Raw genomic sequence first — 113992 nt, 5'->3', positions numbered from 1 at the left:
GGCCGTCCTTGAAGAGGTGCGCTACCAGAAGGAGGAAATGCAGGCGCTCGATCTTGACGACGAGCCGCTGCGGGAGGCCTCGGGCTACGTGTTCTTCAATACCAGCCAGTGGACGCTGAAAAAGGTGCACCGCGCCGCCACCAATAACCAGCAGATCCTGCTGGCCAATATCGAGGATTATCTCGACGGCTTCAGCAGCAACGTCAAGGAGATCATTGCCCGCTTCAAGTTGCTTGATTTGATGCGTCACATGGCCAACAAGCAGATCCTGCTTGACGTCATCGAGAAGTTCGTTTCGCCCTACATCAACCTCACCCCGTATGACATCGAGGATCCGGAAGGCAACACTTTGCCGGGCCTTTCCAACCTGGGCATGGGCTATGTCTTCGAGGAGCTGATCCGCAAGTTCAACGAAGACAACAACGAGGAAGCCGGCGAGCACTTCACCCCGCGTGAAGTGATCCACCTCATGACGCATCTGATGTTCGATCCGATCAAGGATCAACTGCCGCCGGTCATGAGCATCTACGATCCTGCCTGCGGCAGCGGCGGCATGCTGACCGAGGCACAGAACTACATCAAGCATGCCGATGGCCCGATCCAGGCACACGGCGATGTCTATCTCTACGGCAAGGAGATCAACGACGAGACCTACGCCATCTGCAAGTCGGACATGATGATCAAGGGCAACAACCCCGAGAACATCCGCGTTGGCTCCACCCTGTCCACCGATGAATTCTCGGCCGACCGCTTCGACTTCATGCTGTCCAACCCGCCCTACGGCAAAAGCTGGAGCAGCGAGGTCAAATACATCAAGGATGGCAAGGACGTCATCGACCCGCGTTTCCAGGTCGAGCTCACCGACTACTGGGGCCACAAGGAAACCGTGGACGCCACACCGCGCTCCTCCGACGGCCAGCTGCTGTTCCTGATGGAGATGGTCAGCAAGATGAAGCCCGTGGGCACCAGCCCGATCGGCTCGCGCATCGCCTCGGTCCACAACGGCTCCAGCCTGTTTACCGGCGATGCGGGCAGCGGCGAGTCCAACATCCGCCGTTTCATCATCGAGAACGACATGCTGGATACCATCATCCAGCTGCCCAACAACCTGTTCTACAACACCGGCATCACCACCTATATCTGGCTGCTGACCAACGCGAAACCCGAGGCGCGCAAGGGCCAAGTGCAGCTTATCGACGCTAACCTGCTTTATACGAAGCGACGCAGCAACCTCGGCGCGAAGAACTGCGATCTCAGCCCGAAAGACATCCAGCAGATCACCGATGCCTATCTCGACTTCGCGCCCATCGAGCGCGAGATCGACGCGGCGGGCGACCCAGTCGGCATCGCCGTGCAGGTGTTCGACAACGCCGATTTCGGCTACCACAAGGTCACCATCGAACAACCCGACCGCCGCCGTGCCGCCTTCAGCGCCGAGCGCATCGAACCCCTGCGCTTCGACAAGTCCCTGCACGAGCCGATGCAATGGCTCTGGGCCGAACATGGCGAGAAGGTCTACGAACCCGGATTCCTGAAGAGCGAAGTCAAGGCGATCACCGCGTGGTGCGAGGAACAGGGCATCGCCCTGAACGCCAAACAGCGCGGCAAGCTGATCGACACCCAGCGCTGGATCAGGCAACGCGACCTGCTGGCCACCGCCACTGTGCTCATGGGCGACATCGGCAGCGAGGAAACCGCCGACTTCAACGCCTTCCGCAAGGCTGTGACCCGCGCCATCAAGGCCCGCAAAATCAAGCTGTCGGCTCCAGAGATGAGCGCGATCCTCAATGCCGTCAGCTGGTATGACCAAATCGCCGAGAAGGTCATCGCCAAGCGGCACAAATTTTCAAGCGGCGATCTGGCTGAACTCACCGACCATCTGGGCTGCGCCATCGACGCTCTGGCGGACTTCGGCTGGTACCGCCAGCCTGACGGCAGCTATCTGACGTATGAGACCGCGACCGACCTGCGCGATACCGAAAGCGTGCCGCTGAAAGACAGCATCCACCGCTACTTTCTCACCGAGGTGAAGCCGCATGTGCAGGAGGCCTGGATCAACCTCGACAGCGTGAAGATCGGCTACGAGATTAGTTTCAACAAGCATTTCTACCGGCACAAGCCGCTGCGCAACCTGGAAGAGGTGACGCGGGATATTCTGGCGCTGGAGGAAAAGGCTGATGGGCTGATCGCGGATATTCTGGGCGTTGAAGCGGTGTCGGAGCTGGAGCCGGCAGAATGAACATCGCGGCACAACTGGAACACGACGAAATGAACTTCGGTAACGGCGAATGGTTTGGGCTGATCCCCGTAGATTGGGATAGGCGGAAACTGAAATATGTCGTAAAGATCCTGAAGCGCGTCGCGGGCTTCGAAGGACCCAGTGTTCTCTCGATTACACAGCGAGGCATCAAGATCAAAGACACCGAAAGCGGTGAAGGCCAGCTCGCTCAGGATTACTCGGGATACCAACTGGTTGATCGTGGTGACTTTGCGATGAACCATATGGATCTGCTGACAGGCTACGTCGACATTTCTCAGTTTGACGGCGTTGTTAGCCCTGACTATCGCGTGTTCCGGAACTTCAGTGCTGACGTTTCGGACGAATACCTCCTTCTGATCTTCCAGATTGGCTATACACAGAAAATCTTCTTCCGGTATGGGCAGGGTGTTTCGCTTCTTGGTCGTTGGCGGCTTCCCGCTGACAATTTCAACGAGTTTGCGATCCCTATCCCACCCATGGATCAGCAGCGAAAGATCGTTACCTTCCTGAAGTGCAAGGTTGAAACGATTGATGAGGCGGTGCGGATCAAGCAGGAACAGATCAAGCTCTTGCGCGAACGCAGGAAAATCCTGATCCAGCAGGTCGTCACCCGCGGCCTGAACCCCAATGCGCCCATGAAGGACAGCGGCATCGACTGGATTGGCCAGATCCCCGCGCATTGGGAGGTCGTGCCCATCCTCGCAGTCGGAGAAGTCATCGACCCAAATCCGAGTCACCGAAACCCCGAATACGTAGATGACGGTTTCCCGTTTATCTCGACTCAAGAATTTCGTCCGGGTGCAGCGGTTGAGCTAAATACACCAAGGCGGGTATCGAGAAAGACCGTAGAAGAGCAGGAAGAACGCTGTCGATTTACGGATGGCTCTCTCGTTTTTTCTCGGAAAGGAACAATCGGCGCGGTTCGCGTTCTGCCTGCTGGAATACGGCTTGGCATTCTTGACTCACTCTGCGTCATTAATCCCAATAGGAGAATTGATCCGACATATATGTTCTGGACGCTGTCGTCGGACTATCTTTCAGCACAATATGGGCCAACTTTACGCGGTGCGGCCCTACCACAGCTTAGCGTGGGAAGAGTTCGTTCCTTGAAGATCATACTTCCACCGAAAGCGGAACAGTTATCTCTGATAGAACATCTCGTTTTTCAGACTTCAACGATAGATCGTGCTATTTCAATCAAGGAAGACCAGATTACCGCGCTCAAGGAATACAAAACCACCCTGATCAACGCGGCGGTCACGGGCAAGATCAAGGTCATACAAGGGGGAAGTTGATGGTCAGCAACACCAAGGAAATCGCGCTGGAGCAGGCCATCGAACGGCACCTGACCGGCACCATCACGGAAGAGCTGGCACAAGGCAGCGCTGCGACCGGCCCTTGGCGCATCGGTCGCCCCGCCGACTTCGACGCCGCCCTCGCACTCGATACTCGCCTGTTCTGGGAGTTTCTCGAAACCACCCAGAGCAAGGTGCTGGACAAGCTCAAGGACCGCAACCCTTCAGACTGGCGCGCTAGGATTCTCGGCCAGTTCGACAAGCTGGTGAAGCGCAAGGGCGTGCTGCACGTGCTGAAAAAGGGCCTGCCGGTCGAGGACGCGCATTTTTCCCTGATGTATCCGGCGCCGCTGGCCAGCTCGGCGCCAAAGGTCCACGACAATTTCGCGGCCAATAGCTGGAGCGTGACCCGGCAGATTCATCACAATCTGGCTAACCCGAATGAATCGGTGGACATGGTGCTGTTCCTCAACGGCCTGGCCATCGTCACGCTGGAGCTGAAGAACCCCTGGACGCAGCAGACCGCCCGCTATCACGGGCAAAAGCAATACCGCGAACGCGATGCCGCGCAAACCCTGATGCAGTTCGGCCGCACGCTGGTCCATATGACCGCCGATGCGGACGAGGTATGGATGACCACCAAGCTGGCGGGCGGCTCGACCTTTTTCCTGCCGTTCAACCGGGGCCACAACGAGGGCGCAGGCAATCCACCCAACCCGCACGGCCACAAGACGGCTTACCTGTGGGAAGAAGTATTCCAGCCCGCCAGCCTGGCGGGCATCATCCAGCATTTCGTGCTGCTGGAGGGCGACAAGACCGCCCCGCTGGCCAAGAAGACCCTGATTTTTCCGCGCTACCACCAGCTCGACGTGGTGCGGCAGTTGCTGGGCCACGCCGCCGCAAAGGGCGTGGGGCAGAGCTATCTGATCCAGCACTCGGCCGGCTCGGGCAAATCTAACTCCATTACCTGGACCGCCTATCAACTGATCGAGACGTATCCCGAGCGCCTGGACCTGCCCGGCGCGCGGGCGCTGGATGCGCCGCTGTTCGACAGCGTGATCGTGGTCACCGACCGCCGCCTGCTGGACAAGCAGCTGCGCGACAACATCCGCGACTTCTCGGAAGTGAAAAACATCGTCGCACCGGCGATGCGATCGGCGGATCTGAAAGCCGCGCTGGAAAATGGCAAGAAGATCATCATCACCACGATCCAGAAGTTTCCCCACATCATCGAGGGTATCGCCGACCTCAGCGACAAGCGTTTCGCCGTGATCATCGATGAGGCGCACAGCGGCCAGAGCGGCCAGGCCCACGACAAGATGAACCAGTCCATGGGCGGCGGCGAAGACCCGGACGAGAACGACCCGCAGGACAAGATCTTGGCCGCGATGCGCTCGCGCAAGATGCGCGGCAATGCCTCCTATTTCGCCTTCACCGCCACGCCGAAAAACACCACGCTGGAAAAGTTCGGCACGCAGCAGGCCGACGGGCGGTTCAAGCCCTTTCACCTGTACAGCATGAAACAGGCCATCGAGGAGGGCTTCATCCTCGACGTGCTGGCCAACTACACGACCTACAAGAGTTACTACGAGATCCGCAAATCCATCGAGGCCAACCCGCGCTTCGATACGCTCAAGGCGCAGAAGAAGCTGCGCGCCCACGTCGAGCGCAGCCAGCAGACGATCAACACCAAGGCTGAAGTCATGCTCGAGCACTTCGTCGGCACCGTGGTGAACACCAAGAAGCTGCGCGGCAAGGCCAGGGGCATGATCGTTACCCAGAACATCGAGACGGCCATCCGCTACTACAAGGCGGTGCAGGCCGAGCTCGCCCGTCGCGGTAATCCGTTCAAGGCCCTGATCGCATTTTCTGGCGAAACGGAGGTCGACGGCATCGAGTACACCGAAGCCGGGATGAACGGCTTTGCCGAGGACAAGACACGGTTTTACTTTGACGGCCACGACGATCAGGGCCGGCCGATGAAGGTGGACGGCCAGAACGTCGAAAACACGTTCCGGCTGCTGATCGTGGCCAACAAATACCTGACCGGTTTCGACCAGCCGAAACTGGCCGCCATGTATGTAGACAAGAAATTGCAATCGGTGCTGGCCGTGCAGGCGTTGTCGCGCTTGAACCGCTCGTCCCCGAAGCTGGGCAAACGCACCGAAGACTTGTTTGTGCTCGACTTCTTCAACTCGACCGAAGACATCAAGGACGCTTTCGACCCGTTCTTCACCGTGACCGCACTGTCGCAAGCCACCGACGTGAACGTGCTGCACGAGCTGAAGGCGACCCTGGACGATGCCGGCGTCTACGAGTGGGCCGAAGTCGAGGAGTTCTGCACGCGGTACTTTGACAGCGTGGATGCGCAGCAGCTGAGCCCGCTGATCGACACCGCCGCGGCAAGATTCAACGAGGAGCTGGAACTCGAAGACAAGGCCAAGATCGACTACAAGGTCAAGGCCAAGCAGTTCGTGAAGATCTACGGCCAGATGGCCTCGATCATGCCGTTCGAGGTGCTGGCGTGGGAGAAGCTGTTCTGGTTCCTGAAGTTTCTGGTGCCGAAATTGAAGATCAAGGACCCAAACCAGGATGCTCTCGACGAGCTTCTGGACTCGGTCGATTTGTCCTCCTACGGGCTGCAGCGCACGAAGCTTAATCAGGCGGTCGGACTGGATGCAGGGGAGTCGGAACTCTACCCACAAAACCCCAATCCCAGGGGCCACCGCGGCGAAGTTCAGGATGATCCGCTGGAGGACATCATTCACAACTTCAACGAGCGCTGGTTCCAGGGCTGGAGCGTGACGCCGGAAGAGCAGCGCGTGAAGTTCCTCAACATCGTGGACAGCGTCAAGGCGCATCCCGATTACGAGCAGAAATTCAGTGAAAATCCCGATCCTTATTCCCGCGATCTGGCGTTCCAGAAGATCATGAAAGACGTGATGCTGCGGCGCCGGAAAGAGGAACTCGAACTGTACAAACTTCACGCCCAAGACGACGCGTTTCGGGCCGCGCTGTACCACAGCGTGCAAGCGGTGCTGTCAGAAGGCGCCGCTACGAAGTGACGTGAATCAAGCCGCAGGTTTGTCCAAAAAACGGGTTCACCGTTTCGCCGTCCAGGTCAATAGATCAGAAAAAAGCGGTCTCCGGTCTGTGTCGGAGGCCACCAGCCGTCGTGTTTCATGCGGCGCCAAGATCGTGGGTAAACGCCGGAAAACCCAGGTCGGAGTAAACCTGACCTCGTTCCTGTGCCCCCAGCTCGAGCCGGCTCCAGCTCCGCTTGTTGCGGCGCGCGTGGAAGCTCCGACAGGCGATGCGCCCGCAATGAAGTAGTAGGATGACCGTCTATTCCTGGCCGGTTCCAGTCCTTGGACCAACGCGGATCAGGATGCCGGCGCGCTGGTCGCGACTGATTGGTTCGCATATTCAACTTCATCGGTGATCAGGCCAAAGTGCGACTGTTGACACCCTCCAGCTGCAATAGCAGACTCCATCCCAAGGAGCGTCGAAACTCCCCAAACAGCGGTACCCACCTCCGACAAACCGGTGGGTTTTTTGTGCCTGCATCTGTGGGTGCAACCGACGCGAAGCCTGCGTCGGGAGGGCGGCGAATACAACACCCGCAAGGGGAATAAGCCCGCCGACTGTTTGCGGTTTCGAACCTCCCGACACCCCGTCCGTCTTCATGCCGTGGACGGGCACTTCTATGGAACCTAGGAGGCGGCCATGTCGACGTTCGATTCGAATGATCTTGGAACGAAGGGTTATTTCCTGCCGGAGGACAGCCAGCTCCGGCTGAAGAAGCTGCGCGAGTACGTGGAATTTCTGTCGCATATCGCGCAACCGCGAAGGCCGGACGAGGAGCGGGAAGGGGTTCCCGAGATTCGCCCGGGCGAAGTGGCGATCTGCCTGGAACTGCTGGAGGAGCAGATCGCCCAGGTGCTGGCCGAGCTCTCCTGGCCGGCGGAGCGTCGCGATCGGACGGCAGCCTGCGAGGCCGCTGCGGACGCAGAGGCTTGCACGGAAGCCGCGGAACCCGACGCCACCGGGCCGGTGAGGGATGAGGCCGGCAACCGCTTTCTCTTCGGCGTCACCCTGGATCAGCTGGACGAAGTCAACCTGCTGCTGAGCAGCCTTAGGGCCCTTGGCAATGTGGTGACCTGCAGCGATCACGCCGAGTTGTCCGACGTCACGCTGTCGATCATGGGCGATGCCATCGTCCGCGATACGGAGAAGCTGCGCGATATCATCAGCGACGTGAATGCGCAGCACCTGGAGCCACCGCACGTGACGAAACCCGGTGTTCGCGAGGAGCACGGCGCTTACCTTGCCGCGCGACCGCGCTTGTTCGTGGTGGACAACGCGTCACGTGCCGCGTGACCGCTGTTGCCTGTCGGGAAGTAGGTGTCATGAAAAGTGTCGGGGATAATTTCCGGCCGGCAACCGGAGCCGCCATATTGTCCCTGACATCTCTCCGACGATTTGCCCCTGCCGTTGAATTGCGTCAGTATGTATCGCAATTGCATCGCACCAGGAGGTTCCATGAAAACCGCCACCATCCCTTCGCTGCGTGTCGAACCCGCTCTGCGCAGCGCTGCAGAAGAAGTCCTGCGCGACGGCGAAAGCCTGTCCGGCTTTGTCGAGTGCGCGGTGCGGGCACAAATTCAGCAGCGTCAGGAACAGGCTGCCTTCATCGCCCGTGGCCTGGCCTCGCGTGACCGCGCCAAGGCTACCGGAAAGTACCTTTCGTCTGCTGCGGTGCTGAAGAAGCTTGAGGCGCGACTGGCCAAGGCAAAGAAAGCCTCGGCATGACCTTCAAGATCCGCTTCACGGAGGAAGCGCTGGCCGACCTTGAACGGCTGTATGACTTTGCCCTGGTACGTGACGACGGCGACTGGACCACCGCCGAGCGTGCGCTGGACGCCATCCGCGATGGCCTGGGCTTGCTGGCGAGTTCACCGTTCAGTTGCAGGAAGGCCGCGCCTGACAACACCTTCCTGCGCGAGTTGATCATCGCCTTCGGCGCATCCGGCTATGTGGCACTGTTTGAAATCGACGATGCCAAAACCGTTACCGTGCTGGCGGTGCGGCACCAGCGCGAAGACGACTACCACTGAGCATGGGAAAGCCGAGTTGAGTTCAGTGGCTTGAGGGTGCGACCGGGACGGAGGAAGTTGAATGCCCCGGGCTGAAAGCCACAAGGCTGCCTATCGCAAGGCTTCGGTGTGGTAGCGCATCGCCACGTTGCACCTTTCATAGCGTGCTCCATACCGGGCCATGATTTCGGCATCGTGCTGGAAGCCAAGCTTCTCGTACAGATGAATGGCAGCGGCGGATTTGGCGTTGGTGAGCAGGTACAGCGTTTCGGCTCCCAGCGAGCTTGCCCGGTCGATGATCGCGGAGAGCAGGAACTCACCGGCCCCCATGCCGCGTGCCGACTCGCGCACACCCATCTTGGTGAGCTCGTAGCTGGTGGCCCCCGTCTTCTGAAGGGCGCACGCACCGACGATCCCGAGTCCGCTTGCCTCGACAAAAAGAATGACGCCACCGGGGTCGATGATCCTCGCTCGCGGGTTCTCCAGCACATCCCGATCGGTTTCTTCGAGGCGGAACATGGCATGGATCCATTCCGCATTGATGTCCCGGAAGTGCACCGCGAGATCATCGCTGAACTCATGGAGGGTAAGGACGTTACTCATGGCGGACCCTGCTCTCAGTGTGTGGCGACGCCCAGCGTCTTGCGGAAGAACGCCAGCGCGCTGGCGTTGATGCGCTGGTGCGCCGCGACGCGATCGACGCCCGGCGGGTCCTTGCAGATGTCCGGTGCGCCCTTGGCAAGTTGCGGCGAGCATGGCGCGAGAAACACGTAATGCCCCGCCCTGGGAATCATCGTGGTGCCGGCGAGCGTCCTGATCAGCGGCGCGATGTGCAGGACGTTTTCCTGCGGCAGCAGCACCTGATCGTCCTGGCCGTAATAGAGGAAAACCGGGCGGTCGACGTGGGCGAGACCGGCCTTGTCGAATACCAGGCTCAGCGGCGCCATGACAAAGGCGGCCTTCACGCGCGGATCGGCGGGCTTGCCCCAGCGGTCGACGCTGGCCTGCAGTGCGGCGAGGGCCGCTGTCGCGGTTCCCTGGGACTGGAGCTTCTGCAGCGTCCCGCAGTCCGGGTCGTGGGGATGGCGTGCGCAGTAGCCGACGTAGAGATCGAAACGCGGTACCGCGCCGACCACCATCAGCGCGGCGTAACCGCCGGCGGAAAAACCGGTGACGCCGATCCGGTTCGGATCGATCAGCGCCTTCCAGTGCGGATCGTTCAGCAGTTCGCTGATCGCAGCCTTGACCTGGATCGGCCGGCCGGCCAGCACGGCGGCGGTTCCGACGCCGCTCGTGTCGTGGAAATTGTCCTTGGGGTGTTCCAGCGTCGCCACCACGAAGCCGTGGCTCGCCAGGTAGGCCGCGAGGTCGTGATGGCCAAGGGCCGACCCGCCGTGCCCGTGCGAGATCACCACCAGCGGCCTGGCGCCGGCGAGGGGCGTTGCATCGGGCGTGGCATGCAATTCGTAGGATCCGCGCCAGGTGACCCTCGAGGGCTGCGCGGATGGGTAGAACACGTAGCCGGGCGTCGTGCCGCCGTTGACCGGGTCGTGAATCGCGATCGCCTGGAATCCCACGCCGGTCACCGCCCGGGCGATGGCGGCGACGGGCGCGAGGAGCAGCACCAGGATGAGCAGGCGACTCACCGGAGCACGGCGTGAACGGATATTCATGCGGTCGACTTTCCGCGAAAGGAGGCGGCAGTGTAATGAGTCGGCACGCCGTTATGGCGACTGGAGAACCTCGGGGGCGCAGGAAATCAAATCCAGTGCGGGCAAATTTCGGTACTGGTTCGGCGCGGCCGCCTGCCGCCGCCCTTGGGCCAGCATGCGCTGCGTCCAGGGATATTCCCCGTCTCTTCCATCAGGGTCGAGTCACCCTTGTGGCCTGTCCTGGGCGATCCACAGGCGTCCCCGCTGCAGGTCCAGCGTGATCACCTTGTCGTGCAGGAACGGCATGCCCAGGTTGCCGTCGAGGATCATGTCGGGGGTGAACGCCGTGCCCAGCGCGCGAAGTCCGGCAGCGACGGGAAAGTCCGCCTGTTGAGGTCCCTTGGCTGTCGGGTCGAGGCCGACCAGCGTCGCGTAGGGCTGGGATACCAGCAGGGTTCCACCGTTGCCGGTATCCAGTTCGAACCACAGCATGCCCCTGGACGTAGGCACGCCTACGGACGCGGCCAGCGCGCGGCCCTGCATCTCGCGCGACAGCAGCACGGGCAGCTCCCGGGCGTGGGCGATGCGCGCCTGCAGGCTCGCCGGGGATTCGACGATCAGGCGTCGGCCGGGAAGGTCCACGGTGATGGTCTTGCCGGCGAAAAGGTCGAGCGCGATGGAGCCGGCCACCGGCGCCGCGTCCTTGGCCACCAGCGGGGCGACGTCGAACACCGCCGTCACCGGCGCGCGCAATACGTGGCCTCCCAGCGCGAAGTCGATGTTGTCGCAGCGCGGCGCATCCAGCCGCTGCCCCATCATCTGAAAACCGCTCAGGCGACCCCACGGCTTGCACCCGGCCGTCCTGGCAAAGGCGGGCGAAAGCAGGGTGAGTCCACCGGCGGTATCGAGCAGAAACAAGCCGTCATGGCCACCGACCGTGGCATGCAGGGCGACCGTCTTGCGATAGCTTTCCAGCTTGAACACCGCCTGTGGCTGCGCCGCGGCGGTCGCTGCGCTGATGAAAAGGAGGCCCGCCAGGGCCAGCAGGAGTCGACGCATGAGTGGGGGTTCCGGGGCAGGGGATGAGTGAGAGCCGGCAGTGGAAGGACAGCCATGACACTTTATCCGCGACGGCCGCCTGCTTATTCTGGCGTCGTCGAAATCACTCTTTGGTGGCGCTGAAGAATCCATGGACCGTCTCCAGAGCATGCTGTATTTCGTGCGCGTGGTAACGCTGAAGAGTTTCAGCCGTGCGGCCGCGGAGCTGGGCGTGTCCGCCGCCACGGTGACCACCCATGTGCGGCAACTCGAGCAGGTGCTCGGCGTGCGCCTGCTCGACCGCAACACCCGCTCGCTGAAGCTGACCGAGGCCGGCGCGCTCTATGTCGAGCACTGCCGGCAGATGCTCGACGACATCCGGCACATGGAAACCCAGCTGGCGCCGCGCGGCAAGGCGCTTCGCGGTGTGCTGCGGGCCGACGTGCCGGTGGTGCTGGGCCGGCGGATCATTGCGCCGCAGCTGCCGGCATTCCTGCGCCGGTACCCGCAGATCACGCTTGAGCTGTCGATGGAGAACCGCTCCAACGACCTGATCGGCCGCGACTGGGACTGTGCGATCCGCATCGGCGAGCTGCCGGACTCCTCGCTGGTCGCGCGACGACTGGGCACGGTGCGCTGGATCACTTGCGCCGCGCCGGCCTACCTCGAGCGCGCGGGCGAACCGCGCACGCCGGAGGATCTGCTTCGTCACAACTGCCTCGGCTTCATGCCCGTCGGCGAGCGGACACCGTTGCCATGGCAGTTCGTCCACGATGGACGGATGGCAGGCATGGCGGTCCGTGGCAACGTGATCATGGACTCGCTGGATCCGCTGCTGGATGCGGCGGCCGCGGGTGTGGGCATGGTCCAGGTCGACGCATCGGCGGCACGTGCGCTGCTGGCCGACCACCGCTTGCAGCGGGTGCTTGCGGACTTCGAAGTGGACGGACCGCCGATCATGCTGATCGCCAGCGGGCGCCGGCAAATGCCGCCGAAGGTGGCGGCCTTCGGCGAATTCGTCGCGGGCCTGCTGACCGAAAGCGGCGGGCAGGCTGCGCTGTAGCGGGACCGATGCGCTCCCGGGAAACCTATCCCGCGCTGCGCGATGCCATCCACGCCAGGCGAGCAGCATTTTCAGGATGCGGCCGAGTTCATTCGGCCAGGCTCGAGCTCACCGGTTTACGGCAGCGCGCCGCGCCTGCCGACGGTTGGCCGGATCCGTCCGCTCGTGGTCCGCCAGGGTGCTCGTCCGCCGTTCGCGCGCTGCCTACAGTGGCGACTCCTTTACCGATGGAGTTGCCCCATGTCCAAGCTGCCTGCCGTACTGGTCATCGATGTCCAGCAGTCGTTCCTGCATGCGCCGTACTGGCGCGAGGACGATGTCCCCGCTTTCCGCGAAAACCTGTCGAAGCTGCTCGATGCGGCGGCGGCGCGTGGCTGGCCGGTCGTGCGGATCCTGCACGAAGACAACGACGCGCATTTCAGCGCGGCGTCCGGCCTGGTGCGACCGATGGATTGGGTTCCCGAGGCGCACGACGTGGTGTTCCACAAGCACGTCCACAACGCCTTCACCGATACCGGCCTGCAGGCCTGGCTGAAGGCGCGCGGCATCGAGCGGGTCATCGTCAGCGGCATCCGCTCCGAACAATGTTGCGAGACCACGGCGCGCGTGGCGTCGGATCTCGGCTTCGCCGTCGATTACGTGACCGAGGCGACGCTGACGTTTCCGATGATCCACGCCGGCAGCGGAACTCGCTACGATGCGCAGGACATCAAGCAGCGCACGGAACTGGTTCTGGATGGCCGCTTTGCCCGCATTTGCACCGTCGATGACGTCCTCGCCGATCACTGAGGTGTGCTTCGTGCTGCCGCCGGCGCTGATCCTGCTGGATCTTGCCGGCGCGGCCGATGCTTTCAGGATCGCCGCGTCGATGGGGCTGCCGGTGCGGCTGCGGATGGTCGCGCCCATACAGAGCGGCGAGGCCGCGTCGACCGCGCTGGGCGTGGGTCTGGCCGGCGTCGAGCCGCTGCCGACCCAGCTGGACGATCACACGCTGATACTGGTTTGCGGCGCCACCGGCAGCGGCGAGGCGGTGTTGTCGTCGCCCGCCAGCAAGGCCCTGGTGGCATGGCTGCGGCAGCATGGCGGCAACGGCCGGTCGCTGGCCTGTGTCTGCTCAGGCGCACTGCTGGCCGGCGCCGCCGGCTTGCTGGATGGCCGGCGCTGCACCACCCACCACAGCCTGCTCGACACGCTGCGCCGGCTGGTGCCCAGCGCCGAGGTCATGGACAGCCGCGTGTTCGTCGAGGACGGCGCGGTGTGTACCAGCGCCGGCATCACGGCGGGCATCGACCTGGCCTTGCACCTGATCGCCGGGCTCGGTTCGCCATGGCTGGCCGCCGCCGTCGCGCGCGAGATGGCCGTCTATATGCGGCGTGCCTCCGGCGATCCGGCGCTGTCGCCATGGCTGGAGGGACGCAACCACATGAGCACAGCCATCCATCACGTGCAGGATGCGCTGGCGAGGGCACCCGATCAGGACTGGCCGCTGGCGCGCCTGGCCGACATCGGGCACATGAGCGTGCGCAGCCTCACCCGCCATTTTCGCGAGGCCAGCGGCATGTCGATCAACCGCTACCACGCCAGCCTGCGACTGGCGCTCGCCCGCCAGGCACTGGCCAGCGGCGACAGCGTGGAACGCGCCGCCGAACGCGCCGGGCTGGGTTCGGCACGCCAACTGCGTCGATTGTGGTCGGCTCACGCCGGCGACAGCCCCGCGTCGGCTCGCCGGCGGCACTGAAGGCCCCACGACTTCCCGGTCGCATCGGCGAAGCGGATCGACGCCCGGCGATCCTGCAAGAGTCGAAGCTCGCTGACGGTTGCCGGGGCTTCATCCAATGAAAAGGTGCCAGGGACAATTTCCGGGTCGAGGATCGCTGGTCTTGGCAGAGTGGTGGGCAAGGGCGGCAAGAATGGCTCCGCACACTTGTGTTGCATGATGTATCCAATCGGATACGATAGGCGGTATGCCCTACATCGTCCAGCAAACGGAATTGTTCGCTTCATGGCACAAGGGACTGCGCGACCTCAAGGCGCGCATGGCCATCGCGCGGCGGCTCGATCGGGCCGCTGCCGGCAACCTTGGTGACGCGAAGTCGGTGGGCGAAGGTGTTTCCGAGATGCGCATCGACGTCGGCGCGGGCTACCGCGTTTAGTTCACGATGCGCGGCAATGCCATCGTTGTCCTGCTTTGCGGTGGCGGGAAGAAAACCCAGCGGCGCGACATCCAGCGCGCTGCCCAGCTTGCAAAGGAGGTCTGAGATGACCCTTCGACTGTCCACCTTCGACCTTACCGACCATCTCGACAGTGAAGAGGCGGTTGCCGAGTACCTGTCTCAAGTGATGGCTGACGGCGATGATGACGAGCTTCTACGGGCGCTCGGGCACGTTGCCAAGGCGCGTGGCATGTCCCAGCTCGCCAAAGAGGCAGGCGTAGGTCGCGAGAGCCTCTACAAGGCTCTCAAGCCCGGCGCCACGCCTGGTTTTGCGACTGTAGGGAAGGTGGTCCGTGCGTTGGGATTGAGGATGGCCGTGAGGCCGGCAGCCAAACAGAAGCCTGCTGCCGTTGCCAAGAAGATTGCCAAGCGGCCAGCCAAGATCAAGAAGGCGACTACGAAAGTCACCAGGAAGCCAGCGTCGGGAGAGGTGGCGTCCATCAGCGCACGAGGCTCAAAAGCGGCGCGCGCAAGAGCGTAGGCGTCCGTGCGGCCGCGACTCGTGGGCCGGAGTGCAAGAAAAGGGGCAGTTGGGCTGCCCTTAAGCCCTTAAGCGAAAACCCGCGTCGGCCCAGGGGGCGTGTTCTCAATGTGGAACCCGCGGGTCTCGTGTGCGGCATACACGGGGCTTTGAAAGGGGGGTGGATTCGTTCGCCGCGTCGGCGAGCGGACGGCTGCTCAGTGTGTTGCGACGCTGAGCGTATCGCGGAAGAGCGCCAGCGTACTGGCGTTGATGATCTGGTGCGTCGCGCCGCGATCGACGCCCGGCGGCTCCTTTTCAGGCTGCTCCGAAGGCAATTTGGCTATCGCCGCTGGAGTCAATCCATGCTCCATGCGGGCACAGCCCCATTCTTTTCCGATGACCCTGGTCGAATTCCGGTTCGGCCGTTCGTCGACATCATGAAAGCAGCCAGCCAGCGCCTGTCCCGGGCTGACTGAAACGTACCCGTTGTCAGGAGGAATCCCATGCAAAGAGCGAAGCGCGCCATCGGAGTCATGAGCCTTGTACTGCTGGCGATGTTCGGCGCATCGCAGCAAGCGCTGTCGCAGGACACGCAGAAACCTGCTGTGGCGCCGTCTTATCCGACGATGGCTCCGGTTGACCAATACCTCATGGCGGACCGGAACGCCGAGATTGCCCTGGCGCGAAGTGCGGCACCGGAGTCCATTTCCCGTGACGCCACGATCCTGGTTCTGGGGCGCCGGGGCTACGAGACAGCGGTCGAAGGCAAGAACGGGTTTGTCTGCCTGGTGGGTAGAAGTTGGGGCGGCCCGTTTGACTGGCCCGAATTCTGGAATCCGAAAGTGAGGGCTGCCGACTGCCTGAACCCCCAGGCGGCACGTTCGATCGTGCCCATCTTCCATCTGCGCGCCAGGATGGCGATGACTGGGCGTTCCAAGGAAGAGATGCTGTCGGCACTCAACGCCGCATACAAGAATAGACAATTGCCGGACCTGGAAAGCGGCGCCATGGATTACATGATGTCGAAATCGTCGTATCTGACGGACGAAGGGGACCACAACATGCCCCATCTCATGTTCGACACCCTGGTCAAAGACGGCAAGGATTGGGGTTCCGGCGCAGAAGGCTCGCCGGTCATGTCCAGCCCTTATTGGTTCTTCTATCCGGACCAACATTCCCAGATGAAGGGTTTGCCACCCATTCTCGTGTTCCTGGTCGGGGTCGCAACCTGGTCCGACGGAACGCCAGCGGGCATGCCTAGCCATTGATACCGGGGCGGTTTGGCGTGGGGATCATGCTCGCGTGTCGGCGACCTTCTGCAGCGATCACGGCGCGAGGGCTGCAGAAGGTTGATCGAGAGGTATCTATCCGTGTCTTGAGAACACGGGGGGCGGTAGTTGATGCGCGTCGTGATCCGGCATGGCGCCCGAGTCATTCCCGGCGCCATGCTTCGGCGAGCCGCGGCTCACTCGTCGCGCAGATGCCGCACGTGCCGCCAAACATACAAACCGAAGGCGATCAGCAGCACGGCCAGGATGGCCGCATCGAAGCGGTGGAACCAGCTGCCCAAGGTATCCCAGTGCTGCCCCAGCTTCACCCCGATCCACGCCAGCAGCGCGCACCAGATGAGCGAGCCCAGGAAGGTGTAGAGGCAGAAGCGCCAGATCGGCATGCGCGCCACGCCGGCGGGGAAGGCGATGAAGGTGCGCACCACCGGCAGCAGCCGGCCCACGAAGATGATGATGCCGCCATGCTCGCGAAACCAGCGGTCGGCCAGATCCAGATCCCTGCGCGACACCAGCACGTACTTGCCGTAGCGCTCCACCAGCCGGCGACCGCCCCACGCGCCGACCGCGTAGGCCAGCAGCGAGCCCAGCACGCAGCCGATGGCTCCGGCCAGCACCACGAGCCACAGCACCAGGCTGCCCTTGAAAACGAGGTAGCCGGAGAACGGCATGATCACCTCGGACGGCAACGGGATGCAGGCGCTCTCGATACCCATCAGCAGCACGATGCCCAGGTAGCCGCCGCGCGTGATCAGGTCGATGATGGCAGCGGCAAGCAGGCTGAACAGTTTCGCGACCATGGGGTTCCGTGAGTGCGGTGAAGCGCGAGATCGGGGCGGGGCGTCTGGCGGATGGGCGGCGACCGCCGCGTTTTCAGCGACGGTCAGTGGCGCCGCCAGCCTCGGGCACGTCGGCATGCCGCCGCGCGCCCGATCCTGCGCGACACGGCTACTTGCGCAGCCGCTTTACGTTGCTGCGCACGGTGTTCTGGTAAGGCGTGAGGCCGGCACCCAGCACGCGGGTGGTGGCGCGCTGCAGTTGCGCGGCGGTGGGCGCGCGCCCGCCCCACAGCGAACCCAGCCAGAGCGACTGGCACGATGCCGCGGCGGCGAACGTCATGCCGGCCAGCGACGCGGCGGAGGCATCGACCTTCTCGTCCAGCATGCGTTTCATCTCGCGATCGTGCGCGGCGGACGGGTGCGTGCCGGCCTTGGCCATGGCCGCGGTGCGCGTGGCGATCACGGTCGCCGAGCCCTGCATCATTTCCATGGAGCGTTGCGCGAGGTCGAACCAGGCGGTGGCGAGTGAAGCTGTGCGTCGTTTGATGGTCGTGCTCCGTAACAGGGGAATGGTGGTATTGCGAGGCAGGCGATCGCGCGAGGCGCGTAAAGGCAGGCGCAAGCGCGATTCCACCGGCGTGGGGCGCGAGGGAAGCGTGCGGCGTTCGCCATGAAGGGCATGTGCAGTGGCGAGTGTCGCATCGGCCGGTTGGCGCTGGGTCGGGGTATCGGAAACCAGGCACACCTGGCGCGGCTGTCCATGCTGAGCCAGCGCGGACGACAGGGTGGCTGGCGACTTGACGACCCGTGCGGGACGCCGTGCTCCGGGTCGCCGCCAGGGGGCGGGCGCGGACGACTTGCGCAAGCGCGACGCCGGGCCGCTGCTCCTTCAGTCGTCGTCGATCAAACGGATGACCCGCGCCGGATTCCCTCCGACGAGGGTATTCGGGGGAACGTCCCGGGTGACTACCGAACCCGCAGCCAGGACCGAGTTTTCGCCTACGGTCACCCCGCCGACAATGGTTGCGCCAGCAGCGATCCAGACGTTTCTCTCGATCACGATGGGTTTGCCGATGGTGACAGTACGCCGCTGCGAAGGCGCGAGGGGATGGCCCGTCGTGATGATGCTCACGTTCGGTCCGATCATCACATCGTCCGCGATGTCGAGCCCTCCGAGGTCATAGAAAGTACAGTTCTGATTGACGAAGACATGGCGCCCGACGCGGATCTCATCCCCGCCCGCGGTGAAGAATGGCGGGATCAGCAAAAAGCTCTCGTCCACCTTCTTGCCGATGAGCTCGCTGAACAAGGCCCGGATCTCGTCGGCCTCGTCGAACGTCAGGCGATTGAGTCTGGCGGTGATCGCCATCGCCCGTTTGACGTTTGCCAACATGGCCGCTGATTCGGGCGTCCCGCCGTGAATTATCCGGGTGCCGTCCCGATTGGACATTCGATGGTTCCCCATGGCTGCGCGTGAGCATGCGTTTCGAGTTGCTGAGTGTAGCCGGGAGCGAAAGGGCTGGAATTCGTGGAGGGTCATGCCGTGCCCAAGGTCACCGGCAACGGCAGGGCGGCGACGATCCGCGCACGACTCTGGCCAGCTGCTGCGCGCCCCAGGCGCGCGATCGACGTCTGTCGCACGGGCGGAGCACGCGACGGCCGGCGGGCTGCCGCCTCCCGGCGGCATGCTGAAGGAACGCCATGCATTTCGGCTCATTTTGCGGCCTTCGGCCGGCTGCCGTCACCGTGAAATGCGTGCATGCACGTACCGGCGCTAAGATGCCCCCGTCCTCGGTGGCGGCTATTCCCTGCGCCGCAGGGTCGAAGCGCTCCATGGCCACGGCTGAATCAGTTGGCGCGTTGCGCGGGTTCGCACTGCGCGGAGCGATGCTTCGCGAGAACCGCCCGACCCGGGCCGCCGTTTGCGGAGCGACGCGACAGGGTCTGGCGTGGCAGGCACGGTCGGCGTCTGATCCGGATGTAGAACCGCCCCGCGCCAGCTCATTGGGTCGTTGGGCCATTGCGGCTTCAGGCCGCAGGGAAAGGAGGACGGACGAATGAAAGTCGGTCGTACTGGAAGGCAGTTCCCGATCGTCTGCGTAGGTGGGTCGGCCGGCGGGCTCGACGCCTATATCCGGTTGCTGAAACACCTGCCAAACGACATGGGTGTCGCGATCGTGATCGTCAACCACGTGAGGAAGTTTGCCACCAGGCTGCACGAGATCCTCCCTGGCTTCACCACGATGCCGGTGGAACTCATCTCGGACAGCCTGCAGATTGAGCCCAACCATGTTTTCATCATCCCTGCGCAGCGAGATCTGCACGTGCTCCACGGCGACTTCAGGCTGGAACCGATCTCGAAGCCCCGCGGCTGGCCCGATGTCATCACTGTGTTCCTGCGCTCCCTGGCGGAACACTGGGACGGCAAGCTTATTGCGGTGATCGTCTCGGGTTACGACGGAGACGGTGCCGAGGCGCTCCGCTCCATCAAGGAAGTCGGGGGCACGACCATCGCGCAGCGACTGGACACGGCACAGCAGCCCGACATGCCCGAAAGCGCCATCGCCAGTGGCTTCGTGGATTTCGTGCTGTCGCCTGAGGATATTGCAAAGACCATCGTGCAGATTGCCCATGCCGAACAGTAGCGGAGTTGAGCCCGCCGCCACGCTCCGGCGCGCACGTCCTGGCTCCTGAGACTGGACCATGCTGTAGTTGAAAGCCACATAGACGTCGCGGCCGAGAGCCCGCACGGCAAGGCACGTGCAGTCGCGAAGAATGCGCCACCATCCAGGTCCCCCATGCGATCATCCATGACCCCATCCCACGTCGATCCAGAGCTCGTTTTCGCCTGGCAGGCAGCGCATTCCATCGCCCGGAGTTCCCCGCCCCCGGTTCACGATCGCGGGGGCTTCCGGGTGGATACCCACTCGGAAAGGGAAGCAAGACGCTGGGTATTCCCACGGCTATGCGATGGGTTGCGCGCCATCGGCCGCGACATTACGGCTCCACGACACTACGTGAAGCTGTGCGGCTCCGACGAGGAGCTGCGAAGTGCGCTGCCCGCTCGCTGGGAGATTCAGCCGGCGAACTATTTCATGGGAGCGACCGTGGCAACCCTCGACGCAAAGCCTCTTCCGCATGGTTACAGGATGGAGTTGCATCAAGCCGGGCCTGTCGCCCGGGCTTGCGTCATCGCGCCGGATGGCGATCTGGCCGCAAGCGGATGCGCGGCAGAAACGGCCGATGCATTCATTTACGACCGCATCGAAACCGCGCAGGACCACCGACGGAAAGGGCTGGGCATCGCGGTGATGATCGCTCTTGCATCGGCGCGAAAATCCGTCGCAAATCCGCAGCTGCTGGTCGCGACGGCCGACGGCCGCAACCTTTATGCGAACCTCGGTTGGACGGTGCTCGCACCATTCGCTGCTGCGACCATTCCGGAAAATTGACGGCCTGGCACTCACCTGCCATGTCGCGCTAAGCCACGCTCGATGCAAGTGCGTCGCCGGAATACTGCGCATCGCGGGTAACTTCGTCGCCCACAAAGCCGGGCGGTACATAGTCCGCGGCGTCGCCTTCGGACTCAAACTCCATTTCAAAGATCGCCACCGATGGCAGGTCCGGGTAGACGTCGATGCTTCCTCCCGCGACGGCGTAGCGGCGCTTGCAGATGCTTCTTCCCTTCAGCATTGAAAGCGTTCGATACTCAGCCTCCGAGAGGTAGATGTTGGTCATCGGGTTTGCCAGCGACGCGACGCGTCCATATTTCTTGCAGAACTTGTAGACCACCTCGCCGCGCGAACTGCTCATCTTGCGCAAGCGCAGGTGCGTCCCTTCGATGTACATGTCTTCCACCACCCAGTGCGGCAGATTTTCAAGGCCGGTCGGGCAGCCCGGCGAAACGAGCCATCGGCGCTCTATTTCCGGAAGCGAATACTTGGGATGCGCCATGGCCGCGTCGTCCGAATGGGAGGGGCCCCCATTCTTGGCCATGGAAGGCATTCACGGATACACGGAGTGCCTGCCGACGTCGATTCTCCAGGCACAGCGTCGACCTTCCGGAAGGCGGGCCGGGGTGCCATCGATGTGGCAATCAGGCGTTTGCGCCGATCTCACCGGCCAACTGAAACCGGCGGCAATCCCGCTAGACTGATGTTCCTGCCCTTGCTTCCTGCGCGGAGGTACGTGATGAAACTGCGCCACTGGTCTTCGGTGTTTGCCTGTGTGCTGATGCTTGGCATGGCCGCTCCAGGCGAGGCGGCGGAGGCAGCGCTGCGGGTCATGACGTTCAATGTGCGGGTGCCGGCGGACACCGGCATGAATGCCTGGGAGAACCGGCGCGACCTGATGGTGAAGGTGATCAAGGCGGCGCATCCGGACCTGCTTGGTACGCAGGAGCTGACCGAGGAACAGGGCGTGTACCTTGCCGCGCATCTGCGGGGCTACGCCTGGTTCGGGCAGGGCCGGGACGGCGGCACGAAAGGAGAGCACATGGGTGTCTTCTATCGCACCGACCGCCTGGAGGTGGTGCGCTCCGGCGACTTCTGGCTTTCCGATACGCCGGACGTGCCCGGCAGCAAGACCTGGGGGCAACCGTATCCGCGCATGGTCACCTGGGCACAGTTCCGCCTGCGTGACGGCGGCGGTACGTTCGATTACCTCAATACGCATTTTCCGTATCGCCCGGAGGATGTGCGTGCGCGCATGCTCAGCGCGGACGAGATCATGCGGTGGATCGACAAGCTGCCCTCCGCGACGCGGGTGATCCTGGCGGGGGACTTCAATTGCGCGCCCGATACGCCGGTGCACGCCAGGCTGACCCGCACGCTGCAGGATGCCTGGATGACGGCGGCTTCGCGATCCGGCCCGGCGAAGACGTTTCACAACTTCACCGGCAACCCCGATCAGCGCATCGACTGGATACTGAGCCGCGGCTTCAAGGCCACGGCCGTACACACGATCACCTCGCACGAGGGAGCGCGCTATCCCTCCGACCATTTCCCGGTCGTGGCCGTGTTCGGCCGGTAGATCATCGCCGCCTTTCACGATCTCCATGCAACGCGTGCGGTGTTGTCGCGCGTGTTTCCTCAAGCGCGGGCAGGCCAGGTGAAGTCATGACCTCGGCGCCATGCGACCACGCGGGTGGGTTGGAAGGTGAACCCCGACCCATTCCGCCGCCGCGGCTGGGCGCAAGCTCTGTGCTCGGGGCAAGACAAACTCCAAACCAGGGCAAAAAGGAGGCCGGCATGAATCATCGTTGTGTATCGCGGCGCGCTGTCGCGCCAGCCCATGGTCTCCATCTGCGTCCATTGGCCGTCGCCTGTGCGTCGATGTTGATCGCCATCGCGGTTGCCGGGCCTGCCTCGGCGCAGGAAGCGGCGGAGCAGCAGCCGACGGCGCCCACGGTCGCGCCAACAGCACCGCAAGATGCGGGCAACGCGAAAATGGACCGCAGGGACAAGAACGGCAAGAAGAGGCCCGCCCGCACGGTGACGGATTTGAGCGGCGTGATCGTGACCGGGATCAGCAGCAGCATCGCGAGCTCGATGAAGGCCAAGGAAGACGCCGACAACATCGTCGAGGCGATCTCCGCCGAGGACATCGGCAAGCTGCCGGACGTCAGCATTGCCGACAGTCTTTCGCGCGTGTCCGGGCTGGCCACGCAGCGCGCGGATGGCCATGCCAACGCCATCGCCATCCGCGGCCTGTCGCCGGATTTCGCCGGCACCACGCTGGACGGGCGAGAGCAGGCGACGATCGGCGAGAACCGTGGCGTGGAGTACGACCAGTACCCGGCCGAGCTGGTCAACGGCGTAACCATCTACAAGACCCCGGATGCCAGTCTGGTCGGGCAGGGTCTGTCCGGCACGGTGGATCTGCACACGATCAATCCGCTGGATCTGTCCAGGCGAACGCTGGTGTTCAACGTGCGCGGTGAACACAACAGCAATGGTTCGCTGAATCCGGGCACCGGCACGGGCACCGGGGGCCACCGCGCCAGCTTTTCGTATGTCGACCAGTTCCTCGACCACACACTGGGCGTTGCGGTGGGCATTGCCACGGCCGACGAGGCCATCCAGGAGAAGCAGTACCAGGCATGGTGGTGGAGCGTGGACAACGGCAGCGCCGGCATCGACCAGAACTGGGGTGGGCCGCACACGCCGGGCATGCCGGACAACGTGATCTCGCAGGAAGGCATGCAGCTGCGCGCGCAATCGCAGAACCAGAAGCGCCATGGCTTGATGGCCGTGCTCGAGTGGGCGCCGAACGACGCCTACTACTCGAAGCTGGACATGTACTACTCCACGTTCAGCAAGCGCAAGTTCACCAATGGCGCGCAGTGGTCGAGCAGCCCGTACGACAACGTCGCGTATGACCACGTGCAGACCTCGCCCGGCCAGCCGTTGCCGATCGTCACTTCCGGCACGATCCTCGGCATCGCACCGATCCTGCAGAACGAGTACACCAGGGAGCACGACAAGCTCTACTCCATCGGCTGGAACAACAAGCTGTATCTGGACGACTGGACGTTGATGGCGGACCTGTCCTCATCCAGTGCGCGGGTGAAGCTGCACGACGCCTACCTGTTCAGCGGACTGGCGAACGGCGCATTCACCAGTGTCGACTTCAACACGCCGAGCGGCTTTGGCTATCCGGACTTCCGCCCCGCGGTCGACCTGCGCGATCCCGGCATGGTGGAGTTCACCGATCCGGACAACTACGGCTACGACGGCCGCGAGGAGTTTGACCGCCAGGACGACACCATCCATGGACTGCGCCTGCAGGCCAGCCATCCCGTCGGCTGGATCTTCAGCGACATGGACATCGGACTGGCCTGGTCGGATCGCACCAAGACCAAGCATGCCGATGTCTCCTTCGCCTATCTGAACGGCAACGGCTCCACAAAGGACACCTACCAGAACCACTTCAGCGCACCGATCAATCCATCGCTGCTGTACAACCCCACTTCGCTCGGCTATGGCGGCATCTCCGGCATCCTCAACTACGACGTGCTGGGCGCGCTGTACGGCAACCAGTTCTACCTTGTCCCGAAAAACGGGCAGGGCGACTGGAGCCGCAACTACACCGTCGAGGAGAAGGTGCCGCTGGCGTACGTCAAGTTCGACATCGACACGCATGTGGGAGACATTCCGCTGCGTGGCAATGTGGGCGTGCAGTTCGTGCACACCGACCAGTCGTCGCGGGCGCTGCAGACCAACGGCGATGCGCTGGTCGGAGCGATCACCGACGGGGCCGCCTACAACAATGTGCTACCCAGCCTGAACCTGGTGGCCGAGATCAGGCAGCGGCAGTATCTGCGTTTCGGCTTGGCCAAGACCATGGCGCGCGGCCGCATCGATGACGAGAAGGTGGCCACGTCCGCCAGCGTGTCGCAGATCACCAATGGCCCGGGCGCGGGCCAGGTGCTGTGGTCGGGCCGCGGCGGCAACCCGCGGCTGCGGCCCTATGTGGCGGTCGGCGCCGACCTCTCATGGGAGAAGTATTTCGGCAAGGCCAGCTATGTGGCGGCAGCGGTGTTCCACAAGAATCTGCTCAACTACATCTACAACCAGACCGTGCTCGATTACGACTTCTCCAATTACACCAACGACACGCCGACCCTGGTGCCGACCAGCAACATCGGCTCGTTCACCACCCCCGAGAATGGCACCGGCGGCAAGATGGATGGCCTGGAACTGTCCGGTGCGCTGGAGGGCGGCCTGCTCGCGCCAGCGCTGGAAGGGTTTGGCGCGCAGGCCAACTTCTCGCTGACCAACAGCTCCATTCCGCTCAGCTCCATCGGAGCCGTTCCCGGCGGTCCGAAGACGTTGCCCGGTCTGTCGCGCAAGGTGGCGAACCTGGCGCTGTTCTACGAGCGCCACGGCTTTTCCATCCGCGTGGCCGAACGCTATCGTTCCTCGTTTACCGGCGAAGCGGTGGCCCTGTTCGACCAGCTCGGCTACACCAAGATTCTGGCGAACCGGCAAACCGACCTTCAGCTCGGCTACGCGTTCAGCGGCGGCCGTTGGGATGGGTTGTCGCTGTTGCTGCAGGTCAACAACCTCACCAACTCCTCCGATTCGACGGTGCAGATTGCCACCCTGCCCAACAACGTGCCGCTCACCCGGCCGCTGGAATACGACACTTGGGGACGCACCGTTCTGTTCGGCGTGAACTACAAGTTGTAGGCTGGATCGCTAGCGCGCGCACGATGTTCGCGTCGTGCGCGCATGTTTGATGGTTCGAATGAGGGTTCCGATGATCGGTATCAGGTGGGTGGCTCTGGCTTGCGCCAGCATGTGGATAGGGGCGGCAGGCAGTACGGCGGCGGCAGCGGACGTGGCTCTCGCTGCAGCTTCCACCATCATCACGGAGCAGGCGCTCGCGCCGACCCACTACACCGATTGGCCGCGAATCCGTTCCCGCGCGAAAGTCGACCCGCATCTTGATGCCCGGGTGCACGATATCGTCGCGCACATGAGCCTGGCGCAGAAGATCGGCCAGATGACGCAGGCGGAGATCAAGTCGATCACGCCCGACCAGGTCCGGCAGTTCCAGATCGGTTCGGTGCTCAACGGCGGTGGCTCGTGGCCGCAGGGCAACAAGCACGCCGGCGTCGCGGACTGGCTCGCCCTGGCGGATCGCTACTACGACGCTTCGATGGCGGTCGATTCCCCGGTGAAGGTGCCGGTCATATGGGGTACGGACGCGGTGCACGGCGACAGCAACGTGTTCGGCGCCACGCTGTTCCCGCACAACATCGGTCTGGGTGCGGCGCATGACCCGGAGCTGATCCGGCAGATCGGCGCGGCCACCGCGCGCGCCGTGCGCGCCACCGGCGTCGACTGGGCCTTCGCCCCCACGCTGGCCGTTGCGCAGAACGCGCGCTGGGGCCGCACCTACGAAAGTTTCTCCAACGACGGCGCGCTGGTGCGCACCTATGCGCGGGCCTATGTCGACGGCTTGCAGGGCGATTTCGGCGACGCGAACGTGATGGCGACGGCCAAGCACTTCATCGGCGATGGCGCGACTGCCAACGGCACCGACCAGGGCGACGCCAGGGTGAGCCGGCTGGACATGATCAATGTGCACGGGGCGGGCTATTACGGCGCGCTGGAAGCGGGCGTGCTCAGCGTGATGGCGTCCTACAACAGCTGGGACGACGTGGCCGATGGCGTCGATTACGGCAAGATGAGCGGCGCGACGGCGCTGCTGACTGGCGCATTGAAGGGCAAGATGGGCTTTCCCGGTTTCGTCGTGTCCGACTGGAACGCGATCGGCCAGCTGCCCGGCTGCAGCAACGCGAGCTGCCCGCAGGCCATCAATGCCGGCATCGACATGGTGATGGTGCCTGACGACTGGCGCGCGTTCATCGCCAACACGCTGGGCCAGGTGCAGGACGGCGAAATCCCGATAACGCGCATCGACGATGCGGTGAGCCGCATCGTGCGGGCGAAGCTGGCGATGGGAGCGTTCGGCAAGCGTCCGTCGCAGCGCGCCGGCGCGGGCGACGTGCGCCTGCTGCAGGACCGTGCGCTGGCACGGCGCGCCGTGCGCGAATCGCTGGTGTTGCTGAAAAACAACCACGACGTGCTTCCGCTCAAGCGCGGCAGCAAGCTGCTGGTGGTCGGCAAGAGCGCCGACAGCCTGGCGAACCAGGTCGGCGGCTGGTCGCTGACCTGGCAGGGCACCGACAATGGCAATGCCGATTTTCCGAACGCCACCAGCGTGCTCGCGGGCATCCGGGCGGCGGACGGCGCAGCGAATGTCACTTACCGCGCGACCACGGACGGCGTGGATCTCAAGACGTTCGACGCCATCATCGCGGTCATCGGCGAGACGCCTTATGCCGAGACCATGGGTGACATCATTCCGTCGGCGACGCTGCGCCACAGCGACCGCCACCCCGAAGACCTCGCGGCATTGAAAGCGGTCGCGGCGTCAGGCAAGCCGGTCGTGACGGTGTTCCTGTCCGGACGTCCGCTCTACGTCAACGACCTGCTCAACCTGTCCGACGCATTCGTCGCCGCCTGGCTGCCCGGAACCGAAGGCGACGGCATCGCCGACCTCCTTTTTGCCGATGCGGCAGGCGGGCGCGCCTTCAATTTCACCGGGACGCTGGCCATGCCGTGGCCGGGCCTGCCGTGTGCGGACGCCGGCGGCCGCGACAAGGCGGCGAACTGGCTGTTCGCGCGTGGCTATGGGCTGCACTATCCCAGCCATCACGAACTGCCGCCGCTGCCGGCACATGCCGGTGTCGGAATCTGCGCCAGCACGTCGACGTTGCCGATCTTCCACACGCTCGCCCAGTCTCCGTTTGCGTTGTACCTGGGCGCGGGCAGCCGGGGCCACGATGTCCATGCCATCGGGTCGGATCTGAATTCAGTCATCGAGTGGCCGGCTGTCCATCCAGTCGTCAGCCTGCAGACTGTGCAGGTCAACACGCAGCAGGATGCCAAGTCCGTCACCTGGCACGGGCCCGCCCGGTTTTTTGCGCAGAGCCCGCAGCCGGCCAACCTGATGCCGCTGGTGGCCGCGCATGCCGCGCTGCAGTTCGATGTGGTGATCGGCACGCCGGCCCGCAGCCCGGTCACGGTCTACATGGGCTGCGGCGACGGTTGCGTCCGGCCGCTGGACGTCACCCGCATGTTCGCTGCGTATGGCGCAGGTAAGCGGCATGCGGTATCGCTGCCGTTGCGCTGTTTCGTCACGTCCGGCGTGGATCTGGCACATGTCGACGTGCCGTTCGGGGTCCTCGCCACGGCGCCTTTCTCGGCGGCCTTTGCGAATGTGAGGATCGTCGCGGAGGGCGGAAACGGCGCGAGTGAAGCATGCCCCGAGACCGCGGGTCGATGAGTGCGGGAACAGGGATGCATGGGGCCGGAGTAGTCCGTGGCAAGCGCGCGCTCCATGGATGAAGAGCAGGGGGTGGGTCGCTGGACGGCGATTGCGGCGGTAGTCCTGCTGACGCTGTTGGCGTTGCTGGCCATGCACTGGCCGCGCCCGCTGCCTTTCAAGGGAACCCTTGCCGAGGTGCTGGCGCCGACCGGACCCATCGTCCACGTCTGGTTGAGCACGGCCGATCGAAGCCTGCGCCTCGCCCAGCAGCCCGATGTTGTCGCTGACGGGCACGACGCCGGCATCAGCCCGTCCGATGTGGTCATCGACCTCACCCGCAAGTACCAGACCATGGCCGGTTTCGGTGCGGCCCTCACCGATGCTTCGGCCTGGCTGATCCAGAACAAGCTCAGCGCGTCGCAGCGAGCCGCGTTGCTGCGGGAACTGTTCGGCCCGCCGCCCGGGCTCAACTTCAACATCATGCGCATCACCATCGGCGCCTCGGATTTTTCGCTGCAGCATTACACGCTGGACGACATGCCTGCCGGCCAGGTCGATCCCGAACTGCAGCATTTCAATGTGGCCGTGGACCAACGCAACGTGATACCGGCCTTGCGCGAAATTCTGGCCATCCACCCCGGTTTGCGCATCATTGCCTCGCCGTGGAGTGCCCCGGCCTGGATGAAGACCAGCGCCAACCTGATCAGCGGGACCCTGCTCGAGCAATACGAAGAAGCCTATGCCGCTTACCTGGTGCGTTTTGTCGACGTATTCGAGGGCTACGGCATTCCGATCTTTGCGCTGACCGTGCAGAACGAGCCCGCTTTCGAGCCATTGACCTATCCTGGGATGGACCTGCCGGCGGAAGCGCGCGCCCGCATCATCGGCAAGTACCTTGGCCCCGCGTTGGCCGCGCGCAAGCCCGGCACCGTGATCCTCGGCTGGGACCACAACTGGGATGCGCCAGACCAGCCCTTGAGCGTGCTGGCCGACCCCGATGCGCGGCGCTATATCGCGGGTATCGCCTGGCATTGCTATCGCGGTGACGTCAGTGCGCAGGCTACGGTTCATCGCGCATTTCCGCACAAGGACGTGTACCTCACAGAGTGTGCCGGCGGTGACTGGCCGTCCGCCCGGAACGGCGAACTGCTGTTGTTCGCGCGCAATATCGTGATGGCGGGGATCACGAACTGGGCGAGCGGCGTCGTGTACTGGAACCTGGCGCTGGATGAAAACCATGGCCCGCACGCCGGTGGCTGCGACCTGTGCAAGGGCGTGGTCACCATCGATTCCGTGACAGGCGCGATCAGCCGCAATGACGAGTACTACGCGTTTGCCCATTTCAGCCGATTCGTGCTGCCGGGCGCCGTGCGCGTGAAGTCCGGCAACACCAACGCCGGCATCCACGAAGTGGCCTTCCAGAATCCGGATGATGGCTCGGTGGTGCTGGTGGCGGTCAACGGCGACACGCAGGCCAACCGTCTGTCGGTCAAGCAAGGTTCGCTGCGTTTCCAGTACGACCTGCCGGCGAGCAGCGTGGCGACATTCGTGTGGGCCGCCGCTGCGGCGCGCGCACCGGCATCGGCGGCAAGCTCTGCGCGGTAGCGCTACCTGCGACCATCGTGCCGACCGCGCGGGATCTCTTCATCACGCCATGCGCATGGCGAATCTCCAGGGATCAGCGCCGGGGTGACCTGGTCGCCGGGCAGTGCGCCTGCGCGGCGGCAGGAGATGCCGCCACCGAAGGCGGCCCGCTGCAGGCTTGCCCGGAAAAGTCCACGGAAGCGGCTGCAGCCGGCCCGGCGCGGCGTGCACTGTCTGGCGGGGGGCGAACCACTTTCCCGCCTTGATCGCACAACCTGGCGAACACAGAACGGAGGAGCGTCATGAAGCTTTGGGTGATTGTCGTGTGCCTGCTGGCTGCCTGCGTTGGCGCGCATGCGGAGACGAGGGTGTGGCAGCCTGGCGCCGGGCGCGTGCAGATGCGCCTGTGGCCAGGCACGCCACCGGATGCCCGGCCCGTGCCCGGGCCCGAATACACCGCGACCGGCAAGAAGTTGATCGGCGGCAAGACGGTCACCGGCGTCTACAACGTGTCGGAGCCGACGATGACGGTTTACGCCCCGATCGGGGAGAACACGGGAACCGCGGTGGTGGTGTTTCCCGGCGGCGGGTTCCAGGGGCTGGCCATGGACCTCGAGGGCACCGACGTCTGTGACTGGCTGACAGCCAGGGGCATCACCTGCGTGTTGTTGAAGTATCGCGTGCCGAGTATCCCTTATGTCTGGCAATGCGATTGCCGTCCGCACAACCGCGAGCTATCGGTGCCGTCATTGCAGGACGCGCAGCGAACGATGCGGCTGGTGCGTGCCCACGCGGCGCAATGGCACATCGATCCGCACAGGGTGGGCGTGCTCGGGTTTTCGGCGGGCGGCTACCTGGTGGCGGAGATCAGCACCAATTTCGCGCGCCCCCTGTATAAGCCGGTGGACGCTGCCGACGGGGAAAGCGCCCGCCCGGATTTCGCCATGCCGATCTATCCGGGGCATCTGGCGACCGATGACGACAAGTTCAATGCCAATCTCCCGGTCTCCCGCGACACGCCGCCGACGTTCCTGGTGCAAGCGGAAGACGACTACGTGGATGGCGTCAACCAATCGCTGGCCTATTACATCGCGTTGAAGAACGCCAAAGTGCCGGCCGAGATGCACTTGTATGCGCACGGCGGCCATGCGTTCGGGCTGCGGCCAACGTCGAACCCGATCACGCACTGGCCACCCCTGGCCGAGACCTGGCTGCGCACCATCGGGATGCTTCCCGCCGTTGCCCGGCAGGCAGGGATTCCAGGGAAAGCCGGTGGCTAAGGACGTTCGCTTCCGGCGGCAAACTCATTATTACGCCCGGGCGATAGTCATCCATCTCAGGGCGCGCGCTGCGGCTGTCGCTGCGCAGCGCGTGGACCGGGCGGCAGGCCCTCAGGGCGAGCGCACGTCGGGAGGGACGTGAAAAGCGCCCACCGTGCACAGCAGCTGGGCAATGCTGTAAGGCTTGGCGAGGTAGGCATCGTAATGCGGGCGAAGGGGCGGCAGGGACACTTCGGGTACCGAGGTGGCGAGCACCACGGGGTTGTGGAACCCGGCATCGCGCAGCCGCGCGATCATCTCCAGCCCGGTCAGCCGCGGCATCATGAAGTCGGTCAAGACCAGTTCGGGCTGATCCTGCAGTGCCATCTCCAGGCCCTCCTTGCCGTCGGAGGCCAGCGTCACGTGATAGCCGGCGTCCTCCAGCGCGACGCTCGCCACGAAGGCGATATCCGGTTCGTCCTCCACCAGCAGTATGCGCAGCATGTCAGGATGCACGCCCGGCATCGGCCAGGCGCAGGTCCGGTCCGAACGCGATGCCTCTGGCGGTGACGTGGAATTCCCGGCTGCGAGGGTCGAAGTCGCTGTCGCGCAGCTTGACGATCGACAGATGCCGCCGGAACGCCCCGTCGGGTCGACGGTAGTTGAGAACGAACACGTTGCTGACCATCGCCGACAACTGGTCGGCTGGCATCACCGTGTCGGCCATGTCGAGCTGGGCGATTTCCGACGTGTACATGGTGGTCGCACCCATGTCGCGCAGACGGGCGCTGAGCGCGTTGATCACCGCTGGAAGGCGCTGCGGAATGATCAGGGTGTCGCGGATTGCGACCAGCCCGTCCACGAGCACGCGCTTGGCGCCCATCCGCTGGGCGCGCACGATCAGCTCCTCGCCAAGCGCGTCGACGATGCTTTCCGAGGGCGGCTGCCACATCAGGTGCAGCGCGCCGGAATCGATCAGCCCATCCATATCCAGCCCGATGCTGCGCCCCTTGGCCCGCAGCCGCGCGGGCGTTTCGTAGAAGCCGAGCATCAATGCCGGCTGCTCGGTGCTGGCCTGCGACAGGAAATGCAGCCCCAGCGTGGTCTTGCCCGAACCGGTCGGACCCAGGGCCAGGGTGGACGAGCCCGCCGGCAGCCCGCCGTCGAGCAGCTCGTCCAGCGTGTCGATGCCGCTGCGCAGGCGGGAGGAGTCGACGTGCGGCGATGGTTCGGAATCCACGCTGGCTTCCAGGCGCGGATAGACGTTGATGCCCTGGCGGGTGATGCTGAACTCGTGCTTGCCGCGCAACACCGCGCCACCGCGGTGCTTCTTGACCTGCATCGTGCGGTAGGCGCGAAAGCCCTGGGTTTCATCGCACAGCTCGATCCAGCCGTCGATCATGGTGTGCTCGGGGCTGGTACCGGCATCGCGGGTCTGGTGGGTCAGCATCACCAGAACCGCCTTGGCCAGGCCTGCCACCCCCTGCAGCGAGTGGATGAACTTGCGGAACTCCTGCTCCGACGCCGTCGACTGCGCCACGAACGTGCCGTCAAGCACCATCACCGTGGCGTTGTGGCGCCGGATCTCGTGCTGCACCAGCTTGAGCAGGCCGGGAAGGCCATCGCGCTCGAGCACGCCATAACCGCTGACGTACTGCAGTGTGTCGGGCACGGCGCGTTCGTCGAAGAAGGCCAGCTGGCGGATGTAGCTCTGCATCCGTTCGCTGGACTCGGCCAGCAACGTCATGTACAGCGCGCGCCCGCCGCCGAGAATGTGCGAGTAGCAGAACTGGTTGGCGAGAATGGTCTTGCCGGCACCCGGCGGCCCCTGGATGATGTAGGCCGAGCCGCGAGTGAAGCCGCCGTCGGTCAGACGATCCAGCCCTTCGATACCGGTGGAGAACTTCTCGATCACTGCGGTGCTTCTCCCAAATCTGAAGGCTGCAGCGTCGTCGCCTTTCAGCGCGATGCGGGACGGCCGCCGATGGTAACCCACGCCTCTGATGGACACCAACCGCGGGCGGGGCGACAAGTGCCAATTGCTGCACGGAAACGATGAGCATGCAGGCTTTCCCGCGCTGGCGATGGGCATTCATGGCCGGCAGGCGGACCCGGTTCGAGCGGGTTGAGCAGGCTCAGGCTGGCCAGTCATGAGCGCGTTGTCAGCAAGGAGATCATTGGCCCGGCGGGCCAGTGGCCTTGCGAGGGCAGGAAACCATGATGCAGCGCGCATGAGCATGCAAACGCGACCGGCGCACACTCTGTCAGGCCAGATCCCGGTTCCGTGCGAATCGAACACGGGATAAGCATCCTCGCGTGCGCGGACCGTAAAATGGTGGTCCCGTCCCTGCCTTGTGGCACCCGTCGCCATGCATCCAACATCCTGCACCCGCCTGCTCGCCGCCGCCCTGTGCCTGATCGTCACCCTGCCGTCAGCCGCCGGCGATCAACGTGCCCCGACCATCGGCCAGCAACGCGAAGCGGTGCTGTTCTGGCCCCAGGCGCAACGCGAGGCGCAGTTCCGCCAGATGTACGAGCTGTTTCCCGGCGACCGGGGCGAACACGGCGCGCACGTGCACGAACTGCCGAAGGGCAAGCCGCTGGAACTTGGCGGGCAGGGCGCGGCGGGGCCGTTGTCCAGCTACATGGATCGGCACCATCTCGCCGGCGTGCTGGTGCTGCAGCATGGGCGCGTCCGCCTGCAGCGATATGCGCTGGGCTTCGGGCCGAAGCAGCGCTGGGAGTCGTTCTCGGTGGCCAAGTCGGTGACCTCCGTCTTGCTGGGGATCGCGCTGCAGCGGGGCGATATCCATAGCCTGGAGGACACGCTGGGCACCTACATCCCGGAGTTGCGCGATAGTGCCTACGCCAGGGTCACGGTGCAGCAGCTGCTGACGATGACCTCCGGCGTCCACTGGAATGAGGACTATGCCGACGCCAAGTCGGACGTGGCGCAGATGTATCTCCACGCTTGCGTCGATGGTCAGGCGCATGTGTTGTCGTATTTGCGCAAACAGCCGCGGCAATGGCCCGCCGGCGAGCACTTCAATTACAACACCGCCGAAACCGACCTGCTCGGCATCCTGGTGCAGCGGGCCACGCACCGTTCGCTGGCCGCCTACCTGTCGCAGACGATCTGGCAGCCGTACGGCATGGCTGCCGATGCGTACTGGCTCAAGGACGAATGCGATGGCACAGACACGGGCGGCAGCGGCCTGTCGGCCACCCTGGGCGACTATGCGCGACTGGGGCAGTTCATGCTCGACGGCGGACGCATCGCGAGCAAGCCGGTGGTCGCCAAGACGTGGCTTGCGGGCGCGATACGCCGCCAGGAAAACGTCGACGATCCCGAACACGGCTACGGCTATCTGTGGTGGACGGACAAGGACGGCAGCTATGCCGCGATCGGCATCTTCGGCCAGATGGTCTACGTCGACCCCTCTCGCCAGCTGGTGATCGCCCAGGTCGGTGCGTGGCCGCACGCCACGTCCGACGAGCTGGTGGCCGCGCGGTGGGCGTTCGTGGCCGCGGTCAAGCGTGCGGTGGATGCGGACCCGCAGAAGCCAACGCATTGATCGGATGACGTTGCGAAGAAGATAAATCCATGGGAACGAAGGCAGGTGACACTCGAGCCAGCTGCCTTCGAACAGGTTTCTACTTCGTCAGCGGCAGGATGCGCTCCTTGAGCATCTTGTATTCCGCGTCCACGACGTCCTGATTGGGATCGTGGCCGGCGTGTTCGAGCACCACCATGGCCTTCTGCGGTGCCTTCAGGCTGTCGTAATAGCGCTTGGCGACGCCGGGCGTGGCCAGCAGGTCATGCGCGCCTTCGACGAAGAACATCGGGATCGCGAAGTCGGTGCCGAGCTTCGGCAAATCGACCTGCGACGCCATGCCATCGCCGTGCATGCCGACGAAATTGATGAAGGAATAATCCTCGCCGGCCTCGTAGTCGGTCAGCGCCTTGGGCGTCGTGTATTCGGCCGCTGGCTTCCACCATGCGGCGGGTGGCGGCGTGGTGACCTTGGCCTCGTATTTGCGGATCACGCGGCGCACCTTGCCGAAGCTGCGCGGGTCGGTCCACGGTGGCGCGCCGACGCCTTCCAGCACCGCGAGTGCGGCCTTGTCGTCGGCGGCGCGCGCCAGGGCGACCAGGCCGGCGTAGCTGATCGCCTCGTTCTCGCGATTGCTGACCAGCTGTGACGTGCCCAGGTAGGCGTAGAACAGTTCAGGATGGGCCTTGGCCATGTGCACGCCGAGGATCGAGCCCCACGAGCTGCCCCATAGGATCACTTTCTTCTTGCCGTAGCGGCGGGCGAGGTAGGCGGCCAGCTCGGCTCCGTCATCGCTCATCTGCTTGATCGTCAGCGCCGCACCCGCCGCCGGCGGACTGCGGCCGTAGGTCATGCCGGCACCGCGCTGGTCCCACTGCACCAGGGTGAAGTCCTTGCTCCATGCACCATAGACCGCATCGGAGTAGGGGCTGAGCGGATTGCCCGGACCGCCGCTGATGAACAGGATGATCGGGTTGGCGCAGCTGTCGCCCTTGACCGTCACCCATTGCTCGATGCCGCCGATCACTACAAAACTTCTGTCGTCCAGCTTGCCTTTTTTCGCTGAAACACATGCAGGCGCGATGCCGGCATCGTTCGCCGTCTTGGTGGCAGGGGCAGCGGGAGCGGCGAGCGTGGCTTGCGCAAAGGCGCACAGCAGCGTGACCGCACAGACACGGGACAGCTTTAGCACGGTCGGCCTTCCATCGGATGAGCCGACAAGCCGCCGGCTTTGCATCATACGCATCGTTGCCCATCAAAAGGGGCGAAGGTCAGTCGACTCGGATGTCGAGGCGCGCGAGTTGGCACCGTCAAACGAAGAAGCCCGACGCCATCCAAGCGCGCGGTGGACGCGGAGCGGAAGTCGTCGACACACTGAGTCGCGTTGCTTTGCGAACCGATACGTGAATCAGGGCCAGTGCCTGGCATGCGGGCATCCGATATCAGGCCCGTTTCCGCAGCGCCTCCACCAGCAGCGAAAACGCCGGCGAAGGCTGGCGCCGGCTCGGGTAGTAGAAGTGGTAAAAGCGCCACATGTTTTCCCGTTCATGCACAGGAGCATCACCATGGAGATCATCCGCAACGGCTCGCAGCCCTCCGTCACGGGTCCGGTCGAGTACTTCACCGGCAAGGTGCGCATCGACTCATCGTTCAAGGGCATGGGCGGCGCGAGCGTGTCCGGCGCCAGCGTGACTTCGAGCCGGGTGCGCGCAGTGCCTGGCACACCCATCCGCTGGGGCAGACGCTGATCGTCACGTCGGGCAAGGGCTGGGACCCAGTGCGAAGGCGGCCCGATCGTGGAGATCAACGCCGGCGACATCGGCAACTGCCCGTCGAGCCAGCGGCACGGGCACGGCGCCACGCCAATCGGGCGATGACCACATCGCCGTCCAGGACGCGAAGAAACGGCAAGCGGGTCGAGTGGATGGAGATGATGGCCGATGAGGCATATCTTTGGGGGACCCACACCCTGATCCCGATCAACCATCGCCAGCAAGGAAAAGCCCCATGACCACCAAAGCCTACGGTGCGCACGCCGCCGACAAGCCGCTGCAACCCATCGACATCGCGCGCCGCGCGCCCGGCCCGCAGGATGTGCAGATCGACATCGCCTACTGCGGCGTGTGCCATTCCGACCTGCATACCGTGCGCTCCGAATGGAGCGGCACGCTCTATCCCTGCGTGCCGGGCCACGAGATCGTCGGCCACGTCAGCGCCGTGGGCGGCGCGGTGACAGGCTTGAAGGTCGGCGACACCGTGGGCGTGGGTTGCCTGGTCGGCAGCTGCCAGCATTGCGCGGCGTGCGACGAGGGGCTGGAGCAGTACTGCGAGAACGGTTTCGTCGGCACCTACAACGGCCCGACCGCGGACGCGCCCGGGCACACGCTGGGCGGCTATTCGCAGCGCATCGTGGTGGACCGGAAATTCGTGCTGAAGATCCGCCACCCCGAATCGCAGCTCGCTGCGGTCGCTCCGCTGCTGTGCGCGGGCATCACCACATACTCGCCGCTGCGGCACTGGAACATCGGCCCGGGCAAGAAGGTCGGCGTGGTCGGCATCGGCGGGCTGGGCCACATGGGCGTGAAGATCGCGCACGCGATGGGCGCGCACGTGGTGGCGTTCACCACCTCGGAGGGCAAGCGCCAGGATGCGCTGGACCTGGGCGCGGACGAGGTGGTGGTTTCGCGCAACGCCGACGAGATGAAGGCGCACGCCGGCAGCTTCGATCTCATCCTCAACACCGTCGCCGCCAGCCATTCGCTGGATGCGTACACGTCATTGCTCAAGCGCGACGGCACCCTGGTGCTGGTCGGCGTGCCGTCGCAGCCGCATCCCTCGCCGAACATCGCCAACCTGATCTTCAAGCGCCGGGCCATCGCCGGCTCGCTGATCGGCGGCATCGCCGAAACCCAGGAGATGCTGGATTTCTGCGCGGACAAGGGCATCGTCGCCGACATCGAGATGATCCCGGTGCAGAAGATCGACGAGGCCTACGACCGCATGCTGAAGAGCGACGTGAAATACCGCTTCGTCATCGACAACGCGACACTGGCCGGGTAAACCGCAGTGGCGGTGGGGCCACCTTGCCGCACCGCCAGGCCACACCTCGAACGGCGGACACGCGAACGGATCGGCCGCGGCAACCGTCGCCCCGGGTCGACGGGCTTGAGCACTTCCGCGCGCGGTGGCACGATCCCGCCGGTGACCAGCAAACCCACCGAAGCCCAGCATCTGCGCGAACTTGTCCGACTGCGACGCGTCCGTGACCGGATCGATCGCGACTACGCGCAGCCGCTGGACGTCGAGGCGCTCGCCCGCGGCGCGTACATGTCGGCTGGCCATCTCAGCCGCCAGTTTCGCGAGGCATATGGCGAGTCGCCGTACGCCTACCTGATGACCCGACGCATCGAGCGCGCGATGGCGCTGTTGCGGAGTGGCGACTTCAGTGTCACCGAAGCCTGCTTCGCAGTCGGCTGCGCATCGCTGGGCACCTTCAGCACGCGCTTCACCGAACTGGTCGGCATGCCGCCGGGCGAGTATCGGCGTCAGCAGGCCAGCGCGACCGTGGGGATGCCGCCGTGCGTGGCGAAACAGGTGACACGACCGATCAGGAATCGAGAAGCGCCGGCCGGCGAGCCGCCACTAGACTGATCGCCGGACATCACCAGCACAGAGAGTTGAACCATGGACATCGCCATTCATTCGAGTTTTCTCCCGCATACCGACCCTGCCGCGTCGCTGGCCTTCTATCGCGATACCCTCGGCTTCGAGGTACGCAAGGAGGTCGCGTACAACGGCATGCACTGGATCACGGTCGGCCCCGCCGGCCAGCCCGGAACATCGATCGTGCTGCATCCGCCGGCGGCCACTCCCGGCGTCACCGACGACGAGCGCCGAACCATCGTCGAGATGATGGCCAAGGGGACCTACGCCATGATCATCCTGGCCAGCAGCGACCTCGACGGTACCTTCGCGAAGCTGCAGGCCAGTGGCGCCGATGTGATCCAGGAGCCGACCGAGCAGCCTTACGGCGTGCGCGACTGTGCCTTCCGTGACCCCGCGGGCAACCACATCCGCATCAACGAGCTGCGCTGAGCGCTTCGGCGATCGTGGCCCGGGGCCGGGTAGATGGCTCCGGGCAATCGACGCCAGCGAAGGCGGCGGGCGAGTGACCCACGCGGCAAGCGAGCGAGGAACAGGCATGAAGTCAGCGACTACCAGCGCCGCCAGGGGCAAGCGTGGCGCGGCAGGAACGACAGCGGACGATCCGACCCGCCTGATCGATGCCAGGATCGAGGAGCTGGCTGACTGGCGCGGCGAGATGCTCGCCCGCATCCGCAAGCTCATCAAGCAGGTCGACCCTGAGGTCATCGAGGAGTGGAAGTGGCGGGGGGTGCCGGTGTGGTCGCATGCCGGGATCCTCTGTACCGGCGAGACGTACAAGAACGCGGTGAAGATGACCTTCGCCAAGGGCGCCTCGCTGGAGGACCCCGCGGGCCTCTTCAACTCGAGCCTGGAAGGCAATACCCGGCGCGCCATCGACATTCACGAGGGCGACGAGGTCGACGAGAAGGCGCTGAAGGCGCTCATCCGTGCTGCCGTGGCGCGGAACACCTCCTCAGCCAGATAAGGGGCAGAGATACACGCAAGCCGCCGCAGATCACCCGACAGGGGGCATCGCGGATCGCCGGGGCGGTGAGCCAGCGCAGGATGCGCGGGGAACGTACGGCGATGCCGGATGGGTGCCGCGACGAACGCTGGATGGCGTCGCTGGACAACTCGAACACGTTCACTTCCGCGGTCTGCCTGCGATGTTCGGGGGAACGCCTCGCCACTCATCCCTCCGCCATGCCTTCGTGCAGCGCGCGGATTCGGCCGCGATGGCCTGCATGGCAATGATCATTGCCCGGTTGCCTGCCTCGGGCACGACCGTCTGCCCGACGGGGATGGGCAAGGTTCCACTGAAGGCGTTTGCGGCGGTCTGCGCATGACCGCGGCTCACTCAGGCCACGAACTGCAACCGCGCCAACTCCGCGTACAACCCGCCCTCGGCCAGCAGGCTCTCATGCGTGCCTTGCGCCACGATGCGGCCGCCGTCCATCACCACGATGCGGTCGGCGCGCTGCACGGTGGCGAGGCGGTGGGCGATGACCAGGGTGGTGCGGCCTTTCTCCAGGCGTTCCAGCGCCTGCTGGATGGCGGCCTCGGATTGCGCATCGAGCGCCGACGTGGCCTCGTCCAGCAGCAGCAGCGGCGCATCGCGCAGGATCGCGCGGGCGATGGCGATGCGCTGGCGCTGGCCACCGGACAGACGCACGCCGCGCTCACCGAGTTCGGCGTCGTAGCCGTGGTCGAGCGCGCTGATGAAGTCATGGGCCTCGGCGGCGCGCGCGGCTTCGCGCACCTCTTCGTCGCTGGCGTCCTGTCGGCCGAAGCGGATGTTGTCGGCCGCGCTGCCGGCGAAGATCACCGTTTCCTGCGGCACCAGTGCAATCGCACCGCGCAGGTCGGCGAGGGTGGCCGCGCGCAGGTCGATGCCGTCGATGCTGATGTGGCCGCTCTGCGGATCGTAGAAGCGCAGCAGCATGGCGAACACGGTGCTCTTGCCGGCGCCGGAAGGGCCGACCAGGGCGACCGTTTCGCCGGGGCGGATGTCCAGGGTGAAATCGTGCAGCGCTGCGGTATCGGGGCGCGTCGGATAGTGGAAGGTCACGCCGTCGAAAAGCAGCGCGCCATGCATCGGACGGGGCAGGGCTTTCGGTTGTGCCGGATCGACGATGTCGGCGCGCTCGGCGAGCAGCTCGCCGATGCGCTCCATGGCGCCGGCGGCGCGCAACACGTCACCCCAGACCTCGGACAACCCTGCCACCGAGCCGGCGGCGAACACGGCATACAGCACGAACTGTCCCAGCACACCGGCGTCCAGCGTGCCGGCCAGCACGTGGCGCGCGCCGGCCCATAGCACCAGGGTGATCGCGCCGAACACCAGCACGATCACCGCCATGGTCAGCAGCGAACGCATGCCGATGCGCCGACGCGCCGTCGCCAGCGCGCGCATGATCGCGTTGCTGTAGCGGGTGCTTTCGATATCCTCCCGCGCGTACGCCTTCACCGCGGTGGAGGCGTTGAGGGTTTCGTTGGCGATCGCCGCCGCATCGGCGAGGCGATCCTGGCTGGCGCGCGAAAGCTTTTGCACGCGACGGCCGAACAGCAGGATCGGCAGCATCACCGCAGGGATCACCAGCGCCGTCAGGCCGGCCAGCGACGGCGCCGTCCACACCATCGCCACCGCCGCACCGATCAGCATGACCGCGCTGCGCAGGGCCACCGAAACCCCCGAGCCGATCAACGCCTGCACCACCTCGGTATCGGCACTGAGGCGCGACAGCAGTTCGCCGACGCGGCTGCGCTCGAAAAAAACGACGTCCAGCCTGATCACCTGCGAGTAGAGCGTCTGGCGCAACGAGGCGAGCGCGCGCTCGCTCAGCAGGGTGATGCAGAAATAGCGCGCCGCAGTGGCGACCGCCAGCACCAGCGCGACGCCGAACAGCGCGATGAAGGTCTGGTTGATCACCGCCTGGCTGGAGTGGCCGAAGCCCTGGTCGATGATGTGCCGGAATGCCATCGGCAGTACCAGCGAGGCGCCCGACGACAGGCCAAGGAACAACAGCCAGCCGCCGGCCAGTGCGCGGTGTGGTTTCAGGAAGGGCCAGAGTTCACGCAATGCGCCGATGCGGCGGGCGGGACGTGCGGTGTCGGTAGTGGCGTCGCTCATGAGCTCTCGCAGGACAATCGAAGGACGCAGGCAATGGAACCCTAGGTGGGGCGTTTACCGGGCGATTCAATCCTTGCGGCGGCGCATCCGTTCAATCCAGGCGACGCCCGATACTGCGGCCGCGGCTGATGTCGCTGATGCGCAGCTGGGCTTCGGCGACGTGACTGTCCGGCAGCTGCAGCAGCAGGTCCACGCCATCGGCGCCGAAGGCTTCGTTCTCGATCTCGGCCTGCAAGTCTTTCAGGCGGGCCTTGAGCAGGGCCAGCTCGGCGAAATCGCAATGCACCCCCAGCCGCGTCATCGCCACGATCGGCACGCGCTCGGCGCGGCGCAGGCATTCGGCTGCGGTGCCGCCATACGCCCGGGCCAGGCCGCCGGCACCGAGCTTGATGCCGCCGTACCAGCGGGTCACTACGACCACGACACGATCCATGTCCTGGCCGTCGATCGCCTGCAGGATCGGCCGACCGGCGGTGCCACCGGGTTCGCCGTCGTCATTGAAGCGGTAATCCTGGCCGATCCGCCAGGCCCAGCAGTTGTGCGTGGCGGTGGGCTCGCTCGCCTCACGCAGATAGGCCAGGGCCTGTTCGGGTGAGGCGGCCGGTGCGGCCAGGGCGAGGAAGCGGCTCTTCTTGATTTCTTCCTGATGGCGACACGGCCGGGCCAGCGTGGACAACGCTCCGCTCATGGCTCGCGCAGTTGCGCGCGGAGCTGCGGCGGCAGATCCCACTGCGGATGCGCATGCTGGAACGCGGTCAGGCGCCGGCGTGCCTCGCGGTCGTGGCCGTGGGCGAACAACTGGCGGATCTTGTCCAGCTCCTGCGCCGGTGTATCGCCGCTGCCAGGCGTGGTGGCATCGACGGGCGCTGCCGGCGCCGGAGCGGCCGCCATCGCCGCGGGCATTTCCGATGCGGCTTCGACCGCGTTGCCGGACGTCTCTTGCAGCGCCACGGGTGGCGCAGCGGGAGCCGACATGGGGGCCGGGGCGTCATGGCTCATGCCGCCGATTGCCTTGGCTTTGCTGGAGGTGCGCTCCGCGCTCTGGTCGGCGGCGGCCATGCGCAACGTATCGGCTGGTGGCGCCGGCCTCTGCGCGACCGCCAGTTTTGACGGCGGTTGCTGGGGCAGCCCCACCGGCGGGGGCGGTGCGGGCTTCGCGGCCGGCTTTGCCGCGGCGGCCGGCGGTGGGGCAGCGGCCGTGGCCTGCGTCTGTGTGGCGCTGCCCGGCGCCGCGTGTGTCGATGCGGCCGGTGGCGTTTCACGCATGTGCCAGGCAAGTCCCGCAGCGAGCATCAGGCTGGCTGCAGTGCTCAGCGCGATCGGCCAGCGCGGCATTCTTCGACGGTCGTCTGGCGACGGTGTCACCACCGGCGAAGGCGCGACCGGTTTCGGGTGCACCCAGTCGCCGCGTTCGCGTGCGGCCCTTCTGCGTTCGCGCAATACCGTGGGACTTTCTCCGCCGGGTCCCAGCGCCTGCGCAGCCTCCCGCAGCACCGCCGCGTCCAGTGCCGGACCCGGCTCGCTGTGCGGCAACTGGCGATACAGCGCGGCCAACTCGGCTTCGCCGGGCAACTTCTCGTCCGGTTCGCGCGGATCCGGTGGTGGCAAATGGGTGGTCATTCGGATAGCACTTCGCGTAATCGGGTCATGGCATAGCGCAGGCGCGATTTCACCGTCTCGCGGCCGGCGCCGGTCACCGTGGCGATCTCTTCCAGGGTGAGTTCCTGCTGCAGCCGCAGCAACACGGCAACTCGCTGTTCGTGCGGCAGCTGTTCGAGCGCTCGCTGCAGGCGGCGGCGACGCTCGGCCTCGGCAAGGGCGTGATCGGGCTGTTCGCGTTCCGGCGTGGCCACGCGGGCCAGTGCGGCGCCGGCTTCGTCGCCGTCGGCCATCGGTCGCTGGCGGCGCGCATTGTCGACGATCAGATTGTGCGCGATCTGCAGTAGCCAGGTGCCGAACTTCGCCTGCGGCTGGTAGCGTGTGCGTGCGCTGATCACCCGGCTCCAGGTTTCCTGGAACAGCTCGTCGCTGCGATGCGGGTCGCGCACGCTGCGCAGCAGGAACCGGTACAGCATGCCGCGGTGGCGCGCATACAGCGCCTCGAACGCGGCGAGATCACCGCGTGCATAGGCAAGCATCAGCATCGCATCGGGATCGACCGCAGCATCCATGGGCAGCGAGCGTAAGCCAAATCGCCCGCCAGCGGGTAGGCCGGAATGTCCCGGCGGGCCGCTTTGTCCCTGCCGCCTTTCACACCATGGCGAAAGGACGACCGCGCCAGGCCGAGGGGGAGCGGTGCTGCTCCCGGTTCGTGAAGGATGAAGCGCGGGCGGCACGCAAACGGGGTCAATCGTCGCGCGGTAACATGGCGCCCTCTGCGATATCCCGGAACGACATGATCAACAACGACGTACTGCGCGCCATCCGTTACATGCTCGACCTCAGCGACGGCAAGGTGGTCGACATCATCCATCTGGCTGACTCGTCGGCTGCGGTCGGGAAGGAAGATGTGCAGGCGTTCCTGAAAAAGGACGACGAGGCCGGTTACGCCGAATGCAGCAACAAGGTGCTGGCCGTCTTCCTCGACGGGCTGGTCTTCCACCGCCGCGGCAAGGACGAGAGCCGCCCGCCGCGCCCGCCGGAGAAGCGCGTCACCAACAACGTGGTGCTGAAGAAGCTGCGCGTGGCGTTCGAGCTGAAGGACGTGGACATGCACGAGATCCTGGAGGCTGCGGGTTTCCCGATCTCCAAGCCGGAACTCAGCGCGCTGTTCCGCCAACCCGACCACAAGAATTTCAGGTTGTGCGGCGACCAGCTGCTGCGCAACTTCCTGAAGGGGCTGACGATGCGGGTGCGCGGGAACGGTTGAGCAACGCGGCCAGCCGGAGTCGACGGACCGTGCGGCCCGGTGCAGCGCAATCACTCTGGGAGTGCGGATGAGCGAGCGGGTCCTCTTCCACCCTTTTCCTCTGGCCGGCATCGACGCGATGACCGCGTCCACGGCTCGTAGCTATCCGCGCCATACGCACGACCAGTACGGCATTGGCGTTGTCGACGCCGGTGGGCACGCCTCGTCGAGCGGCCGGGGGGAGGTCGAGGCCGGGCCGGGCAGCCTGATTTTCGTGAACCCGGGTGAGGTCCACGACGGGCATGCGATTCAGGGTCGGCCGCGGTCGTGGCGGATGCTGTATGTCGATCCGGACCTGCTGAGCCAAGCCCTGGCCGACATCGGCGGCGGCACCCATGCGCCGCTGGCGTTCGCCGCGCCGGTATTTGCGGACGAGCGGCTGCGCCGGCTCTTCGATGCCGCCTTTGCCCATGCGTTGTCGAACGGCCCGCACGATGCTATGGCGTGTGAGACGGCGATCCTGCACCTCGCCGCAGGCATGCGAGCCAATGCCGCGGCGTGCGAAAAGACAGCGCCGGGGCCCGCCGCCCCCATCCGGCGGGCACGGGAACGGATCGACGACGATCCGACCGCGCCACTGACACTGACCAGCCTCGCCGGCGAGGCCCGGCTCAGCCGCTACCAACTGCTTCGCGGGTTTGCGCGCGAGCTGGGGTTGCCCCCGCATGCATACCTCCTACAGCAGCGAATCGCCCTGGCACGTCGGCTCATCCGGAGTGGCCATACCTTGGCGGAGACGGCGGCGCTCGCCGGGTTCTTCGACCAAAGCCACCTGACCCGGTGCTTCACCCGACAGTTCGGCATTACACCGAGCCGTTATGCTGCGGCTGCCGGCTGAATTTCCGCGCCGTGCAATTTTGTCCAAGATCAGGCGCAGCCCTGTCGTCCAGACTGGCATCAAGCCAACCGACAGGAGTGCAGCACATGCCGACCGCGATCATCGACCCACCTCACAGCGGCGTTCTTGCGGCCGTCGAAACCATCGCGCAGGCAAGCCTCCGGCGCTGCCGCGACGACGAACGCTCAGCCATGCTCGCGATCATCCAGGCCGCCGCCGAAGCGTATCGGGGTGTGATCCCGGACGATTGCTGGCGCGAACCGTACATGTCGTCGCAGGAGCTCGATGACGAGATCGCGGCCGGCGTCGAATTCTGGGGCTGCGAAATGGATGGCGCGCTGACCGGCGTGATGGGTGTCCAGACGGTGCGCGGCGTCGACCTGATCCGCCATGCCTACGTCTTGCCCGGTCAGCAGGGACGCGGCACCGGTACCGCGCTGATCGCGCACCTGCGCCGCCGCAGCGCGCGACGCATGCTAGTGGGTACGTGGTCTGCTGCCGACTGGGCGATCCGCTTCTATCGTCGGCACGGCTTCGAACCAGTGCTGCCGGCGCAGATACCGGGATTGCTCCGGACCTACTGGAGCGTGCCGGAGCGCCAGATCGAAGCCTCATTGGTACTTGCCGATGCGTCGTGGGCGAAACCCGGCGATTGAGTGGCCACCCGGCTCAGGGTTCCAGCCTGCACACCGGTGTTTACCGCCGCTCCGCGTGCCCGTCCTTTCCAGCGGCCGTCCACGCCAGGCGCACGCACGGTGGCTGCCCGAGCAGCGGGAGTCCGCGCACCGCGCATCATTCCGCGAGTCGTGCCACACATTGCTGTCAGATGCTGTCAGCAATGATGGCAGCGGGACGTCCTGCGTAGCGGGTTTCGTCCACGTCTGCGGGCATCATGGGCACCTTGTTTCCTGCCGCGGCTGCGCTCATGTCGTCACGTTCCACCACTGCCCCGCTGGCACTCGCGATCGGCATGCTGCTGGTCAGCATGGTCTCGTACCAATGCGGCGCGTCCTTGGCCAAGCATCTGTTCCCGCAGGTCGGCGCGCAGGGCGCCACGGCCTTTCGGCTGGGGTTCAGCGCGGTGATCCTGCTGCTGTGGCGGCGGCCGGGGCGAAGGTCGGGCGGTCAACGCGACTGGCGCGCGTTATGGGGATATGGCCTCTCGATGGGCGCGATGAACCTGGTGTTCTACATGTCGCTGCGCACGATTCCGCTGGGCGTCGCCGTGGCGCTGGAATTCACCGGGCCGCTGGCGCTGGCATTGCTAAGTTCGCGCCGGCTGCTCGACTTCGTCTGGATCGCGCTGGTGGTGGCCGGGCTGGCCCTGCTGCTGCCGTTGCGCGGGCGCATGCAGGCGCTCGATCCGGTGGGTGTGATGTATGCGCTGGCTGCCGGCGCGGGCTGGGCGTTGTACATCGTGCTGGGAAAGAAGGCGGGAGCGGCCTACGGCGCGGACGCGGTGACGCTGGGGACGTCGATCGGCGCGTTGCTGGCGATCCCGTTCGGCGTCGCGCATGCCGGCAGCGCGCTGCTGTCGCCGGCGCTGTTGCCGTACGCGCTGGGCGTGGCGGTGCTCAGCTCGGCGCTGCCGTATTCGCTGGAGATGATCGCGCTGACCCGGTTGCCGGCGCGCACGTTCAGCACCTTGTTGAGCCTGGAGCCGGCCATCGCGGCGATCGCCGGTGTGGCGTTGCTGGGCGAACGGCTCAGCCTGCTGCAGTGGGTGGCCATCGCGACGATCATCGTGGCGGCGGCGGGTACTGCGTTGAGCGTGCGCCGGCCCATGCTGGCGGAGCCGCTGGCGAACTGAGGGTCGGCGCGGCGCTCACGCTTTCAGCTCGTCGCTGGTGTTCACGGTCGCCTTGCGCTCCTGCTTGCCCCAGCCCACCGACGGGCCGCGGATGGCCGTCCATACCGAACGCACCACCACGTAGTACATCAGCTGGCGGTAGCCGAAGCGTTGCAGCACCAGCCACCACAGCAGGCTCCACTTCTCCTTCTTTTCCATGGCGAAGGCGAGTGCCGCCGCGGCGAGGTCGATGGCCATGAAGGCGGCGTAGAAGATCAGCATCCTGATCAGGTTGCTGTCGTCGAACTGGCCGCGATGCTGCAGGTAGTCGAGGCCGGTGCTGACGATCTGCCATACCAGCACCAGATCGACCAGCGGCGATACCACGGAAAATGCGATCTGGAACAGCCAGACCTGGGGCAGTGCGATGGTGCCGAGCGCGCCATAACGCGGGCGGAACGTGGCGTCGCGGTGCTTCCACAGGCATTGCAAGGTGCCGTAGGCCCAGCGGAAACGCTGGCGGGCGAGGCCGCGGGCGGTATCGGGCGCTTCGGTCCAGGCGATCGCCTCGGCATCGAACAGGGTGTGGTAGCCGGCTTTCTGCACGGCGATGGTGAGGTCCTGGTCTTCCGCCAGTGTGTCGGACGGGAAGCCGCCGAGCCGTTCCAGCGCTTCGCGCCGCCAGGCGCCGACGGCGCCGGGCACCACGGTGATCGCACCCAACGCGGCCAGCGCGCGGCGTTCCAGGTTCTGCGCGGTGATGTATTCCAGCGCCTGCCACAAGGTGATCAGGTTGACGCGGTTGCCGACCTTGGCGTTGCCGGCCACGGCGCCGACCTTGGGGTCGGCGAACCAGCGCACCAGCCGCGAAATGGTGCCCGGCTCGAACTGCGTGTCGGCGTCCAGCGCCACCACCACCGCGCCGTTCGACTCGCGCAGCGCGGTATTCACCGCGTGCGCCTTGCCGCCGTTGGGTATGGTGATCAGCCGCACGCGCGGCTCGTGCGCGTAGTGCTGGCGCACCACCGCCGAGGTTGCGTCGATGGAGCCATCATCGACGACGATGACTTCGAGGTTCGCGTAGTGGCTTTTGAGGATATGGCGGATCGAGCTGGCAATCACTTTCTCTTCGTTGTAGGCGGGGATCAGCACCGAGACCAGCGGCGGATCGTCCGGCAACGTCGGCATCGTGCGCCGGCGTTCCTGCACCCGGTTGAACAGGGCGAGGCCGCCGAGCAGCAGCAGCCGGGCCACGCCCAGCGTGATGGCCGCGGTCAGCAGCCAGCGGATGAAGTGGCCGAACCAGCCCAGCGCAAGGAAGACCGAGCGGTCGGCCCATTGCGACAGCGAGCCGGGCGTCAGCGGCGGCATGGTCTGTTCGCGGCTGAGCCCGGCCAGCGTCGAGACGGTGACGAACTCGAAGCCCCGCGCGCGCAGGCCGTCGATGATGCGCGGCAGCGCCGCGATCGTCTGCGAGCGTTCGCCGCCGGCGTCGTGCAGCAGTACCACCTGGGCGGTGCGCTCCGGGTTGCTGGCGGCGACCTGGGTAAGCACGTTGTCGACGATCTTGTCCGCGCCGGGCCGCTGCCAGTCTTCCGCGTCGATGTGCAGGCCCACCGAGATGTAGCCCATCTTCTGCGCGATCCCGATCGGCACCAGCTCGTCGGCGGTGGTCGGCTCCGCGTCGCCGAAGTAGGGCGCGCGGAACAGCCGCATCGAGTGGCCGGTGAGCGCCTCGAACAGGCGCTGGGTGGCGTTGAGTTCCAGCGCCACGATGCCGGAGGGGCTATCGCCGAGGTTCGGATGGGTGAAGGTGTGGTTGCCGACGTCGTGGCCCTCGGCGACCTCGCGCTGCACCAGCTTGGGCGACATCTCGGCGTTCTCGCCGACGATGAAGAACGTGGCCGGCACGTGCTTCGCCTTGAGGATGTCGAGGATCTGCGGCGTCCATTCCGGGTCCGGGCCGTCGTCGAAGGTCAGCGCGATCTTGTGCGGCAGCGTGCCGGCGCGCCGGATCACGTAGGAACTGGGCAAGGCACGGTAGCTTTCGTCGTCGATGCTGCCGTCGTCCTTGTCCACTTCGATGCTGCGTGCGCCGGGCGATGGCTGCGCGGCGATTTCCAGTACCTCGCCCTGGCCCTCGATGTCGATGTCCTCGCCCTGGCCGATCGTGCGCAGCTGTTCCGGTGCGGCGGCGCCATAGTCGCGACCGAGCACCGACCACACCGACGGGTCTTCCGAGCCCAGCCGCCACAGCGCGTAGCCGTAGGGCTTGTAGTCGTCGGCGGCGTGGATCTGGTTGTAGGCGGTGACGCCGTCGAGGAACCACACCTGGTGCGTGCTGCCGTCGTCCTCGCTGTAGGAGAAATTCGGGTTCTGCGTGTCCGGGTCGAATGCGATGTCGGCCTGCGCATCGCTGGCGCGGTCCATCGCGTCCTGGAAGGTCAGTGCCTCGGCGTTCTGCCCGTGCGACCAGTCATAGCCGTAGCTGCCGATGGCCACGATGACCTGGTCCGGGTCGAGTACCTTCATGCGCTTGTCGAGCGTGCTCTCGAACCAGTCCTGGGCAGCGATGCTGCCGGCGTCCTTGCCGGCCCAGTGCTGGTCGTAGGCCATCAGCAGCTCGAAATCGACGATGTCGGCGTAGCCGGCATAGTCCCAGTCGGCGTCGTCGAACGGCACCGACAGCACGATGCCCCAGCCGTGCGGATCGAAAGCCTCGTTGAGTTCGGACAGGAAGGCTTTGAGGTTCGGCTGGGCGCTCGCGGGGATTTCCTCGAAGTCGATCGTCACGCCCTGGAAATGGTTGGCGGAAAGGAAGTCGACGATCTGCGCGACGCGTGCCTGCCGCGCGGCGGGATCGGCCAGCAGGCGCGCCAGGCCGGCTCCGTCCCAGCTGCCGCCCACCGCGTTCTGCAGCAGCGGCAGGATCGGGGTGGAAGGCTTCTGCCTGCGGATCAGGTTCAGCGCCTTGGCGTCGATACTGGTGTGCAGCGCCATGTCCGGCCCGCTCACGCTCATCCAGGTCGGGATCACCCAGTCCAGCGTGGGCAACGCGCGCTTCAGCGACGGGTAGCTGCTTTCGTCCCAGTTGACGTAGAAGCCGAGCGCCAGCGGCCGGCCGGCGGGCTTGTCCAGCGACGGCGGCGGTATGTGCAGGCCGGCCGCCTTGCTGGCGTGCGTATGGGGAGAGTGCAGCAGCTTCTGCCGTGCGCGCACCTCCGCGGCCAGCTTCGCTGCCGGCTTCAGCAGTTCCGGTGCGACGGCCTTTACCCCGGCCAGGGCATGTCGGGTCTTGCCGTGTTCGCCGATATGCAGGCCAACCATGTTCGGCCCCACGAACAGGCTGGCGGCACACGCCACCACGAACAGCGTGCTGATGACGCCGGCGGCCAGCGCGAATCGCGAGACATGGATGGCACGTCGGCCGGTGGGGTCGAAGAAAATCGGTTTCTTTTGCATGCCAGGAGTCGGGTCGGCGGGCGCGGTAGATCGCCAGTGTGCACCGAACAGCTTAACCGCCGCGGAGCGGATCGCCGAGAAGGATCTACCCGATTGCCGCGCCTGGAACCGGCTTGCCGAAATCCTGCGGCGTCAGCGTCCGGGTCAGCCGGAACACGCCCTCATGGATCTTGCGCGGCAGCACCACGTCGAGCACGGTGGTCTGGTGTGGACCGAGCATGCCGAACAGGTCGTCGCTGGCGGCGCTTTTCGCCAGGGCGTGGTGCACCAGGCCGTCGAGGTCAAGCGGTTGCACGCTGGCACCGTAGGGACGATGGCTGACGCGGGCGGGGCGCAGGGTCCTGCGGCTGTTGCGCGGGTCGGCAACGCGTTCGTCGCCGGCGAGCAGGCTGTGGTCGAGGAACAGCGAGATGGTGGTGCGCTGTTTCGAATTGGCCTGGCGGTCCAGCAGGAAGCCGGCCGGCAGCAGGTCGGCACTGGCCTGCGCGCCAGCGGTGAGCAGGAAGCCGGCGCCGCTCAGCGGTTCGCCGGCCTCGTCGGTGAGCCGCAGGATCAGCAGGCTGCACGGATCGTGGATGTGCACGCGCGGCGCGAACGGACCGGCCGGTTCAAGCTCAACCTTGTCCGCGTCGCGGCTCGCGTTCTCGCGGTCGAAGGCATCGCAGAGTGCGCTGTAGTCGCTGGCGCCCCGGATCAGCAGGCAGCGCACGATCGCCTGCACGGTGGCGGGCGCGGCACTGGCCATGATGCCGTGGACGTCGCCGGCATGCGACGCACCGGCGATCAGCTTGAAGGCACAGCGCGGGCCACGGCTGAGCGTGAGCGCCAGCGCGTCGACGCCGCCGGACGTGCCGGCTTGCGGCGACAGCACCGCGTGATGGGCATTGAGGTTGGCCGCCGCGATGCGCACCACGCCATCGGAGCCATCCTCGCCGGTATAGCTGTTGAGGTGGTCGTACAGCGATCGATCCGGGCGGTCGCCGGTGAGCACGAACTGGAACTGCCCGTGCTTGAGCGGATCGTCACTGTGGATGTAGTCGAGGTTGAGCGACAGCGACTCGGCGCTGCCCAGCTCCAGCCAGTCGAGGATGCGCTGGCCGGGATCGACGCCGGCAAACCACGACTTGAGCCGGCCGAGCATGCCCTTGCCGAGCTGCGCCAGCGCCGAGCCGTAGTTCGCCGGGGCCAGCATCACCAGGTGACTGAGCTTGATCGTGCTGTGCGTGGCGGGCTTGTCGCGTTGCGCGCGCAGCCACTCGCGCACCACCGGGCCGCCGGTGGAGTGGGTGATGCACGCGAAGCTGGCGTCGAGCAGATGCAGGTCGCGCAGCGCGTGGTCGAATGCTCGCACCAGGTCGGGCATGGTCACCGCGTCGTCGAAGCTCACGTACTCGGACAGCCAGATGTCGGCGAGCATGAGCGGCAGGCCGGCGGCTGTCGCTTGCTGCTGCACCTGCTGCGGCAGCTGCCCGTAAGTCGAAGTGCTGGTGACGCTCCAGCCGTGGACAAAGACGAGAGTGGTCATGGCCCGCTCCTGCTGCGATGGCCCAGCCTAACCAATGTTGCACCGTGGAACAGCATGTGCCTTTTCATCGGCGCCGGCTGCGCCCTGCATAATCGCACCTTGTCCCTGCCACCCTGAAACGGTCCATGACCCTGAACTTGCTGCTCATCCCGGTGCTGCTGGCGATCGTGCTGGCGTTCTTCAGGTGGCGCCGCTGCAGCCGCGCGTTGCTGGCGCTGGCGGCGATCCTGTGGCTGGCGATCGGGTGCGGGCCGGTGCCGATCTGGCTGCTGGGCCACCTGCAATCGCTGCCCGCGGCGGAGGCGCCGATCGCCTGGGGCCAGCGCAACGCCATCGTGCTGCTGGGTGCGGGCGCGGTGCGGACGGGCGAGGGGCAGTTGGAGCCGAAGTTGTCCGCCTATGGACGCATCGGCAAGGCGGCGATGCTGTATCGCGCGTGCCGGCAGAGCGGTCGGCTGTGCAAGGTCGAAGTGAGCGGTGGCGATGCCCGGCGCTTGGGCGAGTCCGAGGCAGCGGTCTATGCGGATGATCTGCGGCAGCTCGGCGTCGATCCCGCCGACCTGTTGCTGGAATCGCGCAGCATGAACACCTGGCAGAACGCGCAGTTCAGCGCACCGCTGCTGAAATCCCTGGGCGTCGACCGCGTATGGCTGGTCTCCTCGGGCTTCCATTTGCGCCGTGGCATGCTGTACTTCGCGCACTTCGGCATCCAGGCCATACCGGTGCGGACGGATTACGTGGACGGGGAGATGTCCTGGCTGCCGCTGGCATACAACTTCACCATGGCCGACGTGGCCTTGCACGAATACACAGGGATCGCGCGCTACCGCGTTTACAACGCGATGGGCTGGAACGTGCAGGCGACGAAGCCCGGCGCGCTCTGATCAGGATTCGCGCATCACCATCAGGCGCACTTCGGTCATGTCCTCGATCGCATAGCGGATGCCCTCCCGGCCCAGGCCCGACAGCTTGATGCCGCCGTACGGCATGTTGTCCACGCGGAAGCTGGGGATGTCGTTGACGATCACGCCACCCTGTTCCAGTTCGTTCCATGCGCGCATCGCGTGGTCGAGGCTGTCGGTGAAGATGCCGGCCTGCAGGCCGTAGTCGGAATCGTTGACCATCGCGATGGCGTCGCTGAATTTCTTGAACGGCGCGAGCAGGGCGAACGGGCCGAAGGCCTCCATGCAGTTTGCCTTCGCGTCGACCGGCACGTTCTCCATCAGCGTCGCTTCGAGCATGTTGCCGTCGCGCCGGCCGCCGCACAGAACCCTGGCGCCGGCCGCCTTCGCCTCGACGATCCAGCCGTGCAGGCGTTCGGCCGCGGCTTCGTCGATCATCGGGCCGACGAACACGTCCTTCTTCTTCGGGTCGCCGGCCTTGAGCTTCTTCGTTGCCGCGACGAGCTTCCTTTTCAGCGCCTCGTAGATGTCGGCGTGCGCGTAGATGCGCTGTACGCCGATGCAGCTCTGCCCGGACTGGTAGAACGCGCCGAATGCCAGCCGCTCGACCACGCGATCGAGGTGCGGGCCCTGGTCCGCATCGACGATGCAGGCGGCGTTGCCGCCCAGTTCCAGCACGACCTTCTTGCGCCCGGCGCGCGCCTTCAGCTCCCAGCCGACCTGGCCGCCGGTGAATGAAAGCAGCTTGAAGCGCTCGTCCTCGACCAGCGGCGCGGCCCGTCTGCCGTCCAGGGTGAGGATCGAAAACGCACCTTTCGGCAGGTCGGTCTCGGCCAGCACCTCGCCGATGATCAGCGCGCCGATCGGGGTCTTCTCCGACGGCTTCAGCACGAACGGGCAACCGGCGGCGATCGCAGGCGCCACCTTGTGCGCCACCAGGTTCAGCGGGAAATTGAACGGCGTGATGAACGCCACCGGTCCCAGCGGCACGCGCCTGGTGTAGCCGTGATAGCCGTCCAGACGGCTGGCCAGCTCCAGATTGAGCGTTTCGCCGTTGATGCGTACCGCTTCCTCGGCGGCGATGCGGAACGTCTCGATCAGTCGGGTCACCTCGCCGGCGGAGTCCTTGATCGGCTTGCCGGCCTCGATGCACAGCGCCTCGGCCAGTTCGTCGCGACGCTCGGCGAAGCGTTGCGCGCAATGCTGCAGCACGGCCTGGCGTGCCCACGGCTTGAATGCGCGCATCGGTGCGGTCGCCTTCACCGCGGCGGCGATCGCCTTCGCGACGTCCACCGCATCGGGTACCGCGACCCGCGTGGCGATCTTGCCGCTGTACTTGTCGCGCACGTCCAGCATTTCCTTCGACATCCGCGGCTGGTTGGCGAGGTAGTAGGGGTAGGACTTGTTCAACATGGTGCTTGCCTGCGGATGCGATCCGGCAAGCATAGGGCGTGGTGGCGTTCAGGGGTCGTGAGCCGCGGCCGTTTGCCGGTGCGCGAAGCCGGTTTTCGCGCCGGCTGCGTACGGCCACACGGGCATGATGTCGAGGCTCTCCACGCGGCGATGCAAGGCTGCATGACCATGCGCCAACTTGCCGGGCATCAATTCACGCCGGCCGCCGCCCCGTCCATGAACAGCTCGATCACCATGCCGAACTCTTGCCGCAGGTCGAGGCCCGGCTTGCTGAGCCAGCGCATCAGGGCACCCAGGTAAAGGTAGTGGAAATAGATGCCCAGCTGTTCGGAGCGATGCTGCGGCGCCACCTCGCCGCGATCCTGGGCGGCGTCGATCAGCATCACCCAGAGTGGAAGCAGGCCGCGATCTTCCTTCGGCTTCGCGCCTGGGTCGAAATTGGCGAACTTGTAGCGGATGTAAGGCAGCAGGATATCCGCGTGCTGTTCGCACCAGTGCGCGGATTCGTGCAGCAGTGCCGTGGCGCCGGTGCGGAAGCCGGCACGTTCGTGCAGGCTGAAGTCGCGTGCTGCGAGGTCTTTCGAGAGGGAAGCTTCCAGCGTGTGTTCCAGCAAGGCCTCTTTGGCCGGAAAGTATTTGTACAGGGTGCGCTTGGATACGCCGGCCTCGGCCGCGACCTGCTCCATGGTCACCTGGGCATAGCCGTGCGATGCGAACAATTGGCGCGCAACGAGGCCCATGTGTTCGGGCAACTCGGCCCGGCTCGATGGCCGGGGACGCGGACGGGAAGAAGGCATGGCTCAGACACTCGACGGCATGTAAAGTACACGTCGTTTACTTTACACGGGAGCGAGACATGAAGCTCGTACTTCTGACCTACGGCACCGAGGGCGATACGCGTCCGCTGACCGCCCTGGGTCATGCCTTGCGCGAAGCGGACCATGAGGTGGTTCTACTGGGTGACGCGCGAACCCTGGGCACGGCGCATGCGCTCGGGATTCCAGCCACACCGCTTTCCGGCGACATCCGCGAGCTGTTTGCCGAGTGGGGGCGACAAGGACCGCGCGGCACCGCCAAGGCCATGGTGGCGTTGACCAACACGCATACGGCCGCGTGGATGCGGGAGACGCTGGCCGTGGCGGAAGGTTGCGACGCCATCGTGACGTCGGGCCTGGCCGGTTTTGTCGGGCTTTCGGTGGCCGAGCACCTCAAGGTTCCCGCCGTCATCGCGGGGATGATCCCGCTTACGCCGTCGCGCGAGTTTCCTTCGCCCTTTCTGCCGCCGGCCTGGGTTCCCGCCTGGTTGAACCGGGCCAGCCTCGCGTTCACCAACAAGCTGTTCTGGCTGGCCTTCAAGAAGGCACTCAACCGTGCACGGGCGGAGGTGCTGGCTTTGCCGCCGCGAAAAACCGTGTGGAAGGATCTGCCCACGCTCTACGGCATCTCGCCGACGCTGCTGCCACCGCCAGGGGACTGGCCGGCTAATGCCATGCTGTGTGGCCAGTGGCTGCCGCCGATGGAGGAAAGCTACGCGCCGCCCTCAGCCCTGGCGGCGTTCCTTGCCGCCGGCACTGCGCCGGTCTACGTGGGCTTTGGCAGCATGACCGGCATCGACATGCCTGCCATGCTCGATGCGGTGATCGCGGCGCTGGACGGGCGACGTGCCGTGTTCTGGCCGGGGTGGAACGGGATGGGCGGCGTGCGCCTTCCGGACAATGTCCTGTGCATCGACGCCACCCCACACGATTGGCTGTTTCCACGGATGGCCGCGGTGATCCACCACGGCGGGTCGGGAACTACCCACTCGGCGCTGCAGGCAGGCAAGCCCTCCATCGTGATGCCGTTCGCCGGTGATCAAGCGTTCTGGGCAGATCGCCTTCGTCGGCTGGGCGTGGCGCCGGTGGCGCTCTCGGCGGCAAGCCCGGATGCTGCGGCGCTTGCTGCAGCCCTCGATTTTGTCGCGCGGGAAGCCGTCGTCACGCGTGCGGCCGAGCTTGGCCGGCGTATTGCCCGCGAAGACGGCCTTGCCACGGCGGTCGCCGCCATCGAGGGAATGCTGGCAGGCTAGGCGGCACGGGTGTCAGTTGCTGCGCGACTACCCGCGAGGCTTCGCAGCCTCCTCCACCCGCAACCCCAGCTCCCCATCGGCCAGGCGCGCGCGCAACGCCGTGCCGGTCTTGACGCCTTGCGTCGAGCGCAGCACCTTGCCGGCCTCGTCGTACAAAATGGCGTAGCCGCGTTCCAGCGTGGCCAGCGGGCTGACCGCGTGCAGGGCGCGGGCGGCTTGCTGCAGGGTGAGGCGGTCGCGTTCCAGATGGCGCTCGATGGCGCGGCGCAGGCGCTGGGTGAGCTCGGCGAGACGGTGGTGCATCAGGGGCAGGCGTTGTCGCGGGTGTTGCGCGAGCAAGCGGGACTGGGCGCGTTCGAGCTGCGACTGGCGGCCTTGCTGCTGTTCGCGCAGTGCGCCGAGCAGACGGTGATGGAGATGGATCAGGCGTTCGTGGTCGCGCTGCAGCCGCGCCTGCGGCCGCTGCGTCTGCAGCCGTGCCAGCAGGTGATCGACGCGTTGTGCGTACGCCTGCAGACGACGTTGCTGCAAGGTGACCAGGCGCTGCTGCAACTGCCGCAGGTGGCGCCCGATCGCCACCGCATCGGGCACCAGCAGTTCGGCCGCGGCCGATGGTGTCGGCGCGCGGAGGTCGGCGACGAAGTCGGCGATGCTGAAGTCGATCTCGTGGCCGACCGCACTCACCACCGGCACTGCGCTGGCATGGATCGCCCGCGCCACCGCTTCCTCGTTGAACGCCCACAGGTCTTCCAGCGAACCGCCGCCGCGGGTCAGCAACAGCACGTCGTAGCGCGCGCAGGCCGAGGCCTTGCGCAGCATCGCCACGATCGCCGGCGGCGCGTCGCGGCCCTGCACCGGCACCGGCAGTACTTCGACGTCGGCCAGCGGCCAGCGCCTGGCCAGCACGCTCAGCACGTCGCGCACGGCGGCGCCGGTGGCCGAGGTGATCACGCCGATGCGGCGCGGATAAGCGGGCAGGGCGCGCTTGCGCTGGGGTTCGAACAGACCTTCCGCGGCTAACCTGGCCTTGAGCTGCTCGAACTCGCGTTGCAGGGCGCCTTCGCCGGCCGGCTCCATGTATTCGGCGACCAGCTGGAACTCGCCACGTGGTTCGTACAGGCCGACTTTCGCGCGCAGCAGCACCTGCATGCCGTCGGCCGGGCGGAAACGAAGCGCGGAAGCCTTCAGCTTGAACATCGCGCAACGTACCTGCGCGCCGCTGTCCTTCAGCGTGAAGTACAGATGGCCGGATCCGGGCTTCGCCACGTTCGACAGCTCGCCCTCGATCCAGACCTGCGGCAGCGCGTCGCCCAGCAGGTCCCGTACCAGCCGATTGAGCGAGCTGGGGGTGAGGATGTGGCGTGGCATGGTGTCGTCGAATGGCGCTGGCATAAGGGCGCGAGCCTAGCATGCCGAAGAAGCCAAATTGTGAGAAAACATCTGCTTGACGAACGTAGTGCAGGGAGAACATCAAGCGGTGTCGCGGTGCTCAATCGTCGTCCGCCTCGCGCGGATTGCGCCCGCGCAAGCGCCAGGCGCGTATGCCGAGGTTGAGCGCAAACCAGCCGGCGAGGATCCCGAACGGCCAGCCGATCCACGCCGGCCACAGGATCGCGATCACCGCCAACAGCGCCAGCGCCAGCGTGCCGATGATCAGCGGACCACCGGAGGTATCGCCCAGGACTCGCCGGTTGCTCAGCACCGCGCCGACGCTGTTGGCGATGCGCAACGCGCCGGCGGCGGCGCGACCGGAGCTGCCGCCGCTGCGACGTACGCGCGGTCGTTCCTCGCTGCTGCGTACCCGTTCGCTGCTGCCATGGCGGCGGGGAGCGAGCACGATTTCGGTCGCGTTGTCGAGGTCCCGTTCGTATTGCGCGGCGAGCTGCCCGGCGAAACCTGCATCCTCTACCGCCACGTCCAGTTCGCGGTTGCTCAGCCAGCTGGCGATGTTGAGGTTGGACGAACCGACCCGGGCCCATTGCCCGTCGGCCACCGCCGTCTTGGCATGCAGCATCGAGCCATTCCATTCGAACACGCGGATGCCGGCTTTCAGCAGCGGTCGATAACCCGAGCGCGACAGGCTGGCCACCACCGGAATGTCGCTGCTGCCTGGCACCAGCAAGCGCACGTCCACGTCATCGCGCGCGGCCGATACCAGCGCCTGCACGTAGGGTGCAATGCCCACGAAATAGGCGTCGGTGAGCCACAGCGTCTTGCGCGCCATCGCGGCAATCAGCTGATCGAGCCGGTACATGCCGGCGGTGGCGGGCTGGGTGGCGATCAGCCGCAGCGAGACGTTGCCGACCGGTGTGGCAGGCTCCGGCAGCGGCACAAACTGCCGCAGGGCGACACCGATTTCACCCCAGCTTTGCGCAAACGCGGCTTCCAGTTCGGCCACGGCAGGCCCGCGCAGCGCCACGCCGGTGTCGCGCCATGGCGGCACGCCGCGGCCGGGGTCGCCCAGCCATTTCGCGCTGATGCATACGCCGGACAGGAAGCCGAGCACGCCATCGACGACCAGCAGCTTGCGATGGTCGCGGCTGATCCATCCGAGCGGTTGCCCCAGCTGGGGTGGATTGAACACGCGCACCTCGCCACCGGCGGCGCGCAAGGGCGCCCAGAACGCGCTGCGTGACTGGCCCAGGCAACCGACCCAATCGGCCACCACCGCGACAAACACGCCAGCCTGGGCGCGCTCCACCAGCGCATCGCGAAACATCCGGCCGACCTCGTCATCGCGGATGATGTAGTTCTCCAGCAGCACGCGCTGCCGTGCGCCGCGAATCGCTGTCAGCCAGGCGTCGTAATGGGCGGCGGCATCGATCAGCAACTCCACCGCGTTGCCGCTCAACAGCGGCGCGCCGGCGGTGCGGCTCAGCGCCTGTTCCGCCAGCAGGCGACTCGGTGTGGACGGGATCAGTGGCTTGGGCATGATCCGAGTTTAGGCGATGCCTTGCTCGCACGCTCTCTTTGGCAAGCTTCTGGCATGATCTTTCGCATGCCGATCGAGCGCCGATATACCGACACCGATGCCTGCGCGGATTTCCTTGCCGAGGAACTGGGGCCGGACCTGCGCATTGCCGCGCCGCTGGGGCTGGGCAAGCCGCATGGGCTGCTCAACGCGCTGTATCGGCTCACCGGCGCCGACGGCAGCCGCTCGCTGCGGTTGTACACCGCGCTGTCGCTGACCCGGCCGCAGCCGAAACCGGGGTTGGAGCGGCGATTCCTCGGACCGTTCCTCAAGCGTCATTTCGGCGCCGATCAGGTCGATCCGCAGTACGCGCTCGACCAGGCGCGCGATGCGTTGCCGCCGAATGTCGAGGTGCACGAGTTCTACCTGCAATCCGGCTCGCTGCTGCGCTCGCGCAGTGCGCAGCGCAGCTACATCAGCCAGAACTACACCCACGTCGCCCGCGATCTGGTGGTGCAGGACATCAATGTGCTGGTGCAGCTGGTGGCGCGACGCGAGGGGCCCGATGGTGTGCGCTACAGCCTGTCGTGCAACCCGGACCTGACCCTGGATTTCCTGCGCCAGGTACAGCTCGCCGGCAAGCAGCGGCCGATGTGTGTAGCCGTGGTGCATCCGGACCTGCCGTACCTGAGCGGCAATGCCGAGGTGTCGGAAGCCTATTTCGACGTCGAGCTCTGCCCGCAGGCGTCGCCGTCACTGTTCGCGCTGCCGCGGTCGCCCGTCGACCTGGCCGAGTATGCGTTGGGACTGCACGCCAGTGCGCTGGTCAAGGATGGTGGCTGCCTGCAGGTTGGCATCGGCGCGCTGTCCGACGCACTGGTCAAGGCGCTGCTGCTGCGTCAGCAGGACAACACCCAGTGGCGACGCGCGCTGGTGGCGCTGGACCGCGGCGGTGCCACGCACGCGCTGGCTGGCTGGATCGGCGGCCTGGCGGCGTTCGAGACCGGCCTGTATGGCGCCAGCGAAATGGTGATGGACGGCTTCATGCACCTGCAGCGCGGTGGCATCCTGAAGCGGCGCAGCTGGGACAATCTCGCGCTCGAACGGGCCTCCGCCGCGGGGCGGCTGGCCGCCGACGTGCCTGGCGGACACTACCTGCGTGGCGCCTTCTTTCTGGGCTCGCGCGAGCTGTACGAATGGCTCGATGCCACCGAGGCGGCCGACCCCGATGCGATCGACATGTGCGCCGTGTCAAACGTCAACCAGCTCTACGGCGACCATCAGGCGCTGGCGGTGCTGCAGCGGCGCGGTGCGCGATTCTTCAACACCTGCATGATGGCGACCCTGCTTGGTGCAGCGACGTCCGAGACGCTGGACGATGGCTCGGTGGTCAGCGGCGTCGGTGGCCAGTACAACTTCGTGGCGATGGCGCATGAGCTTCCTGACGGCCGCTCGGTGTTGCTGTTGCGTGCCACCCGGCAGGTGCGCGGCGGCATCGAGAGCAATATCCGCTGGAACTACGCCCAGACCACCATTCCACGCCATCTTCGCGATATCTACGTGACCGAATATGGCGTCGCCGATTTACGTGGCAAAAGCGACAGCGAATGCATCGAAGCCATGCTGGCGATCAGCGACGCCCGCTTTCTCGATGCGTTGTGCGCCGAAGCGAAGGCGCATGGCAAGCTGGCCGCGGATTTCGTGATACCCGAAGGATGGCGCAGGCATCGCCCTCGCCATCTGCGCGAGGCCTTGCTGCCGTTCCAGCAGAAGGGGCTGTTGCCGAAGTTTCCATTCGGCAGCGATTTCACCGAGGTCGAACAGCGCCTGCTGCCCGCGCTTGGCTGGTTGAAGAACAGCGGCAGCACCTGGCGCGGCAGGCTGCGCCTGGTGCGCGCGTCGCTGCATCCGGGCGAACCGGCGACGGGAGAACACGAGGCGCTGGCGCGGATGGGGCTGAGTGCGCCGACCCGATGGTCCGACCGGCTTCAGCAACGATTGCTGCAGGCCGCCTTGCGCCGCAAACCCTGAGAAGCCCGATGGCGCGATTCTTTGCCGCGGGCGGCGCTTCGATCCGGCAGGCGCGCCGCTACGCTTTGGGCGAATGCGTGGCGTTGGGTGGGGTCGCATGCTCCGCTGGCGCCGGCTCGTCCAGCAAAGGCAGGATGGCGGGACTGTCCAGGTCATCGAACTGCTGGTGGTTCACCGCCCAGAAGAACAGCGCTACCGCGACCAGCAGCACCAGTACCGTGACCGGGATCAACACCAGCAGGATGTTCATGCGCGCAGCTCGCGCGGGCGCGATGCCGGAAGGAGAGCGTCCGCACGATGCTCGGCCGTGCCGTGGCGGCCGACGCGCAACGCGTTGAGCACCACCACCAGCGAGCTCAGCGACATGCCGATGCCGGCCAGCCACGGCGGCACGAAGCCGAATGCGGCAAATGGCACGGCGCACAGGTTGTAGAACAGCGCCCAGCGCCGGCTCTGCGTCATCACCTGTTGCACATGGCGGGAGACCGCGCGTGCATCGACAAGGCCATCCAGACGTCCATCCAGCAACAACAGATCGGCATGCGCCTGGGCCAGTTCGGTGCCGGAGGCCAGTGCGGCGGAAACGTCGGCGCCGGCCAGTAGCGGGGCGTCGTTGCTGCCGTCGCCGACGGCCAGCGTGATGTGGCCGTTGCGGCGCGCCGCCAGCAGGCGCTCGAGCTTATCGGCGGGCGACTGGCGCGCGTGCCAGTCGTCGATATCCAGGAGCTGGGCCAGCGCGGCCACGCGCGTTGCGGTATCGCCACTGGCAATCACTGGCGTGATGCCATCGGCGCGCAGCGTGTCGAGCATGCGGCGGGCGTCCCCGCGCGGCTGTTCGTCCATGCGGAACGTCGCGATGGCACCCTGCTCGTCGGCCAGCATCAAGCCAGCGGCCGCCGCCGGGGCGGATGGCTGGCCGCTGGCGGCGAGCGCGAAATCGGCGCGGCCCAGACGAAGCATGCGGCCGTCGATCAGTCCGCTGATGCCCTCGCCGGCACTGACCAGTACCGACTGCGCGCGCAATGGCAACGCATGCTGACGCGCTGCATCGGCAAGCGCACGGGCCAGTGGGTGAGAGCTTTCGTGAGCCAGCGCGGCAGCCAGTTGCAGCACCTGATCCGGCGTATCGCCGCGCAGGGGGTCGACCGCGCCGCGATCCAGTTGCGGCATGCTCAGCGTGCCGGTCTTGTCGAACAGCGCGTAGTCGACCTTTGCCAGCGTGGCGAGCGCGGCGCCATCGGTGACCAGCACGCCGCGACCTGCCAGCACGCCGAGCGCGCGGGTCAGCGTGGCTGGGCGGGTAAGCGCGAACGCGCAGGGGCACGCCACCACCAGCACTGCCACGGCGGCCTCGAACGCGCGCGCGGGATCGACCAGCAGCCAGCCCAGCGCGGTGAGTGTCGTCAGCAGCAGCACGCGGCCGACGAACCGGCCGATCTCGCGGTCGCTGCCGCCGAGCAGGTTGCGCGCCTGTCGTGCGCGAACGGCCAAGGCGCCCAGCCGCGCCACGCTGGTGGCCGCGCCGCCGTGCTCCACGCGCATCTCGGCCGGGCCGGACAGCAGCACGCTGCCGGCAATCATCCGCTCGCCACGTACCCGGCACAGCGGGCGGGACTCGCCCGACAGCAGCGCCTCGTCTACTTCCACGCGCGCGCTTTCCAGCACGCCGTCCGCCGGGACGGTGCTGCCTTCGGCGATGTGCACGCGATCACCGGGCAGCAGGGTGATGGCGGCGACCGTTTCCAGTTCGCCATCGGCGCGCCGGCGTTGCGCCAGCAAGGGCGAAGCATCGATCACCGCGTCGCCCAGCGCGCCGCTGCGATGGCGCGAGCGCAGTTCCAGATAGCGCCCACCGAGCAGCAGGAACACGAACATGGTCACCGAGTCGAAATAGATCTCGCCGCTGCCGCGCAGCGTGTTTAACGCGCTGGCCAGGAACACCAGCCCCACCGCCAGCGCCACCGGCAGGTTGATGCCGACCCGGCGCTCGCCCAGCTCGCGCACGGCGCCGCTGAAGAACGGCTGCGCCGAGTAGAACACCACCGGCAAGGTGGTCAGCAGGCCCAGCCAGCGGAACAGGTTGCGCGTGCTGAAATCGACGAAATCGACCACGCCGATGTAGATCACAAAGGCATAGGTCATCACCTGCATGGCGCACATGCCGGCGACCAGAAGGCGCTTCAGCGCATCGTGCTGCTCGTGCGAGCGGTTGTCGTCGATGCTGCCGTGCTGCAGCGGTTGCGCCGGGCAGCTCGCGGCGGCGAAGTTGTCGAGCAGGGCAGGCAGCGAGGTGCGCCGCGCGTCCCATACGATCCGCACGCAGCGTGCGGTGCGGTCGATGCTGACCCGGTGTACGCCGGGCAACCCGTGGATGCGCTGCTCCAGCCACAGGATCCGGCGGGGGTCGTGCAACGATTCCACCCGCAGAGCGATCTCGCTGCAGCCGTCGCGGCGGCTGCGCAACACCTGCGCTGCCAACTGCGGGTTCGCCCATGCTGCATGCGGGTTCATCGCGGCGGATCCACCGGCGGCGGATGGGGGCCGCTATGCGCGCTGACCGGTACGCCGAAGACAGTATGCGAGGTATCCAGCGGCGTGTCGGCGTGGTGCACGCCCAGCACGATCATCCAGATGCAACCCGCCAGCGAGGCGACGAAGATGACGATGCCCAGCCACAGCACCGGCTGGCGATACCATGCCGACGACGTGCGGGTGGCGATGTCATTGGCGGCTTGCATCGGCCTTATGTGACAGTTGATAGACATAGGCGGCGAGCATGTGGACCTGGTCATCGGACAGACGCGGGCTCCACGCCGGCATGTGGCCCTGGCGACCCTCGCCGATGGTCTTCTCGATGTCGGCCACGCTGCCGCCATGCAGCCAGACGTGATCGGTGAGGTTGGGTGCACCCAGTGCCTGATTGCCCTTGCCTTCGGCGCCGTGGCAGGCGGCGCAGGTAGCGAACATCGGTTTGCCGGCGGCCGCCTTGGCTGCGTCATGCGGGGAACCGGACAGGCTCAGCACGTACTGCGCGAGATTCTTCACGTTGTCCGCGCCGAGGCTGGCCCATGGCGGCATCACGCCGCTGCGGCCATTGCGGATCGAGGCGACGATGTCGTTGCCGGCGCCGCCGTAAAGCCAGTCGTTGTCGCTCAGATCGGGAGCGCCGAGTGCCATGTTGCCCTTCGCGCTGCGCTGATGGCAGGCGGCGCAATTGTCTTCGAACAATACCTTGCCCATCTGGAGGGCCTCCGGGTCACTGGCCAGCTGCTCGACCGGATACATCCTGAAGCGCTCCATCAACGGGGCGAGCCTGGCGTCGTTGGCGGCCACGTTGCGCGCCAGTTCGCCATGCGCCGTCCAGTTCAGCGCGCCCTTGTGGCTGCCGAAGCCGGGGAACAGATACAGGTAGGTAAAGGCGGCCACGAACATGCTGGCCGAGAACACCACCCACCAGCGCGGCAGCTTGCGCACGCCTTCTCGCAGCACGCCGTGCGCCCAGACATGGCCGCTGGTGCCGTCGGGCAAGGTCGGGATCTTCGCGCGCGGGCCCCACAGGAACAGGAACAGCGTGATGCCCATGTTGAGCACCACCAGAAACATCACCCACAACGACCATCCCGAGCTCATGGGCGCGCCTCCTTCGTGTCGTTATCGGCGGGTTCGTCTTCCATCGGCAGCCGCGCCATGCGATTGAACGTGCGCTTGTGCTGCTTGTGCCAGGCCCAGATCCAGATGGCGATGAAGGTGACCATCATCAGCAGGATGATGGCCCCGGCGACGTGGCCCCAGACCGGGCTCACGGGCGTCACGGCGCACCCCCATCGCTGGCGGCGGCAGCGGTCGGCGTGGGTTCGTTGCGGATGCCCAGGCCTTGCAGGTAGGCGATCAGCGCGTCCATCTCGGTCTTGCCGCCCACTGCGGCAGGAGCCGCGGCAATCTCGGCGTCGCTGTAGGGATCACCCAGCCTGCGCAGGGTGCGCATGCGTGCCTGTATATCGGCGCCATCGAGTTTCCGATCGGCCAGCCACGGGTAGCCGGGCATGTTGGATTGCGGCACCACCTGGCGCGGTCCCATCAGGTGCATGCGTTGCCAGGCATCGGAATACTTGCCGCCCACGCGCGCCAGATCCGGCCCGGTGCGCTTGGAACCCCACTGGAAGGGACGGTCGTAGACCGACTCCTCGGCGGTGGAGAAATGCCCGTAACGCTGAGTCTCGAAACGCAGCGCGCGGATCATCTGCGAGTGGCACAGGTAGCAGCCCTCGCGCACGTACACATCCTTGCCGGCCAGGCGCAATGGGTCATAGGGAAGCACGCCCGGCGGTGCCTTCATCGAATGCGCTTCCATGAACAGCGGCGTGATCTCGGCCAGGCCGCCGAGCGACACCATGATCGCAATCAGGATGCCGAGCAGGCCGGCGTGTTTCTCGATCGCTTCGAAATGCTTGTAAGCCATGACGTCGTCCTCAACCGGCCGCAGGAAGCGGGGCGGGTACCTGATGCGGCACCGGCTCGGGGATCGGCACCGGGATCGGCTTGATCAGCCGCGCCCGCGCATCCGCCGCGGTGTACCAGAGGTTCCATGCCATCACCCACATGCCAGAGAGGATGCACACGCCGCCCAGCCAGCGGATCAGGTACATCGGCTTGATCGCGATCAGGCTGTCCAGGAAGCCGTAGGTGAGCGCGCCGTCGGGCTGGGTGGCGCGCCACATCAGGCCTTCGGTGACGCCGGCGGTCCACATCGACCCCACGTACAGCAAGGTGCCCGTGATGTGCAGCCAGAAATGCAGCTCCATCCCGCGATTGGAATGCATCTCCGGCCGCCCCAGCGCGCGCGGCGCCATCGCGTAGAGCGAGCCGATGGTGATCATCGCCACCCAGCCGAGCGAGCCGGAGTGCACGTGGGCGATCGTCCAGTCGGTGTAGTGCGACAGCGAGTTCACCGTCTTGATCGCCATCATCGAACCCTCGAAGGTCGATGCGGCGTAGAACACCAGCGACATCACCATGAACTTGGCGGCGGGGTCGGTCTTGAGCCGCCACCACGAGCCGTTGAAGGTGAGCAGGCCGTTGGCCGCCGAGCCCAGGCTGGGCATCAGCAGCACCAGCGAGAACGCCATGCCGACCGACTGCACCCAGTCGGGCAGGGCGGTGTACATCAGGTGGTGCGCGCCGGCCCACATGTAGACCGAGATCAGCGCCCAGAAATTGACGATCGAGAAGCGGTAGCTCCACAGCGGCTGCTGCGCCTGCCGCGGCACGAAGTAATACATCATGCCGAGGAAGCCGGCGGTGAGGAAGAACGCCACCGCGTTGTGGCCGTACCACCACTGCACCATCGCATCGACCACGCCCGAGTAGATCGGGTAGGACTTGAACAGCGACACCGGCAGGGCGAGGTTGTTGACGATGTGCAGCAGGCCCACCGCGATGATGAACGCGCCGTAGTACCAGTTCGCCACGTAGATATGCTTGATGCGCCGACGCGCCAGGCTGGCGAAGAACACCGTGCCGAAGCTCACCCAGACCACGGCGATCAAGATGTCGATGAACCATTCCGGCTCGGCGTACTCTTTGCTCTGGGTCAGACCGAGCGGCATGGAAACCATCGCCAGCACGCACACCAGCTGCCAGCCCCAGAAGGTGAACCCTGCCAGCTTTCCCAGCGCCAGCCGCGCATGCCCGGTGCGCTGCACCACGTAATAGCAGGTACCCATCAGCGCCGAGCCGCCGAACGCGAAGATCACCCCGAAGGTGTGATCGGGGCGGATCCGGCTGAAGGTCAGCCACGGGAGGTCGAAGTTCAGCACGGGCCACATCAGCTCGGCCGCGGCGTAGACGCCGACCGACATGCCGATGATGCCCCACACCGCCGCGGCCAGCAGGAACTGGCGCACGACCTTGTCGTTGTAGTACTCGGTGTTCGGCATGCGGTCTCCCAATCGATCCCTGCAGTATTCGTTCAAGCATGACGGCGTGCCATGACACCGATCAATTCGCTGCGGCAATTCGTCCTGGTCGGCATGTCGCGCGGATCGGCCGCATGAGTCGCCCGCTCCGTTCGGCAAGGCGGCGGCCGTACCGGCCTGGATCGCGTGTTCCCGCGGCCTGCGGCCAACGGCGGGCTCCGGACGGTTCGAAAATGGCAGCCTCGTCGTGGTCGGCAGCCACGGCTTGTTCCGGTCAGGTTGCGCTGATTTGCCACAGGATGGCAAGCCCGATCGGGTATCCTTGGCGGTGTCGTCGCGGCCCCGTCGCGACCTGTCTTCCGGTTGATCCCATGAGTGAAATTGCATCGCAGAAACCGCGCCCGGCCGAACCCGGTCGGCGCCGGCCCAGTGTGGCCGTGCAGATCGGCAAGGTGAAAGTGGGCGGCACGGCGCCGATCGTGGTGCAGTCCATGACCAATACCGACACCGAAGACCCGGCCAGCACCGCGAAACAGATCGCCGAACTGGCCCGTGCCGGCTCCGAGCTCGTTCGTATCACGGTGAACACGCCGGCCGCCGCCGCCGCGGTGCCGCGCATTGCCGAGCGACTGGCGATGATGGGCGTGGACGTGCCGATCATCGGCGACTTCCACTACAACGGCCATCAGCTGCTGGAACGCGAGCCGGCCTGCGCCGAGGCGCTGGCGAAATACCGCATCAACCCGGGCAACGTCGGTTTCGGCAAGAAGCGTGACACCCAGTTCGCCTCGATCATCGAACTGGCGTTGCGCTACGCCAAGCCGGTGCGCATCGGCGTCAACTGGGGCTCGCTCGACCAGAGCATGCTGGCGGCGCTGATGGATGAGAATGCGTTGCGCGCGGACCCGTGGGACGCGTCGCGCGTGGCGCGTGAAGCACTGATCCGTTCGGCCCTGGATTCCGCTGCGCAGGCGGAAAGCATCGGCCTGGCGCGCGATCGCATCATCCTGTCGTGCAAGGTCTCCGGCGTGCAGGAACTGATTGCGGTGTATCGCGACCTGGCGGCGCGTTGCGACTATGCCTTGCACCTGGGCCTGACCGAGGCGGGCATGGGATCGAAGGGCATCACGGCGTCCAGTGCCGCCCTGGCGGTGCTGCTGCAGGAAGGCATCGGCGACACCATCCGCATCTCGCTGACGCCGGAACCCGGGGCCTCGCGCACCGGCGAGGTGATCGTGGCGCAGGAGCTGCTGCAGACGATGGGCCTGCGGGCGTTCACCCCGCTGGTTACCGCCTGCCCGGGTTGCGGCCGCACCACCAGCGAGTTCTTCCAGGAACTGGCCAAGACCGTGCAGGAGCACGTGCGCGAGCAGATGCCGTTGTGGCGCGTGAAATACGACGGCGTGGAGAACCTCACGCTGGCGGTGATGGGCTGCATCGTCAACGGCCCGGGCGAATCCAAGCACGCCAACATCGGCATCTCGCTGCCCGGCAGCGGCGAGGCGCCGGCCGCGCCGGTGTTCATCGACGGCGCCAAGGCAATGACCCTGCGCGGCGACAACATCGCCAACGAGTTCGTAGGCATCCTCGACGATTACGTGGCGCGCAAGTACGCGGCCCGGGCGGGCTAGTTCGGGTCGTCGTGTGGATGGCGCCGAATCCCGTCGACAGGCGGCTTGCGCTGTGACAAGAATGCGCGAGAAAAGCATCTTGCAGAGGTCTGCAGTGGCGATGAGTCCCCAGTTCCGCACCGCCTCCGTGTACCTGATGATCGCCGCACTGTGGATATGGTTTTCCGATCAGGCGCTGAACGCGCTGGTCAGCGGCCAGGCGGAGCTCACCTTCCTGCAGAGCATCAAGGGCTGGCTGTTCGTGCTGGCCACGGCACTGGTGCTGTACTGGATGATCGGGCGCGACCTGCGTCGGCTGGAGGCGCTCAACCAGGTACTGCGCAACGGCCACGAGCAATCCTTGCGCGTGCTGGTGTCCGCGCTGGACATCCGCCACAAGGAAACCGGCGACCACTCCGAGCGGGTGATGCGCGTGGCAGTGGGCCTGGCGAAACTGGCCGGTGTTCGCGGCAAGTCGCTGCATGACCTGACCTTCGGTGCGTTGCTGCACGACATCGGCAAACTGGCCTTGCCGGATGCGATCCTGCTCAAGCCGGGCAAACTGGACGACCACGAGATGGCGCATATGCGCCTGCACCCGCAGATCGGCCACGACCTGCTGCAACGCGTGGACTTCCTGCGTGCGGCCGGCGACATTCCCTATGGCCATCATGAGCGTTGGGACGGTGGCGGCTACCCACGGGGTTTGCGCGGCGAGGCGATCCCGCTGCAGGCGCGGATATTCAGCGTGGTCGACGTGTGGGATGCACTGATCACCGCCCGCGTCTACAAGGCGGCGTGGCCCGAGACGGAAGTGCTGGATTATCTGCGCGACGTCGCCGGCAGCCAGCTCGATCCGGGCCTGGTGGCGCTGTTTCTGGACAATTACGAAGACCTCAAGGCGCTTGGCCGCCCGGCCGAGGTCGGCTGAACGGGTGTGGTCAGCTCGACTGCGCGGGGGCGGAATCCGGTCCCGGTCGCAGCAGGCGCGGGGTGAGATCGGCCCAGCTGCCGACGCGCCCGGGCGACTGGCCCAAACGGGCGACCTCCTGCAGGAACTGCCCGCGCGGCATGTCGATGGCGCCCAGCCCCAGTGTGTGCGGGTTGCTGACCTGAGTGTCGATCAGCGGGAAGTCCAGCTCGTGCAGCAGCCGGCCAAGCGCGACCAGTGCGATCTTGGAGCCGCCGCTTTCGGCGCTGAACATGGACTCACCGCAGAACAACCGGCCCATCGCCACGCCATAGATGCCGCCGACCAGCTGCCCGCGATCCCACACCTCAACGCTGTGCGCGTGACCCAGCCGGTGCAATTGTTCGTACGCGTCGATCATCGCCGGCACCAGCCACGTGCCAGGGTCACCCGCACGCGGCGCGGCGCAGGCACGGATCACGGCGTCGAACGCGTGGTCGATGGTCAGCCGCCACTGCTTGCCAGCGAGCTGGCGGCGCAGGCTGCGATTCACCTTCAGCCTTTCCGTGTAGAACACGCAGCGCGGATCGGGCGACCACCACAGGATCGGTTCGCCCTCGCCGAACCATGGAAAGATGCCACGGCTGTATGCCGCCAGCAGCCGTCGCGGCGACAGGTCGCCACCGAACGCGAGCAGGCCGTTGGGCTCGGTCAACGCCTGGCGCGGATCGGGGAAGCGATCGGTGGCATCGGGGTCCAGCAGCGGCAGGCGTTTCATCGTTCGCCCCGGGCATGATCGGCAAACGGGCTGTGCTCCAGCAGCTCGGCGGCATAAGCATCGACCGCCGCCGCCTCACTGGCCAGCGCCGCCGCGACGGCGGTGCGAAAGCCCGGATTCTGCAGATAGTGCCGCGAATGCGTGCGCACTGGCACGAAGCCGCGCGCGAGCTTGTGCTCGCCCTGGGCACCAGGCTCGAAACGGGTCAGCTTGTTGGTGATGGCGTAGTCGATGCCGCGGTAATAGCACAGCTCGAAATGCAGCCCCGGCACGTTCACCGACGCGCCCCAGTAGCGTCCATACAGCACGCAGTCGCTTTGCACGAACAACGCCATCGCGACGATGGTTTCCCCGTGCCGCGCCAGCGCCATCTGCGCGGTCCGGCCCAGTTCGCCGAGCTGGCGGAAGAACGCGGCCGTGAGCGCGGCATGATTGCCCTTGGCGTCGAATGTTTCCGTGTACAAGGCATGCACCCGCTGCCATTCGGCGGTGCTCAGCGTATCGCCGCTGCGCCACTCGATGGCGAGGCCGCTGGCGGCAACCTGCTGGCGTTCGCGCAGGATGTTCTTGCGCTTCTTGTGGCTCAGTGCGGCTAGGAAATCCGGGAAATGGCGGTAGCCGTGGTTGTGCCAGTGGAACTGCACGTCCGAACGAGCCAGCCAGTTTTCATCGAACGCAGCCAGTTCGTTCGGTTGCAGAAAGTTGGCATGCACCGAGGACAGCCCCATGCGATCGGCCTCGCCCCGCATCGCCTCGACCAGGGCTCGCTGCAGCTGCGGCGCGCGTTGGCCGTTGCCGGCCAGCAGGCGCGGTCCCGGCACGGGCGAGTAGGGCACGCCATTGAGCAATTTCGGGTAATAGTCGCCGCCGGCGCGCTCCCACGCGCGGGCCCAGCTCCAGTCGAACACGAACTCGCCATGCGAGTTGCCTTTCAGGTACAGCGGTGCGGCAGCGACCAGCCGGCCATCTTCGTACAAGCCGAGGTGATGGGCCTGCCAGCCCCACTCGGGGCGGATGCAATCGCTGTGCTCCAGCGCGGCGAGAAACGCATGGGAGACGAACGGATTGGCGTCGGTGCGCAGCGCATCCCACGCCGCGGCAGGCAGTTCGGCAAGTGCTGCGTGGAAGCGGGGAGTGAGCATGGACTGGTTATAGATGATTTTCTGCCAGATGCCTCGCAGGCCTCCACGAGAACGGAGATGAGCAAGAGCTTTTCCGCTCCCCCAGCTGCGCCGGGGGAGCAAGAGCATCAGCTGGCTGGCGTCTGCTGGTCCAGCCAGCGTTCGGCGTCCAGCGCGGCCATGCAGCCGAAGCCGGCCGACGTGACGGCCTGACGGTAAACATGGTCGGCCACGTCGCCGGCGGCGAACACGCCCGGCACCGAGGTCATCGTGGCCATGCCGTGCTGGCCGCCGTGGATCCTGATGTAGCCGTCGTGCATGTCGAGCTGGCCTTCGAAGATGCCGGTGTTCGGCGTATGCCCGATCGCCACGAAGAAGCCGGTGGCTTCGATGTCGCGGGTGGCGCCGGAGTTGACGTCCTTCACGCGCACGCCGGTGACGCCGGTGTCGTCGCCCAGCACCTCGTCGATGGCGTGGTTCCAGACCAGCTCGATCTTGCCGGCGGCAGCCTTCTCGAACAGCTTGTCCTGCATGATCTTCTCTGCGCGCAGCTTGTCGCGGCGGTGCACCAGGTAGACCTTGCGGCCGATGTTGGCCAGGTACAGCGCCTCCTCGACCGCGGTGTTGCCGCCGCCGATCACCACCACGTCCTGGTCGCGGAAGAAAAAGCCGTCGCAGGTGGCGCAGGCCGAAACACCCTTGCCCTTGTATTTCTCCTCGCTGGCGATGCCGAGGTACTTGGCGGTGGCGCCGGTGGCGATGATCAGCGCGTCGGCGGTGTACTCGCCGGAGTCGCCCTTGAGCCGGAACGGGCGCTGCTTCAGGTCCACCGTGTGGATGTGGTCGAAGATCATCTCGGTGTGGAAGCGCTCGGCGTGCTCGGCCATGCGCTGCATCAACGCCGGGCCCTGCAGGCCCTCGACGTCGCCCGGCCAGTTGTCCACGTCGGTGGTGGTCATCAGCTGGCCGCCCTGTTGCAGGCCGGTGATCATGGTCGGCTTCAGGTTGGCGCGGGCCGCGTACACCGCGGCGGTGTAACCGGCGGGGCCGGAGCCGAGGATCAGCAGGCGGCTGTGCTTGGTGGTGCTCATGGTTGGTATAATCCTTGGGTTTACCGATGGCCTGACACTTCATTCGCTGCAGCCCCGGCACGGTTTCCTCAAGCGGGCCAGCGAGCGATGGCGGGTTGCGTGACCCCGCAAGGATGGGGAATACCCTCGGCCGATTCAAGGTAGACGACGGACTCAACGACACCACCGCGGCGTTTGCGCGATGGATTTACAACGTGCTCCCACAGGATTCTTTTCCATGCGTATCGGTATCCCCTCCGAAACCAAGACCCTCGAAGGTCGTGTTGCTCTCGTTCCTGCCGCCGCCGCCGATCTGGTGCGCCGTGGCCATGAAGTGTTCATCCAGGCGGGAGCAGGCCTGAAGAGCGGCTTTGCCGACGAAGCCTATGTCAAGGAAGGCATCAAGATCCTGCCCGACGCCGCGGCGCTGTACGAGGCCGGCGAGCTGATCGTCAAGGTGAAGGAGCCGGTCGCCGGCGATCTGGCCCTGCTGAAGAAGCACCACTTGCTGTTCTGCTACCTGCATCTGGCGGCCGAGCCGGAGCTGACCAGGAGCCTGCTCGACATCGGCCTGACCGGGGTGGCGTTCGAGTCGGTGGAAGAAAACGGCGTGCTGCCGCTGCTGCTGCCGATGTCGGTGATTGCCGGCCGCATCGCCACGCAGATCGGCACTACCCTGCTGCATCGTCCGCAGGGCGGCAAGGGCAAGCTGCTCGGCGGCATGGCCTCCACCCCGCGTGGCAAGGTGGTGGTGCTGGGCGCGGGTGCTGCTGGTGGCGCGGCTGCCGCGCTGGCCGCTGCCGCGGGTGCCAACGTGGTGGTGTTCGACAAGCGCCAGGACCGCCTGGCCGAGATGATGGCGATGGGCCCGAACGTCACCGCGCTGTATGCCTACGAGTCGTCCGTGGCCGAGGAAGTGCGCGACGCCGACATCGTCGTCGGCGCGGTGCTGGTGCCCAGCGCCAAGGCGCCGCGGGTGGTCACCGAGGCGATGGTCAAGACGATGGAGCCGGGCAGCGTGCTGGTGGATATCGCGATCGACCAGGGCGGCTGCTTCGAGACCTCGCACCCGACCTCCTGGAAGGAGCCGACCTACGACGTCCACGGCATCACGCACTTCTGCGTGACCAACATGCCCGGCGCCGTGCCGCAGACCTCGTCGCTGGCGATCTCGGCCGCGATCCTGCCGTATGTGCAGCGCCTGGCTGCCGGCAACGAATGGCGCGAGTTCGCCCCGTTGAGCGGCGGCATCAACGTCGACGGCGGCAAGCTGGTGCATCCTGCGCTGCAAGGTATGCTCTGACCCTTGGCAGTCAGGAAGGGGGCACCCAAGGTGGCGCGCAGCGCGAATGTGAGACAACAACCGAGGGAAGGCCTCAGCGAGGAGCTGAAGCGCCGGCTGCGTGAAGCCGGCGCCTTGCTGTTGCTGCCATTGGCCCTGTATCTGCTGGTATGCCTCTTCAGCTACAACCCGCATGACCCAAGCTGGACGAATGCCGGCCAGCTGGAGCATGCGCACAACTTCGGCGGCACCGTCGGCGCCTATGTCGCCGACCTGCTGCGCTGGATCTTCGGCCTGGTCGCCTACTGCTTCCCGCTGCTGCTGCTGTTGCTGGGCGTGCAGGTGCTGCGCCAGCGCGACGAAAGGATCGTGCATCCATGGGAGCCGGCGCTGCGGTTGATCGGCTTCGTGTTCTTCTTCATCACCGGGCCGGCGCTGCTGTTTCTCAATTTCCACGAGCCGGTGCTGCCGCAAGGTGTGGGCGGCATCATCGGCGTGTGGGTGGGCGAGGCCCTGCTCAGCGCGTTCGGCGCCAAGGGCGCACCGCTGCTGTTGCTGGCGCTGTTCCTGATCGCGGTCACGCTTGCCACCGGGCTGTCGTGGTTCAAGGTGATGGACTGGACCGGGCAGGGCGTGCTGAAACTGGCCGGCTGGGTCCGCGGCAAGTGGCGCGATGCGCCGCAGGCCATGGCGGCGCGGCAGGCGCGCACCGAGCGCGAGGTGGTCAAGAAGGCCGATGCGGTGAAGCAGGCCAGGCGTGAGCCGGTGCGCATCGAGGCGCCGCCCCAGCCGGTGACCAAGAGCGAGCGGGCCAGGCTGGAGACGCAGATTCCGTTGTTCACCGGCGCCGCCACGCCCGGCGAATTGCCGCCGCTGTCGCTGCTGGACGAAGCGCCCCCGCAAGGTCCGGGCTACTCCGAGGAAACCCTCGAAGTGCTCTCGCGCCAGGTCGAGTTCAAGCTCAAGGATTTCAAGATCGAGGCCAAGGTTGTCGGCGCCTATCCGGGCCCGGTGATCACCCGTTTCGAGATGGAGCCTGCACCGGGTATCCGGGGCTCGCAGGTATCGAGCCTGGACAAGGACATTGCGCGCGGCCTGTCGGTAGTCAGCGTGCGCGTGGTCGACGTGATCCCCGGCAAGAACGTGATCGGGCTGGAGATCCCCAACACCCACAAGCAGATCGTGTATCTCTCGGAGATCCTGCGCTCGGACAAGTACGACCAGCTGAAGTCGCCGCTGGCGCTGGCGCTGGGCAAGGACATCGGTGGCAAGCCGGTGGTGGTCGACCTGGCCAAGATGCCGCATCTGCTGGTGGCCGGCACCACCGGTTCGGGCAAGTCGGTGGCGGTCAATGCGATGGTGCTGAGCCTGCTGTACAAGGCCAGCGCGAAAGACGTGCGGATGATCATGATCGACCCGAAGATGCTGGAACTCTCGGTCTACGAGGGCATCCCGCACCTGCTCGCGCCGGTGGTCACCGACATGAAGGAGGCCGCCAATGCGCTGCGCTGGTGCGTCGCCGAAATGGAGCGCCGCTACAAGCTGATGGCCGCGGTCGGCGTGCGCAACCTCGGCGGCTTCAACAAGAAGGTGAAGGACGCCGAGAACGCCGGACAGCCGCTGCTCGATCCGCTGTTCCGGCCCAACCCCGACATGCCGAACCTGGCCGCCGAACCGCTGGAGCCGCTGCCGTACATCGTGATCATCATCGACGAGTTCGCCGACATGATGATGATCGTCGGCAAGAAGGTCGAGGAGTTGATCGCCCGCCTGGCGCAGAAGGCGCGCGCCGCCGGCGTGCACCTGATCCTGGCGACCCAGCGGCCGTCGGTGGACGTGATCACCGGCCTGATCAAGGCGAACATCCCTACCCGCATCGCGTTCCAGGTGTCATCCAAGATCGACTCGCGCACCATTCTTGATCAATCCGGCGCTGAGGCGCTGCTTGGGCATGGCGACATGCTGTACCTGCCGCCGGGCACGGCCACGCCGGAGCGTGTGCACGGCGCCTTCGTCGACGATCACGAGGTGCATCACGTTGTCGCCTGGCTGAAGTCGCAGGGTGCGCCGAACTACATCGAGGGTGTGCTGGAAGAGGCGCAACCGACCAGCGACGGCAAGTTCATCAACGACTCCGGCCTGCCGCAGGATGGCGAAGAGGGCGGCGGCGATGCCGATACGCAGTTGTACGACAAGGCGGTAGCGGTGGTCACGCAGACCCGGCGGGCCTCGATCTCCGGCGTGCAGCGCCACTTGCGCATCGGCTACAACCGCGCCGCACGGCTGGTCGAGCAGATGGAGCAGGATGGCGTGGTCAGCGCTCCGCAGCACAACGGCAACCGCGAAGTGCTGGCGCCGCCGCCGCCGAAGAACTGAGCGTCTGCTGGTAGTGGCAGCTGCAGTCGCGATGCGCCTGGGTGAACAGGGCTCATCGCGACTTCGGTGCTCCTACCGTTCGGTTAAGCCAGGACGACCCACAATCTACCGCCATCGCCACCCTCGGGAAACCCGATGAAACGCTTCATGATCGCCCTGTCCGCCGCCGCTCTGGCGCTGTCGCTGAACGCCGTGGCGCAGGCCGCCACCGGCCCGGCGCGTGCGCGGCTGGATGCGTTCGCCACCGGGCTGCACTCGCTCACCGGGCATTTCACGCAGTCGTTGACCGACCTCAACGGGCACAGCAGCAAATCGAGTTCGGGCACGCTGGCGCTGGAGGCCCCGCGGCAATTTCGCTGGGACACTCTGGCGCCTTACAAGCAGACCATCGTGGCTGACGGCAGCCGGGTGTGGATGTACGACCCCGAACTCGAACAGGTCACCGTGCGCATCCAGAGCACCGAGGAGGCGCACAGCCCGCTGACCGTGCTGACCGACGTCAAGCAGTTGGACCGCAATTTCAAGGTCGCCGAACAGGGCGAACACGACGGGCTGAGCTGGCTGCGGCTCACCTCCACCGGAAAGGATCCGCAGTTCGACTACGCCGACCTCGGCTTCGACGCGAACGGCCTGGCCCGCATGACGTTCCGCGACCAGCTCGGTTCCACCACCGACATCCGCTTCTCCGGCTGGCGGCGCAACGCGCCGATTCCGCCGGCCACCTTCAACTTCGTGCCGCCGAAGGGCGCCGACGTGATCGGGGACGCACCAGTGATCGACGTGCAGCCGCTGAAGGACTGATCGGACCTGGCAGGGTGTCGAAAAATACCCTGCTAGGCGCGGCGCTGCTGGGTGATCTGCAGCAGACCTTGCAGTAGCGCCAGCGGCGTGGGTGGGCATCCGTTGATTACGATGTCGACCGGAATGACGGCGCTGACCGAGCCACGTGTCGCGTAGCTCGCTCCGAACACGCCACCGCAAGCGGCGCAGTCACCGACCGCCATGACCCATTTGGGATCGGGCATCGCCTCGTAGGTGCGCCTGAGCGCCTCTTCCATGTTGACCGAGACCGGGCCGGTGACCAGCAGCACGTCGGCGTGCCGCGGGCTGGCCACGAACGCGATGCCGCTGCCCTCGAGGTTGTAGTACGGGTTGGACAGTGCCTGGATCTCCAGCTCGCAGCCATTGCACGAGCCCGTATCCACATGGCGAATGCGCAGTGCGCGCCCGAACACCGACGTCAGATTCCGCCGCACTTTATCCAGCGGCAGTTCGGATGCTTCGGATCGCGGCGTGGCTTCGCTGAGGATGCCGGTGCGTCGGATGCGGGTCAGGATATCGAACATGCTGGCATCACCCGTCGTGACCGCTGTAGGCGAGGTTGAAAGATTTGTTGATGAGCGGGAAGTCCGGCACGATGTTGCCGTGGATCGCGTACTCCACCAGCGGCCAGTTCTGCCAGGAGGGGTCGTGCGCATGGCAGCGCCGTACGCGATTGTCCGCTGCAGTTTGCAGCGCGATCAGTACCGGGCCGCGCCAGCCCTCGATCAGGCCAAGTCCGAGTTGGCCGGGTGGTGCGACCGGTAGCGTGACCAGGCTTGGCCCCGCCGGAAGCGTTTCGAGCAGCGACCGGCATAGTCGCAGCGACTCGATGGTTTCGTCGAAGCGCACCTGTACGCGGGCGGCGACGTCGCCGCCCGTGCACAGCACGCGCCGGGGCTGCAGCCGATCGTAGGGTGGCCATGGCAGATCGATGCGCACGTCCTGCGCGATGCCCGAGGCGCGCCCGGTCAGGCCCAGCGCGCCGTGTTCCCTGGCCAGTTCGGGACTGAGCCGACCGGTGTCGCGGAAACGGTCCTGCAGGCCGGGATGGTCGTCGTAGATGGCGCGCAATGTGGCCACCGCCTGTTCCAGCATCGTAGCCTCGTCGAACATGGCGCGGATCGCGCGAATGCCGAGGTCGGCGGCGACCCCGCCGGGGACCAGGTAGTCGAACAGATAGCGTTGTCCGAAGGCCTCCTGGTTGAGGCGCACTAGCTGTTCCTTGAGGCTGGAGAACTGCACCAGCCCGAACGCCAGGCCCGCATCGTTGCCGAGTGCCCCGAGGTCGCCCAGGTGATTGGCGAGGCGTTCGCGCTCGAGTGCCAGCGCACGCAGGGACGCAGCGCGATACGGCAGCTCGATGTCCGTGATCGCCTCCAGCGCAGCACAGTAGGCCCATGAAAAGGCCACCGTGCTGTCGCCGCAGATCCGTGCGGCGAGGCGATGACCCTCCGTCAACGGCTGCCCTTCGAAACGCTTGGCAATGCCCTTGTGGGCGTAGCCCAGGCGGACTTCCAGACGCAGCACTTTCTCGCCCACCACGGAAAAGCGGAAATGCCCCGGCTCGATCGTGCCGGCGTGCACTGGACCGACGGCGATCTCGTGCACGCCGTCGCCGCTCACCGGCACGAACGGATACGGCGCCGGATTCGCTGGCGGAGCTTGCGCGGGGTCGCTGTCCCGACGCAGCGGAAAATGATCGTCAGCCCATCCGTCATGCCGCAGCCAGGGGCGGGGGTCGCCCGTGTCGGCCCGTATCCCGAGCAGATCGCGCACGGCGCGCTGCAGCCGGTCGGCCACCGGGAACCAGTCGACCAGCGACGGATACACCGGTGTGGTCGCGGGCATCGCATGTTGCAGCAACAGCACCTGATCGGGCAGCAGGAAGGCGGCGAAGATGCGGAACATGCCGTCGACGTCCCGATCATCGGCGCCCCACAGCGCAAGCAGACAGGCGTCCAGGTCGTGCAGGCTCTGCGCGCTCTGCGACCACTGCGTGGCATCGACCAATACGCGGCGCACCGCCACGTTGGCGGGTAACCCGGTGCCTTCGCGTTCGAAAAAGTCAGTGGGCATGCAAGTACTCCATCAGCCGGCCATCAGGCGGGCGGCCAGCCGGTACCACTCGGCCAGCGCCGGCGGTATGTACACGCCCAGCATCAGCACGATCGCCAGATGCACGAATACCGGCACCAGCGCCGGCGAATGCGGTAGCGGCCTGGCATCGGTATCGCCGAACACCATCGGCTGAACCCGGCTGAAGATGGCGGCAAAAGCGACCGCCAGCGCGATCAGCAGGATCGGCGTGGCCCACGGATGATCGCGCATCGCGGTGGTGAGGATCAGGTACTCGCTGGCGAACACGCCAAACGGCGGCATGCCAAGAATCGCCAATGATCCGAGCATCAGTCCCCAGCCCACGCTGGGATGCAGCGTCAGCAAGCCGCGGATGCCGTCCATGCGCTGGGTGCCGGCGCTCTGCGCGGCGTGACCGGCGGTGAAGAAGATGGCCGACTTGGTCAGCGAGTGCACCGTCATGTGCAACAGCCCGGCGAAATTCGCCACCGGCCCGCCCATGCCGAAGGCGAACGTGATGATGCCCATGTGTTCGATCGATGAATACGCGAACAGTCGCTTGATGTCGCGCTGACGCCACAGGTAGAAGCTGGCCAGCAGGGTCGACAGCAGTCCGAAGCCCATCAGCATATGGCCGGGCAACACTGAATGCAGCGCGCCATCGGCGAGGATCTTGCAACGCATGACCGCATACAGCGCCACGTTCAACAGCAGCCCCGAGAGCACCGCCGACACCGGGGTCGGGCCTTCGGCATGCGCATCGGGCAACCAGTTGTGCAGCGGTGCCAGACCGACCTTGGTGCCGTAGCCGACCAGCAGGAACACGAATGCCAATCCCATCACCCGCGGCTCCAACTGCCCCTTGACCGCGTCCAGGTGGGTCCACAGCAGCGCGTCCATGTCGCTTCCGCCCAGCAGCCCCTCGGCAGCCACGTACAGCAGGATCGTGCCGAACAGCGCCAGCGCGATACCGACACCGCACAGGATGAAATACTTCCACGCGGCCTCGATGCTGGCGCGTGTGCGATACAGCGACACCAGCAATACCGTCGACAGGGTGGCCGCTTCCATCGAGACCCACAGAAACCCCATGTTGTTGGTGGTGAGCGCAATGAACATCGCGGCCATGAACAACTGGTACATGCTGTGGTACAGACGCAGCCGTCCCGGCGAGAGCTGCCCGTGCCCGGCCTCGATGCGCATGTAGGGGCGCGAGAACACCGCGGTGGTGAAGCCGACCAGCGCCGTCAGCGCCACCAGGAACACGTTGAACGGGTCGATGAAGAACTGCTCGTGGGCGACCGTCATCGGGCCGCCGTGGATGATCCGCACCACCAGCGCGGCAGCCGCGAACAGGGTGGCCAGGCTTACCGCGACATTCACCTCGGCGGCATACCGCTGCGCCCCGACCACGGCGAGCAGGGCGGCACCGAGCAGGGGGAACCCCAACACCAGCAGGATCTCCACGTCAGTCCTCCTTGAGTGATTCGAGATGCTGCAGGTCGAGGCTGTCGAACTGTTCGCTGATCTGGAAGAAGAAGACGCCGAAGATGAACACGCCCACCAGCAGATCCAGCGCGATGCCCAGCTCCACCACCAGCGGCATGCCGTAGGTGGTGCTGGTGGCGGCGAAGAACAGCCCGTTCTCCAGCGCCAGGAAACCGATCACTTGGGTGAACGCCTTGCGCCGCGCCAGGATCATCAGGAACGCCAGCAGCACCACCGCCAGCGCGATGCCCAGCGTGCGCCGGATGATCGTGGTGGCCAGCGCGCTGACCGGCTGCGCCAGACCGAACGCGAAGATCACCAGCACCAGCCCGACCAGCATCAGGGTCGGCACATTGACCAGCGGCTCGTTGTCGCGTTCGATGCCCAGCTTTCGCATCAGGCGCAGCAGGATCCACGGCAGCAGGCCTACCTTCAGCAGCAGCGTGAGGGCGGCCGAGTAGTACAGATGGCTCTGATGGGCGGTGGCGGCCACCAGCGCGGTGGATGCCACCAGCATCACGCCCTGCCACACCAGCAGGGAGACCAGCCGCCGGCTGCGCCGCTCGGCGAGCATCGCGAACGAAATCAGCAGCAGTGCGCCGGCCAGCATCTGCAGCACCTGGGTGGCGAGGTTCATCGTGGCCATCGTGTCAGACCTCCAGCAGCAGGTGCACGAGCAGGCCGAGCACGGCGAGCAGGAACGCCATGGTCAGGAACTCCGGCGCTCGGAAAAGCCGCAGCTTCGCCGACATGCTCTCGAACAGCGCCAGCGCTGCGCCGGCGATGACGAGCTTGAGCAGCAGAGCGGCGATCGCGAGAACCAGCAGCCACGGGTCGGCGCTCTGCGCCACGATCCCCCACGGCATGAACAAGGCGAAGCCGATGCAGGCGTAATTGAACAGTTTGAGCCAGGAGGCCCATTCGATCAGCGCCAGGTGGCGCGCCGAATATTCCAGCACCATTGCCTCGTGGATCATCGTCAGTTCGAGATGGGTACTGGGGTTGTCGATTGGCAGGCGAGCGTTCTCGGCCAGCAGCACCATCACGAATGCCACGCCGGTAAATGCCAGACTCGGATGCAGCACGAATTGATGTGCGGTCAACGTGCCCTCGACGATGGCGGGCAGGGCAGTGCTGCCGAACATCAGGAAGGTGCTGAACAGCACCATCAGCAAGGCCGGCTCGGTAAGAAATCCGATCATCATCTCGCGGCGGGCGCCAAGCGTGCCGAATGCGGTACCCACATCCATCGCCGCCAGCGCCATGAAGACGCGTCCGGTGGCGAACAGGCCGACCAGCGCAATCGCGTCGGCCACCCGCGCCAACGGCAGCTCGGTGGTCACCGAGGGAATGATCGCAGCGGCGAGCGCCATCGTGGCGAACACCACATACGGCGCGCTGCGGAACAGCGGCGAGGCGTGCGTCGCCAGTGCCGCATCCTTGTGCAACAACTTGCGCAGTATCCGGTAGGGCTGCCACAGCGAGGGTGCGGAGCGGTTCTGCAACCATGCGCGGCACTGCGTCACCCAGCCGGCAAACAGCGGCGCCAGGGCGATCGCCAGCAGGCATCCACCGATCTGCCAGGCGTAGGCAGCGATGTTCATCGGACGCACACCAGCAGGAAGATCAGCGTCACGAAGCTGTACAGCAGATAGATCGACAGACGACCGCCCTGCAGGAACGCCAGGCTGTCTGCGATGCGCCGGGTGAGCCGTGCCAGTGGCAGGTACAGCGCGTGCCAGAAGCGATCACTGATCAGCACGCTGTAACGCGGCTGCAGATCGGAGGGCAGCGGCAACTCGCGCTGCTGCCGGAACATCGGCCCGAATAGGTGACGGATCGGCTGCCCGAATCCTTCGGCGGTGTCCTGCATGCGCGGCGTCTGCCAGGGATAACCGCAGGCCCATGGCGGGGTGCGGCGGAGTCGTCCGTGATGGAACAGGCGCACCAGCACGAAGGTCGCCCCGATCACGAGCAGCAGCCCCAGCCACAGCCACAAACCGCTGTAGGACGCCTGATTGGAGGCCACCGGCGTCATCCACCAGGCCGATTGCCCGTGCTGCACGGTCGTGCCGACCAGGCTCAGGGTCACTCGCCCCACGACGTCCAGTGCGACCTGCGGAAAGATGCCGATCAGCACGCAGCCCAGCGCCAGCCAGATCAGCCCCAGCCGCTCCAGCACGCCGGCATCATGCGCCTCGCGCAGCGCGGGCTCGCGCGGCTGGCCGAGAAAGATCACGCCGTAGAACTTCACCATCACGTAGCCGGCCAGCGCCGCCGTCAACGACACGATGGCCGCGCCCAGCGGCACAATCATGTTGAGGAACGCATGCGGGATGTGCGGCGTCTGCAGAAATGCCTGCAGCAGCAGCCATTCGGAGACGAAGCCGTTCAGCGGCGGCAGCCCGGCGATCGCGAGCGAACCGATCAGCGCCAGCATCGCCACCCACGGCATCCGCCGGATGAGGCCGCCAAGCTTGCCCAGGCTGCGCTCGCCGGTGGCGTGCATCACCGAGCCGGTGGCCAGGAACAGCAGGCTCTTGAAGAATGCATGGTTGAACGCGTGGATCAGCACTGCCGCCAGCGCCAGCGCCGCGAGCAGGCGCATGTCGAAACTGCGGCACACCAGCGCCAACCCGATGCCAGCGAGGATCAGGCCGATGTTCTCGATCGAGGAGTAGGCCAGCAGCCGCTTCATGTCGGTCTGCACGGCCGCGAAGATGGCACCGTACAACGCGGTGCCGAGCCCGAGCCCAAGTGTCAGCAATCCCCACCACCAGGGGCCGACGTGCAGCAGATCAAGGCTGACCCGCAGCAGTCCGTAGATCGCGGTCTTCAGCATCAGCGCGCTCATCATCGCCGATACCGGCGATGGTGCGGCCGGATGCGCTTCCGGCAGCCATACATGCAGCGGCACCATGCCTGCCTTGGCGCCGAACCCGAACAACGCCAGCACGAACGCCACGCTGGCCCAAGCCGGCGCAAGCGTCGCACCGCGCATCGCATCGAACGTCATCTGCCAGCTGCCGCCATGCAGCACGCCGAAGCACAGCAGCAGCGCCAGTGCACCCACGTGCGCCATCAGCAGGTACAGGAAGCCGGCGCGCCGGATCTCCGGCAGCCGGTGCTGAGTGGTGACCAGGAAGTACGAACTCAGTGCCATGGTTTCCCAGGCCACCATGAACAGGTACGCATCGTCGGCCAGGATGACCATCGCCATGCTGGCCAGGAACACGTGGTACTGCAGGCAGAGCAGGCCCGGTGCCGTGCCTTCGCCTTCCCGGAAATAGCCGGCGGCGAAGATCGAGATGCCGGCGCCCGCGCTGCCCAGCAGCAGCAGGAAGAATCCCGACAGTGCATCAAGCCGTACGTGGAACGGCAGGTCCGGCAGCCCCAGCGGCAACACGGCGCCCTGCATCGCGAAATCCGCGCTCAACGCCAAAGCGCCCATGCCGGCGACGGCGAGCGCCACCAATGCGCCCAACGGAAACAGGAGGCGGGCGACCCAGGCGATCCGGTGGGGCCGGGCCAGGCCGAGCAGCCCCACCAGCAACCATGCGGCGACCAGTTCCAGCAGCACGGCCAGCGGCGTGGCAGTTGCCAGCGCATTCACCGCAGCCGCGCTCCCGAATCCGGCATGCCATGGGTGATCTGCTGGGGGGTGAACATCGGTGTCTGCGCCGATTTCATGATAATTATATTATCATTTGAGTTGTTCCCAGTGTAAGACTGATGAGACGCATATGCCAACAGAAAATCGCACCGCCCGCCTCACCATCCTGATCGATCCGCGCAAGAAGGCCGTTTTCGAGCGGTTGTGCGCCGGGGAAGACGCCACCCCGTCGCAGGTCGTGCGCCGGCTGATCCGGGACTACATCGAGCAGCGCTCAGGACGCCCTTGGCACGCCGGGGAAGGCGCTGCCGAAACGGCCGCGCCGGCATCAGGGAGTTCGCGCGTCCGAGCCCGGTGAAGGCCTCCGGCCACTGCGGCGGGCCGCCGATGATGCGTCAGCGGCGAACGGCCTGAACGGAGGATCAGGCTCCATCGGCCGAAATCGGGTACGCAGGGCATGCCGTATCATTCCTGTATGCCCCGTCCCGTCTCACCATCCACCCCCGGCCTGTTCGCCGAACCCGATGCACTCAAGCCGCTGGCCGAACGCATGCGCCCGCGCAGCCTCGATGAAATCGTCGGCCAGCAGCGCCTGGTCGGCCCGGACAAGGCACTGCGCCGTGCGCTGGAGGCCGGCAAGATCCACTCGATGGTGCTATGGGGGCCGCCCGGCTGCGGCAAGACCACGCTGGCGCTGCTGGTGGCGCGTTACGCCGATGCGGATTTCCGCGCGATCTCCGCCGTGCTGTCCGGCCTGCCGGACGTGCGCAAGGCGCTGGCCGAGGCCGAGGTGAATTTCGCCCAGGGCCGGCGCACCGTGTTGTTCGTGGACGAGGTGCACCGCTTCAACAAGACCCAGCAGGATGCGTTCCTGCCGCACATCGAGCGCGGCGTGATCATCTTCATCGGCGCCACCACCGAGAACCCCTCGTTCGAACTGAACTCCGCGCTGCTGTCGCGCTGCCGCGTGCATGTGCTGGAACCGGTCTCCACCGACGACATCATCGCCGCCCTGAAGCGCGCGCTCGGCGACCGCGAACGCGGGCTCGGCGAACTGCAGTTGCAGGTAGGCGACGACTCGCTGGACTCGATCGCCCAGGCCGCCGACGGCGACGTGCGCCGCGCGCTGACCCTGCTGGAGATTGCCGCGGAGCTGGCCGAAGACGGACACATCGACGAAGCGACATTGACCCAGGTGCTGGCCGATCGCACCCGCCGCTTCGACAAGCAGGGCGAGCAGTTCTACGACCAGATCTCGGCGCTGCACAAATCCGTGCGCTCGTCCGATCCCGATGCCGCGGTGTACTGGCTGTGCCGCATGCTCGACGGCGGCGTCGATCCGCTCTATCTGGCCCGGCGCATGACGCGCATGGCGGTGGAGGACGTTGGCCTCGCCGAGCCGCGCGCCTGGCGCATGGCGCTGGACGCGTGGGACACCTACGAGCGGCTGGGCAGCCCCGAGGGCGAGCTGGGCCTGGCCCAGCTGGCGATCTGGCTGGCGATCTCGCCCAAGAGCAACGCCGCGTACATGGCCTACAACAAGGCCCGCGACGCGGTGCGCAGCGGCGGCACGCTGGAGGTGCCGATGCACCTGCGCAATGCGCCGACCAAACTGATGAAAGGCCTCGGCTACGGCGAGGGCTACCAGTACGACCACGACGCCGAAGGCGGTGTCGCGCTCGGTCAGCAATGCCTGCCGGATGCGCTCGCCGGCACCGTCTTTTACGAACCGGTCGAGCGTGGTCTGGAACTGCAGCTGCGCGAAAAGCTGCTCGCCCTGCGCGCGGCGCGCGAGCAGGCGCGTGACAGGTAGCTGGCTCATCATTGTGAAGCACGGGGCGCCACACACTGCGTATTCCGGGCTTGATGCCGACCTCGGCCAGATCGGAGCGGCTTGGCCTGCGCGGATTCGGCCGGTCCAGCTACGCCACGTCGTCCTGTCAGATGGCTTCGTCGGTTGACGCCGATGGCGACAGCAAAACGCAGAGCTCGCCGGGCCGCGGCGCGATCCGGATGGATTCGCTCAGCGCCGCGCTGAGGTCGTCCGGAATGGTGTCGCCCGCTTTCACTCCCGCCCAGGCATTGCGCCCGCGCCGCTTGGCGGCGTACAGGCATTCATCGGCCAGGCTCACCACTTGCTCCCAGTTCAAGCGGCGCGGCGCCTTGGCAAAGAACGGGTAGCCGGCAAACCCGATCGAACAGGTTCGATGGATGACCCGGCCATCGCCAAGCTCGAAGGGATGCGCCGCCACCATCGCACGCAGGCGTTCGGCCAACAGGGCGCCGGAGCATGGCATGGTGAAACGGGCCACGATCAGAAACTCCTCGCCGCCCCAGCGTATGGGGGTGTCGCTTTCGCGCGCGGCCGCCAGCAGGATGTCGCGCATCTGCTCCAGCACGCGGTCACCCGCGGCGTGGCCATAGGTGTCGTTGACCTCCTTGAAGTGATCGATGTCCACCATGAGGAAGGTGATGTCGGTATTGCCTTCGCTTGGAGCCTGCTCGGCGGTGGCCGACGAATACTGGCGCTCGACCACGGCGATGTCCCGATCGATGTGATCGAGCAGGTAGCGGCGATTCTTCAAGCCGGTCAACGGGTCGGTGATGCTTTGTTCCGATAGCGCAAGCATCGCCGCCTGCAGCTCGCTGGTGCGTTGCGCGACCAGGTCGGCAAGCGTCCGGTTGCGCCGGCGCAGGCTTGCCGAACGCCAGAGCACGATCAACATCAGCCCCACCGCGGCAAGCATGATCCACAGCGACCATGCCCACCAGGTTCGATAGGCCGGCGGCAGAACGCGAAAAGCGAATGTCGCTGTCTTGCCCACGCCGCCGTAGCCGTTGTGCGCGCGCACCAGAAACCGGTAGTCGCCGTCGGGGATATTCGTGTAATCGCGGTACGCCTCGCTGCTCCAGCTGGACCACTCGTTGTCCAGTCCATCCATCTGGGTCTGGAAGCGGTTGGCGCCGAGCATGTCGAAACTGGGCGCGGCAAACTCGAAGCGAAGCGTGTTCTTGCCGAATGGAATCCGGGCCGAGCTTGCCGGATGCGAAGCGCTGGCCAGGCGCGTGCCGTCCTTCATCGAGACGTTGCGAAGCAAGGTGGCAAACCCGGCGTCCCTGCCGGACATGTCTGTCCCGGCATAGCGAAAAAGCCCTTGCTCGGCACTGAACCAGACCACTCCGTCGCTGTCGGGCAGGATCGACAACATGTTGGTGCCCGCCAGGGGCTGCAACGGCGTCGGTTGCCAGCGCCAGTTGCCTTGGGCATCGCTGGTCGCGCCGCCGCTTTCCCGGGTTCCGTTGGCGATGTCTTCGACATACATCCACAGTTTGCCGGCCGCGTCCTGTTTCACCAGGGTCAACTGGCGCTCATTGCCGGCAAACAGATGGGCAAAGCGCGGATCGGGCACGAAACGCTGCGCGGCAGCCTCGAACGCCATGACGCCGGTGGTGGTCTCTGCGCGCAGTTCGCCATCGATCCGGGTCACGGCCACTTCGCCTCGGGGAATGCCCCGATCTGCGCTGTAGCGCTCCACGTTTGCCAGTTCGAGCTTGCCAGTGGCTGGAGACCCCTTGCGCAGCGTGGCGTGCAGAATGGTGCTGTTCCACGTGCCCAGCCACAGTTGCCCGCCTTCGTCTTCGACGATGCTGCGGATTTCATCATCGACGCCCTTCATGGCGCCCTCATCCAGCCAGCCCCGACCATCCCAGCGCAGCGATGCCAGACCTGACTGTGTGCCCAGGAAAATGCGTGTGGGATCGCTGCGCGAGCGCAGCATCGTGGTCACCAGCGGATCATTCGGCCCCAGGGGGCCGATGAGCTTGCCGTTGAGCCAGTAGATTCCGCTTGCCGCGCCGATCAGCAATCCGTGCTCGCCATCGAGCAGCGACCATACGGCGCCCTTGATCGACGCTACCTTGATGAAGTGCGGATGGTCAGCCTGGTTGCCATCCAGTTGAAACAGTCCGTCGGCGGTGCCCGCGTAGAGTTTTTCGTCATGTCGGGCCAGCGCCATCACGGCGCCGGAAAGCCCGTTGCGTTCGTCGAACTGGGTGATCGGTGCGTTCAGCGATATGCGACCGACACCCACATCACTGGTCACCCAAAGCCCGTGTTGCCGATCTTCCAGCAATGCGTTGACTGCATCGTTTGCCAGGCCGCTGGACCGATTCAACCTGCGCACCACGTGACCGTCACGGTCCAGTACAAGAATGCCCGCCGGTGGCGCTGCCAGCGCCAGGTCGCCGTTGCTCAGCCAGATCCCGTCGTAAAGCGCCTGGTCGCGGATGGCCGCGTCAGCTTCGGTCGACCAGCGACGGTAGTGTTCTCCATCAAACCGCCACCAGCCCTGGGTGCGGGTACCTATCAACAGTTCATTCGGCCTGGCATCGGTACCCGTCCACGGCAACATCACATAGATTTTCTCGTCGGCAAAGCGCTCCCCGCCGCTGACCATCACCAGCTCGTCGTCGGTCATGCGCATCAGGCCCCGTTGGAACTGCCGGATGTAAAGCGTGTCATGCACCAGGAACGCCATGTGAAACATGGTGTCGGCTTTCCAGGCCTTTATCTTTCCGTGACTCAGCCGGAAGACATAGGCGCGGGTGGTGAAATAGACGCCATCCTTGCCAGTCAGGGTCTTCCAGACGTCGGCGAACTGGCGCTGCCCGGCGGGCAGCTGGCCAAGCAGGGACACGTAGTGCATCTGGCCGACCGCATCGGCTTGCAGGTAGCCGAAGTCTCCTACCGCCCCCACGTAAATCCGCCCGTCGGCATCCATGGCCAGTGAGCGCACGGCACTGCGATTGGGTATCGGGATGCGGCTCCAGCGCGAACCGTCGAACGCGAACAATCCATCGCTGACATTGCCGACATAAATGACCCCTTGCTTGTCCTGGATGACCGACCAGTTTTGCGGGGCGCCGCCGTACTCCTGCGGACTGAAATTGCGGATGAAGGGCAGGCCGACCTCGCGGGCGGCGGGGATGACCGCGGCCGCAGCGGTGCGGGTCGGCAGAACGCTCGCCAGCCCTGCCCAGGCCAGGCAGCACAGACAGGCGAAGGTGATCGCCATCCACCGTGGGCGTACATCGGGGCACCGGGAGAGAACTTGCACAATTCTTCCTGTCTTGGAGGACGGCGGTTCCGCTGCACAGTAGTTGTTGCCGACGGGGCTCCGCGTGGCTGTGGCTTGATGTCTTGGTCCCTCGGTTTAGCGGCTGGCGCGCAGGGAAGTTGAGCAATTATGCGCACAGTTTCCGCGCTTAACGGCATGAATTGACGCGTCTGCGTGAGGGCGACGGATAGTCAGGGCGGGCGCCTCGCAAGCCTCACGCATTGCGGCGCATGTCGTCCGCCACGATAATCGAGCCTTCGCATTTCCGCCGGATCATCCTCATGCTGGACCCCGCACTGCTGCGCTCGCAACTCGCTGAAACAGCCGCCAGACTGAGGGAGATGCGCAATTACGTGTTGGATGTGTCCGCCGTGGAAGCGCTGGAAGGCAGCCGCAAGCAGCTGGCGATGGAAACCCAGGAATTGCAGAACCTGCGCAATACCCGTTCCAAGGCGATCGGGCAGGCCAAGGCCAAGGGCGACGACGTGGCAGCGTTGATGGCCGAAGTCGCCGGCATCGGCGACAAGCTCAAGAGCAACGAGCAGGCACTGGCCGACGTGCAGGCCAGGCTGGCCGAGGTCGCCCTGGGCATTCCCAATATTCCGCATGCGTCCGTACCCGTCGGCAAGGACGAGCACGGCAATGTCGAGATCGGCCGGTGGGGCACCCCTCGCGAGTTCGCCTTTGCGGTGAAAGATCATGTGGAGCTGGGCGAGCGCCACGGCTGGCTCGACGGCGATGCCGGGGCGAAACTGTCCGGCGCACGCTTCACCGTGCTGCGCGGCCAGCTGGCGCACCTGCATCGCGCGCTCGGCCAGTTCATGCTCGACCTGCACACCGGCGAGCACGGCTACCTCGAATGCAACGTGCCGGTGATCGTCAACGCCGACAGCATGCAGGGCACCGGCCAGCTGCCGAAGTTCGAGGAAGACCTGTTCGCCACCCAGATCGGCGATGCGAAGCGCTACCTGATTCCCACCGCCGAAGTGTCGCTGACCAACCTGGTGCGCGATACCATCCAGGACGCCGACGCGCTGCCGCTGCGCATGACCGCGCACACGCTGTGCTTCCGCGCCGAGGCCGGCAGCTACGGCCGCGACACCCGCGGCATGATCCGCCAGCACCAGTTCGAGAAAGTCGAGATGGTGCAGATCGCCCGCGCCGGCGAGTCGTATGCGCAGCTGGAGGAAATGGTCGGCCACGCCGAGAAGGTGCTGCAGAAACTCGGCCTGCCGTATCGCAAGCTGCTGCTGTGTACCGGCGACATGGGCTTCGGCTCGACCAAGACCTACGACCTCGAAGTGTGGCTGCCCAGCCAGCAGACCTACCGCGAGATCTCCAGTTGCTCCAACTGCGAGGACTTCCAGGCGCGCCGCCTGCAGGCCCGCGTACGCAACGCCGACACCGGCAAGCCCGAGCTGGTGCACACCTTGAACGGCTCCGGCCTCGCCATCGGCCGCACCTTGATCGCGGTGATGGAAAACAACCAGAACGCCGACGGCTCGATCGGGGTGCCTGAAGCCTTGCGTCCCTACATGGCCGGGCTGGACCGCATCGCATGAACATGCCTGCGCCCGTTCGCGGGAAGTGGGACAAGGTCGAGTTCTACACGAGCTACTTCCTGCTGCTGGTGCTGATCTCCTTCATCGGCACCCGGCTGGCCTTCGCCACCGTGTGGCAACTGCCGACGATCGACTTCGTCCTCTCGGTCGTCGCGATGCTGCTGCTCATCGCCAGCTTCTGGTTCGGTCGCCACAGCCGCCGATGGCGCCTTTGCACCATCGGCTTCGCCGCCGCCACCCAGCTCGTACCCATGGTGATCCGCCAGCCTGTGCTGCTGTTTCCGTTGCTCGGTGCGCTGATTCCGATCGCGATCCTGGTGGGCTGTCTGATTGCGTTGTCAAAGAAGGGCGCCGACAGTCGTCCGCGGCAGGCTTCCTGACAAGCCGAGTTGTCCCGCCGGCAGCGCAAACCGGCGGGCGACGTCAAAGTTTCACCTGCCCGATCTCCTGATCGATGTCGCTGCGAAGCTGCTTTGCCAGCGCCGGGTTTCCGGCGTGGCGGATGCTTGAGCGAAGAATCTGCAGATCCTGCCGCCAGCCAAGTTTGTCTGCCAGACGACACAGCGAACGAGTCGATCTCACTTTGCGTTTGACGGCTTCGAGACCCTTCCAGTCAGCCAACGCCTCAACCCCATCCAGCGTTTCAAGTTGCAGTCGAAGACGGCGCACACGCTTGCGCCAACGATGAAGGTGGGCCGGCGAACCTTCCGCCTGCGCCGCTGCCTTCGCCTTCTCCAGGCGCTGCAGGCTATGCAGGACGGAATTGCGCACCGCCTTCTTCGTCAGGTCCGTCCATGGAAGGTCCGCTATCACCCTTGCCATGCGGTTTGTCCTGGCGCGCCGTTTCGAAAAATCCGGATCGCGGGACAATGCAGCGTCAAGCAAAAGGTCGCGGCGTTGGCGCAGCTGACCGGATACCTCTTTCCAGTACGCGGGGTGGTCGCTCGCCAGCCTGGACGCCGTCTCCACTACAACTTGAGCGTCACGCAGCGGAGACAAGCCGTCAGCCAATCGATCCAGCGATCTGTCGATCGCATCGAACTTCGCGCCGAAAACGCGCCGGCCCAGATCCAGCGTTCCGCGAAGCCTTCGTATTGCCTTGCGGGCCTCGTGGACAGCCAGGTGACGATCACGCGTCCTCTCTAGCGCCCGCCGTATTTCCTGCGCCTGCCTGGACGCCACCTCAGCAAGTTCCAGCCCGAACGATTTCGATGCCATGTGCCGCAGGCTTCATTTGAAGACAGGCATCCAGTCTAGTCTGGCGATCCTCTCCTCAGGCAGCACACTCCCAAGCGATACGGCATTCGTCTTCGGCGGGCCCTGCGCCGGACGAGGCCGTCGCGTTGGCTAGCGCCGCGACTGGCCGTACAATGCGCGTTCAACGGAGAGACGGAGAGATGGCCGAGTGGTTTAAGGCAGCAGTCTTGACGCGCAGGCAGGATGCCGAAGCGGACAGCGGCAACGCCGCTGGCCCCGAAGGGGCGAAGGGCAGGATGCCCGCAGCAAAACTGCCGTAGTGGCGCGCATCGCGCGCCTTGCCGCAGACAACGAGTTTATGGAGAGATGGCCGAGTGGTTTAAGGCAGCAGTCTTGAAAACTGCCGTAGTGGTAACACTACCGTGGGTTCGAATCCCACTCTCTCCGCCAGAAACGCGAAACGCCCCCGAGTGGGGCGTTTTGCATTGCTCCTTCGCTTTCTCGGTTAAGAGCTATCCGGGCCAGAGCCGCTTGTCTGACCGCATGCTTCAGAGCCTGCGATCCGCCTTCATCTTGGCAAGCGCCTTGACGAGACTGCTCAGCCCACCATCCTGCAGATCGGCAAGCGTGGTGCTGAGCGCGACGTCCGGCCGCAATCCTACCGACTGAATCGCGAACGGCCGTGTGCGGCTGGGCGCGAAGTGATCCTGCGCCAGCATGTCGACCAGCGCACCTTCGGCGTGCTCGCCTTCGGCAAGCGTGCCGGCGGGATCGAATACGGAGAAATTGCCGCTGAGCCGCACGGCATAGCCGGAGCCGGGCAGGGGGGTGCCGGGTTCGCCGTTGAACTCGAAGCCGCCGCCGGCACCCACGGTGGGTTCGCCCACCACGGTGGCGCCCGAGGCCCATAGCCAGCTCGCCATGAACTCTCCGGCCGAGCGCGTGCCGGCGTCGGTCAGCACGACCAGTGGCGCACGGGTGGTGACGTGGCCGCAGCTCGGGTCGGTGGGTTCCTTCGCGAGTCGCACGGTGCCGGCCTGGGTGCCGGCGAACAGGTCGTATGTGGCCAGCGAGGGTCTGGTGCCGAGCGCATCGGCCAGCAGCCATGCCTCGCGGTCGAAGCCACCGAGATTCCCGCGCAGGTCCAGCACCAGCACGTCCGCATCGCGGGCGGCGGTGTCGGCGTCGCGGATGACGTTGCGCGCCACGGCGCAGTAGCCGGCGAGCATGGCGGCATCGTCGCTGGCACCGGGTCGTTTGCTGGCCGCATCGGCGGCGGCCACGAAAGCGTCGTCGTACTGCGGCGCAAACGCACCCATGCGCAGCGTGCCGATGCGCAGGCCGGCGGCCATGAAGTGCCGTGGCAGGTCGGCGCGGTTGATCGCGGCCGTCATCGACCTGGCCAGTTCCGCGTCCATGGGCTTGTAGGACAAGGTGACGGCTTTCGTCTGGCCCCTGGCGCCATGCAGGCGCATGGCGACCGTGCTCCCGAGACCGGCAACGCGATGGACCACCGGCGTGGCGAGCCCCAGCTCCGTGGCTGCTTCCGCGTAACGGCCGCGGCGTTGGCCCCCGAAGGTCAGCGTCGCCGCGCGTTGCATCCACGCACGCGCATCCTGGCCATCGATGGTGAGCACTCGGTCGCCCTCGCCGACTTGCGCATTTCCGGCGGCGGCATCGAAGACGCGCCAGACGATCACGCTGCCGTCGCTGGCGGTGCGGAACAGCACGCCCAGTGTTTCGGACTTGCCCGCGCTGGCGCCGACCAGCGCGACGTGCTGGTCCTGCAATGCGGCCAGCGCGCGGGTGAGTGCACTGGCATCGGAAAGGGATGGCGCGGCGTGGTCAGCCGACCAGAAAGGGTGGCCCTGGACCTCGTCCGGAAAGTCGTGGCGGTAGCGTTCGACGTAGCGCAGCGAGGGATAGCTGCGGGTCACCTGCATGCGCAGTTGGGTGCCGTCGTCGACCTTGGCCGCGCGCACACTGCCCAGCACGTTCAGCACGCATAGCGCTGCGATGGTCCGGATCTTTGCCTGCATGGCGTTTCCCTGGCTGCGTGGCGTGAAACGCGATGTCTGGATGGGATGAGGCGCGAAGGCGCGAGCATGCCGCGTGCATTCGATGGCATCGAGTGCCGCAAGTCATGTCGGGCATTGGTGCACTGATGCGCATGGTCCGCTCGATGCAGCGATGCCGATGACTTGCTCGCCGTGCGGAACCGGTCCCTGACCGGCTTCGGCAAGGCGAGTCGCGACCTTCGCGCACGGCGCGGGCATCACGCCAAGCTGACATGCTGTGGTTTTGAATCCGCACCGGCTCATGCTGTCATCGGCCCGTCCGGCAGTTGTGCAGGACGCCGTGGCCGGTGGATGGAATGCAGCCCTGATATCCACCATTGGAGCACCCTGTGGCAGGAAAACCCACGACGGCCGCTGCATCGGCCGACTCCTCCCATCCAGTGCCGCTGCGCAAGACGCCTACTGGCATCAAGGGACTTGACGCACTGACGCTTGGCGGGATTCCGGCCGGTCGACCAACACTGTTATGCGGCGCCGCCGGCTGCGGCAAAACGCTTTTCTCGATGACCTTCCTGGTCAACGGCGTCACGAAATTCGGCGAGCCGGGCGTGCTCATCAGTTTCGAAGAGCGGTCGCATGATCTGGAAACCAATGTGGCGTCGCTGGGCTATGACGTTGCAGACTTCGTCGAACGGAAACAACTGGTCATCGATCACGTCCACATCGAGCGGTCCGAAATCGAGGAGAGCGGCGAATACGATCTGGAGGGCCTCTTCGTTCGACTTGGCCACGCGATCGATTCCATCGGCGCCAGGCGCGTGGTGCTCGACACCATCGAGGCGCTGTTCTCCGGGCTGGACAACGCGGCCATTCTTCGCTCCGAACTGCGTCGACTGTTCGCATGGCTAAAGGACAAGGGCGTCACCGCGATCATCACCGGTGAACGCGGGGACGGCCAGTTGACCCGCTACGGCATCGAGGAGTACGTATCCGACTGCGTCATCCTGCTGGACAATCGGGTCGAGGATCAGGTCACCACACGGCGCCTGCGCGTGGTGAAGTATCGCGGCTCTTCGCACGGCTCCAACGAGTACCCCTTTCTCATCGACGAGTATGGCATCAGCGTGCTGCCGATCACCTCGGCAGAGCTGAGCCACCAGATTTCGCACCAGTCGGTGCCCACCGGGGTGTCCGGCCTCGACGACATGCTCGGCATTCGCGGCTATTTTCGAGGATCCAGCGTTCTGATATCGGGCCTCGCCGGCACGGGAAAATCGACCTTTGCCTCGGCGTTCGTCAATGCAGCCTGCGAGCGCGGTGAGCGTTGCCTCTATTTCGCGTTCGAGGAATCGCCGGCCCAGATCGTGCGCAACATGGCGTCCGTCGGTCTCGAACTCGGTCGCCACGTCGATGGAGGACTATTGCGTTTCGATGCTGCGCGCCCGAGCCTTTACGGGTTCGAGATGCATCTGGCGCGAATGAACCGCGACATCGAGGAGTTCGCCCCGCACGTCATCGTGGTGGACCCGATCTCCGCATTCCGCGGCCCGTCGTCGGAGATCCATTCGACCCTGATCCGGCTGGCCGACATCTGCAAGAGCAAGGGCATCACCGCCTTGTTCACCAGTCTTTCCTCGTCGGATGAGCGGATGAACGAGAGCGAACTAAGTGTGTCGTCGCTGATGGATACCTGGATATCGCTTGCGGACGTGGACGCGAACGGCGAACGCAACCGGGTGCTCTACCTGCTGAAATCGCGCGGCATGAACCACTCGAAGCAGCTGCGCGAGTACCAGTTGACCGATCATGGCGTTCACATGGTCGACGCGTACGTCGGCCCGGATGGCGTGCTGACGGGCACCGCCCGCATCGCGCAGGAAGCACGGGAACGCAGTGCAGATCTGTCGCGCAAGCAGGCTACCGAGCGGATACGCCGCGAAGTCGCGCGAAAGCGCGCCGCGGTGGATCGGCAGATCGCCGAACTGCGTGCGGCACTGGAAACCGAGGAGATGGAATTGGCGACTCTGATCGAGCAGGAAGAGGCCCGCGAGATCGCTCATGGGTCCGAGCGATCCGACATGGCGAGGATGCGCGGGGTGCGCTCATGATCATCGAGCAATGGAACGATGGTTGCGTCGAGGATGACCAGAACGACTTTTCGGAGCCGGTGCCCGGGGATTACAACCTGCGTCTTTACGTGGCGGGCCAGACACCGAAGTCGTTGGCTGCCATCGCCAACCTCAAGAAGCTTTGCGAGAACAATCTCGCCGGTCGTTACACGATCGAGGTGGTCGATCTCTTTGTCTCGCCGCAGCTGGCGGCAGGCGATCAGATCGTGGCGTTGCCGACCCTCGTTCGGCGACTTCCGCCACCGCTCAAACGCGTCATCGGAGATCTTTCGAACACCGAGCGGGTGCTGGTCGGTCTCGACATTCGCTTCCGAACGGCAAGTTCCACATGACCAGGCGGGAAGGGGATACATCGAACGCCCAGTACAAGCTGCGTCTGTTCATCACCGGATCGACAGCCCGTTCAACGCAGGCGATCGACAACATGCGCCGCATCTGCGCGGAGAACCTCGCGGGCCGTTACGACCTGGAAGTGGTGGACGTCTATCAGGATCCCGAGGCCACCAAGGAGCTGCAGATCATTGCCACGCCGACGCTGGTGAAGATTCTTCCGGAACCATTGCGGCGGATCATCGGCGATCTGTCCGATCGCGAACGCGTGCTCGCCGGGCTCGATCTGGCTCCGTTCGGCGAGGAGGAGAAGGCCCGTTGACGAACCGGCATTCCGAATTCGCGGGCCTCGATCATGCCCGGCTTGTCGAGCTGGAGGACCGGTTGCGCGAGGCCGAGGAAACGCTTGAAGCCATACGCAATGGCGACGTCGATGCGGTGGTGGTGGGCGGCCCAAGCGGTCAGCGTGTCTATACGCTGGAAAACGCCGACCGCCCCTATCGCGTGCTGATCGAGCAGATGCAGGAAGGGGCCGTGACGCTGAGCTGCGAGGGGACGTTGCTCTATTGCAATCAGCGCTTTGCCGCCTTGGTTGGCGCCGATCGTGAAACGCTGATGGGCGAATCGATCGAGCGGTTCCTGTCGAGCAACGAGATCCCCGCGTTTCGCCGGCTGCTGACGGACGGCCGTGGTACGGGCCGCTCGGCCGAGTTCACGTTGCTGGGAGCGAACGGGCCGGTTCCGGTCAATGTGTCCATCGCCGACCTCAGGGTCGACGAGCAGACGCCCAATGTGCTGTGCGGCGTCGTCACCGATCTCACTCACAGTCGTGAGCGAAGCCATGAGCTGGCCGCGGCCAATAGGCGACTGGCCAGCGAAATAGACGAGCGCCGTCGCGTCGAGGACAGCCTGCAGCTCGCGCTCGATGCCGCCGACATGGGGCACTGGGACCTGGACCTTGTAACCGACACCGTAAGGCGGTCGACGCGTTACGACCAGATCTTCGGCTACGCCGACACGGTGAAAGCCTGGGGGCTGCCCATGATGCTTTCCCAGTTCGTTCTTGAAGATCGTGAAGCCGTGCGCGAAGAGTTCCTGCGCGCCGAGAGTTCGGGCCTGGTTGAGATCGAGAAACGCATACATCGCCTGAGAGACGGCGCAACCCGCTGGGTGCAGATCAGGGGTCGAACCTTCTATCTGGATGGCCGCGCGATTCGCATCAGCGGCGTTGTCTGTGACGTCACCGAGCGCCGCCAGGTCGAGGAGCAGCTGCGCCAATCGCAGAAGATGGAAGCCATCGGCCAGCTCACCGGCGGCATCGCGCATGATTTCAACAACCTCCTGATGGTCATCGGCGGCAGCCTGGATCTGATTGAACAGCGTATCGAAAAGGACGGGAGGACGGCGCGTTACCTCGCGGCCGCCAGGCATGGCGTAGCGCGTGGCGCAACGCTCAATCAGCAGCTCCTGGCGTTTTCGCGCCGCCAGGATCTCCACACCGAGGCGATCTGCGTCGACGATCTCCTCAGCACGTTTGCGAACCTCCTCGAGCGCGCTGCCGGCGAAGCGGTGACCATGCGGTTCGAGAAAGCGCCTGAGCCGTGGTATTGCCGCACCGATCCGCATCAGCTGGAAACGGCCATCCTCAATCTCGTCATCAACGCGCGCGATGCCATGCCCCAGGGCGGTACGCTCACGCTGAAAACCGCGATCAGGACGCTGGACTCGAGAGCGGCTTCGGCCAACGGTGCCAGCCCGGGCGACTACGTCGTCGTATCGCTTGCCGACACGGGCGTCGGCATGCGGGCCGAGGTTGTCGACCGGGTGTTCGAGCCGTTCTTCACGACGAAGGAAATCGGCAAGGGCACCGGCCTGGGGCTGAGCCAGGTCTATGGCTTCGCCCGCCAGTGCGGGGGGTTCGTTGCCATCGAAAGCCATCCAGGCGTCGGCACCACCGTGCGCCTTCATCTGCCACGGGCGGCCGGACCCGAAGCAGTCGACGCCGCCGCGGCTCCCGTTGTCGGGGTAAAGGGCAAGGGCGTTGTCCTTGTTGTCGAGGACGACAGCGATGTGCGCGCGGTCGCGAGCAGCCTGCTGGAGAACCTGGGCTATTCGGTGCTGGAGGCGAAGAGCGGGCGCGACGCGCTGAAGCTGATCGACGATGGCGAACGTGTCGATCTGGTCTTTACCGATGTCATCATGCCGGGCGAGATGAACGGCATCGATCTGGTGCGCGAGATGAAGGTCAGGCATGCAGGTATTCCCGTGCTGCTCACCTCCGGCTACACGGCCCAGAGAATGGCCGTGGGTGAGCTGACCGGGGACCTGCACCTCCTGCGCAAACCCTACGCCCAGGTCGACCTCTCGCTGGCAGTGCAGACGGTGATGAACAGTCCCACGTGACGGTCGTGCGGAACTCACCGGATGGCGCAGGCGCTGCACAACCCGGGCGGCAGCGTCGCCGCACCAGGGCCGGGCTGGCATATCGCCGCGGAGCGGCGGTCAGGTTCGCTCATCGGAAAGCGAATCGGCCTGACCGCCCGGCCGATGGTTCGTCGGCGCCAGGTCCTACCGTGATGGCCTGGCGGGCATAGCATCGGCTGCGGCCGGTGCACTCGCCATCCAAAGTTTCGCCGCCGGCTCTCCTCCCAGCATCTGCGCCCGCACCAGCGGGATTGGCGGCCCGCCGTAGCTGAGGAACTGGTCGTGGAACGCCTTCAGCGCGTTCGGGCCGGGGTGTGCCGCGATCCAGTCCTGGCGCAGCTGCATGATCATCAGCTTGCCCATCGTGTAGTTGAGGTAAGCCGGATCGTAGGTGCCGCGTGCCGCCTGCTGGCGGGCATTGCCCGGGTCCTGGAAGGCCTTGTCGCGGAACAGCTGCTCGGACTGCGCGATGGTCATGCCGCCGGTGTGCAGGCCGATGGCGGAGAGGTAGCGCACGTCGCGCAGCAGGGCGTTGGTCAACTGGCCGATATGGACTTCCGGCGTGGCACCTTCCAGGCCGGCGTCGAACATCATTTCCTCGGCGTAGTGCGCCCAGCCTTCGGCGAAGGCATAGCCGACGAACAGCTGGCCGAATTTCCAGTGGGCGCGGTTGGCGTGCAGGAACTGCAGGAAGTGACCCGGCCAGACCTCATGCGCGGAGACGAACAGCAGCGCGGCCTTGCCCGGAACGTAAGCCTGCTGGTCGGCCTTGCTCCAGGTCGGATCTGGCGGGGCGATGTAATAGACCGACGGCAGGTTTCTCTCGTACGGGCCGGGAATCTCGATATAGGCGAAGTTCCAGCGGTTGAATGGCGGCGCCTCTTCGGCCTTGGCCTGCTCGGTGCCCGGGATGCTCACCAGATCCTTGTCGACGATGAACTGGCGCAGGCTCGCCAGCTGCGCTCGCGCGCCTTCCACGGCACCGCCGGCCGGCTTGTCGGCGCTCTCCTTGGCCACGCATGCGCTGAGCGACTTGCCGGGTGCGAACTGATCGCAGGCCGTCTTGAGCGCGGCGAGGTTGCGTTTGAGATCCGACTCGCCGATGGCCTTGAGCTGATCCAACGGCAGGTCGACCCGTTCGGTGGCATGCAGCATTTTCGAGAATTTCCCCGCCCCCAACGCATAGTTCTGGGTGGCCTGGGGTTTCTGCGCTTTCAACCAGTCGGCCAGATCCTGCGAGGCTTTGATCGCCGCGGCATTGCTGGCCCTGAATCGGGCCTGCAGGGCGTCGTCCTTCACAGCGGCAAAGATGCCCGGCACGTCGGTCTTGAAGAAGCTGGCGAAGCCGCCGAACGAGTTGACTCCCACGTCGATGTACGACGCCGGCAGCGGCAGCCCGAGGTTGGCCTTGATCTGCGCCAGTGCCTTGGGCAGCGCCTCCTGGTAGCTGATGAATGCCGCCATGCGCTGGGCCAGCGGCGCGTACGGTCGGGTCAGGTACATGCTCGGCGACAGGTCGCCGGTGTACCAGGTCGGGTTGTTGTGCGGCGCGCCGGATTCCTCCAGCCAGAACAACTGGCCGTCGATCACCGCCAGCACGTAGTCGCGCTGAAAGCGACCTTGTGCGTCGAGCTTGTCGTCGGCGAAGGCGGTGAACGTGCTTCGCTGCGCGTGCAGCCAGTCGGCAGTCGCCTTCAGGCCAGCCGGACTGTAGTCGGGCAGCTTGCCGTCGAATTCGTGCTTGCCGGCGTTGGCGGCGAACACCGGGTTGTGCTCGAACATGCCGGTGAGGAAGGTATCCACGGCCGAGGCCAGCGCTGCGCTGTCGCTGGCGGGCGCAGCGGCGGTGGAGGCCGGGGCGGGAGTCGCTTTCTGCGCGGGAGGCGGTGCGCCGGGCGTGCAGCCGACGAGAAGGACGGTGATGACGGCGGACAGCGTGATGACGCGGAACGGGCGCATGGTCGGCTTCCGTGAGGATGGAAGCGCCGAGCCTAGGTGTTGTAGTGGCGGGGTGCAATCCTCCCGGGAGGCCGGCGCCGTGTCATTCGTGCGAGGCCTGTCGAAGCAGGGCCGGATCCTCGATGATCCTGACGTCGCGGGGAAGCCCTTCGAGGAGCCCGCAGGCCGGCCCGCGAATTGCCCTGCTCAACCCATGGGTAATCCGCACTAAGCCGAAACTGCCCCTGCGTTCCCCAACGCCAGGTCAATGGCGCCGAGCAATTGCGCGCCCCCGAACGGTTTGCGCAGGAATACGCCGCGCGCGGGAATGTCGGCGCACTTCACTTCCGTGTCGGCCGTGATCACGACGACCGCGATGGCGGGGTAATGTTCGATCGCTTTCCGGCATAGGTCGATGCCATTGATGGTACCGGCCAGGATCACGTCGGCGACGATCACGTCGATGCCCGGCGCATTCTGCATGTGGCTCAGCGCGCCGGCGGCGCCTTGCGCGCGGACGGTCTGGTAGCCATCGGTAGCGGACAGGTGCAGGTCGATGGACTCCAGCACCATGTCGTCGTCATCGACAATGAGGACGGTTTTGTCGGTATCCACGGCCAGCCTCGAAATCTGCACGCCCCGATGCAGCATAGACGCAGTCCGGCGCGGAGGGTGAATCGGCGTGCCGTTGCCGGGTTCAACCCTTCACTCAAGCCCCGTGGCCGCGGGATCGTGGCTGGCCTGGCGCTTCAGCAACCACGCCAGCACCGGCGGCGTGACCATGGCGGTGAGCAGCGACATCGCCACGATGATGGCGTAGATGCGGTCGCTGAACACGCCGGCGGCCAGCCCCAGGCTGGCGATCACCACGCCCACCTCGCCGCGCGGCACCATGCCGAAACCGATGATGGTGGCGGCGCGCCGGCCCAGCGACAACGCACCCAGAAACCCGCCGAGCAGCTTGGACACGATCGCGATCACGGTGACCACCGCCAGCATCGCCAATGCCCCGACGCTGGCCAGTTCCGCCAGGTTGACCTTGGCGCCGGTCACCACGAAGAAGAACGGGGTGAGAAACGACAGCAGCGGCAGGGTCTGGTGTTCCAGCTCGTCGCGCTGACGCGTTTCCGAGGCGATCATGCCGGCGAGGAACGCGCCGATGATGGCGGCCAGGCCGAAGCGGGTCGACAGCCACGCCAGCCCCAGGCAGATCGCCAGCACCACGGTCAGCGCGGAGTGCGTGCTGATCGGCGCCTCCAGCCAGGCTGAGCGGTGGCGCATCACCTTCGAGCCACCCCAGCCGATGATCGCCACGAAACCGATCGCGCCGGACAGGGTCAGCAGCAGCGATTGCAGGTCCAGCGAGCCGCCGCCCTGCAGCGACGACACCACGCCGAGCAGCAGCATGGCGAGGATGTCGTCGATCACCGCGGCGCCCAGGATCACCCGGCTCTCGGTTCGCTGCAGCACGCCCAGTTCCTGCAGCACCCGTGCGGTGATGCCGGCCGAGGTGGCGACGAAGGCCGCGGCGACGAACAGCGACTTCACCCATTCGAAGCCCTCGCCGTGCGCCCACAGGGCGCCGGCGCCGAATGGCACGATCACGCCGAGCACCCCGACCAGCAGGGCGCTCTTGCCAACTTTCTTCAGGTCGTCCAGGCGCGTTTCCAGGCCCACTGAGAACAGCAGCAACACCACGCCGATCTCGGCCAGTACGTCCAGCGGCGTACCCGGCAGGATCTGCTCGGGCCTGAGCCAGCCCAGCAGCGACGGACCCACCACGCAGCCGGCGGCGATCTCGCCGACCACGCCGGGGAGTTTCAGGCGTTGGGCGATCTCCGCCCCGATCTGGGCGGCCACGAAGATGATGAACAAGGTGAGCAGGATGTCGGCGGCATGGTGCATCGGTCGTCGTTCCTTCAGGCGATGCCCGAATGCTACACGCCGGTGCTGCCGCTGACGCCGGGCTCAGCCGCCGAACAGCGCGGCGGTCATCCACAGATGCAATGCGATGCTGGCGACATAGCCCAGCGCGATCGCCCAGCTCCAGCGCAGATGGCTCATGAAGGTGTATTGCCCGCGGGCCGCACCCATCAGCGCCACGCCCGCTGCCGACCCCACCGACAGCAGGCTGCCGCCGACGCCGGCGGTCAGCGTGACCAGCAGCCACTGCGCGCCATCCATCGGCGGATTCATCTTGATCACCGCGAACATGATCGGGATGTTGTCGACCAGCGACGACAGCACGCCCATCGCGGCATTGGCCATGGTGGGCCCGAGGTTGCCGTAGAGCTGCTGCGAGGCCAGCTCAAGGTAGCCGAGCGCGGCCAGTCCGCCGACGCAGGCAAACACGCCGTAGAAGAACAGCAGCGTGTCCCACTCGGCGTTGGCGATGATGCGGAAGATCGAATAGCCCTGTTCCTCCATGCCTTGCGCCAGCGCGTAGTGGCGCTGCCGGTAGTCGATGCGGCTGGCCACCAGGTTGAGCAGGGCCAGGCCGGTCAGCATGCCGTAGGCGGCAGGCATCCCCAGCCACTGGCGACCGGCCACGGTGATCGCGATGGTCAGCGCAAACGTCAGGCAGATGCCGATGCCGCCATGCTTGATCCGGCCGTGGCCGTCGGCACCACCGGGCCTGCCGCGGGGCAGGGCGAAGGACATGATCAGCGCGGGTATCGACCAGTTGACCACCGCCGGAAAAAACAGCCGGAAGAAATCGAAGAACTGCGCCTTGTTCGCCTGCCACACCATCAGCGTGGTGATGTCGCCGAACGCGCTCCAGGCGCCACCGGCATTTGCTGCCACCACCAGGTTGATCATCGCCAGCGTGATGAAGCGCGCGTTGCCGGCGCCCACCGCCAGGATCACCGCCGACATCACCAGCGCGGTAGTCATGTTGTCCAGCACCGGCGAAAGCAGGAACGCCAGCAGGCCGGTGATCCAGAACAGCGAGCGGTAGCTGAAGCCGCGCCGGGTCAGCTGCGAACGCAACGCCTCGAACACGCCGCGCTCGCCCATCGCGGTGACATACGTCATCGCCACGACCAGGAAGAAGAAGATCTCCGCGTATTCGAGGAACATCGTCTCGAACGCTTGCCGGGCCAGCGTGGCGTCACCACCCGGCCCCCCGGCTTTCCAGGCGATCATGCCCCAGATCAACGCCGCCGCCAGCATCACCGGCTTGGATTTGGCGATGTGGATACGCTCCTCGAAAACCACCGCCACATACGCCAGCACGAACAACGCCAGCGCAAGCCAGCCGACCGGGTGCCGCACCAGGTGAAAGTTCACGTCGACGGATTCGGCGGCGAATACCGACGTGCTGGCAAATATGGTGGCCAGGGCGGCAAACCAGCGCATGGAAGATCCTCAAGAGAAGCTGCAGGTGATCGCCGCACAGCGTATCAGGCGCTCGCGGGCCGCTGCCGCTACGGGCGTGTCGGTGGCGGCGCCGCGACGGCCGGCGCACGGTCGACGCGGAGCCGGCTGAACACGCGGCTTGCCGCGGCCGTGATCACCGCCAGCAACAAGACCGTCCAGCGGAACGCCACGACGTAGTCGTCGTGGGCGTGCCCCTGCAGCAGCGCTTCCATCAGCAACGTGGCCAACGCGATGCCGAAGCTCATCGCGAGGTACTGCACGGTCGAGGCCATCGACGAAACCATCGAGGCGTGCTGGATATCGACATCGTGGTAGATCAGGGTGTTCATCGCGGTGTATTGCAGCCCCGCGAAACAGCCGTAACCGAAGGTCAGCAGGACAATCAGCCAGACCGGCGAAGTCGGGCCGAGCAGGGCGAACGTGGCGAGCAGCATGGCCACGATCACCGTGTTGCCGAGCAGCAGGCGCCGGTAGCCGTAGTGCACCAGGGCCCGGTTGATCATCCATTTGGCGCTGATCGAACCCACCGCCTGCGGCACCATCATCAAGCCGGCCATCAGCGGCGACCAGCCGCAGCCCACCTGCAGAAACAGCACCAGCAGCAGGAACATGCCGGAGATGCCGAGCCGGGTGAACAGGCCACCAGCCAGCGCCACCCACACGCTGCGCACGCGCAACAGCCGCAGATCCGCCACCGGATACGGCGTGCGCCGGCTGTGCCACACGTAGACCGCGCCCAGCAGCAGCGCGAGCATGCCGCACAGTCCGATCCGCGCCCATGGCACCGGATGGCTGCCGGCCAGTTCCGAGGCGGTCAGCAGCAACGCGGAGGCGGCGGCAAACAGCAGGAAGCCCAGCAGGTCGAAACGGTTGGCGCGATCGAGCCGGTAGTCGGGCATGTCGCGTTTGTTCATCCACACGCCTGCGATCGCCACCGGCACGTTGATCAGAAAGATCAGCCGCCACGAGGTGAACTGCACCAGCGCGCCGCCGAGCAGCGGCCCCAGCACCGAGCCGAGCAGGCCGAACGTGGCCACGGTACTCATCGCGTGCACGAACTCGTGCTTGTCGATGCTGCGCACCAGCACATAGCGGCCCACCGGCATCAGCGAGGCGCCGCCGATGCCCTGCAACACCCGTGCGGCGACGAGTTGGGGCAGGGTCTGCGCGACCCCGCACAGCAACGAGCCCACGCCGAACACGACGATGGCGATGCCGAAGACGCGGCGCGTGCCGAGGCGATCGCACAACCAGGGGCTGGCGGGAATCAGGATCGCCAGGGTCAGCACGTAGCTGGTCAACGCGGTGCGCATGCCCAGCGGCGTCACCGCCAGCGCCTGGGCCATCGCCGGTACGGCTGTGTTGACCACGGTCGAATCCAGCGCCTGCATGAAGAACGCTGCAGCAACCAGCCACAGCAGGCCACGGAAGCGCTCGCGCGACGATATCCCGGACGTGTCGGCGGAGGCCGGCGCTGGCTTGGAGACAGCAGCGGCGGCAGCGTGGGGGTCCGCGGCGGCTTGGGGAGGCATCGCCGCGCATGATACCTGCTACGACAGCTTGCTTTTCACAGGGGGTATCAGCAGAGTCAGCCTTGTTTCATCAGCCAGTCATGCCCAGATAGTCATGGCGGCCATTCACGACCCCACGCGCCGGAACGGTTACGTTCCGGCGCGTGCTTTTGTGCGGCAGGAGCCGCAAGCATCAGGAAAAGCCATGAGCAGCAAACCACCAATCACCGTTTCCCGCATCGACCTGGCGCGCATCGAAGCGTTGCTGGAGCGACTGCCCGCCACCGATGCTGCGAAGCTCGATGCATTGCGTGCGGAGCTCGATCGCGCCGAGGTGGTCGAGCCCGCTGCCATGCCGGAGCACACGGTGACGATGAACTCCACGGTCACCTTCATGGACCAAGGCAGCGGCGATAAGCTCACCCTGACCCTGGTCTACCCGGCGGCGGCCGGTGCGCCAGGGACGGTGTCGATTCTGGCGCCGGTAGGCAGCGCTTTGCTGGGCTTGGCGCGTGGCCAGCAGATCGACTGGCCAACCCCGGATGGACACAAGCGTCGCCTGAAGGTGCTGGAGGTCAGCTACCAGCCCGAAGCGGCCGGGCATCTCCACCGCTGAGCCATCACGGCTTGAAGTGGTGCACGAAGCCCACCTGAAACCCCCCCGGCAGCCAGCCGACAATCAGTGGCGATTGTCGATGGGCGGCCCACAGGCCAACGCCCGTGCCGAGCGCCGCGCCGACCAGCACGTCGCTCTGCCAGTGTCCGCGGGTCTTGACCCGCGCCACCGCGTCGTAGACCGGCAGCAGGGCGAGCGCGTAAACGGCCGGGTGATCGTCGCCGTAGGCAACGATGAACGGGGTGACCGCCGCCGAAATCGCAGTTACCTCGCCGCTGGGGAAACTCTGCGCGTGCCGCCCCTGGAAGAAGCGGTTGGGGTTGTCCGTCTGGGAGGGACGCTCGCGCTGGAAGGTGTATTTCATCGCCTGCGCGCCGACACCGGAGACCACCATGGCATCGACCGAACGCCAGAAAGTATCGCCGAGCTTGTCGTTGTCGCCGAACGCCAGGGCGCCGACGCCGACGGTGATGATGGTGCCGTACATCAACGCGTTCTGGTCGCGGCGATTCCAGATGCCACTGTTGTCGTAGTGGATCCGATGGTCGATGCCCAGCGGCCCGCCGCTCGCCATGGCGGTACCGGAGATGGTCATGGCGGCCAGGCATGCGAGGTACGGCTTCATGCGCATGATCGATCACTCCTGCACAGTTTGCGCCCGAACCTATGCCTGCCAGCTTTCGTTTCGCTTACTTCCCGGCCGGAATCGGCGGGTATCGCTAAACTGGGCGGACCCAAGGAGACCCGCATGACCGATCGCCCAGCCCCCGCCCAGGCCATCGCCCGCGCCGCCGCGCTGCGGGCGCAGATCGAGCAGGCCAATTACCGCTATCACGTGCTCGACGATCCGGACATCACCGACGCCGATTACGACCGCCTGATGCGCGAGCTGGAAGCGCTGGAAGCCGACTACCCGGCGCTCGCTTCCAACGACTCGCCCACGCGCAAGATCGGCGCGCGGGCGCAGGGTGGTTTTGCCGAGGTGAGGCACCGGTTGCCGATGCTGTCGCTGGGCAACGCGTTCGAGCAGGAGGGTGAGGCGGAGCGTGAGCGCTTCCGCGAAGTGGCCGAATTCGAGCGGCGCATCGAACAGACGCTGGACCGGCGGGACCCGCTGTTCTCGGTCGAGCCCAAACTCGATGGCCTGGCAATCAGCCTGCGCTATGAACACGGCGTGTTCGTGCAGGGCGCCACCCGCGGCGATGGCGAGACCGGCGAGGATGTCACCGCCAATCTGCGTACGGTGCGGGCCATTCCGTTGAAGCTGCGTGGCAGCGGCTGGCCCGACGTGCTGGAAGTGCGCGGCGAAGTGATCATGCTGCGCAAGGATTTCGAGGCGTTCAACGAGCGCGCCCGCGCGCACGACGAGAAGTCGCTGGCGAATCCGCGCAATGCCGCCGCCGGCTCGCTGCGCCAGCTCGATCCGGCGATCACGGCGAAACGGCGGCTGAGCTTCTTCGCCTACGCGATCGGCGTGGTCGAAGGGGGCGAGCTGCCTCCGACGCATTCCGCCACGCTGAAGCAACTGCGCGAGTGGGGGTTTCCGGTATCGCCGGAAGTCGATGTCGCCCGTGGCTTCGATGGCCTGATAGCGTATTACCGGCGCATCGGCGCGAAGCGCGATTCCTTGCCATACGACATCGACGGCGTGGTCTACAAGCTGGACGACTACGCCGGCCAGCGCGAAATGGGCTTCGTCTCGCGCGCGCCGCGCTGGGCGATCGCGCACAAATTCCCGGCGCAGGAACAGACCACGCGCCTGCTCGACATCGAGATCCAGATCGGCCGCACCGGCGCAGCGACGCCGCGTGCGCGGATGGAGCCAGTGCAGGTGGCCGGCGTGACGGTGACCTACGCCACGCTGCACAACGCCGACCAGATCGCGCGGTTGGATGTGCGCGTGGGCGACACGGTGATCGTGCGCCGCGCCGGCGACGTGATTCCCGAAGTGGTCCGGGTGGTCGAGGACCAGCGTCCGCCCGGAACCGTGCCGTGGGCCATGCCGGCACGGTGCCCGGTGTGCGGATCCGCACTGATCCGTGAAGAGGGTGCGGCGGCCTGGCGATGCTCAGGCGGGCTGATCTGCGCCGCGCAGCGCAAGGAGGCGCTGATCCACTTCGCTTCGCGCCGGGCGATGGATATCGATGGCCTCGGCGAGCGCTTCGCCGAGGCGCTGGTGGAACTGGATATCGTGCACACGCCGGCCGACCTGTATGGGTTGGACGTGGACGATTTCGTCGACATGAAGCGGCGCCTCGACGAGCGTGATGGGACCACGCCGGAGACAGTGAAAGCCGGCAAGGTGGCGACCAAGTGGGCCGAGAACCTGGTCGCCGGCATCGAGGCCAGCAAGCACACCACGCTGGCGCGCTTCCTGTTCGCGCTCGGCATCATGCATATCGGCGAGAGCACCGCGAAGACACTGGCGGCATGGTTGGGCCGGCTCGACCTCGTGCGCAGCACGCCGGCGCCGGTGTTGCGGGTGTTGCCGGACATCGGCGGCGAAGTGGCCACGTCGATCGCCGGATTCTTCGCGCAGGAAGGCAATCAGCAGGTGGTCGATGCCCTGCTGGCGGCCGGCATCACTTTCAGCGACGAGTCGGCTCCGTCGCCGCTGCTGCGCGAGCGCCTCAATCTGGGCGTGCTGCTGGACATGGCGAAGATCAACAAGCTCGGCCCCAAGAGCTGCACGCTGCTGGCGCAGCATTTCCCCACGCTCGACCAGCTGCTGGCCGGCGGCCCGGCGCACTGGATCACTGCCGGCGTGCCGCAGGCGGCTGCAGCGGGCCTTGAAACCCATCTCGCCGACGCGGCTGCCGTGGCCGAATTGCGCGACGCCGAGGCAGCGATGCGGCGTCTGCTCAAGGCGATTCCGGCGAAGGCGACGGCGGTGCGCGCACCGCTGGCTGAGCAGACCATCGTGCTCACGGGCGCGCTCACCTCGCTCAGCCGCGATGAAGCGAAGGAGCGGCTGGAAGCGCTGGGCGCCAAGGTATCCGGCTCGGTGTCGAAGAAAACCAGTTTCGTGGTGGCCGGCGCGGACGCCGGTTCGAAGCTGGACAAGGCGAAGGAGTTGGGAGTCGCGGTGTGGGACGAGGCGCAGTTGCTGGCGCTGCTGGCCGAACATGAAGGGTGAGGGGGCGCTCCCTGCCGACAGGCACCTTCCATCGCTGGAGCGGTCATTGCGCCTGCGTGCGGGCGCCTACCAGCTGATCCGCCGCTTCTTCGCCGAGCGCCAGATCCTGGAAGTGGAAACCCCGATCCTGTCTGCCGCCGGCAATACCGAGCCGAACATCGAGAGCTTCAGCACGTTCTTTCACGGCCATGTGGATGCGGGCGCGCGCGAACGCTGGCTGCGCACCTCGCCGGAATTTCCGCTGAAGCGGCTGCTCGCTGCCGGCGTCGGGGATTGCTACGAACTGGGTCGGGTGTTCCGCAATGGCGAGGCGGGCGGGCGGCACAACCCCGAGTTCACCATGCTGGAGTGGTATCGGGTCGGTTGGGATCATCGGCAGCTTATGCAGGAGACCATTGCGCTGGTCGAGGCGGCGCTGGCGATGGTTGGCCGGCGGGCCGAGGTGGTCGTCACCAGCTATCGGCAACTGTTCCTCGACGAACTCGGCATCGATCCGCTGCAGGCGCCAATCGACGAACTGCGCACGCCGCTGGGCGAGTGGGGCATCGACCCGGAAGGGCTCGGCCACGACGACTGGCTCGATCTGCTGATCACGCACAAATTGCAGCCGGCGTTTCCGCGCGACCGCATCACGGTGATCCACGACTATCCGGCGACGCAATGCGCGCTGGCGAAGATCCGCGCCGGCGATCCACCGCTGGCCGAGCGTTTCGAGCTGTACCTTGGGCGCCACGAGCTGGCCAATGGCTATCACGAGTTGAACGATGCGGCGGAACAACGCCGGCGTTTCGGGCGCGACAACGCGATACGGCGTGAGCGTGGCCTGCGCGAGGTTCCGCTCGATCACGCCTTGCTCGACGTGCTCGACGCCATCCCCGATTGCGCCGGTGTGGCACTGGGCGTGGAGCGATTGTTGATGTGCCTGGCCGATACCGACGCCATCGCCGACGTGCTGGCGTTTTCCTTCGCGCAGGCCTGATCCTTTTCACCAGGAACCCGAACCCGATGACATTTGTGGAAAGCCCGGTCACGCGTGCGCCGCGCGAACGCCTCGACCGCCGCGACATCCGCACGCTGGCGCTGGCGGCGCTCGGCGGTGCGCTGGAGTTCTACGACTTCGTGGTGTTCGTGTTCTTCGCCATTCCACTGGGGCACCTGTTCTTTCCCCCCGGCACCGCCGGGTGGCTGGCACAGTTGCAGGTGTTTGGCATCTTCGCGGCGGGCTATCTGGCGCGGCCGCTGGGCGGCATCGTGATGGCGCACTACGGCGACAAGCTGGGACGCAAGAAGATGTTCACCCTGAGCGTGTTCCTGATGGCGGTGCCCACGCTGGGTATCGGCTTGCTGCCGGTGTATGCGCAGGTCGGCATGCTGGCGCCGTTGCTGCTGCTGGTGCTGCGGGTGGTGCAGGGCATTGCGGTAGGTGGCGAGGTGCCGGGCGCGTGGGTTTTCGTGGCCGAGCACGTGCCCGCGCAGAGGATCGGCTTCGCCTGCGCCAGCCTTACCTCGGGGCTCACCGCAGGCATCCTGATCGGCTCGCTCGTGGCGGCGGCGATCCATCGTGAACTCACGCCTGCCGCCGTGCTCGATTACGGCTGGCGACTGCCGTTCCTGGTCGGCGGCGTGTTCGGCTTCTTCGCGGTTTGGCTGCGCCGCTGGCTCAGCGAGACACCGGTGTTCGAGGCGATGCACGCGCGCAAGGAGCTCGCGAGGGGGCTGCCGCTGCGGCAGGTGTTCGAGCGGCATCTGGCGGGCGTGCTGGTGTCGATGCTGGTGACCTGGATGCTCACCGCTGCGATCGTGGTGATGATCCTGATGACACCGACGCTGGCGCAGTCGGTGTTCCACATCGAGCCGGCGCGTGCGTTCCTGGGCAACAACGCGGCCTCGTTCGCGCTGGCGCTGGGCTGCCTGTTCTTCGGCTGGCTGGCCGATCGCACCGGCCATGCGCGCGCCTTGCTGGCGGGTGCGATCGGGCTGCTGCTGTGCAGCTATGCGCTGTACGTCGATCTGCGGGCCGGCGGCGTGCACTTTGTCGCGTTGTATGCGCTTACCGGCTTCAGCGTGGGCGTGACGGGCGTGGTGCCGACGCTGATGGTGCTGGCGTTTCCTCCGGCGGTGCGGTTCTCCGGGTTGTCGTTTTCGTACAACATCGCCTACGCGCTGTTCGGTGGCCTTACGCCGCCGTTGATCGGCCTGCTGGTCGAGCGGTTCGGCGTGCTGGCGCCGGCGCATTACGTGGCGTTTACCGCCGTGATCGGCATCGGCGTGGCCGGCTGGTCGATCGCCACGTCGCGCGATGCGTCGCGACGGGCCTAGAACTCCAGCTCCTGCGCCGCGCACAGGTAATCGACCAGCGGCGCGACACGCTTGAACGTGGTCACTGTCCACGGCAGCAACTCGCTGGAGCAGGCAAGCTCTTCGCTGAAGCCGGCGGATGCGACGAAGTCCTTGCGCCTGAGATCGTCGATCAACTCGTGTGCCGGATCGTAACCGCGCGGCGGCCGCACCAACGATTCGCCTCCCAGGTGCAGATGATCGCGAAACGCCTTGCTGCGGGTCGCGCCTTTCCATGCGGCGGGATTGTCGACGAGAAAGCCGCGAATGTGCTTGAGCGCATCCGGCTCCGGGTGCCACATGCCACCACCGGCGAAGCAGTCGCCGGGCTGTATATGCAGGTAGAACGACGGCGCCGGGATCTCATGGCGGCGTTCATGGAAGAAGCGCGAACCCTGCCAGGGCTTGTAGGGGAGCTTGTTGTTGGAAAAGCGGGTGTCGCGAAAAATGCGGAACAGCGAGCCGCCGTTCTTGCGCGGATCACTGCGGTAATGCGGGCTGATCTTCGCCAGCGGTGCCTGCAGATCGGTGATCAATTGCAGGAACGGCTCGCGCACGTGGCGCTCGTAGTCGGCCTTGTGCGCATGGAACCACTCGCGGCGGTTGTTGCGGTCGAGTGCGCGAAGGAAGCGGAAGGTGGCAGGGGTGAAGTAGCTCTGGGGCATGCTGGGCCGATGGGTTTGAGGTGAGGGTGATTCAGCGGTTGTCGATGCCGGCGGCGAGCTGCTCGCCCCAGGCCTGCAACTGATCGAGCAGCGCCAGCTTGCCCTGCGCCTGCGGATCGTTGCGCAGCTCGGCCAGCCGGGCGAAGTAGTCGTCGAGGGTCAGGCCGGTCAATGCGGTGTGGCGGGTCAGTCGGGCCTGGCGGAAAGCTTCCCAGCGTGCACGTTCGTCAGCATCGAGTGTCTCGGGCCAGTTGCGTGCGCGGTAGCGGAACAGCAGTTCCGGATATCGCGCATCGCGAAACGGAAAGACGCGCGTGCCCAACTGCTCCGGCGGGGTGGCGCGCACCTGGGCCAGCAGCCGTTTGTCGGCATCGGGCAGGAAGCCACCGCCGTACAGCGCCAGCTCGGGGTCTTCCGGCGGCGGCAGTTCGGCAGCACGCTGGAACACTCGCCGGAGTTTCTCCGGCAGTCCTTCGACAGCGTGCAACACGTCGCGATGGGCCAGACAGCGAGCCTGATCGAGCTGCAGGCGACCCAGGTCCACACCTTGCAGCACCGACAGCGGCGCCAGCGCTGGCGCGTGATTGGCGCGTACGGTGCGCAACGGGATGCGTTCGATCCCTTCGGGCAGGTCGGCACGTGCGGTGAAGATGCGGTCGGCGATCTCGTCCTCGTCCAATGCCAGCCATTCGGCCGGGTCGGTGGCCAGGTCGTACACGATCACCTCGCCCGGACGGCTCGGATGCGGCGCCAGCGGCGCGATGACGGCGAGGCAATGGCGGCTGGCCGGATAGCGCGAGGACACGTGCACCACCGGCGTCATGTTCACCACGTCGAGCAGCTCGAATACCTTCTGCTTGCGGCGCAGGCCGTAGTACCAGTCCCACAATCGCGGCTGACGCACGCGGATCAGGCGGGCCAGGTCGATCAGCGCGTGGACGTCCGACAGCGCGTCGTGCGCGTGCTCCTGCTTGATCTGGTTGGCGCGGGCCAGCTGCTCCAGCTTGAAACTGGGCGAGCCGTCCTCGCGGGTCGGCCAGACGATACCTTCCGGCCGCAGCGCCTGGCACAGGCGCACCAGATCGATCAGGTCCCAGCGCGAGTTGCCGTTCTCCCACTCGCGACCGTAGGGCTCGTAAAAATTGCGGTACAGCATCTGCCGCGTGAATTCATCGTCGAAGCGCAGCGAGTTGTAGCCGACACCGCAGGTGCCCGGCGCGGCCAGCTGTTCATGCACCCGGGCGGCGAACCCGGCCTCGTTCAGGCCTTCGCGCTCGGTCAGTTGCGGGATGATGCCGGTGATCATGCAGGCATCCGGGTGCGGCGGCATTTCCATCGACGGTTTGCCGTAGAACATCACCGGCTCGCCCACGATTTCCAGATCGAGGGTGGTGCGGACACCGGCAAACTGTACCGGCCGGTCGCGCCGCGAGTCGGCGCCGGAGGTCTCGTAGTCGTGCCAGAAGAAGGTCTGCATGGGCGGGATCATCGCATGCTGGCAAGGCTGATAAACTCCCGCCCACAAGGAGATTCCATGAGCCAAGCCCACGAAGAAAACCTGATC

Annotated in this window: 99 protein-coding genes, 1 tRNA gene and 1 pseudogene (2 of these 101 cut by a window edge); 51 read left to right on the top strand and 50 right to left on the bottom strand. The window is 65.8% G+C overall.

The features are described from left to right. From ACFPME_RS01295 to ACFPME_RS01270, 6 genes are all read left to right on the top strand, one after another. On the top strand, positions 1-2239 hold the 3' portion of the coding sequence (locus ACFPME_RS01295) for a type I restriction-modification system subunit M (RefSeq protein WP_377301245.1). It extends 155 nt beyond the left edge of the window; the window shows 2239 of its 2394 coding nt (coding positions 156-2394); its start codon lies beyond the left edge, outside the window; the stop codon is at positions 2237-2239. Further along, complete coding sequence (locus ACFPME_RS01290; RefSeq protein WP_377301242.1) at positions 2236-3555, top strand: restriction endonuclease subunit S; 1320 nt, start codon at positions 2236-2238, stop codon at positions 3553-3555. The genes ACFPME_RS01295 and ACFPME_RS01290 overlap by 4 nt, the downstream gene beginning before the upstream one ends. Further along, positions 3555-6620: a type I restriction endonuclease subunit R gene (locus tag ACFPME_RS01285; RefSeq protein ID WP_377301240.1), complete on the top strand. Its 3066-nt coding sequence runs from the start codon at positions 3555-3557 to the stop codon at positions 6618-6620. Before ACFPME_RS01290 ends, ACFPME_RS01285 begins: the two co-directional genes overlap by 1 nt. Positions 6621-7281: 661 nt before the next feature. Next, positions 7282-7935, top strand: coding sequence for an XAC0095 family protein (locus ACFPME_RS01280; RefSeq protein ID WP_377301238.1), 654 nt, complete (start codon positions 7282-7284; stop codon positions 7933-7935). Positions 7936-8097: 162 nt separating this feature from the next. Next, the gene (locus ACFPME_RS01275) at positions 8098-8367 is read left to right on the top strand and encodes a YlcI/YnfO family protein (RefSeq protein ID WP_377301236.1); all 270 of its coding nucleotides are present in this window, start codon (positions 8098-8100) and stop codon (positions 8365-8367) included. Next, the gene (locus ACFPME_RS01270) at positions 8364-8672 is read left to right on the top strand and encodes a type II toxin-antitoxin system RelE/ParE family toxin (protein WP_377301233.1); all 309 of its coding nucleotides are present in this window, start codon (positions 8364-8366) and stop codon (positions 8670-8672) included. The genes ACFPME_RS01275 and ACFPME_RS01270 overlap by 4 nt, the downstream gene beginning before the upstream one ends. Before the next feature lie 90 nt (positions 8673-8762). Here ACFPME_RS01270 and ACFPME_RS01265 read toward each other — a convergent pair whose 3' ends face one another. The 3 genes from ACFPME_RS01265 to ACFPME_RS01255 form a co-directional block, all read right to left on the bottom strand. Continuing rightward, entirely contained in the window at positions 8763-9254 is a 492-nt protein-coding gene (locus tag ACFPME_RS01265) for a GNAT family N-acetyltransferase (RefSeq protein ID WP_377301231.1), read from the bottom strand. Positions 9255-9268: 14 nt separating this feature from the next. Next, the gene (locus tag ACFPME_RS01260) at positions 9269-10324 is read right to left on the bottom strand and encodes an alpha/beta hydrolase family protein (protein WP_377301229.1); all 1056 of its coding nucleotides are present in this window, start codon (positions 10322-10324) and stop codon (positions 9269-9271) included. Between the two features lie 201 nt (positions 10325-10525). Continuing rightward, positions 10526-11362, bottom strand: coding sequence for a hypothetical protein (locus ACFPME_RS01255; protein ID WP_377301227.1), 837 nt, complete (start codon positions 11360-11362; stop codon positions 10526-10528). A gap of 130 nt (positions 11363-11492) precedes the next feature. On the opposite strand from ACFPME_RS01255, the gene ACFPME_RS01250 reads away from it, so the two are divergent. From ACFPME_RS01250 to ACFPME_RS01230, 5 genes are all read left to right on the top strand, one after another. Further along, positions 11493-12404 (top strand): LysR family transcriptional regulator, encoded by a 912-nt coding sequence (locus ACFPME_RS01250; protein ID WP_377301225.1) that lies wholly within the window; start codon positions 11493-11495, stop codon positions 12402-12404. A gap of 240 nt (positions 12405-12644) precedes the next feature. After that, positions 12645-13193: a cysteine hydrolase family protein gene (locus tag ACFPME_RS01245; protein WP_377301223.1), complete on the top strand. Its 549-nt coding sequence runs from the start codon at positions 12645-12647 to the stop codon at positions 13191-13193. Then, a complete protein-coding gene (locus ACFPME_RS01240; RefSeq protein ID WP_377301221.1) occupies positions 13141-14142 on the top strand; it encodes a GlxA family transcriptional regulator in 1002 nt (333 codons plus the stop codon). Before ACFPME_RS01245 ends, ACFPME_RS01240 begins: the two co-directional genes overlap by 53 nt. A gap of 226 nt (positions 14143-14368) precedes the next feature. Then, positions 14369-14557 (top strand): type II toxin-antitoxin system RelE/ParE family toxin, encoded by a 189-nt coding sequence (locus ACFPME_RS01235; RefSeq protein ID WP_377301219.1) that lies wholly within the window; start codon positions 14369-14371, stop codon positions 14555-14557. Between the two features lie 106 nt (positions 14558-14663). After that, positions 14664-15098 (top strand): addiction module antidote protein, encoded by a 435-nt coding sequence (locus ACFPME_RS01230; RefSeq protein ID WP_377301217.1) that lies wholly within the window; start codon positions 14664-14666, stop codon positions 15096-15098. 197 nt (positions 15099-15295) lie between these two features. Here ACFPME_RS01230 and ACFPME_RS01225 read toward each other — a convergent pair whose 3' ends face one another. Next, positions 15296-15451, bottom strand: a complete 156-nt coding sequence (locus ACFPME_RS01225) for a hypothetical protein (protein ID WP_377301215.1) — start codon at positions 15449-15451, stop codon at positions 15296-15298. A 132-nt stretch (positions 15452-15583) separates the two neighbouring features. Between ACFPME_RS01225 and ACFPME_RS01220 the strand changes: the two genes are divergently transcribed. Continuing rightward, positions 15584-16348: a hypothetical protein gene (locus tag ACFPME_RS01220; protein WP_377301213.1), complete on the top strand. Its 765-nt coding sequence runs from the start codon at positions 15584-15586 to the stop codon at positions 16346-16348. A 197-nt stretch (positions 16349-16545) separates the two neighbouring features. Here ACFPME_RS01220 and ACFPME_RS01215 read toward each other — a convergent pair whose 3' ends face one another. The 3 genes from ACFPME_RS01215 to ACFPME_RS01205 form a co-directional block, all read right to left on the bottom strand. After that, entirely contained in the window at positions 16546-17166 is a 621-nt protein-coding gene (locus ACFPME_RS01215) for a DedA family protein (protein WP_377301211.1), read from the bottom strand. A gap of 148 nt (positions 17167-17314) precedes the next feature. Further along, positions 17315-17635, bottom strand: a complete 321-nt coding sequence (locus tag ACFPME_RS01210) for a hypothetical protein (protein WP_377301209.1) — start codon at positions 17633-17635, stop codon at positions 17315-17317. Between the two features lie 399 nt (positions 17636-18034). Further along, the gene (locus tag ACFPME_RS01205; protein WP_377301207.1) at positions 18035-18595 is read right to left on the bottom strand and encodes a sugar O-acetyltransferase; all 561 of its coding nucleotides are present in this window, start codon (positions 18593-18595) and stop codon (positions 18035-18037) included. Between the two features lie 607 nt (positions 18596-19202). Here ACFPME_RS01205 and ACFPME_RS01200 point away from each other — a divergent pair. Continuing rightward, positions 19203-19790, top strand: a complete 588-nt coding sequence (locus ACFPME_RS01200; RefSeq protein WP_377301205.1) for a chemotaxis protein CheB — start codon at positions 19203-19205, stop codon at positions 19788-19790. A 165-nt stretch (positions 19791-19955) separates the two neighbouring features. Then, complete coding sequence (locus tag ACFPME_RS01195) at positions 19956-20597, top strand: GNAT family N-acetyltransferase (protein WP_377301203.1); 642 nt, start codon at positions 19956-19958, stop codon at positions 20595-20597. A gap of 28 nt (positions 20598-20625) precedes the next feature. Here the strand turns inward: ACFPME_RS01195 and ACFPME_RS01190 are convergent, their stop codons facing one another. Continuing rightward, entirely contained in the window at positions 20626-21099 is a 474-nt protein-coding gene (locus ACFPME_RS01190; RefSeq protein WP_377301201.1) for a CYTH domain-containing protein, read from the bottom strand. 237 nt (positions 21100-21336) lie between these two features. Here ACFPME_RS01190 and ACFPME_RS01185 point away from each other — a divergent pair, with 237 nt between their 5' ends. From ACFPME_RS01185 to ACFPME_RS01165, 5 genes are all read left to right on the top strand, one after another. Beyond that, complete coding sequence (locus tag ACFPME_RS01185) at positions 21337-22176, top strand: endonuclease/exonuclease/phosphatase family protein (RefSeq protein WP_377301199.1); 840 nt, start codon at positions 21337-21339, stop codon at positions 22174-22176. A gap of 218 nt (positions 22177-22394) precedes the next feature. Continuing rightward, positions 22395-25337, top strand: coding sequence for a TonB-dependent receptor (locus tag ACFPME_RS01180; RefSeq protein WP_377301197.1), 2943 nt, complete (start codon positions 22395-22397; stop codon positions 25335-25337). Between the two features lie 70 nt (positions 25338-25407). Beyond that, positions 25408-28005, top strand: a complete 2598-nt coding sequence (locus ACFPME_RS01175; protein ID WP_377301195.1) for a glycoside hydrolase family 3 protein — start codon at positions 25408-25410, stop codon at positions 28003-28005. A gap of 54 nt (positions 28006-28059) precedes the next feature. Beyond that, positions 28060-29592 (top strand): glycoside hydrolase family 30 protein, encoded by a 1533-nt coding sequence (locus ACFPME_RS01170; RefSeq protein WP_377301193.1) that lies wholly within the window; start codon positions 28060-28062, stop codon positions 29590-29592. A gap of 281 nt (positions 29593-29873) precedes the next feature. Continuing rightward, complete coding sequence (locus ACFPME_RS01165; RefSeq protein ID WP_377301191.1) at positions 29874-30851, top strand: alpha/beta hydrolase; 978 nt, start codon at positions 29874-29876, stop codon at positions 30849-30851. Positions 30852-30962: 111 nt separating this feature from the next. On the opposite strand, the gene ACFPME_RS01160 is transcribed toward ACFPME_RS01165, so the two are convergent. Then, the gene (locus ACFPME_RS01160; protein ID WP_377301189.1) at positions 30963-31334 is read right to left on the bottom strand and encodes a response regulator transcription factor; all 372 of its coding nucleotides are present in this window, start codon (positions 31332-31334) and stop codon (positions 30963-30965) included. A gap of 1 nt (position 31335) precedes the next feature. Then, positions 31336-32745: an RAD55 family ATPase gene (locus ACFPME_RS01155; protein WP_377301187.1), complete on the bottom strand. Its 1410-nt coding sequence runs from the start codon at positions 32743-32745 to the stop codon at positions 31336-31338. Positions 32746-33199: 454 nt separating this feature from the next. On the opposite strand from ACFPME_RS01155, the gene ACFPME_RS01150 reads away from it, so the two are divergent. Next, positions 33200-34405 carry a serine hydrolase domain-containing protein gene (locus ACFPME_RS01150; RefSeq protein ID WP_377301185.1) on the top strand — a complete coding sequence of 402 codons (1206 nt, stop codon included), beginning with the start codon at positions 33200-33202 and terminating at the stop codon, positions 34403-34405. A gap of 79 nt (positions 34406-34484) precedes the next feature. On the opposite strand, the gene ACFPME_RS01145 is transcribed toward ACFPME_RS01150, so the two are convergent. Further along, complete coding sequence (locus ACFPME_RS01145; protein ID WP_377301183.1) at positions 34485-35576, bottom strand: alpha/beta fold hydrolase; 1092 nt, start codon at positions 35574-35576, stop codon at positions 34485-34487. Between the two features lie 373 nt (positions 35577-35949). Here ACFPME_RS01145 and ACFPME_RS01140 point away from each other — a divergent pair, with 373 nt between their 5' ends. The 5 genes from ACFPME_RS01140 to ACFPME_RS01120 all read left to right on the top strand — a co-directional run bounded on the left by ACFPME_RS01140 (position 35950) and on the right by ACFPME_RS01120 (position 39014). Beyond that, positions 35950-36132, top strand: coding sequence for a hypothetical protein (locus tag ACFPME_RS01140; RefSeq protein WP_377301181.1), 183 nt, complete (start codon positions 35950-35952; stop codon positions 36130-36132). Between the two features lie 259 nt (positions 36133-36391). Then, complete coding sequence (locus ACFPME_RS01135; RefSeq protein WP_377301179.1) at positions 36392-37444, top strand: NAD(P)-dependent alcohol dehydrogenase; 1053 nt, start codon at positions 36392-36394, stop codon at positions 37442-37444. A 141-nt stretch (positions 37445-37585) separates the two neighbouring features. Beyond that, entirely contained in the window at positions 37586-38035 is a 450-nt protein-coding gene (locus tag ACFPME_RS01130; protein ID WP_377301177.1) for a helix-turn-helix transcriptional regulator, read from the top strand. Positions 38036-38068: 33 nt separating this feature from the next. Then, entirely contained in the window at positions 38069-38479 is a 411-nt protein-coding gene (locus ACFPME_RS01125) for a VOC family protein (protein ID WP_377301175.1), read from the top strand. Positions 38480-38585: 106 nt separating this feature from the next. Next, a complete protein-coding gene (locus tag ACFPME_RS01120) occupies positions 38586-39014 on the top strand; it encodes a DUF1801 domain-containing protein (protein WP_377301173.1) in 429 nt (142 codons plus the stop codon). Here ACFPME_RS01120 and ACFPME_RS01115 read toward each other — a convergent pair. The 5 genes and pseudogenes from ACFPME_RS01115 to ACFPME_RS01095 form a co-directional block, all read right to left on the bottom strand. Continuing rightward, positions 38971-39174, bottom strand: a pseudogene (locus tag ACFPME_RS01115) (hypothetical protein); the annotation flags it as partial. The gene ACFPME_RS01120 and the pseudogene ACFPME_RS01115 overlap by 44 nt on opposite strands. Positions 39175-39386: 212 nt before the next feature. Further along, the gene (locus ACFPME_RS01110; RefSeq protein WP_377301171.1) at positions 39387-41159 is read right to left on the bottom strand and encodes an ABC transporter transmembrane domain-containing protein; all 1773 of its coding nucleotides are present in this window, start codon (positions 41157-41159) and stop codon (positions 39387-39389) included. 91 nt (positions 41160-41250) lie between these two features. Continuing rightward, positions 41251-41847: an IMPACT family protein gene (locus ACFPME_RS01105; protein ID WP_377301169.1), complete on the bottom strand. Its 597-nt coding sequence runs from the start codon at positions 41845-41847 to the stop codon at positions 41251-41253. Further along, entirely contained in the window at positions 41844-42779 is a 936-nt protein-coding gene (locus ACFPME_RS01100) for a hypothetical protein (RefSeq protein ID WP_377301167.1), read from the bottom strand. Before ACFPME_RS01100 ends, ACFPME_RS01105 begins: the two co-directional genes overlap by 4 nt. Then, the gene (locus ACFPME_RS01095) at positions 42776-43330 is read right to left on the bottom strand and encodes an RNA polymerase sigma factor (RefSeq protein WP_377301165.1); all 555 of its coding nucleotides are present in this window, start codon (positions 43328-43330) and stop codon (positions 42776-42778) included. Before ACFPME_RS01095 ends, ACFPME_RS01100 begins: the two co-directional genes overlap by 4 nt. 224 nt (positions 43331-43554) lie before the next feature. Between ACFPME_RS01095 and ACFPME_RS01090 the strand changes: the two genes are divergently transcribed. From ACFPME_RS01090 to ACFPME_RS01080, 3 genes are all read left to right on the top strand, one after another. Continuing rightward, complete coding sequence (locus ACFPME_RS01090) at positions 43555-44028, top strand: YehS family protein (protein ID WP_377301163.1); 474 nt, start codon at positions 43555-43557, stop codon at positions 44026-44028. A 67-nt stretch (positions 44029-44095) separates the two neighbouring features. Then, positions 44096-44905 (top strand): AraC family transcriptional regulator, encoded by an 810-nt coding sequence (locus ACFPME_RS01085; protein WP_377301161.1) that lies wholly within the window; start codon positions 44096-44098, stop codon positions 44903-44905. Positions 44906-44991: 86 nt separating this feature from the next. Then, entirely contained in the window at positions 44992-45561 is a 570-nt protein-coding gene (locus ACFPME_RS01080; RefSeq protein ID WP_377301159.1) for a GNAT family N-acetyltransferase, read from the top strand. A 166-nt stretch (positions 45562-45727) separates the two neighbouring features. On the opposite strand, the gene ACFPME_RS01075 is transcribed toward ACFPME_RS01080, so the two are convergent. Then, positions 45728-45925, bottom strand: a complete 198-nt coding sequence (locus tag ACFPME_RS01075) for a hypothetical protein (protein ID WP_377302863.1) — start codon at positions 45923-45925, stop codon at positions 45728-45730. Between ACFPME_RS01075 and ACFPME_RS01070 the strand changes: the two genes are divergently transcribed. Continuing rightward, complete coding sequence (locus ACFPME_RS01070; RefSeq protein ID WP_377301157.1) at positions 45831-46715, top strand: EamA family transporter; 885 nt, start codon at positions 45831-45833, stop codon at positions 46713-46715. The two genes, ACFPME_RS01075 and ACFPME_RS01070, sit on opposite strands and share 95 nt — an antisense overlap. A gap of 15 nt (positions 46716-46730) precedes the next feature. Here the strand turns inward: ACFPME_RS01070 and ACFPME_RS01065 are convergent, their stop codons facing one another. Next, positions 46731-50156 carry a trifunctional glycoside hydrolase family 18/polysaccharide deacetylase/glycosyltransferase family 2 protein gene (locus tag ACFPME_RS01065; protein ID WP_377301155.1) on the bottom strand — a complete coding sequence of 1142 codons (3426 nt, stop codon included), beginning with the start codon at positions 50154-50156 and terminating at the stop codon, positions 46731-46733. An 85-nt stretch (positions 50157-50241) separates the two neighbouring features. Continuing rightward, positions 50242-51681, bottom strand: a complete 1440-nt coding sequence (locus ACFPME_RS01060; RefSeq protein ID WP_377301152.1) for a lipase family protein — start codon at positions 51679-51681, stop codon at positions 50242-50244. 146 nt (positions 51682-51827) lie between these two features. Here ACFPME_RS01060 and ACFPME_RS01055 point away from each other — a divergent pair, with 146 nt between their 5' ends. Next, the gene (locus tag ACFPME_RS01055; RefSeq protein WP_377302802.1) at positions 51828-52565 is read left to right on the top strand and encodes a YdcF family protein; all 738 of its coding nucleotides are present in this window, start codon (positions 51828-51830) and stop codon (positions 52563-52565) included. Here ACFPME_RS01055 and ACFPME_RS01050 read toward each other — a convergent pair whose 3' ends face one another. Next, a complete protein-coding gene (locus tag ACFPME_RS01050) occupies positions 52566-53996 on the bottom strand; it encodes an aldehyde dehydrogenase family protein (protein WP_377301150.1) in 1431 nt (476 codons plus the stop codon). Between the two features lie 188 nt (positions 53997-54184). Next, a complete protein-coding gene (locus ACFPME_RS01045; RefSeq protein WP_377301148.1) occupies positions 54185-54793 on the bottom strand; it encodes a TetR/AcrR family transcriptional regulator in 609 nt (202 codons plus the stop codon). 128 nt (positions 54794-54921) lie between these two features. On the opposite strand from ACFPME_RS01045, the gene ACFPME_RS01040 reads away from it, so the two are divergent. Further along, positions 54922-56064, top strand: a complete 1143-nt coding sequence (locus ACFPME_RS01040; protein ID WP_377301146.1) for a glycosyltransferase — start codon at positions 54922-54924, stop codon at positions 56062-56064. Between the two features lie 27 nt (positions 56065-56091). On the opposite strand, the gene xseA is transcribed toward ACFPME_RS01040, so the two are convergent. Together xseA and ACFPME_RS01030 are read right to left on the bottom strand one after the other, a co-directional pair. After that, on the bottom strand, positions 56092-57456 hold the full coding sequence (gene xseA, locus ACFPME_RS01035; RefSeq protein WP_377301144.1) for an exodeoxyribonuclease VII large subunit: 1365 nt from the start codon (positions 57454-57456) through the stop codon (positions 56092-56094). A 97-nt stretch (positions 57457-57553) separates the two neighbouring features. Continuing rightward, the gene (locus ACFPME_RS01030; protein WP_377301142.1) at positions 57554-58996 is read right to left on the bottom strand and encodes a phospholipase D-like domain-containing protein; all 1443 of its coding nucleotides are present in this window, start codon (positions 58994-58996) and stop codon (positions 57554-57556) included. A gap of 66 nt (positions 58997-59062) precedes the next feature. Here ACFPME_RS01030 and ACFPME_RS01025 point away from each other — a divergent pair, with 66 nt between their 5' ends. After that, positions 59063-61006, top strand: coding sequence for an acetyl-CoA hydrolase/transferase C-terminal domain-containing protein (locus tag ACFPME_RS01025; protein WP_377301140.1), 1944 nt, complete (start codon positions 59063-59065; stop codon positions 61004-61006). Positions 61007-61064: 58 nt separating this feature from the next. Here ACFPME_RS01025 and ccoS read toward each other — a convergent pair whose 3' ends face one another. The 7 genes from ccoS to ccoN are packed head-to-tail and all read right to left on the bottom strand — an operon-like array spanning position 61065 to position 66942. Next, on the bottom strand, positions 61065-61256 hold the full coding sequence (gene ccoS / locus ACFPME_RS01020; RefSeq protein WP_377301138.1) for a cbb3-type cytochrome oxidase assembly protein CcoS: 192 nt from the start codon (positions 61254-61256) through the stop codon (positions 61065-61067). Further along, positions 61253-63517 carry a heavy metal translocating P-type ATPase gene (locus ACFPME_RS01015; RefSeq protein WP_377301136.1) on the bottom strand — a complete coding sequence of 755 codons (2265 nt, stop codon included), beginning with the start codon at positions 63515-63517 and terminating at the stop codon, positions 61253-61255. Before ACFPME_RS01015 ends, ccoS begins: the two co-directional genes overlap by 4 nt. Then, on the bottom strand, positions 63514-63744 hold the full coding sequence (locus ACFPME_RS01010) for a hypothetical protein (RefSeq protein WP_377301134.1): 231 nt from the start codon (positions 63742-63744) through the stop codon (positions 63514-63516). The genes ACFPME_RS01015 and ACFPME_RS01010 overlap by 4 nt, the downstream gene beginning before the upstream one ends. After that, the gene (gene ccoP / locus ACFPME_RS01005; RefSeq protein WP_377301132.1) at positions 63728-64636 is read right to left on the bottom strand and encodes a cytochrome-c oxidase, cbb3-type subunit III; all 909 of its coding nucleotides are present in this window, start codon (positions 64634-64636) and stop codon (positions 63728-63730) included. The genes ACFPME_RS01010 and ccoP overlap by 17 nt, the downstream gene beginning before the upstream one ends. Beyond that, on the bottom strand, positions 64633-64818 hold the full coding sequence (locus ACFPME_RS01000; protein WP_377301130.1) for a cbb3-type cytochrome oxidase subunit 3: 186 nt from the start codon (positions 64816-64818) through the stop codon (positions 64633-64635). Before ACFPME_RS01000 ends, ccoP begins: the two co-directional genes overlap by 4 nt. Next, complete coding sequence (gene ccoO, locus ACFPME_RS00995; protein ID WP_377301128.1) at positions 64815-65465, bottom strand: cytochrome-c oxidase, cbb3-type subunit II; 651 nt, start codon at positions 65463-65465, stop codon at positions 64815-64817. Before ccoO ends, ACFPME_RS01000 begins: the two co-directional genes overlap by 4 nt. A gap of 10 nt (positions 65466-65475) precedes the next feature. Next, positions 65476-66942: a cytochrome-c oxidase, cbb3-type subunit I gene (gene ccoN, locus ACFPME_RS00990; protein WP_377301126.1), complete on the bottom strand. Its 1467-nt coding sequence runs from the start codon at positions 66940-66942 to the stop codon at positions 65476-65478. A gap of 350 nt (positions 66943-67292) precedes the next feature. Here ccoN and ispG point away from each other — a divergent pair, with 350 nt between their 5' ends. Both ispG and ACFPME_RS00980 read left to right on the top strand, forming a co-directional pair. Then, the gene (gene ispG, locus ACFPME_RS00985) at positions 67293-68552 is read left to right on the top strand and encodes a flavodoxin-dependent (E)-4-hydroxy-3-methylbut-2-enyl-diphosphate synthase (RefSeq protein ID WP_377301123.1); all 1260 of its coding nucleotides are present in this window, start codon (positions 67293-67295) and stop codon (positions 68550-68552) included. Between the two features lie 79 nt (positions 68553-68631). Further along, positions 68632-69462, top strand: coding sequence for an HD-GYP domain-containing protein (locus ACFPME_RS00980; RefSeq protein ID WP_377301121.1), 831 nt, complete (start codon positions 68632-68634; stop codon positions 69460-69462). 10 nt (positions 69463-69472) lie between these two features. On the opposite strand, the gene aat is transcribed toward ACFPME_RS00980, so the two are convergent. The 3 genes from aat to trxB form a co-directional block, all read right to left on the bottom strand. After that, complete coding sequence (gene aat / locus ACFPME_RS00975; RefSeq protein ID WP_377301119.1) at positions 69473-70219, bottom strand: leucyl/phenylalanyl-tRNA--protein transferase; 747 nt, start codon at positions 70217-70219, stop codon at positions 69473-69475. Further along, a complete protein-coding gene (locus ACFPME_RS00970) occupies positions 70216-71361 on the bottom strand; it encodes a GNAT family N-acetyltransferase (RefSeq protein ID WP_377301117.1) in 1146 nt (381 codons plus the stop codon). The genes aat and ACFPME_RS00970 overlap by 4 nt, the downstream gene beginning before the upstream one ends. A gap of 107 nt (positions 71362-71468) precedes the next feature. After that, positions 71469-72431 carry a thioredoxin-disulfide reductase gene (gene trxB / locus ACFPME_RS00965; protein ID WP_377301115.1) on the bottom strand — a complete coding sequence of 321 codons (963 nt, stop codon included), beginning with the start codon at positions 72429-72431 and terminating at the stop codon, positions 71469-71471. 217 nt (positions 72432-72648) lie between these two features. Here trxB and ACFPME_RS00960 point away from each other — a divergent pair, with 217 nt between their 5' ends. The 3 genes from ACFPME_RS00960 (at position 72649) to lolA (ending at position 76869) form a co-directional block, all read left to right on the top strand. Next, the gene (locus ACFPME_RS00960; RefSeq protein WP_377301113.1) at positions 72649-73713 is read left to right on the top strand and encodes an alanine dehydrogenase; all 1065 of its coding nucleotides are present in this window, start codon (positions 72649-72651) and stop codon (positions 73711-73713) included. A 30-nt stretch (positions 73714-73743) separates the two neighbouring features. Continuing rightward, complete coding sequence (locus tag ACFPME_RS00955; RefSeq protein ID WP_377302800.1) at positions 73744-76068, top strand: DNA translocase FtsK; 2325 nt, start codon at positions 73744-73746, stop codon at positions 76066-76068. A 135-nt stretch (positions 76069-76203) separates the two neighbouring features. After that, positions 76204-76869 carry an outer membrane lipoprotein periplasmic chaperone LolA gene (lolA, locus tag ACFPME_RS00950; RefSeq protein ID WP_377301111.1) on the top strand — a complete coding sequence of 222 codons (666 nt, stop codon included), beginning with the start codon at positions 76204-76206 and terminating at the stop codon, positions 76867-76869. A gap of 32 nt (positions 76870-76901) precedes the next feature. On the opposite strand, the gene ACFPME_RS00945 is transcribed toward lolA, so the two are convergent. The 6 genes from ACFPME_RS00945 to hyfB are packed head-to-tail and all read right to left on the bottom strand — an operon-like array spanning position 76902 to position 84067. Beyond that, positions 76902-77414 (bottom strand): NADH-quinone oxidoreductase subunit B family protein, encoded by a 513-nt coding sequence (locus tag ACFPME_RS00945; protein ID WP_377301109.1) that lies wholly within the window; start codon positions 77412-77414, stop codon positions 76902-76904. Between the two features lie 7 nt (positions 77415-77421). Further along, positions 77422-78966: a hydrogenase large subunit gene (locus ACFPME_RS00940; RefSeq protein WP_377301107.1), complete on the bottom strand. Its 1545-nt coding sequence runs from the start codon at positions 78964-78966 to the stop codon at positions 77422-77424. 12 nt (positions 78967-78978) lie between these two features. Beyond that, entirely contained in the window at positions 78979-80433 is a 1455-nt protein-coding gene (locus ACFPME_RS00935; RefSeq protein ID WP_377301105.1) for a hydrogenase 4 subunit F, read from the bottom strand. Position 80434: 1 nt separating this feature from the next. Continuing rightward, positions 80435-81100, bottom strand: coding sequence for a formate hydrogenlyase (locus ACFPME_RS00930; RefSeq protein WP_377301103.1), 666 nt, complete (start codon positions 81098-81100; stop codon positions 80435-80437). A 4-nt stretch (positions 81101-81104) separates the two neighbouring features. Beyond that, entirely contained in the window at positions 81105-82058 is a 954-nt protein-coding gene (locus tag ACFPME_RS00925; protein WP_377301101.1) for a respiratory chain complex I subunit 1 family protein, read from the bottom strand. Then, entirely contained in the window at positions 82055-84067 is a 2013-nt protein-coding gene (hyfB, locus tag ACFPME_RS00920; RefSeq protein WP_377301099.1) for a hydrogenase 4 subunit B, read from the bottom strand. Before hyfB ends, ACFPME_RS00925 begins: the two co-directional genes overlap by 4 nt. 130 nt (positions 84068-84197) lie before the next feature. On the opposite strand from hyfB, the gene ACFPME_RS00915 reads away from it, so the two are divergent. Together ACFPME_RS00915 and ACFPME_RS00910 are read left to right on the top strand one after the other, a co-directional pair. Further along, positions 84198-84425, top strand: coding sequence for a CopG family transcriptional regulator (locus tag ACFPME_RS00915; protein WP_082823673.1), 228 nt, complete (start codon positions 84198-84200; stop codon positions 84423-84425). Between the two features lie 117 nt (positions 84426-84542). After that, a complete protein-coding gene (locus ACFPME_RS00910; RefSeq protein ID WP_377301096.1) occupies positions 84543-85880 on the top strand; it encodes a replication-associated recombination protein A in 1338 nt (445 codons plus the stop codon). A gap of 127 nt (positions 85881-86007) precedes the next feature. On the opposite strand, the gene ACFPME_RS00905 is transcribed toward ACFPME_RS00910, so the two are convergent. Further along, positions 86008-89142 carry a diguanylate cyclase gene (locus ACFPME_RS00905; protein ID WP_377301094.1) on the bottom strand — a complete coding sequence of 1045 codons (3135 nt, stop codon included), beginning with the start codon at positions 89140-89142 and terminating at the stop codon, positions 86008-86010. A gap of 323 nt (positions 89143-89465) precedes the next feature. On the opposite strand from ACFPME_RS00905, the gene serS reads away from it, so the two are divergent. Then, positions 89466-90746 (top strand): serine--tRNA ligase, encoded by a 1281-nt coding sequence (gene serS, locus ACFPME_RS00900; protein WP_377301092.1) that lies wholly within the window; start codon positions 89466-89468, stop codon positions 90744-90746. Then, complete coding sequence (locus ACFPME_RS00895) at positions 90743-91126, top strand: accessory gene regulator B family protein (protein WP_377301090.1); 384 nt, start codon at positions 90743-90745, stop codon at positions 91124-91126. Before serS ends, ACFPME_RS00895 begins: the two co-directional genes overlap by 4 nt. Positions 91127-91169: 43 nt before the next feature. On the opposite strand, the gene ACFPME_RS00890 is transcribed toward ACFPME_RS00895, so the two are convergent. Further along, positions 91170-91964, bottom strand: coding sequence for a CHAD domain-containing protein (locus ACFPME_RS00890; RefSeq protein WP_377301088.1), 795 nt, complete (start codon positions 91962-91964; stop codon positions 91170-91172). Positions 91965-92303: 339 nt separating this feature from the next. Here ACFPME_RS00890 and ACFPME_RS00885 point away from each other — a divergent pair. Then, a tRNA-Ser gene (locus tag ACFPME_RS00885) sits at positions 92304-92393 on the top strand. Positions 92394-92491: 98 nt separating this feature from the next. Here the strand turns inward: ACFPME_RS00885 and ACFPME_RS00880 are convergent. Further along, positions 92492-93982 carry a S41 family peptidase gene (locus ACFPME_RS00880; RefSeq protein WP_377301086.1) on the bottom strand — a complete coding sequence of 497 codons (1491 nt, stop codon included), beginning with the start codon at positions 93980-93982 and terminating at the stop codon, positions 92492-92494. Positions 93983-94350: 368 nt separating this feature from the next. Between ACFPME_RS00880 and kaiC the strand changes: the two genes are divergently transcribed. From kaiC to ACFPME_RS00860, 4 genes are read left to right on the top strand one after another with little or no spacing between them, the layout of a single operon-like run. Beyond that, positions 94351-96069, top strand: coding sequence for a circadian clock protein KaiC (kaiC, locus tag ACFPME_RS00875; protein WP_377301084.1), 1719 nt, complete (start codon positions 94351-94353; stop codon positions 96067-96069). Then, positions 96066-96422, top strand: a complete 357-nt coding sequence (locus tag ACFPME_RS00870; RefSeq protein ID WP_377301082.1) for a circadian clock KaiB family protein — start codon at positions 96066-96068, stop codon at positions 96420-96422. The genes kaiC and ACFPME_RS00870 overlap by 4 nt, the downstream gene beginning before the upstream one ends. Beyond that, positions 96419-96742: a circadian clock KaiB family protein gene (locus ACFPME_RS00865; protein ID WP_377301080.1), complete on the top strand. Its 324-nt coding sequence runs from the start codon at positions 96419-96421 to the stop codon at positions 96740-96742. The genes ACFPME_RS00870 and ACFPME_RS00865 overlap by 4 nt, the downstream gene beginning before the upstream one ends. Continuing rightward, positions 96739-98823 carry a hybrid sensor histidine kinase/response regulator gene (locus tag ACFPME_RS00860; protein WP_377301078.1) on the top strand — a complete coding sequence of 695 codons (2085 nt, stop codon included), beginning with the start codon at positions 96739-96741 and terminating at the stop codon, positions 98821-98823. Before ACFPME_RS00865 ends, ACFPME_RS00860 begins: the two co-directional genes overlap by 4 nt. 165 nt (positions 98824-98988) lie before the next feature. Here the strand turns inward: ACFPME_RS00860 and ACFPME_RS00855 are convergent, their stop codons facing one another. The 5 genes from ACFPME_RS00855 to ACFPME_RS00835 form a co-directional block, all read right to left on the bottom strand. Beyond that, the gene (locus tag ACFPME_RS00855; RefSeq protein WP_377301076.1) at positions 98989-100803 is read right to left on the bottom strand and encodes a DUF885 domain-containing protein; all 1815 of its coding nucleotides are present in this window, start codon (positions 100801-100803) and stop codon (positions 98989-98991) included. A 207-nt stretch (positions 100804-101010) separates the two neighbouring features. After that, positions 101011-101397, bottom strand: a complete 387-nt coding sequence (locus tag ACFPME_RS00850; protein WP_377301074.1) for a response regulator — start codon at positions 101395-101397, stop codon at positions 101011-101013. 90 nt (positions 101398-101487) lie between these two features. Beyond that, positions 101488-102687, bottom strand: coding sequence for a cation:proton antiporter (locus ACFPME_RS00845; protein WP_377301072.1), 1200 nt, complete (start codon positions 102685-102687; stop codon positions 101488-101490). Positions 102688-102750: 63 nt separating this feature from the next. Continuing rightward, entirely contained in the window at positions 102751-104142 is a 1392-nt protein-coding gene (gene nhaD / locus ACFPME_RS00840; protein ID WP_377301070.1) for a sodium:proton antiporter NhaD, read from the bottom strand. A gap of 68 nt (positions 104143-104210) precedes the next feature. Continuing rightward, complete coding sequence (locus ACFPME_RS00835) at positions 104211-105695, bottom strand: MFS transporter (RefSeq protein WP_377301068.1); 1485 nt, start codon at positions 105693-105695, stop codon at positions 104211-104213. Positions 105696-105879: 184 nt separating this feature from the next. On the opposite strand from ACFPME_RS00835, the gene rnk reads away from it, so the two are divergent. Continuing rightward, a complete protein-coding gene (gene rnk / locus ACFPME_RS00830) occupies positions 105880-106290 on the top strand; it encodes a nucleoside diphosphate kinase regulator (RefSeq protein WP_377301066.1) in 411 nt (136 codons plus the stop codon). Positions 106291-106294: 4 nt separating this feature from the next. Here rnk and ACFPME_RS00825 read toward each other — a convergent pair whose 3' ends face one another. Beyond that, positions 106295-106921: a phosphatase PAP2 family protein gene (locus ACFPME_RS00825; protein WP_377301064.1), complete on the bottom strand. Its 627-nt coding sequence runs from the start codon at positions 106919-106921 to the stop codon at positions 106295-106297. A 117-nt stretch (positions 106922-107038) separates the two neighbouring features. Between ACFPME_RS00825 and ligA the strand changes: the two genes are divergently transcribed. Genes ligA through ACFPME_RS00810 form a run of 3 tightly spaced genes read left to right on the top strand, consistent with a single transcriptional unit; the run spans position 107039 to position 111745 of the window. Continuing rightward, positions 107039-109426: an NAD-dependent DNA ligase LigA gene (gene ligA / locus ACFPME_RS00820; RefSeq protein WP_377301062.1), complete on the top strand. Its 2388-nt coding sequence runs from the start codon at positions 107039-107041 to the stop codon at positions 109424-109426. Next, positions 109416-110405, top strand: a complete 990-nt coding sequence (gene epmA / locus ACFPME_RS00815; protein WP_377301060.1) for an EF-P lysine aminoacylase EpmA — start codon at positions 109416-109418, stop codon at positions 110403-110405. Before ligA ends, epmA begins: the two co-directional genes overlap by 11 nt. A 26-nt stretch (positions 110406-110431) precedes the next feature. Next, positions 110432-111745 carry an MFS transporter gene (locus tag ACFPME_RS00810; RefSeq protein WP_377301058.1) on the top strand — a complete coding sequence of 438 codons (1314 nt, stop codon included), beginning with the start codon at positions 110432-110434 and terminating at the stop codon, positions 111743-111745. Here ACFPME_RS00810 and ACFPME_RS00805 read toward each other — a convergent pair. Beyond that, complete coding sequence (locus tag ACFPME_RS00805) at positions 111742-112428, bottom strand: DUF2461 domain-containing protein (RefSeq protein WP_377301056.1); 687 nt, start codon at positions 112426-112428, stop codon at positions 111742-111744. The two genes, ACFPME_RS00810 and ACFPME_RS00805, sit on opposite strands and share 4 nt — an antisense overlap. Before the next feature lie 31 nt (positions 112429-112459). Further along, the gene (gene sbcB, locus ACFPME_RS00800) at positions 112460-113905 is read right to left on the bottom strand and encodes an exodeoxyribonuclease I (RefSeq protein ID WP_377301054.1); all 1446 of its coding nucleotides are present in this window, start codon (positions 113903-113905) and stop codon (positions 112460-112462) included. Between the two features lie 57 nt (positions 113906-113962). Here sbcB and orn point away from each other — a divergent pair, with 57 nt between their 5' ends. Then, positions 113963-113992, top strand: the beginning of a protein-coding gene (orn, locus tag ACFPME_RS00795) for an oligoribonuclease (protein ID WP_377301052.1). Its footprint extends 537 nt past the window's final position; 30 of the gene's 567 nt are visible here — the first part of the coding sequence; it begins with the start codon at positions 113963-113965; its stop codon lies off the right edge, out of view.

Source organism: Rhodanobacter umsongensis, from assembly GCF_042654965.1.
GTDB lineage: Bacteria > Pseudomonadota > Gammaproteobacteria > Xanthomonadales > Rhodanobacteraceae > Rhodanobacter > Rhodanobacter umsongensis.
The sequence above is the reverse complement of the archived record's forward strand: the minus strand, read 5'-3'. Positions and strand labels throughout refer to the sequence as shown.

What these genes read in the sequence shown, in the direction of transcription:
- ACFPME_RS01290 (WP_377301242.1), top strand. Translation starts at nt 2,236, where the DNA reads ATGAACATCGCGGCACAACTGGAACACGACGAAATGAACTTCGGTAAC.
- ACFPME_RS01285 (WP_377301240.1), top strand. Translation starts at nt 3,555, where the DNA reads ATGGTCAGCAACACCAAGGAAATCGCGCTGGAGCAGGCCATCGAACGG.
- ACFPME_RS01280 (WP_377301238.1), top strand. Translation starts at nt 7,282, where the DNA reads ATGTCGACGTTCGATTCGAATGATCTTGGAACGAAGGGTTATTTCCTG.
- ACFPME_RS01275 (WP_377301236.1), top strand. Translation starts at nt 8,098, where the DNA reads ATGAAAACCGCCACCATCCCTTCGCTGCGTGTCGAACCCGCTCTGCGC.
- ACFPME_RS01270 (WP_377301233.1), top strand. Translation starts at nt 8,364, where the DNA reads ATGACCTTCAAGATCCGCTTCACGGAGGAAGCGCTGGCCGACCTTGAA.
- ACFPME_RS01265 (WP_377301231.1), bottom strand. Translation starts at nt 9,254, where the DNA reads ATGAGTAACGTCCTTACCCTCCATGAGTTCAGCGATGATCTCGCGGTG.
- ACFPME_RS01260 (WP_377301229.1), bottom strand. Translation starts at nt 10,324, where the DNA reads ATGAATATCCGTTCACGCCGTGCTCCGGTGAGTCGCCTGCTCATCCTG.
- ACFPME_RS01255 (WP_377301227.1), bottom strand. Translation starts at nt 11,362, where the DNA reads ATGCGTCGACTCCTGCTGGCCCTGGCGGGCCTCCTTTTCATCAGCGCA.
- ACFPME_RS01250 (WP_377301225.1), top strand. Translation starts at nt 11,493, where the DNA reads ATGGACCGTCTCCAGAGCATGCTGTATTTCGTGCGCGTGGTAACGCTG.
- ACFPME_RS01245 (WP_377301223.1), top strand. Translation starts at nt 12,645, where the DNA reads ATGTCCAAGCTGCCTGCCGTACTGGTCATCGATGTCCAGCAGTCGTTC.
- ACFPME_RS01240 (WP_377301221.1), top strand. Translation starts at nt 13,141, where the DNA reads ATGGCCGCTTTGCCCGCATTTGCACCGTCGATGACGTCCTCGCCGATC.
- ACFPME_RS01235 (WP_377301219.1), top strand. Translation starts at nt 14,369, where the DNA reads ATGCCCTACATCGTCCAGCAAACGGAATTGTTCGCTTCATGGCACAAG.
- ACFPME_RS01230 (WP_377301217.1), top strand. Translation starts at nt 14,664, where the DNA reads ATGACCCTTCGACTGTCCACCTTCGACCTTACCGACCATCTCGACAGT.
- ACFPME_RS01225 (WP_377301215.1), bottom strand. Translation starts at nt 15,451, where the DNA reads ATGGAGCATGGATTGACTCCAGCGGCGATAGCCAAATTGCCTTCGGAG.
- ACFPME_RS01220 (WP_377301213.1), top strand. Translation starts at nt 15,584, where the DNA reads ATGCAAAGAGCGAAGCGCGCCATCGGAGTCATGAGCCTTGTACTGCTG.
- ACFPME_RS01215 (WP_377301211.1), bottom strand. Translation starts at nt 17,166, where the DNA reads ATGGTCGCGAAACTGTTCAGCCTGCTTGCCGCTGCCATCATCGACCTG.
- ACFPME_RS01210 (WP_377301209.1), bottom strand. Translation starts at nt 17,635, where the DNA reads ATGGAAATGATGCAGGGCTCGGCGACCGTGATCGCCACGCGCACCGCG.
- ACFPME_RS01205 (WP_377301207.1), bottom strand. Translation starts at nt 18,595, where the DNA reads ATGTCCAATCGGGACGGCACCCGGATAATTCACGGCGGGACGCCCGAA.
- ACFPME_RS01200 (WP_377301205.1), top strand. Translation starts at nt 19,203, where the DNA reads ATGAAAGTCGGTCGTACTGGAAGGCAGTTCCCGATCGTCTGCGTAGGT.
- ACFPME_RS01195 (WP_377301203.1), top strand. Translation starts at nt 19,956, where the DNA reads ATGACCCCATCCCACGTCGATCCAGAGCTCGTTTTCGCCTGGCAGGCA.
- ACFPME_RS01190 (WP_377301201.1), bottom strand. Translation starts at nt 21,099, where the DNA reads ATGGCGCATCCCAAGTATTCGCTTCCGGAAATAGAGCGCCGATGGCTC.
- ACFPME_RS01185 (WP_377301199.1), top strand. Translation starts at nt 21,337, where the DNA reads ATGAAACTGCGCCACTGGTCTTCGGTGTTTGCCTGTGTGCTGATGCTT.
- ACFPME_RS01180 (WP_377301197.1), top strand. Translation starts at nt 22,395, where the DNA reads ATGAATCATCGTTGTGTATCGCGGCGCGCTGTCGCGCCAGCCCATGGT.
- ACFPME_RS01175 (WP_377301195.1), top strand. Translation starts at nt 25,408, where the DNA reads ATGATCGGTATCAGGTGGGTGGCTCTGGCTTGCGCCAGCATGTGGATA.
- ACFPME_RS01170 (WP_377301193.1), top strand. Translation starts at nt 28,060, where the DNA reads ATGGATGAAGAGCAGGGGGTGGGTCGCTGGACGGCGATTGCGGCGGTA.
- ACFPME_RS01165 (WP_377301191.1), top strand. Translation starts at nt 29,874, where the DNA reads ATGAAGCTTTGGGTGATTGTCGTGTGCCTGCTGGCTGCCTGCGTTGGC.
- ACFPME_RS01160 (WP_377301189.1), bottom strand. Translation starts at nt 31,334, where the DNA reads ATGCTGCGCATACTGCTGGTGGAGGACGAACCGGATATCGCCTTCGTG.
- ACFPME_RS01150 (WP_377301185.1), top strand. Translation starts at nt 33,200, where the DNA reads ATGCATCCAACATCCTGCACCCGCCTGCTCGCCGCCGCCCTGTGCCTG.
- ACFPME_RS01140 (WP_377301181.1), top strand. Translation starts at nt 35,950, where the DNA reads ATGGAGATCATCCGCAACGGCTCGCAGCCCTCCGTCACGGGTCCGGTC.
- ACFPME_RS01135 (WP_377301179.1), top strand. Translation starts at nt 36,392, where the DNA reads ATGACCACCAAAGCCTACGGTGCGCACGCCGCCGACAAGCCGCTGCAA.
- ACFPME_RS01125 (WP_377301175.1), top strand. Translation starts at nt 38,069, where the DNA reads ATGGACATCGCCATTCATTCGAGTTTTCTCCCGCATACCGACCCTGCC.
- ACFPME_RS01120 (WP_377301173.1), top strand. Translation starts at nt 38,586, where the DNA reads ATGAAGTCAGCGACTACCAGCGCCGCCAGGGGCAAGCGTGGCGCGGCA.
- ACFPME_RS01110 (WP_377301171.1), bottom strand. Translation starts at nt 41,159, where the DNA reads ATGAGCGACGCCACTACCGACACCGCACGTCCCGCCCGCCGCATCGGC.
- ACFPME_RS01105 (WP_377301169.1), bottom strand. Translation starts at nt 41,847, where the DNA reads ATGAGCGGAGCGTTGTCCACGCTGGCCCGGCCGTGTCGCCATCAGGAA.
- ACFPME_RS01100 (WP_377301167.1), bottom strand. Translation starts at nt 42,779, where the DNA reads ATGACCACCCATTTGCCACCACCGGATCCGCGCGAACCGGACGAGAAG.
- ACFPME_RS01095 (WP_377301165.1), bottom strand. Translation starts at nt 43,330, where the DNA reads ATGGATGCTGCGGTCGATCCCGATGCGATGCTGATGCTTGCCTATGCA.
- ACFPME_RS01090 (WP_377301163.1), top strand. Translation starts at nt 43,555, where the DNA reads ATGATCAACAACGACGTACTGCGCGCCATCCGTTACATGCTCGACCTC.
- ACFPME_RS01085 (WP_377301161.1), top strand. Translation starts at nt 44,096, where the DNA reads ATGAGCGAGCGGGTCCTCTTCCACCCTTTTCCTCTGGCCGGCATCGAC.
- ACFPME_RS01080 (WP_377301159.1), top strand. Translation starts at nt 44,992, where the DNA reads ATGCCGACCGCGATCATCGACCCACCTCACAGCGGCGTTCTTGCGGCC.
- ACFPME_RS01070 (WP_377301157.1), top strand. Translation starts at nt 45,831, where the DNA reads ATGTCGTCACGTTCCACCACTGCCCCGCTGGCACTCGCGATCGGCATG.
- ACFPME_RS01065 (WP_377301155.1), bottom strand. Translation starts at nt 50,156, where the DNA reads ATGCAAAAGAAACCGATTTTCTTCGACCCCACCGGCCGACGTGCCATC.
- ACFPME_RS01060 (WP_377301152.1), bottom strand. Translation starts at nt 51,681, where the DNA reads ATGACCACTCTCGTCTTTGTCCACGGCTGGAGCGTCACCAGCACTTCG.
- ACFPME_RS01050 (WP_377301150.1), bottom strand. Translation starts at nt 53,996, where the DNA reads ATGTTGAACAAGTCCTACCCCTACTACCTCGCCAACCAGCCGCGGATG.
- ACFPME_RS01045 (WP_377301148.1), bottom strand. Translation starts at nt 54,793, where the DNA reads ATGCCTTCTTCCCGTCCGCGTCCCCGGCCATCGAGCCGGGCCGAGTTG.
- xseA (WP_377301144.1), bottom strand. Translation starts at nt 57,456, where the DNA reads ATGCCAGCGCCATTCGACGACACCATGCCACGCCACATCCTCACCCCC.
- ACFPME_RS01030 (WP_377301142.1), bottom strand. Translation starts at nt 58,996, where the DNA reads ATGCCCAAGCCACTGATCCCGTCCACACCGAGTCGCCTGCTGGCGGAA.
- ACFPME_RS01025 (WP_377301140.1), top strand. Translation starts at nt 59,063, where the DNA reads ATGCCGATCGAGCGCCGATATACCGACACCGATGCCTGCGCGGATTTC.
- ccoS (WP_377301138.1), bottom strand. Translation starts at nt 61,256, where the DNA reads ATGAACATCCTGCTGGTGTTGATCCCGGTCACGGTACTGGTGCTGCTG.
- ACFPME_RS01015 (WP_377301136.1), bottom strand. Translation starts at nt 63,517, where the DNA reads ATGAACCCGCATGCAGCATGGGCGAACCCGCAGTTGGCAGCGCAGGTG.
- ACFPME_RS01010 (WP_377301134.1), bottom strand. Translation starts at nt 63,744, where the DNA reads ATGCAAGCCGCCAATGACATCGCCACCCGCACGTCGTCGGCATGGTAT.
- ccoP (WP_377301132.1), bottom strand. Translation starts at nt 64,636, where the DNA reads ATGAGCTCGGGATGGTCGTTGTGGGTGATGTTTCTGGTGGTGCTCAAC.
- ccoO (WP_377301128.1), bottom strand. Translation starts at nt 65,465, where the DNA reads ATGGCTTACAAGCATTTCGAAGCGATCGAGAAACACGCCGGCCTGCTC.
- ccoN (WP_377301126.1), bottom strand. Translation starts at nt 66,942, where the DNA reads ATGCCGAACACCGAGTACTACAACGACAAGGTCGTGCGCCAGTTCCTG.
- ispG (WP_377301123.1), top strand. Translation starts at nt 67,293, where the DNA reads ATGAGTGAAATTGCATCGCAGAAACCGCGCCCGGCCGAACCCGGTCGG.
- aat (WP_377301119.1), bottom strand. Translation starts at nt 70,219, where the DNA reads ATGAAACGCCTGCCGCTGCTGGACCCCGATGCCACCGATCGCTTCCCC.
- ACFPME_RS00970 (WP_377301117.1), bottom strand. Translation starts at nt 71,361, where the DNA reads ATGCTCACTCCCCGCTTCCACGCAGCACTTGCCGAACTGCCTGCCGCG.
- trxB (WP_377301115.1), bottom strand. Translation starts at nt 72,431, where the DNA reads ATGAGCACCACCAAGCACAGCCGCCTGCTGATCCTCGGCTCCGGCCCC.
- ACFPME_RS00960 (WP_377301113.1), top strand. Translation starts at nt 72,649, where the DNA reads ATGCGTATCGGTATCCCCTCCGAAACCAAGACCCTCGAAGGTCGTGTT.
- lolA (WP_377301111.1), top strand. Translation starts at nt 76,204, where the DNA reads ATGAAACGCTTCATGATCGCCCTGTCCGCCGCCGCTCTGGCGCTGTCG.
- ACFPME_RS00945 (WP_377301109.1), bottom strand. Translation starts at nt 77,414, where the DNA reads ATGTTCGATATCCTGACCCGCATCCGACGCACCGGCATCCTCAGCGAA.
- ACFPME_RS00940 (WP_377301107.1), bottom strand. Translation starts at nt 78,966, where the DNA reads ATGCCCACTGACTTTTTCGAACGCGAAGGCACCGGGTTACCCGCCAAC.
- ACFPME_RS00930 (WP_377301103.1), bottom strand. Translation starts at nt 81,100, where the DNA reads ATGGCCACGATGAACCTCGCCACCCAGGTGCTGCAGATGCTGGCCGGC.
- ACFPME_RS00925 (WP_377301101.1), bottom strand. Translation starts at nt 82,058, where the DNA reads ATGAACATCGCTGCCTACGCCTGGCAGATCGGTGGATGCCTGCTGGCG.
- ACFPME_RS00915 (WP_082823673.1), top strand. Translation starts at nt 84,198, where the DNA reads ATGCCAACAGAAAATCGCACCGCCCGCCTCACCATCCTGATCGATCCG.
- ACFPME_RS00910 (WP_377301096.1), top strand. Translation starts at nt 84,543, where the DNA reads ATGCCCCGTCCCGTCTCACCATCCACCCCCGGCCTGTTCGCCGAACCC.
- ACFPME_RS00905 (WP_377301094.1), bottom strand. Translation starts at nt 89,142, where the DNA reads ATGGCGATCACCTTCGCCTGTCTGTGCTGCCTGGCCTGGGCAGGGCTG.
- serS (WP_377301092.1), top strand. Translation starts at nt 89,466, where the DNA reads ATGCTGGACCCCGCACTGCTGCGCTCGCAACTCGCTGAAACAGCCGCC.
- ACFPME_RS00895 (WP_377301090.1), top strand. Translation starts at nt 90,743, where the DNA reads ATGAACATGCCTGCGCCCGTTCGCGGGAAGTGGGACAAGGTCGAGTTC.
- ACFPME_RS00890 (WP_377301088.1), bottom strand. Translation starts at nt 91,964, where the DNA reads ATGGCATCGAAATCGTTCGGGCTGGAACTTGCTGAGGTGGCGTCCAGG.
- ACFPME_RS00880 (WP_377301086.1), bottom strand. Translation starts at nt 93,982, where the DNA reads ATGCAGGCAAAGATCCGGACCATCGCAGCGCTATGCGTGCTGAACGTG.
- ACFPME_RS00870 (WP_377301082.1), top strand. Translation starts at nt 96,066, where the DNA reads ATGATCATCGAGCAATGGAACGATGGTTGCGTCGAGGATGACCAGAAC.
- ACFPME_RS00865 (WP_377301080.1), top strand. Translation starts at nt 96,419, where the DNA reads ATGACCAGGCGGGAAGGGGATACATCGAACGCCCAGTACAAGCTGCGT.
- ACFPME_RS00855 (WP_377301076.1), bottom strand. Translation starts at nt 100,803, where the DNA reads ATGCGCCCGTTCCGCGTCATCACGCTGTCCGCCGTCATCACCGTCCTT.
- ACFPME_RS00845 (WP_377301072.1), bottom strand. Translation starts at nt 102,687, where the DNA reads ATGCACCATGCCGCCGACATCCTGCTCACCTTGTTCATCATCTTCGTG.
- nhaD (WP_377301070.1), bottom strand. Translation starts at nt 104,142, where the DNA reads ATGCGCTGGTTTGCCGCCCTGGCCACCATATTTGCCAGCACGTCGGTA.
- ACFPME_RS00835 (WP_377301068.1), bottom strand. Translation starts at nt 105,695, where the DNA reads ATGCCTCCCCAAGCCGCCGCGGACCCCCACGCTGCCGCCGCTGCTGTC.
- rnk (WP_377301066.1), top strand. Translation starts at nt 105,880, where the DNA reads ATGAGCAGCAAACCACCAATCACCGTTTCCCGCATCGACCTGGCGCGC.
- ACFPME_RS00825 (WP_377301064.1), bottom strand. Translation starts at nt 106,921, where the DNA reads ATGCGCATGAAGCCGTACCTCGCATGCCTGGCCGCCATGACCATCTCC.
- ligA (WP_377301062.1), top strand. Translation starts at nt 107,039, where the DNA reads ATGACCGATCGCCCAGCCCCCGCCCAGGCCATCGCCCGCGCCGCCGCG.
- epmA (WP_377301060.1), top strand. Translation starts at nt 109,416, where the DNA reads ATGAAGGGTGAGGGGGCGCTCCCTGCCGACAGGCACCTTCCATCGCTG.
- ACFPME_RS00810 (WP_377301058.1), top strand. Translation starts at nt 110,432, where the DNA reads ATGACATTTGTGGAAAGCCCGGTCACGCGTGCGCCGCGCGAACGCCTC.
- ACFPME_RS00805 (WP_377301056.1), bottom strand. Translation starts at nt 112,428, where the DNA reads ATGCCCCAGAGCTACTTCACCCCTGCCACCTTCCGCTTCCTTCGCGCA.
- sbcB (WP_377301054.1), bottom strand. Translation starts at nt 113,905, where the DNA reads ATGCAGACCTTCTTCTGGCACGACTACGAGACCTCCGGCGCCGACTCG.